Here is a 110,174-nt window from a genome sequence, read left to right on the forward strand (position 1 = left end):
CGCCACAGGACTTCGGCGATGTCCGCCATGCCCATAGGGGCCCCCGGGTGGCCGGAATTTGCTTTTTGTACGGCGTCCATGCTGAGTGCGCGGATGGCGTTGGCAAGCTCTTTACGAGAAGACATAACGAAACTCCAGTGCGATTACAGTTGAGCGGCCAACATGTCTTCCAGCTTCTGCTGGTCGACGGCGAACAGGCGGATGCCTTCGGCGAGTTTTTCTACCGCCATGGCGTCCTGATTGTGCAGCCAGCGGAATTCCGCTTCGGCCAGCGGAGCGGGTTGGTGGAAGCCCTCGGTCGACGGGGTCAGCTTGCGCTCGACCGGCTGTTCGCTGTTTTTCAGCTGCTCCAGCAGGTTCGGCGCGATGGTCAGGCGATCGCAGCCGGCCAGCGCCAGGATCTGCTCAACTTTGCGGAAGCTGGCGCCCATGATCACCGTCTGGTAACGATGACGCTTGTAGTATTCATAGATGGTGCGCACCGATTTCACGCCCGGATCCTGATCGGCGTCGTAGTCGGCGGCAGGCTGTTGAGCCTGGTACCAGTCATAGATGCGGCCGACGAACGGCGAGATCAGATACACGCCGGCTTCGGCGCAGGCGCGGGCCTGAGCGAAGGAGAACAGCAGCGTCAGGTTGGTGTTGATGCCTTCTTTTTCCAGCTCTTCGGCGGCTTTGATGCCTTCCCAGGTGGAAGCCAGCTTGATCAGGATGCGCGATTTGTCGATGCCCTGTTCCTGATACATGCCGATCAGTTTGCGCGCTTTGGCGACGCACATGCCGCGGTCGAACGACAGGCGGGCGTCCACTTCGGTGGAGATGCGGCCCGGCACGCTTTTGAGGATCTCGACGCCGATGTTGACTGCCAGTTTATCGCTGGCGTTGATCAGCTGGGTTTCCTTGCTGCCGCCCTGGCGGCGGGCATACTCCAGCGCTTCGGTGATCAGCGCTTTGTACTGCGGCAGCGCGGCGGCTTTCAGGATCAGCGAAGGGTTGGTGGTGGCGTCCTGGGGTTCGAACTGGCGGATGGATTCGATATCGCCGCTGTCGGCGACCACCGTGGTCAGCTGCTTGAGTGCGTCTAATTGATTCATTGATAAGCTCCTTGACCAAGCTCAACGTAGGGAAATGAGAACCTTTTTCATCATAGGGGGAACACACTGCATCATCGGATCGAGAATGAAAATGCGCTTTTTCTGATTGTTGCGATGGATAATAACAATGAATGACGAATAAACCCAGGCGGAGCGCGGCTTGCGCGCGACCGCCATCGAGACTGCAGGCGATTTAACGCCGACCGACCGCGTTTTCGTAATAGCCGATCCGCTCGACTTTCGGCGCCGATCCTCCCCCTTCAAACTCCGATTCCAGCCAGGCATCGACGATGGTTTTCGCCAGTTCGGCGCCGATGACCCGCGCGCCCAGCGTGATGATCTGCGCATCATTGCTTTTGCGCGCCCGTTGGGCGGAGTAGGTATCGTGACATTGCGCCGCGCGAATGCCGGGCACTTTATTGGCCACGATGCTCATACCGATGCCGGTGCCGCACAGCAGGATCCCCCGCCGATGTTTTTCCTCCCGTATCGCCTGCGCGACGCGATAGGCGATATCGGGATAGATCCCCGTTTCTGCGGTGCGATCCGTCGTGTAGTCAATGACGGGAATGTCCCGTCGTTGCAGGTGGGCGACGATCAGATCCTTCAGTTCAATGGCGGCATCGTCGGCGCCGATGGCGATAGGCAGCATAGCGGTCTCCTGATTGGTAACGAAAAGGGCGGCGATCCTCGGTGGCGCCACGTTCATTACCGTATCCCTGTTTAATCAAATGTTCAATTGGTGTTCTTTTGTTTTTTGCCTGATTTTTCTGTTCCTCCCTTTAAAAGGTGACGACCGTCACTAAAAAAGAGGTTTTAATCGTTATTTATCCTCATGCAGACGGGTTTTTGAGCGATATCACAGTTTGGCAAGTTCTCTGTGGGCAAATTGAACGCGTGACGCTAGTGTTCATTTGTTCTTTGTTTGTGTTATTGATCATAAAGAGTCACCCTACCAGAGGAGAGTGCTATGTGTCAGACCTGCATGACAGAGGCGAAAATGGCGGACGGTATCCCCGAGATCATGAAGGCGGTTGTGGCGTACGCCCCGAAAGATTACCGCCTGGAACAGGTGCCGGTACCGAAGATCGGCCCGAAAGAGATCCTGGTGAAGATCGAGGCCTGCGGCATCTGCGCCGGCGATGTTAAAGCGTTCGAAGGGGCGCCCAGCTTCTGGGGCGATGAAAAACAACCGGCATACATCAAGGCGCCGATGATCCCCGGTCATGAGTTTATCGGCCACGTGGTGGGATACGGCGAAGGCGTCGAGGGCTTCAATCTCGGCGATCGGGTGATATCAGAACAGATCGTTCCCTGTTGGCAATGCCGCTTCTGCAACCGCGGCCAGTATTGGATGTGCGAAAAGCATGACCTGTACGGTTTCCAGAAAAACGTCAATGGCGGCATGGCCGAGTACATGAAGTTCACCAAAGAGGCGATTAACTATCACGTACCGGCCGATCTGCCGATCGAAAAAGCCATTCTGATCGAACCCTATGCTTGCTCCTTCCATGCGGTGCAACGCGCCAATATCAAACTGGGCGATGTCGTGGTGCTGGCCGGCGCCGGCACCCTGGGGCTGGGCATGATCGGGGCGATCAAAAAGTCCGGGCCCTCGAAGCTGGTGGTGCTGGATCTGTCCGACGAGCGTCTGGCGCTGGCGAAGCGCTTCGGCGCGGATGTGACGCTGAACCCGACCCGTGACGACGTGCCCGCGGCGGTTAAAGCGATGACCGACGGCTACGGCTGCGACATCTACATCGAGGCGACCGGCGCCCAAAAGTCCGTGGAACAGGGCCTGACGCTGATCCGCAAGCTCGGCACCTTCGTGGAATTTTCCGTGTTCAAGGATCCTGTGACCGTCGACTGGAGCATCATCAGCGACCGCAAAGAGCTGGACGTGCTCGGTTCGCACCTCGGCCCTTACTGCTACCCGCTGGTGATCGAAGGCATCGCCAATGGCGATCTGCCGACCGAAGGCGTGGTGACGCATACGCTGCCGCTGGAACAGTTCGCCGAGGGCTTCGAGCTGATGAAGCGCGGCATCGGTTCAATCAAAGTGGTGCTTAATCCAAACCTCTGAAACCTGCATCGTTCTTCGGGTGCGGGCGAGCCTGCGCCTCCATAATCACATGTGCTGGGGTGTTCTATGTTGCATGGACTGATTCATCGCATTGGTCTGTCACCGAAACTGCTGCTGGGCTATGCCGGCGTGTTGGTGTTCATGATGGGCGAAGGGCTGGAACAAGGATGGCTGTCGCCTTATTTGATCGGCAAGGGGCTGAGCATTCAGGAATCGGCGCTGCTGTTCAGCGTTTATGGCTTTGCGGCCGCGATCGCCGCCTGGTTTTCCGGCGTGCTGGCGGAAATCTTTACCGCCCGGCGGGTGATGTTGGCCGGCCTGCTGCTGTTTCTGTTCGGTTCGGTGTGCTTTTTGACGTTCGGCCTGCCGAGCAACAACCTGGCGATCATGGTGCCGACCTATGCGCTGCGCGGCTTGGGTTATCCGTTGTTCGCCTACGGCTTTCTGGTGTGGGTGGCGTATGAGGCGCCGCCGGAAAGGCTGGGGTCGGCGGTGGGGATTTTCTGGTTCGTCTACAGCGGCGGGCTCAGCGTGCTGGGCGTGCTGTATTCCAGCATCATGCTGCCTTATCTCGGCGAGATCCACACGCTGTGGAGCGCGCTGATTTTCGTCGTGCTGGGCGCGGTGATTGCGCTGATGCTCAATCGCGACGACGGCGCGGCACAGAGCGGCAACCGGGAAAAAGCGTCGCTGGGTTACGTCTTGAAAGGCATCACCATCGCGTTTGAAAACCCGAAGATTGGCCTGGGCGGCATCGTGCGCACCATTAATACCTCTGCGGCATACGGCTTCGTCGTATTCATGCCCATGTACATGATGGATATGGGGTTCACCCGCACGCATTGGCTGCAGATGTACGCCGCGCTGTGGACGGTCAACATCATTTTCAACCTGATTTTCGGCGTGATCAGCGACGGTCTCGGCTGGCGCAATGTGGTGATGTGGTTCGGCTGCGTCGGCTGCGCCTTGACCACGCTGATGTTCTACTACGTGCCGCAATTCTTCGGCGCCAACTACCTGCTGACCGTTTGCGCCGCCGGTTTGTTCGGCGCCTGCCTGGCGGCGTTCGTGCCGCTGTCGGCCATCATGCCGTCGCTGGCGCCGGACAATAAGGGCGCGGCGATGTCGATTCTCAATCTGGGCGCCGGCCTGAGCACCTTTGTCGGCCCGGCGGTGGTGGGGCTGTTTATCGGCAGCCTCGGCACCGTTGGCGTGATCTGGATCTTTACCGGCTTGTACCTGTTCAGCGGCGTGCTGATGAAATTTGTCACGCTGCCGAAAGAAAGCGCGACGGCGCAGGAAGAACGCGGCGCGAGTTTGGCGAAAATATCCTGACCGAGGGTGAAGTTCACAGTTTTAAGGGGAAATTTATGATTAATCATCAAACTACGGCGCCGCGCGAGCTCTCGCTAAAGGGCAAGGTGGCGCTGATTACCGGCGGCGCTGCGGGGATCGGCCTCGCTATCGCCGAACGCTATCTGCAAAACGGCGCGCGCGTGGCGCTGCTCGATCGGGCGCCGCAGGTTGCGGAAGTGGCGCGACAGCTGGACGCCGAGGCGGCGCTGGGCGTCGTGGCCGACGTCACCGATGCCGCGTCGGTGGAGCGGGCGGTGGCGCAGATTGAGGCGCATTTCGGGCGGCTGGACGTGCTGGTCAACAGCGCCGGCATCGTCGCGCTGCATCCCGCTGAGGAACTGCCGGAAGCGGCGTGGGATGCAACCCTGGCGGTCAATCTGAAAGGCGTGTTTCTCACCTGCCAGGCGGTGGGTCGCCGTTTCATTCGCCAGCGCGGCGGCAGCATCATCAATCTCGCCTCGCAGGCCGGGGTGGTGGCATTGCCGAATCACCTGGCCTATTGCGCCAGCAAAGCGGGCGTTATCGGGTTGACCCAGGTGCTGGCGCTGGAGTGGGGGCCGCACAACGTGCGGGTCAACGCCATTTCACCCACCGTCGTTTTGACGGAGCTGGGCCGTAAGGCCTGGTCTGGCGAGGTGGCTGAGCAGATGAAGCAGAAAATCCCGCTGCGGCGCTTCGCCGAGCCGCAAGATATCGCCGCCAGCGCCCTGTTTTTGGCCGGCGACGCGGCGGCGATGATCACCGGCGCCAACCTGGTGGTCGACGGCGGTTACACCATTCAATAATTTCTTATTCAGGCGACAGAGAGGCCGCGATGAACAGAATCATTAACGATCCCGATCACGTAGTGGAAGACGCCATTCAGGGCTATAGGCTGGCCCACCCGGACTATTACGCCGCCACCGACAATGCGCGGGTGTTGAAATATCCGCCGGCGCCGATCGCCGGCAAAGTGGGCATCGTCACCGGCGGCGGTTCCGGCCATGAGCCGGCGTTCCTGGGCTATGTCGGCAAAAACATGCTGGATGCCGTCGCGATTGGCGAGATTTTTTCATCGCCTACGGCGGGGGCTTTTCTCGATGCCTTCAAGGCGGCGGACAGCGGTGCGGGCGTCGCTTGCCTGTACGGCAACTACGCCGGCGACAACATGAACGTCAAGATGGCGATCAAGAAGGCCACGGCGGCCGGCATACGGGTGAAAACCGTGGTGGCCAACGATGACGTCGCCTCGGCGCCGGCCAGTGAGATCGATAAACGGCGCGGCGTGGCCGGAGAAATTCTGATGTGGAAGGTCGGCGCGGCGGCGGCGGCCAAGGGATACGATCTGGACGGCGTGATCGGCGCGGCGCAAAAAGCCATCGACCGGTGTCGTTCGATCGGCGTCGGCCTCAGTTCCTGCACCATTCCCGCGGTCGGCAAACCCAATTTTCATATCGAAGACGGCAAGATGGAGATCGGCATTGGCCATCACGGCGAACCGGGCATTGAGGTGTCGCCGATCCAGTCGGCATCGGCGATGGCCGGCACCATGCTCGATTTCGTGCTCAACGACATGCCGCTGGAACAGGGGCAGGAGGTGGCGTTGCTGATCTCCGGGCTTGGCGCCACGCCGGTGATGGAGCTGTATATCTATTATGCCGAAATAGAGCGTCGGTTGACGGCGAAAGGCGTGCGGGTGCATCGGCGCTACGTCGGCAATTACTTCACGTCGCTGGAAATGATGGGCGTGACGCTGACGCTGATGACGCTGGATGACGAACTGAAAACGCTGCTGGACATGCCGGCGCAATCTTTAGGCTTAACCCAGGTGGAGTGAATCATGACGGAACAAATTTCAACCCGGTACGGCAGTGAGATCGTTACGGGGCTGATAGAAACCATTGTCGGCAACCGCGAATACCTGAGCGAAATCGACGGCGCCATCGGCGACGGTGACCACGGCATTAACATGTCGAAGGGATTCGCGATGTGCGGCGATGCCATTCGCGGCCGCGAGCTCACGTTGGCGCAGGCGTTCGATGCGGTTTCCGATGCGCTGATGGAGGGCATCGGCGGTTCGATGGGGCCGCTGTACGGCAGCCTGTTCATGGGCATGGCGGAGAGCGTGCGCGAGCGCAGCGTGCTGGATAAGCAGGCATTTTTGGCGATGTTGCACGGCGGTTTGCGCGAACTGCAGGACATCAGCAGCGCGGGCGTGGGGGACAAGTGTCTGATGGATACGCTGATACCGGCGGTAGCAGCGTTTGAGCAGGCGGCGGGGCGCGGTGACGACTTCGCCGCTGCGCTGGAACAGATGAGGATCGCCGCGGCGCGCGGGCGCGATTCCACGCGCGAGCTGGTGGCGAAAATCGGCCGCGCCAGCCGTCTGGGCGAGCGTTCGCGCGGCGTACTGGACGCCGGCGCGGTATCTTGCTGCCTGCTCTTGACCCGATTGGCGGACGAGGTGGAGCAACGACTGAATACCGTTGCCGCCTGAACGCGTTATACTAGCGGGCATTCAGCATTGTCGGAGGGGCGTGTATCGTCCCTCCGCCATGATTAACCGGCCTGCCGTGGGGAAACGTCTAACGGATGGAAAAACAAACTGTGTCCCAGGATAACGAACTGCTGACCGAAATCGCCGTTGCTTATTATCAGGATGAGATCACGCAGGAAGAGATCGCCAAAAAGTTCGGCATCTCACGGATCAAAGTCGGTCGTTTGCTCAAGCGCGCCAAGGAAGAAGGCATCGTCGAGATCAACGTGCGTTATCACCCGGTGTTCAGCACCCGGCTGGAACAGCAGATGATGGAACGTTTTCCCATCAGCCGCGCGCTGATCGCGCTCGATCATCAGGACGAAGAGGAACAGCGTCGGCAAGTGGCGGCGCTGGTGTCCAACTACCTGGCGATGTCGCTGAAAGACGATATGGTGTTGGCGGTCGGGCAGGGACGCAACGTGGCGGCGATCGCCGATCACGTCGGCAGCGTGACGGAGCGCAACTGCAAGTTCATCTGCGGCATCGGCGGCACCCACCGTCCGGGCGATGCGATCAACGCCGACCATATCAGCCGGCGTCTGGCGAAGAAGTTCGGCGGCAGCAGCGAGACGCTCTATGCGCCGGCCTACGTCGAAAATCGCGCGTTGAAAGACGCCTTCATGCAGAACGGCACGATCAAGGAAACGTTGGATCGCGCGCGTAAGGCCGATGTGGCGTTAGTCGGCATTGGCGACATGAATGAAAACAGTTATATGGTGAAATTGGGGTGGTTTACGCCGCACGAGATTATCGACGCCAGCCTTAATCAGGGCGTGATCGGCGACATCGCCGGCTATGACTTTTTCAATGCCCAGGGGCAGCATGTCGATACGGTGATGAATGACCGTGTGATTGGGCTGAGCATTGATGAGCTGCGCAAAATTCCGTGCGTGATCGCCATTGCCTCCGAGAATACCAAAGCGCTGGCGATTTTGGGCGCGTTGCGCACCGGCGCCATCGACATTATCGCCACCAGCGCGCTCAATGTGCGCACTATCCTCAACATGTCGCAATAGCGGCACCCGCAAAAAAGGGTTCAGCGCCAGGCTGAACCCTCCAGAGACATCCCCCTTTTGACGGATCAGTGGCTGAGGTTGACGTCGATCGCCTGATAGAAGGCGTTGGCGGTGTCGGCTATGTCCCACACGGCAAGGATCACGTGCGAACCGCTGCGATCTGCCGGTATGTTGCACTGGTGGGTGACCTGCGCGGCAGGGATGGCGCCGCCGTCGTTGAACTGGCAGAACGGCGTCAGGTCAAAGGAAGCGCGGGTCAGCGGTTGAGAAGCGTCCCAGTTCGGCTTGGTGATGAAATAGCGCCAGCTGGTGGTGCTGTGACGCGCGGTCAGCTTCCAGGTAAAGGAGTTCGGGCCGGTTTTCAGGTTGAGCTTGTTCCAGCGCGTCGGCGTTTGCTGATCCAGTTCGAAGAAGGTGGACTTGTTGGCGCTGGCGATATGGCCGTCAACCGGGCCGGCCTGCGGGAAGCCTTTCAGGCCTTCGACGCTCTGCGGTTCGTACTGCACGCTGCCGCACTGGGTGTTGAGCTGCAGTTTGCACTGGTAGGCGCGGCTGGCCGGCGACTCGACATAACCGTGAGCATTCGCCTGTTGCGAAACGCCGAACATGGCCGCGCTCAGCAGGCCCAGAGAGAGCAGGGTACGGGAAGTTTTGTTCATAAGTCACTCCTGACTGAAATTATGTTGTAAGTTGAGCGTATTTCACCGACAAAATGAGAGACTAATAACGCAATTAGAAATAACCCTTCTTGTCGGCTTGTTTTATTTTTATCATTCTGGTCGTGCGATAGAGCGGAATGTTTTAACGGCTATTAACGAAAATTATTATGATGACGATCTTTGATCGTTAGGCTGAATTTATTTAACTGTCGCTGTGTAAAAGTAGGGCGCTATGATGAATTTTATATCAGGTCGTGATGAATAGTATTTAAGATAGCGCTCTCATTTATGAAGTATATTGCTTGTTGCTATGAGTACCCTTGTTCGATTTGATCGATTTTTGTGCGCCACCACCTTGGGAATTTAGTGTCATTTTTCTTATTTTATTTTAAAGAGGAATTTGTATGACTAGATTATCCCTGGACGCGATTAAAATAATCAGCACCATCAAGAGCACCGGTTCTTTCTCTATGGCGGCGGAGGCGCTGCATAAAACGCCTTCGGCGATCTCTTATCGGGTTTCCAATATTGAAAGCAAACTCTGCGTGAAACTTTTTCATCGCAATGGCCCCATGATTACCCTGACGGATGAAGGGGAATTTCTCCTGCAGGAAGGCAGCTGGATATTAAATGCGGTGCAGGATCTGGAAAGCCGGGTGCGCAACATCCCCAAGCTGGACAATAATATCCGCCTGGCGGTAGACACCTTCTTCCCGTTGGAAACCCTGACGCAGGATATCCGCGACTATATTCAGCATTGCCCGAACGCCAGTATCTCGGTGCAGCGAGAAGCGTTGAACGGCACCTGGGATGCGCTGAAGAACAACCGGGCGGATCTGATCATCGCCATTGGCCAAATTCCCGACAGCGTGCAGGCCAAAACCCTGATGCTCGGCAAGCTCAACTTTGTGCTGTGCGTGTCGCCTTCGCACCCGTTCGCGGCGCAGAGAAAGCCGGTGTGCAAGAAACAGCGGTTGAACGACATCGTGGTGGTGATCGCCGACAGCAGCCATGAGCTGCCCAAACGCAATCACGGCACGCTGCCCTTGCAGCGTCAGTTGGTGGTATGCGATGTGGAAAGCAATCTGGCGCTGCTCAAGCGCGGCATCGGCCACGCTTTTCTGCCGCCTGCTTTGATCGAAAAGGAATTGGCCAGCGGCGAACTGGTGACGGTGCCGGTAGAGATGCAAAAGGGCGACGAAATGATTTGGCTGGCGTGGCACCCGGCCAGCAAGGGCGCCGGGTTTAACTGGTGGCATGAGCGGCTGACGCGCAAAAGCGATGTCTACAGCCTGATGGGCCGCGAAGTGGTGCGGGATGGCGGTTATCCTTGGTGCCACAACTGAAGGAATAGAGACGAAGGGACGCGAAAATCAAACGGTTAACTCAATGAAAACCCCGCAGCATTCGGCTACGGGGTTTTTTTACGGCTTACGCCACGCGGCCCACCTTCAGCCAGGCGCCGTCAGAACCGGGCGCCGAGGTGATGTAACCCCATTTGGTCTGCCAGACGTAACCCTGATAGGACACCAGCGCGCCCTGCGCGTAAGTGGTGCCCGGCACATAAGCCGGCGCGGTCATGATCGGCAGGTTGCCGGGGCCGACGCCGGTGTAGCGCAGCCCGGTGCCCATATCCAGCTGGCTGTCGTCGTAGTCCGCGGCGTTGAAATAGCGATCCAGCGAGGCCAGCAGATCGCCGTTGCGGTTGTCTTGCCCCAGATGCCAGAACATCACGCCGCCCAACTGCTGCTGCTTGATGTATTTCGCTTTGTATTTGAAGCTCTCGGCATCGTCATAGGTGACGAATAGCCCTTTCTGCGCATGATACAGGTAAGGCGTTTTGGTCTTGTCGTTCCACAGCCGCTGATAGCCGTAGTTGCCCAGCAGCATCTGCTCCAGTTGGCGATAGGAGGCGATGCGCGGATCCTTGTCGCGCACGCACTCTTCGCAGCCCACCAGCCAGTAATCGGTGTTCGGGTACGGATCTTCGCCCGGCGTGCTGTGGCTGCTGTATTGCCCGCCGTTGCCGCCGCTGACGCCCTTGAAGGCGCGGCCGTAGAAGGGCACGCCCATCACGATTTTGGCGCTCGGCACGCCTTCCATCATCAGGTGTTGCTGCACCGCGGCGTCGACCGTCAGGCTGAACGGGCTGGGGAAGGCGCGGGTCAGTTCTTCCCAGCTCCAGCCCAGGTTGGCTTCGCGCAGCGCATTGTAGAAGGTCGGCCCGGCCGCATCGCCGAACAGCGCCGCCTGGTGGTTGGTTACCTTCTCCCAGGGGCCGGCCAGATCGTAGGTCATCAGGTTGATGTAATCGAGCGGCGCGACGATCTGCGCCAGCTTGCTGTAATAGCGCGACAGGAAGAAGGCGCCGCCGGCGCCGGCGATGGTCAACTGGTACGGCAACGCCTGGCGGCCGTCGGCGACGGTTTGCCGGTTCAGCAGGGTGCGGATCTCTTGCAGCGCGGCGATGAAACCGTCCACTTCCGAGGCTTGCGGGTACTCCCAGTCGATGTCCACGCCGTCGAAGCCGTAATCCTTCATGATGCGCACGCAGGATTGGGCGAACTTGGCGCGCGACGCTGGGGTTTTCACCGCGTTGACGTAGTTGGCGTGCGACACGCCCAGATCGTTGGAGTAGTACCAGCCGCCGATGGAGAACATGATGCGCAGGCTGGGGTTGTGCGCTTTGAGCGCGGTCAGACGGTTAACCACATCGCGCGCCTTGGCGTCGTTGGTGGCCGGATCCCAGGCGCATTCCAGATTGCTGTTGATATCCAGGAACGAGAAGTTAATGTGCGTCAGCTGCTTGGCTTTGGCCGGCGTGATGTTGGAAACCGGGAACGGCACGACAGACGTATCGGTCTCGGTGTAATTATTGATTTGGTTGGTCGGAATAAAATAATACCCAATAACGGCTTTACGTGTGGACATGGCATTTCTCCAGAGTGGGTGTTTTTCGATGGGGAAATATTTCCCGTTGCCATTAATGTTTATTTTTCGCGGAAATAACAGTCGAAACAAATCACGATAAGAATGAATTTTTTATTCACTGCCGCCTGCCTTGGCGTTTATGTGTTGTGCCAGCATTCAGCATGAATGAATTCGACCATAGGGCCTGTATTTATTCATTTGCTTTGTAATAGCATCCTTAACTAGATTCTGAGTATCCGATGTCCCACCGGCCGTGATTGGCATTTAATTAAAAATAAAAAAGGAGATGAGCTATGTCCAGCATAGAGCCTGACGCTGTTGGCTTAATAGTCCAGCGAGTATGTGAATATCTTCAGCCGGTATTGAACGCCATTCTGGCCGGCGTGATGGCGCTATTACACGGCGCCTATCGCAACGTGGGTATTCGGCGACGTTTATTGAATGCGGCGATGTGCGCGTTATTGGCCTGGACGGTGCGCGATGCGCTGGCGTTGATGGGCCTGGAATTAAACTGGGCGAATTTGGCCAGCGTATTGATTGGCTTTATGGGGGCGGATTACATCAACGCCTTAATTAAAAAATTCATCGGCAAAAAAACGGGGTTTAAAAATGTTAAATGACATCGAAGAGATTCGCTTTACCGCCCGCAGCGAAGAGAACCTGCGCGGCGTGCATCCGGATCTGGTGCGCGTTATTCGTCTGGCGCTGCGCTATTCCCTGGTGCCGTTTTCCGTCAGCGAGGGGCTGCGCAGCATGGCGCGCCAGCGGGAAATGGTGCGCGCCGGCAACAGCCAAACGCTGCGCAGCCGCCATCTGACCGGACACGCGGTGGACGTGGTGGCGATGCCGGCGGGCGTGGTCTCCTGGGAGTGGGATTACTACGCGCAAATTGCGGTGGCGGTGCGGCGCGCGGCGCGTGAATGCGGCATCAACGTCGAATGGGGCGGCGAATGGAAGACCCTCAAGGACGGCCCGCACTTCCAGCTGCCGTTTCGGGACTATCCGGCATGAGCGGCTGGCTGCAAAAACTGATGCAGGGCGGGTTGCTGCTGCTGTTGCTGGCGGCCATCTGCCTCGGCGGCTACAGCGCGTTGCTGTCGCATCAGTTGGTGTCCGCGCGGCAACAGGCGGCGGAATTGCAAAAAAGCCTGGCGCAGCAGGCGGGGCTGATCGCCACCCTGCAGACCCAGGATGCGCAAAATCGTGCGCTGATGGCGGCGCAGCAGCGGCAGGAACAGCAGCTGCGCCAACAACACGAGGCTTATCAGAGGAAATACCGTGAAGCGATTAAAAACGATCCCTGCGCCGCTCAGCCTCTGCCTGGCGCTGTGCTTGAGCTCCTGCGCCCGGCCGCCGGCGCCGCAGGCCGTGCCGCTGTTGCCCCCTGAGTCGGTATTTGCTCCCTGTGAGCAGCCGCAGTTGCAGGGGGAGACCTGGGGCGATGCGGTAAGCTATGCCCTGGCGTTACAAACCTCGTTACACATTTGCGCCGGCCAGGTGGAGACGCTCAACGCCTGGCGCGCCACGCTGCCGCCGCGCTGACGGCGGCGCTTGTCTGACTTGTCCCGCAGGCCTTCTTTTTTTACTTTTAAAACGGTCTTTCGACCAAGGTTATGGCGCGCTTCAAAGTTTGTGATGTTTCTCTCACTATACTTCAAGGCTGTGCCCTGTCATTGTACCTGGGCGCCATGGCCCACGGCAGGGCGCAGCCTCAAAGCCTTACCTCAACATAAAAGCAAAAAACAAAGGAATCCATAATGGACGAACAGCTCAAACAGAGTGCCCTTGATTTCCATCAGTTTCCTGTCCCAGGGAAGATCCAGGTTTCCCCAACCAAACCGTTGGCGACCCAGCGCGATCTGGCGCTGGCCTATTCGCCGGGCGTCGCCGCGCCTTGCCTCGAGATCGCCGAAGATCCGCTGGCGGCCTACAAATACACCGCGCGCGGCAACCTGGTGGCGGTGATTTCCAACGGCACGGCGGTACTGGGTCTGGGCAATATCGGCGCGTTGGCCGGTAAGCCGGTGATGGAAGGCAAGGGCGTTTTGTTCAAGAAGTTTTCCGGTATCGATGTATTTGATATCGAAGTGGATGAGCATAACCCTGACAAATTAATCGACATTATCGCCGCGCTGGAACCGACCTTCGGCGGCATCAACCTGGAAGACATCAAGGCGCCGGAGTGTTTCTACATCGAACAGAAACTGCGTGAGCGCATGAAGATCCCGGTGTTCCACGACGACCAGCACGGCACGGCGATCATTACCACTGCCGCGGTGCTCAACGGCCTGCGCGTGGTGAAGAAGAACATCTCCGATGTGCGGCTGGTGGTGTCCGGCGCCGGCGCGGCGTCCATCGCCTGCCTGAACTTGCTGGTGGCGCTGGGGCTGCGTCAACAGAACATCACCGTCTGCGATTCCAAGGGCGTCATCTATAAAGGCCGCGACGCCAATATGGAACAGACCAAAGCCGCCTACGCCATCGAGGATAACGGCCAGCGCACGCTGGGCGACGCCATCCCAAACGCCGACATCTTCCTCGGCTGCTCCGGCCCGGGTGTGCTGACGCAGGATATGGTGAAAACCATGGCGCGCGATCCGCTGATCATGGCGCTGGCCAACCCGGAACCGGAAATTCTGCCGCCGCTGGCCAAAGCGGTGCGCCCGGACGCCATCATCTGCACCGGCCGTTCCGACTACCCGAACCAGGTGAACAACGTCCTGTGCTTCCCGTTCATTTTCCGCGGCGCGCTGGACGTGGGCGCCACCACCATCAACGAAGAGATGAAGCTGGCCTGCGTGCATGCCATCGCCGATCTGGCGCTGGCGGAACAGAGCGACGTGGTGGCCTCCGCGTATGACGATCAGGATCTCTCCTTCGGGCCGGAATACATCATTCCGAAACCGTTCGATCCGCGTCTGATCGTCAAGATCGCACCGGCGGTGGCCAAGGCGGCGATGGACTCCGGCGTGGCGACGCGTCCGATCGAAGACTTCGACGCCTACGTGGAGAAGCTGGCGGAGTTCGTCTACAAAACCAATCTGTTCATGAAACCGATCTTCTCCCAGGCGCGCAAAGAGGTGAAGCGGGTGGTGCTGGCGGAAGGCGAGGAAGAGCGCGTGCTGCACGCCACGCAAGAGCTGGTGTCGCAGGGGCTGGCTTTCCCGATCCTGGTCGGCCGTCCGAGCGTGATCGAGATGCGCCTGAAAAAGCTGGGCCTGCAACTGACGCCGGGCAAAGATTTCGAAGTGGTGAACAACGAGTCGGATCCGCGCTTCAACGAATACTGGGGCGAGTACTACCAGATCATGAAACGCCGCGGCGTTTCGCAAGAACAGGCGCGTCGCGCGGTGATTGGCAACCCGACGCTGATCGCCGCCATCATGCTGCACCGCGGTGAAGCGGATGCGATGATCTGCGGCACCATCGGCAGCTACCACGAGCATTACGACGTGGTGAAGAACGTGTTCGGCTTCCGTGAAGGCGCGCACGTCGCGGGCGCGATGAACGCGCTGCTGCTGCCGAGCGGCAACACCTTCATCGCCGACACCTACGTCAACGACGATCCGACGCCGGAACAGCTGGCGGAGATCACCCTGATGGCGGCGGAAACCGTGCGCCGTTTCGGTATCGAACCGAAGGTGGCGCTGCTGTCTCACTCCAGCTTCGGCTCGTCTGATTGCCCGGCGGCGCGCAAGATGCGTAAAACGCTGGAGCTGGTGAACGAGCTGGCGCCGGAGCTGGAGATCGACGGTGAAATGCACGGTGACGCCGCGCTGGTGGAAAGCATCCGTCACGATCTGATGCCGGACAGCCCGCTGAAAGGCTCGGCCAACCTACTGATCATGCCGAACATGGAAGCGGCGCGCATCAGCTACAACCTGCTGCGCGTCTCTTGCTCGGAAGGGGTGACCGTCGGGCCGGTGCTGATGGGGGTGGCCAAACCGGTGCACATCCTGACGCCGATCGCCTCGGTGCGCCGCATCGTCAACATGGTGGCGCTGGCGGTGGTGGAAGCCCAGACCGAACCGCTGTAAGCCCGGGTTGAATGACTGGCCCCCTGTGCCGTTGGCGCCGGGGGCTTTTTTATGCCTTGCAGCGTGCAGCGATGGCGCGAATATCCTGCGGCGTAGTGCGGCAACAGCCGCCGATCAATTGTGCGCCGAGCGTGCGCCACGCCGTCGCCTGATCGGCCAGGCTGCCGTGCTCGCCGCCGCAGGCGCGCCAGGTTTTGCTCACCGCATCGTAGTGCTCGCCGGAGTTCGGGTAGACCAGCAGCGGTTTGTCGGCCAGCGCGCTCAGCTGACGCAGCGCCGGGGCGACCTTGTCCAGCGCGATGCAGTTGATGCCGATGGCCAGCACCTGCGGGTTACCGCGCAGCGCGGACAGGACCTCAGTCAGCGACGTGCCGTCGCTGAGGTGTTGGCTGTCGCGCAGGGTGAAGGCGAACCAGGCGCCGAGCGTCGGGAACTCCTGCAGCAGCGTCAGCAGCGCCTGCAGTTCAGCAAACGACGGCAGCGTTTCGCAGGCCAGCAGATCGACGCCGGCGGCGGCCAGCGCGGCGATGCGCGGGCGGTGGAAGGCAATGAAGTCATCCTGCGCCAGCCGGTAGTCGCCGCGGTATTCCGAGCCGTCGGCCAGATAGGCGCCGTACGGGCCCACCGAACCGGCGATCAACAGCGGCGCCGCCTGCGGGTGCGCGGCCAGATAATCGCGGCGCGCGCGCTGCGCCAGCTGCACGCTTTTGGCGATCAACGCCAGCGACTGAGCCTGATCCAGGCCGCGGCGCAAGAAGCCCTGCGGCGTGGCCTGATAGCTGGCGGTAATGGCGCATTGGGCGCCGGCGTTGAAATAATCGAGGTGGACCTGATAGATAAGCTCGGGATTTTCAATCAGCACCTTGGCCGACCACAGCGGATCGGTCAGATCGCAGCCGCGCGCTTCCAGCTCGGTGGCCAGCGCGCCGTCCAGGATCAGCGTCGGCCGTTCGGCCAGCAAACGAGCGACGGGGTTGTTAACCGACATGTTGTTCTCCCAAAGCGTTTTTTTGCCCGGCGCGCCGGGTCAGGAAATAGGTGATATAGCACAGGGCGACGAACGGCAGCCCGCAGTAGAGCGCGATGCGCTGCTCCGGATCGAACGCCAGCCCGATGCAGGCCAGCAGGCACAGCGCAAAGCCGAGGATCGGCGTCAATGGATAGCCGGGCGCGCGGTATTTCAGGCCGTTTATCGGCTGGCCGCTGCGCAGATAGGCGCGGCGGAAAGCATAGTGGGCGGCGCAAATGCTCAGCCACACCGCCACCACCGCAAAGCCGGAGATCGCCGACAGGGCGACAAACACCGTATCCGGCGCGATCACGCTGGTCAGCAGCGCCAGCACGCCGCCGAGCATGCTGAAGGTCAGGGCGTTGATCGGAATGCCGCGCGCATTGACGCGCGCAAAGTAGGCCGGCAGGGTGCGCTGGTGGGCCAGCGACCACAGCATGCGCCCCGAGGCGTACAGGCCGGAGTTGGCCGCCGACAGGATGGCGGTCAGGATCACGAAGTTGAAGATATCGGCGGCGTAAGGCACGCCGATGCGTTCAAACACCAGCACGAACGGGCTTTTGACGATCCCCGCCTGATCCATGGGAATCAACGCCGCCAGCACAAACACCGTGCCGATAAAGAACAGCATCAGGCGGATCACCGTGGTGCGGATCGCCAGCGGCACGACTTTCTCCGGGTTCTCGGTTTCACCGGCGGCGATGCCGATCAGCTCCGTGCCGGAGAAGGCGAAGTTCACCGCCACCATGGTCATCAGGATCGGCAGCGTGCCGTGCGGCAGCCAGCCGGAAGCGGTCAGGTTGTGCAGGAACGGCGCCGGCGTGCCGTCTTTCATCGGCAGCAGGCCGAACATGGCGGCGCCGCCCAGAATGATGAACGCCAGAATGGTCACCACTTTGATCAGCGAAAACCAGAATTCGCTTTCGGCGAAAAAACGGGTGGTCACCACGTTAAGCAGGAAAATGGCCGCGCAGAAGATCAGGCACCACAGCCACACCGGCGACTGCGGGAACCAGTACTGCATGCAGAATCCGGCGGCGGTGAGGCTGGAGCCCAGCGCCACCGTCCAGGTGAGCCAATACAGCCAGGCGACGGCATAGCCGGTAGCCGGCCCCAGATAGCGCGAAGCATAGACGTGAAAGGCGCCGGTTTCCGGCATCGCCACCGACAGTTCGCCCAGGCACAGCATCACCAGATACACCACCAACGCGCCGATCAGGTAGGCCAGCAGCGTGCCGAGCGCGCCGGTGGTGGAGATGATGTAGCCGGTGTTGAAAAACAGCCCGGTGCCGATCACGCCGCCCAGCGACAGCATCACCAGGTGCCGGGCCTTCATGCTGCGTTTGAACTGCCCTGCGGCGGGCGCCGATGAGTGCATAATAATCTATCCGTATAGACGTCTAAATATCTGAATGGCTATTGGTTATACCCGCAATGCCGTTTCAACGCAATGCGTCACCGGCGATCGCCGCGTAAAAAAATCGTCAGGCCAGATCTATATGCAAATGATAATTATTATCTATAATGTCGCCATTTTCGCTAATGGGGCAACATGATGAGATATCTGATTTTATTGGCGGCGTTGGCGCTCGGCGCCTGCAGCCAAACGCCGGTGAAGACGCCGGCCAGCGACGTCGCGAGCATGGGGAATATCACCGATCTGCACAGCGGCGCGACCCTGACGCCCGAGCAGCTGTTGACGCGGTTGGCGCAGCAGCCGCGGGTGATCGTCGGGGAAAAGCATGACAATCCTTACCACCATCAGATTGAGCAATGGCTGGTGCAGCAGCTGCCGCAATTGCGGCCGCAGGGTAGCGTGCTGATGGAGATGATCAACCCGAACCAGCAGGCGCAGGTCGACAAAGTCAAGCAGTGGCTGCAGAGCGATCCCACGGTGCGTGATGGCCGCGTGGCGGAGCTGATCGCCTGGCAGCCGGGCTGGAAATGGGCGCTGTATGGCGGGGTGACGATGGCGGCGATGCGCGCGCCTTACCCGCTGTGGTCGGCCAACCTGGATCGCAGCGAGATCGCGGCGTTCTATCAGCAGCCGCAGTTCCCGGCGGGGCAGCTCTCGGCGCAGCCGGCGGTGCGCAAGGCGCTGGAAGAGACCATCCGCACTTCGCACGGCGGCAAGATTGAGGCCGACCAGCTGCAGGCGATGCTGGCGATCCAGCAGCAGCGCGACCGGCGCATGGCTGAGCGCCTGCTGGCGGCGCCGACGCCCGCGTTGTTGATCGCCGGTGGCTATCACGCCGCCAAATCGGTGGGCGTGCCGCTGCACGTGCGGGATCTGCAACCGGCGGCGGCGCCGACGGTGCTGATGCTGGCGGAGCCGGGCGTACAGGTCGATGCGAACACCGCAGACTACCTGTGGATCACACCATCAGTGAAATGAATACGTTAAGGCAGTGAAAAGGGGTGTTAATTATAGTTGCAAATGATTATCATTAGTAAATGTGATCTGCAATCATTCGCAATTAAGCAAACTAATGTCCCTATGTTAAGTCAGTCTTATTCCCTTCCGGCCTTTGAGCTGCCGCAGCCGCGCTGGGCGCGCGGCCTGCTGCTTGCCCTGGCGGCGCATGTGGCGTTGGTGCTGCTGTTTTATTGGCCGCAGACGGCGCTGGAGCCGGTGGCGCTGCCGCCGCCGGCGGTGATGATGAGCTGGGCGGCGCAGATTGAAGCGCCGGAAAGTAAGCCGTTGCCGCTGGGCGTGCAGCAGGCGGAATCTGCTGCGGCGCAGCCGGCGGAGCAGCAGCAACAGCCGGATCTGCCCAAGCTGGCGCGTGCCGATAAAGCAAAAATCGTGACGGCGCAGAAGAAGCGCGCCGAACACCGTCCCCCGCAAAAAGCGCAGCCGAAACCGCAGGAGCAGGCCAAAGAGACGCGCAACGCCGCCGCGTCCAGCGCTGCTGCGCCGCAGGCGCAGACGCTCTCCCACCAAACCGCCGCACCGATCAACAGCGACGCCAACAGCAACGCGCAGGCCAAACTGTCGTGGGAGAGCCTGGTGAAGGGCAAACTGAATCGCATCAAGGATTACCCTTTGGATGCCCGCAACCGCCGGCGCAGCGGCATGCCGCAGGTCAGTTTTAGCGTCGATGCGCAGGGACGGGTCTCGAATGTCATTCTGCAGGTGCGTTCCGGCACCGCGTCGCTGGATCGGGAAGCGGTGGCGGTGGTGTCGCGCGCCCAGCCGTTGCCGCCGCCGCCGCCGGAGATGCTGCAGCAGGGAGCCGTCAGGGTAAGGATGCCGATCGATTTCAATCTGGCGGAGCTGAATGCCCGCCGTTAATGCCCGCAGGCGCCGCATCGCCGTCGTGCACCTCTTCAAACTTCGTGAGGGATTATGAATCCGCTGTTATTCACCCCGCGCCGTCGCATCGCGGCCGCGCTCTGGCTTTCTTTAGGCGTCGCCGGCGTCGCGCTGGCGCAACCGCAGCCGCCGTTGGCGGAACGCGCGCCGAAAGCGCTGACGGCGCACGGCGAGACGCGCACCGACGATTACTACTGGCTGCGCGACGATAGCCGAAAAGAGCCGAAGGTGCTGGACTACCTGAAGGCGGAGAATCGTTATACCGAGCAGATGATGGCGCCGTACCAGAAGCTGCGCGCCACGCTGTATCAGGAGATGCTGGGTCGCGTGAACCCTGACGATCGTTCGGTGCCGTATCAGCTCAACGGTTATCGCTATCAGGAAAGCTACGCTGCCGGTAAAGATTTCGCGCGGTATCAGCGCCAGGCGCTCACCGCCGACGCGCCGTGGCAAACCTTGCTGGACGCCAATCAGCGCGCGGCCGGCCATGCGTATTATCGTCTGGGGGCGCTGGACGTGAGCCTGGACAACCGCCGCCTGGCAGTGGCCGAGGATCTGCAGGGCCGCCGCCAATACCGCATCTCCCTGCGCGAGATAGACAGCGAACGCTGGTCGCCGGAAACGCTGGAAAACACCTCCGGCAACATGGTGTGGGCCAACGACAACCAAACCCTGTTCTACGTGCGCAACCACCCGCAAACGCTGTTGCCATATCAGGTCTACCGCCATCGGTACGGTACGCCGACCGCGGAAGATAAGCTGGTGTACCAGGAAAACGATCCGGCGTTCTACCTCAGCCTCGGCCGCTCGTCCTCGCGCGATTACCTGATTCTGACCATCAGCGGCAACACCACCTCCGAAGTGCGCCTGATCGACGCCAACCAGCCGCAGCGCGAGCCGCAGCTGTTCGCCGCCCGGCAGAACGGCCGCGAGTATTACCTCGATCACTACCGGGGCGAGTTCTACCTGCGCTCCAACCATCAGGATCCGAACTTTGGCCTGTACCACACGGCGGCGGCGGGCAAACCGTGGCAGACGCTGATCGCACCGCAGGCGCAGCACGAGGTGGAAAGCTTCAGCCTGTTCCGCGATTGGCTGGTGGTGCAGGAGCGCGCCAACGGGCTGGTGCAGCTGCGGCAAATCAGCTGGGACGGCAAAACCGAGCGCGCCATCCCGTTCGATGATGCCAGCTACATGGCCTGGCTGGGCTATAACCCCGAGCCGGACAGCGATCGCTTGCGCTACGGCTATTCGGCGATGACCACGCCGACCCGCACCTATGAGTGGGACCTGAACAAGGGCGAGCGCACCCTGCTGAAACAGCAGGAGGTGAAAGGCGTCGATCCCAGCTTGTATCACAGCGAGCGCATCTGGGTCACGGCGCGCGACGGCGTGAAGGTGCCGGTCTCGCTGGTGTACCGCACATCGCTGTTCAAAAACGGGCATAACCCGCTGCTGGTATATGGCTATGGCGCTTACGGCATGAGCATGGATCCGGCGTTCAGCGCCAACCGCATCAGCCTGCTGGATCGCGGCTTCGTCTATGCGCTGATCCACGTGCGCGGCGGCGGCGAGCTGGGGCAGAGCTGGTACAAACAGGGCAAGCTGACGCACAAACCGAACAGCTTCAACGACTTCATCGACGCCACCCAGGCGCTGCTCAAAGACGGCTACGGCCAACCGGGGCGCATCTACGCCATGGGCGGCAGCGCCGGCGGCTTGCTGATGGGGGCGGTGATCAATCAGGCGCCGCAGCTGTACAACGCGGTGGTGGCGCAGGTGCCGTTCGTCGACGTGGTGACCACCATGCTGGACGACAGCATTCCGCTTACCACCGGGGAATACGAGGAGTGGGGCAACCCGCACCAGCCGGCCGCCTATGCGCTGATGAAGTCCTACAGCCCGTACGACAACGTGCGTAAGCAACGTTACCCGAACCTGTTGGTCACCAGCGGTCTGTACGACTCGCAGGTGCAGTATTGGGAACCGGCCAAATGGGTGGCGAAGCTGCGGCGCTTCAAGCAGGGCGATTCGTTGCTGCTGCTCTCCACCGACATGACCGCCGGCCACGGCGGCAAATCGGGTCGCCTGGCGCGGCTGGAAAACGGCGCGCTGGAGTACGCCTTTATTTTGGCGGCGGACCGGCAGGCGCAGAAATAATCTTTAGCGCCGCAGCACGCTGCGGCGCAATAAAACAATAACAACCTTTTACCGCGCTTTCGGCGGGCTTTTTGCTGGGCATTGTCGGCCATCAAACCTTATTGGCTATTTCTGGGGATATATGAAAATCAAAATGATAGCGAGCCTGATCGGCGCGGGACTGGCGCTGTACGGGCAGGCTGCGGCCGCGCAGGAACAGGCGGAAAATAATAAAGGCAGCGTGGCGTTCAGCCCGCTCAACGTCTCGGCGGCCGACAGCGGCAAGAGCAGCGAAAAAGACGCGTTGGCGAGGCCAGGCGCGTTCAGTTCGCGCGATGAAAACAAGAATCTGGAGTCGGTGGACAGCATTCTGCGCAGCATGCCGGGCACCTATACCCAGATCGATCCCGGCCAGGGATCGGTCAGCGTCAATATCCGTGGCCTGAGCGGCTTTGGCCGGGTCAACACCATGGTCGACGGCATCACGCAAAACTACTACGGCAACTCGCCGAGCGACGCAGCGCACGGGGGATTGCCCACCAGCCAGTTCGGGGCGCTGATCGATCCTAACTTTATCGTCGGCGTCGACGTGGCGCGCGGCAACGCCACCGGTTCCGACGGGGTGAATGCCTTGGCGGGCAGCGCCAATTTCCGCACCATCGGCGTGGATGACGTGGTGTTTTCCGATAACCCGTTCGGCGTACGCACCAAGTTCTCGGTGGGCAATAACGGCATCGGCCGCAGCGGCATGATCGCCGTGGGCGCCAAAACTGCCGCCTTTGCCGACGGCGGCAGCCTGGGGGCGATGGCGGCGATCAGCGGCAGCTCCATCACCTCTAACTACAAAAACGGCGCCGGTTTCGACAGCGAGATGTTCAACGTCGATAAAACCTACCGCCAGAACCCGAAATCCCAGCTGTTCAAAGTGGACATCAAGCCGGATGCCTTCAACAGCATCGAACTGTCGGCGCGCAGCTACCAGAATAAAATCACCCGCCGCCACATCGACAGCGACGATTTTTACCTCAAATACCACTACGCGCCGTTCTCGGAACTGATCGATTTCAAATTGACCGCCAGCACCAGCCGCGGTGAGCAGAAGTTCATGTCCAACAACATGGCGGGGTTCAGCGACAGCACGGCGAAAAACATTTCCGATGCGCTGGATATCAACAACACCAGCCGTTTCAGCCTGCAGGACGTCGATTTCGCTTTCAGCTACGGCGGCAAGCTGGTGCGCAACGAGTATAAGAAAAAGGCCTCTGGCTTGGTGACGGATGACAATCAGGCGGAAAGCATGCCGGTGGGAATGTCGGGCAAGCAGGATATCTCCAGCCTGTACAGCGGGTTGCAGGCCAACTACGGCATCTGGCAGGGGAATTTCGATCTGAACTACACCGCCTATCGCCTCTCCGGCTATAAGCCGGCCTGTGACGAGCGAGTAGAGTGCTTCCCGCAGGGCGCTGGCACTATTAGCCGTAACGAACACGGCTTCAACCCGTCGGTCATGCTGTCGGCGCAGGTGACGCCGTGGCTGCAGCCGTTCGTCAGCTACAGCAAGTCGATGCGCGGGCCGAATATCCAGGAGGTGTTCTTCGCCAACAGCGGCGGCCAGTCGATGAACCCGTTCCTCAAGGGCGAAAAAGCGGAGACCTGGCAGGGCGGGTTCAACGCCAATGCTCACGATCTGTTGTTCAAGCAGGACAGCTTCCAACTGAAAGCGGTCTATTTTGAAACCAGGATCAAAAACTACATTTCCAGCCAATCCTACCTGGTGTGTAAAAATCGCCAGAAGTGCAACCGTTCGCAGGCGACGCAGGAAGAGTGGGATGACGCGGACGTCAACGTCAGCATGACCATGTATAGCAATGCCCCCGAACCGGTCAAAATGCGCGGGGTGGAGCTTGAAGCGCTGTACGACGCCGGTTTCGCCTTCACCAAGCTGTCGTTAAGCAAGGAGCATACCTCCCAGCCGACCAACCAGGCCAGCAACGTATTCGGCGCGGGCGATATCAGCGAGCTGCCGGAGTTCTACTTCACGCTGGACAGCGGGGTGCGCCTGCTGGACGAGAAACTGACGCTGGGCGGGGTGGTGAAATACACCGGCAAGTCGGTGCGTCTGTCGCCGGACTCTGATTACGATGAGAATGAGCAGTTGCTGAAGGAGCCGGCGCCGCATATTCCGACCATTATCGATCTGTACGGCACCTATCAGGTGAATCGCAATCTGCTGCTGAAGCTCAGCGTGCAAAACCTGATGGACAGAGACTATTCGGACGCGCTGAACAAGATGAACTCGCTGCCGTCGCAGTCGCAGTATGAGACGCCGACCAACACCGCCCGTGGGCGGACTTATATCTTCGGCGGGGAGGTGCGCTTCTAAACTGCAGCAGAGCAGGGCGCAGTCACTGCGCCCGTTTCGCCTGCAGCAGCCATTTGTCCAGCTCGTTGGCGAACTGCTGGCGGTCGCGCTGGTTCAGGGCGTTCGGGCCGCCGGTCTGAATGCCGCTGGCGCGCAGGGTATCCATAAAATCGCGCATGTTGAGGCGTTCGCGAATGGTGTCCGGCGTATAGCGTTCACCGCGCGGGTTCAGCGCCACCGCGCCTTTCTCTATGACCTCCGCCGCCAGCGGAATGTCGGCGGTGATCACCAGATCGCCCGCTTCGCAGCGGCGCACGATCTCGTTGTCGGCCACGTCGAAGCCGGCCGCCACCTGCAGCGAACGGATGTATTTCGACGGCGGCGTGCGCAGCGGTTGGTTCGCCACCAGCGTCACGGTGATGGCGGTGCGATCGGCGGCGCGGAACAGCACTTCCTTGATCACGTTCGGACAGGCGTCCGCATCGACCCAAATCTGCATCATTTCGTCTCCCGCAGCCAGTCGCGCACCGGCAGGAAATCGCGCGCCAGCGCCGCTTCCGGGCTGTCGGCGTCCGGCTGGTAGTTATATTCCCAACGCACCAACGGCGGCATCGACATCAGGATGGACTCGGTGCGCCCGCCGGTTTGTAGCCCGAACAGCGTGCCGCGATCCCACACCAGATTGAATTCCACGTAGCGGCCGCGACGGTACAGCTGGAACTGGCGCTCGCGCTCGCCCCAGCTCAAGGCCTTGCGTTTTTCGACGATCGGCAGATAGGCGTCGAGGAAGCCCTGGCCCACCGCGCGGGTGAAAGCGAAGCAGTGGTCGAAGTCCGGGGTGTTCAGATCGTCGTAGAACAGGCCGCCGATGCCGCGTGCTTCGTTGCGATGCTTGATGAAGAAGTAATCGTCGCACCATTGCTTATATTTGGGGTAGACCTCGTCGCCGAACGGCGCGCACAGCTCGGCCGCGGTGCGGTGCCAGTGCACGGCATCCTCTGCGAAACCGTAGAACGGCGTCAGGTCAAAACCGCCGCCGAACCACCACACCGGCGCTTCGCCCGGCTTTTCAGCGATGAAAAAGCGTACGTTGGCGTGGCTGGTGGGCACGTAGGGGCTGAGCGGATGGATAACCAGGGAGACGCCCATCGCCTGGAAGCTGCGCCCGGCCAGTTCCGGACGGTGCGCGGTCGCCGAGGCCGGCAGGGTGGCGCCGGAGACGTGCGAGAAGTTGACCCCCGCCTGTTCGAACACCGCGCCGTTGGTCAGCACGCGGCTGCGGCCACCGCCGCCTTCTTCACGCGTCCATTGGTCTTCGGTGAACACGGCGCCGCCATCGGCCTGGGCGAGCTGCGCGCAGATATGATCCTGCAGCGCCAGCAGGAAGGATTTTACTTCAGCGATGTTAGGTAAACTCATGCGGGGTCTTTATAGCGTCTGGCTGAACAAGGCGCTGAGTATACTCTTATTCGCCGCCCGCGGCATCAGCGGGGTTTGCGTTGGTGTGCGTCGAAGTAGTCGAAGAAGTTGACGATGCCGTCCGCGATGGCGCGGGCGATTTTCTCGCGAAACGCGGTGGTGCCCAGCAGCCGTTCTTCGTTCGGGTTGGTGATGAACGAGGTTTCCACCAGCACCGAGGGGATGGACGGGGATTTCAACACCGCGAACGCCGCCTGTTCGGTGCTGTCGCTGTGCAGATGGTGTACCGGACGAATTTGGCCGAGCACGTGGCGGCCGAGCGTCAGGCTGTTGTTGATGGTGTCGGTTTGCACCAGATCGAACAGCACCTGCTGCAGGTAGTTGTCCTGATCCTTGTATTTGCCGCCCGCTACGTCGTCGGCGGCGTTTTCACGGTTGGACAGGTAGCGCGCCATGGCGCTGCTGGCGCCGCGGTTGGAGAGGGCGAATACCGAAGCGCCGGAGGCCGACGGGCTGGTAAAACCGTCGGCGTGAATGGAAATGAACAGATCGGCCTGGTGCTGGTGGGCGATCTCCACCCGCTGGAACAGCGGAATGAATTCGTCTTCTTCGCGCGTCAGGCGCGCCTCGATGTGATCGTGCTCATGCAGGAAACGGCGCACGTGGTTGGCGATTTCCAGCACGATGTGTTTTTCCTGCGAACCTTCGTGGCCGACCGCGCCGGAGTCGATGCCGCCGTGGCCGGGATCGATCATCACCCGCTTTTTGCCGCCGGCCGGTTTCGCCGCCGGTTTGCTGTGCTGATTGCGCAGCATGCCTTCCGCCTTGGCGCTTGGGTTTTTCACGCCGAACAGTGCTACTGCCAGGCCGGAAAGCAACAGTTGGCGTCGCGTCGGGGAAACGGCAAGCGGCTTAAAATTGAGGAATTGTTTACCCTGCTTTTTCATTACGCAACGCTCCATCGACGATTCTATTTCGCGACGTTATATCGTATTGATAATCATTAATCGACCCGATAACTATTTCCATTTATTACGCCTGTTACCGGCGATTTCGGGGCAAATAGCGCGGTAAATCGCAGTTTGATATTGCGTAAGTGAATAATCACGCGATAATCAGATAAACCCCTTAATTAACAGCGGCCAACATCGATGGAAATTCGCGTATTTCGACAAGACGACTTTGAAGAAGTCATTACCCTGTGGGAGCGCTGTGATCTGCTGCGGCCCTGGAACGATCCGGAAATGGACATCGAGCGCAAGCTGAACCACGATCCTGAGCTGTTCCTGGTGGCGGAAGTCGGCGGCGAAGTGGTCGGTTCGGTGATGGGCGGCTATGACGGCCACCGCGGCTCGGCGTATTACCTCGGGGTGCATCCCGACTATCGTGGGCGCGGCATCGCCAATGCGTTGATCAACCGTCTGGAGAAGAAGCTGATCGCTCGCGGCTGCCCGAAGATCCAGATTATGGTGCGCGAAGACAACGACACGGTGGTCGAGATGTACGAGAAGCTCGGCTACGAGATCCAGGGCATCACCAGCCTGGGCAAGCGGCTGATCGAAGATCAGGAATATTGATCGAGCGGCGGGCGGCGGCGTTGCCCCGCCCGCCGCAACGCATTACGGCAGCTTTTTGACGGTTTTCACGTCCACTTCGACGCTGCTCCAGTCTTTATCCACTTTGCCTTCCAGCTGCACCTTGTCTTTCGGCGTGACGGTTTGGCCGTTCCAGCGTTTGCGATCGATCTCGACCGTCAGCGTGCCGGTGGCGTCGCGGAAGGTGTAGGTATCGTCGCCGATGCGCTGCTCGATGTTGCCTTGCAGCATCACCCAGGTGTCGTCGCTCAGCGATTTCACCTTGTCCACGGTGGTCAGCGCCGCGCTGGGGCCGGAGAAACCACCTTGTGCGGTGGTTTGCGTTTGAGCCTGCGGCGCGGCCGGATCGAGGAACCCGCCTTGTTGCGCCAGTACCGGTGCGCTGCACAGCGCGATCAGAGCGGCCAGAGTCAGTTTTTTCATGTTGCGCTTCCTTATCGTTATCGAAAATCACATCCCGCTGATATCGGGTGCTTGCTAAGTGATAAGGATTAAAACACACCGATCTTAAGAGCTTCTTAAGCCGACGCATTGAAATTCCCATCGCCGGCGCCCATCTGTAGCCATAGTCTTTATTCTGTTGGCAAGGAACGAGCGTTGAAGCCATTCTCACCCCGGTTTTCCCCGGACGATTACGATCAGCACGGCGCGCTGCGGCTGCCGCTGGGATTTTGGGCCGTGCTGATTTTGCAGGCGCGCACCTGGCTGTTGTTCGTGATGGCCGGCGCTTCGCGCGAGCAGGGCGAAAGCTTGTTGGCGTTGTTTTATCCGGATACCCAACGCTTTTGGTACGGCATGCTGCTCGGTCTGCCGGCGGCGCTGGCGTTTTTGCTGAGCGGCCGTCGCCACCAATGGCCGCGGCTGTGGCGCGGTTGGCGCTGGGGGCTGGCTGTCTCGCTGCTGGCGTCGTTCGGCGGCTCGCTGTTCAGCCTGTGGCGCCAGGACGGCGATGCGCCGGGGCTGGAGCTGACGTTGGCGCTGCTCGACGCGCTGGCGCTGAGCTATCTGCTGCTGAACACGCGTCTGAAAGCCTGTTTCGCGCTGGCGGAGCGCGCCGACTAATTGCCGAGAAGTGCGGCACTTTTCGCATTTTCCGCACTCCAAGCTGGCAACCGTTGGCGTAGTGCGGGCCGTTGTGAGAGGCTGGCACGCAGCAAAACGCCGAATGCGGCAGGAGCGGGTGACCCGCCCCGTGCCATTGATGTCTAAGGAGCTAGAGATGAATATTCGCCCCCTGTTGTTAGGGCTTCCGCTGTTACTGACCGGCTGTTCGAGCATGTCTAATTTCTCCTGGTCCAGCCTGTCGCCATTCAACTGGTTCGGCAGCAGCCTGGAAGTCGGCGCCAAGGGCGTCGGCAAGCTCAACGCCGGCACGCCGATGTCGGAAAGTGCCATCAACGACGGGCTGGACGGCAACTACCGCCTGCGCGGCGGCATGGCGACCAACAACGGCCAGATCGTCTCTTATTATCAGGCGCTGTCCGGCGACGAAGTGAAGCTGGTGATCACCGGCGAACCGAAAGGGCGCCTGCAGCGGGTGGACGTGCTGGATCCGAAAGTGGCGACGGAGTGGGGCAACAAGCTCGGCACGCCGTTCGGCGACATGTACAGCAAGGCGTTTGGCTCCTGTAAGCCGGGCAGCGGCGAAGACGCCGGTAAAGTGGAGTGCGTGGCGGAGCAGAGCAAATACGTCACCTACATCTTCAGCGGCAAGTGGGCCGGAGCGCAGGATATCATCCCGCCGGACGACACCCTGAAAAGCTGGACGGTCAGCAAAATCATTTGGCACGCCAAGCCGCAGCAGTAACGCGTTCAACGGGCGCCGGTTCCCGGCGCCCGCTTGTCCAAATCATTACCCCTATTTTCTTTGCGCTGCTGCAAGGCAATCGCCCTTGCTTGCGGTATGATAGCGCGCGTTTGTAACAGGGAACCCGCGCGTCAACCGCCATACCTTACCTGTTGCCGGATTCTGGTATTGAGGATAACAACATGACACAGGTTCAGAGCGGCATTCTGCTGGAGCACTGCCGTTTCGCCATTTTTATGGAAGCCACCGTACAGGGCGAATTCGCCGACTTGCGCCAGGGCTGCAAACAGTTTTGTCAGACGCTGAGCGAGCTGCAGCAGCAGTTTCCCGATGCGCGCCTCGGCGCGGTGATCGCCTTCGGCTATGACGTTTGGCACGATCTTTCCAACGGCCAGGGCGCGAAAGAGCTGAAGCCGTTCACGCCGCTCGGCAAAGGGCTGGCACCGGCCACCCAGCGCGATATGCTGATCCACATTCAGTCGCTGCGTCACGACGTCAACTTCACGCTGGCGCAGGCGGCACTGGCGGCGTTCGGCAACGCCATCAAGATTGAAGAAGAAACCCACGGTTTCCGCTGGGTGGAAGAGCGCGATCTGAGCGGTTTCATCGACGGTACCGAAAACCCGCAGGGCGAGCAGCGCCCTGCAGTGGCGACGATTGCCGAAGGCGAAGAGGACGCAGGCGGCAGCTACGTGCTGGTGCAGCGCTACGAGCACAACCTGCGCCAGTGGCAGCGTTTTACCACCGAACAGCAGGAGCAGATCATCGGTCGCACCAAGCGCGACAGCGAAGAGCTGCCGGCCGATCAGCGCCCGGATACCTCGCACGTTAGCCGCGTCGATCTGAAAGAGAACGGCAAGGGCCTGAAAATTCTGCGCCAGAGCCTGCCTTATGGCACCGCCAGCGGCAAGCATGGCCTGTTCTTCATCGCCTATTGCGCACGCCTGCACAATATCGAGCAGCAGCTGCTGAGCATGTTCGGCGATCTGGACGGCAAACGCGACGCGATGCTGCGTTTCAGCCGTGCGGTTACCGGCAGCTACTACTTTGCGCCATCGCTGACGCGCCTGCTGTCACTTTGACGCCGTTGCCGAAGCCGGCGCGTCCGGCTTCGGTCTGTTTTCCCGCCCTAAAACGCCTCGCATTCCCTGCCTTATAGCGTTTGATGCTTGTAAATCACTAAACGGTATATAAAAGCGTTACAGCTCCGCACCGAGTTATAAATACACTGGTCGTCAATAAGGCGAAAGCCTGAAGGAATGACTCAGTGATAAGGTGCAGAATGAAACAAAACCGGGTTAAAAATCTCGTGCTGAAAGGTTGGCTGGCGGCTGCGCTGTTGGCGAGCGGCGCCGCGTCGGCGGCGGAATTGCTGAACAGCTCTTATGACGTTTCCCGTGAATTGTTCGTCGCGCTGAATCCCGGCTTTGAACAGCAGTGGAATCAACAGCATCCGAACGACAAGCTGACCATCAAACAATCGCACGCCGGTTCCTCCAAGCAGGCGCTGGCGATCCTGCAGGGCCTGCGCGCCGACGTGGTGACGTACAACCAGGTGACCGACGTGCAGATCCTGCACGATCGCGGGCAGCTGATCCCGGCGGACTGGCAGTCGCGTCTGCCGAACAACAGCTCGCCGTTCTATTCCACCATGGCGTTTCTGGTGCGCAAGGACAACCCGAAGGGCATCCACACCTGGAACGATCTGGTGCGTGACGACGTGAAACTGGTGTTCCCGAACCCGAAAACCTCCGGCAACGGCCGTTACACCTATCTGGCCGCCTGGGGCGCCGCCAGCCAGGCCGACGGCAACGATGCGGCCAAGACCCGCGCCTTCATGACCCGTTTCCTGAAAAACGTGTTGGTGTTCGATACCGGCGGCCGCGGCGCGACCACCACCTTCGTCGAGCGCGGTTTGGGCGACGTGCTGATCAGCTTCGAGTCCGAAGTGAACAACATCCGCAAGCAATACGGTGAAGACAAGTACGAAGTGATCGTGCCGCCGGTCGATATTCTGGCGGAGTTCCCGGTGGCCTGGGTCGACAAAAACGTCGCGCGCAACGGCACCGAACAGGCGGCCAAAGCCTATCTGAACTATCTCTACAGCCCGGCGGCGCAGCAGGTGATCACCAGTTTCTACTACCGCGTGTATGACCAGAAAGCGATGGCGGCGGCCAAGGGGCAATTCCCGGACACCCAACTGTTCCGCGTGGAAGATCAATTCGGCGGCTGGCCGCAGGTGATGAAAACCCACTTCGCCACCGGCGGCGAGCTGGATCAGCTGTTAGCGGCAGGGCGCAAGTAAATGTTGGCGTTGTCGTCCAGTAAGCGGGTGCTGCCCGGATTTGGCCTCAGCCTCGGCAGCAGCCTGTTTTATACCTGTTTGATCCTGCTGCTGCCGCTCAGTGCGCTGGTGATGCAGCTGGCGCAGATGAGCCTGGCGCAATATTGGGAAGTGATTTCCAACCCGCAGGTGGTGGCGGCGTATAAAGTGACGCTGCTGGCGGCCGCTGTCGCCAGCCTGTTCAATGCGGTGTTCGGCATGCTGATGGCCTGGATCCTGACGCGCTACCGCTTTCCCGGCCGTTCGCTGCTGGATGGACTGATCGACCTGCCGTTCGCGCTGCCGACGGCGGTAGCCGGCCTGACGCTGGCCGGTCTGTTTTCCACCACGGGCTGGTACGGGCAGTGGCTGGCGCACTTCGACATCAAAGTCACCTTCACCTGGCTTGGGATCGCGGTGGCGATGGCGTTCACCAGTCTGCCGTTTGTGGTGCGTACCGTGCAGCCGGTGCTGGAAGAGTTAGGGCCGGAGTACGAAGAGGCGGCCGAGACGCTGGGCGCCACGCGCTGGCAGAGTTTTCGCCGCGTCGTGCTGCCTGAAGTGGCGCCGGCGCTGCTGGCCGGCACCGCCATTTCCTTTACCCGTAGTCTGGGCGAGTTCGGGGCGGTGATTTTCATCGCCGGCAACATCGCCTGGAAGACGGAAGTGACCTCGCTGATGATTTTTGTGCGTTTGCAGGAGTTCGATTACCCGGCGGCCAGCGCCATCGCCTCGGTGATCCTGGCGGCATCGCTGCTGCTGTTGTTCAGCATTAACGTATTGCAAAGCCGCTTCGGCAGACGTTTGGGAGGAGGGCACTGATGGCTGATATTTCCGCCTTCAACGGCGCCGAGCGCCCGCGCGTTAACTGGGGCAAGTGGACGCTGATCGCCATCGGCACGCTGTTTTCGGCGCTGCTGCTGGTGGTGCCGATGATATCGATTTTCGCCGAGGCCTTCTCAAAAGGATTCGGCGCGATGTGGAGCAATTTGCTCGATCCGGACATGCTGCACGCCATTTGGCTGACGGTCCTGATCGCGCTGATCACCGTGCCGTTCAACCTGGTGTTCGGCACGTTGCTGGCGTGGCTGGTGACGCGTTTTACCTTCCCCGGCCGCCAGCTGCTGCTGACGCTGATCGATATCCCGTTCGCCGTTTCACCGGTGGTGGCGGGGCTGATTTATCTGCTGTTTTACGGCAGCAACGGCCTGCTGGGCGGCTGGCTGGATGCGCATAACATTCAGGTGATGTTCTCCTGGCCGGGCATGGTGCTGGTGACCATTTTCGTCACCTGTCCCTTCGTGGTGCGCGAACTGGTGCCGATGATGCTCAGCCAGGGCAGCCAGGAAGATGAGGCCGCCATTCTGCTGGGAGCGTCCGGCTGGCAAATGTTCCGCCGCGTGACGCTGCCCAACATTCGCTGGGCGCTGCTGTACGGCGTGGTGCTGACCAACGCGCGCGCCATCGGCGAGTTCGGCGCGGTGTCGGTGGTGTCCGGTTCGATTCGCGGCGAAACCTACAGCCTGCCGCTGCAGGTCGAGCTGTTGCAGCAGGATTACAACACCGTCGGGGCCTTTACCGCCGCGGCCCTGTTGACCCTGATGGCGATCGTTACCCTATTTTTGAAGAGCGCGCTGCAGTGGCGTCTGGAACGTCAAAACGCGCGTCTCGAGCGGGAGGAAAATCATGAGCATTGAGATTAACGGCATCAACAAGTCCTTCGGTCGCACCAAGGTATTGAACGATATCTCGCTCGATATTGCTTCCGGCGAGATGGTGGCGCTGCTTGGGCCATCCGGTTCCGGCAAGACCACGCTGCTGCGCATCATCGCCGGGCTGGAAAGCCAGAGCGGCGGCAAGCTGGGCTTCCACGGCACCGACGTCAGCCACATGCACGCGCGCGACAGGCGCGTGGGCTTCGTATTTCAGCACTATGCGCTGTTCCGCCACATGACGGTGTTCGATAACATCGCCTTCGGCCTGACCGTGCTGCCGCGCCGCGAGCGCCCGAACGCCGCGGCGATCAAACAGAAAGTCACTCAGCTGCTGGAAATGGTGCAGCTGGGTCACCTGGCTACCCGCTATCCGTCGCAGCTGTCCGGCGGCCAGAAACAGCGCGTGGCGCTGGCGCGCGCCCTGGCGGTGAAACCGCAGATTCTGCTGCTGGATGAACCGTTCGGCGCGCTGGATGCGCAGGTGCGCAAAGAGCTACGCCGCTGGCTGCGTCAGCTGCATGAAGAGCTGAAATTCACCAGCGTGTTCGTCACCCACGATCAGGAAGAGGCGATGGAAGTGGCCGACCGCATCGTGGTGATGAGCCAGGGCAATATCGAACAGGTCGGGTCACCGGTCGACATCATGCGCGAACCGGCGAGCCGCTTTGTGCTGGAATTCATGGGGGAAGTGAACCGCCTGAACGGCGAAATTCGCGGCTCCCAGCTGTTCGTCGGCGCGCATCAGTGGCCGTTGTCGTTCCAGCCGATGCACCAGGGCAGCGTCGATCTGTTCCTGCGCCCGTGGGAAATGGAAGTGGCGACCGAAAGCAGCGAACGTTGCCCGCTACCGGTTCAGGTGCTGGAAGTCAGTCCGCGCGGCCATTTCTGGCAGCTGACGGTGCAGCCGATCGGCTGGCACCAGGAACCGATCAGCGTGGTGCTGCCGGAAGGCAACGCCACGCCGGTGCGCGGCGGCCGTTATTACGTCGGCAGCCTCAATGCGCGGCTGTATGCCGGCGATCAACTGCTGCAACCTGTTGCGTTAGCCAAAAGCGCCTGATAGGTTTTAGCAGCCCTTTATTCAAGGCAACCCCAGGGTTGCCTTTTTACTTTACGCACACCAACACACAGGCAAAGATCGTGACAACGCTCGAACAATGCATCGGGAATACCCCGCTGGTAAAACTGCAACGGCTGGCCGCCCAGGCGGGCAGCGAGGTATGGGTCAAACTGGAAGGCAACAACCCGGCGGGATCGGTGAAGGATCGCGCCGCGTTGGCGATGATCCAGCAGGCGGAGCTGCGCGGTGAGATCAGGCCCGGCGACGTGCTGATTGAGGCCACCAGCGGCAACACCGGCATTGCGCTGGCGATGATCGCTGCATTGAAAGGCTATACGCTGAAGCTGCTGATGCCGGAGAACATGAGCCTAGAGCGGCAGGCGGCGATGCGCGCCTACGGCGCCGAGCTGATCCTGGTCAGCCGTGAGCAGGGCATGGAAGGGGCGCGCGATCTGGCGCTGGAGATGCAGCGTCAGGGGCAGGGCAAGGTACTGGATCAGTTCAACAACCTGGACAATCCCTACGCCCATTTCACTACCACCGGCCCGGAGATTTGGCGCCAAACCGAAGGGCGCATCACGCATTTCGTTTCCAGCATGGGCACCACCGGCACCATTACCGGCGTGGGCGGTTACCTGAAAAGCCAGAATCCGCAGGTGCAGATCATCGGCCTGCAGCCGGCGGAGGGCAGCAGCATCCCCGGCATTCGCCGCTGGGCGCCCGCTTACCTGCCGGGTATTTTCCGCCCGGAGCTGGTGGATCAGGTGCTGGATATCGAACAGGGCGATGCCGAGCAGACCATGCGCCAGCTGGCGCAGCGTGAAGGCATCTTCTGCGGCGTCAGCTCCGGTGGCGCGGTGGTCGGCGCCTTGCGCGTCGCCGCGGCTCACCCCGGCAGCGTGGTGGTGGCGATCGTCTGCGACCGCGGCGATCGCTACCTTTCAACCGGCGTGTTCGGCTGAGCGGGCCCTCCCGGCGGTGTGTTCCGTCGGGAAAACCTTTCCTCCTTTCCTTTCGACAGACGGCAGCCCCGCTTGCGGCGGCTGCCGCTTGCCCGTGCGCCAATGCCATGACTGAAGTAGAGAAATCGCGCGGCAGCGGCCACAATAACGGTGGCGAGACGCCAAAAGCGATGTGTAAGGATTGAGTAAAACCGGCTGCGGACCGGCGAAATTGGCGGGAAAATAACGAAAATCGGTGAAGGAGCAAGGCATGAAAATTTTACTGGTCGACGATGACCTGGAGCTTGGCACCATGCTGAGCGAATACCTGACGGGCGAAGGTTTCGACGCCACGCTGGTGCTGACCGGCAAGGCGGGGGTAGAGGGCGCGCTGTCGGGCGACTATACCGCGATGATCCTCGACATCATGCTGCCGGATATGAGCGGCATCGACGTGCTGCGCGACGTGCGCAAAAAGAGCCGGCTGCCGATCATCATGCTGACCGCCAAAGGTGACAACATCGATCGGGTGATTGGTCTGGAGATGGGTGCCGACGATTACATGCCCAAACCCTGCTATCCGCGCGAATTGGTGGCGCGTTTGCGCGCGGTGCTGCGCCGTTTCGAAGAACGGCCGCAAGAAGCGGACGACGAGGCCGCCATCAGCGTTGGCGAGCTGACGTTAAACCCTTCAACCCGCAGCAGCGAATGGCGCGGCAAGGCGTTCGATCTGACCGCTTCGGAATTCAATCTGTTGGAGCTGTTGCTGCGCGCGCCGGACCGCGTGGTGTCGAAGGACGAATTGTCCGAGAAGGGGCTGGGGCGCCCGCGTGAAGCCTATGACCGCAGCGTGGATGTGCATATCAGCAATATCCGCCAGAAGCTGAGCGCGTTGGCCGGCAATACGCTGAGCATCGAAACGGTGCGCAGCATCGGCTATCGCATCCGGTAACCTGACATGCGCGGAAGACTGTTCTGGAAAATTTTGCTCGGCTTTTGGCTGACTTTTCTCATCATGACGCAGGCCCTGTGGGTGGCGTTTTCTCTTTATGGCGATCGCTATGTGCCGCCGGAGAACGCCATGGCGCGGCGGGCGATCGGCCTGCAGCTGACCTCCGCCGCCACCCAATTGCGCAGCGGCGGCATGCCGGCGCTGGAAGCGCTGATGCGCGACTGGCCGGAGGACGACAGGCGTCTGCTGTCGGTAACGCCGATGACCCAACCGCCGCCGCCCGCGCCGGAAGAACCGCTGTTTGAAGGGCGGCGGATGCCGAAAGCGATTTCCGCCTGGGTGCAGACCGGGGAAGGGCAGGGATACTGGCTGAGTTATAACGTGCGCGGGCTGCGGGAAGAGTATCGGCCGGAGCGGCGTTCCCATTTCTTCAACATTCCTGCGCCGATGTTGTGGGTCGGCGGGCTGGGCGGTTTGCTGTTCAGCGCCGTATTGGCCTGGAACCTGACCCGGCCGATGCGTCAGCTGCGCGGCGGCCTGGATCGGGTGGCGCAGGGCGATCTGTCGGTGCGGCTGTTCCCGAAAATGCGGCGCCGTCATGACGAGCTGTCCGACGTGGCGCGCGATTTCGACACCATGGCCGAACGCTTGGAGCTGCTGGTCAGCGCCCGCGAACAGCTGTTGCACGATGTCTCGCACGAGCTGCGTTCGCCGCTGGCTCGCCTGCAGTTGGCGATCGGCCTGGCGCGGCAGAATGCCGGCAACGTCGAAACCTCGCTCAAGCGCATCGAACATGAGTCGGGGCGGCTGGATAAAATGATCGGCGAGCTGCTGGCGCTGTCGCGCACCGAACACAGCAGCCTGCCGGACGAGGAGTACTTCGATCTGTACGGCCTGGTGGATGCGGTGGTGAGCGATGCGCGCTACGAGGCGCAGGTGCCCGGCGTGGAGATCGTGCTGCAGGCCGAGTCGGACGTGGAGTATACCGTCAAGGGCAATGCGGAGCTGATGCGGCGCGCGGTGGACAACATCGTGCGCAATGCGCTGCGCTTTTCCAGCCAGGGCCAGCGGGTGACGGTAGCGCTGTCGCGCATCGACAACCAGTTCCAGCTCGCCGTCAGCGATCAGGGGCCGGGCGTGGAGGAGTCGAAACTGTCGAGCATCTTCGATCCGTTCGTGCGCGTGAAGTCGGCGCAGTCGGGCAAGGGCTACGGCCTGGGGCTGGCGATTACCCGCAAGGTGGTATTGGCGCACGGTGGCCAGGTTGAGGCGCGCAATGGCGACAAAGAGGGGCTTATCATCACTCTGCGTATCCCGCGCTGGCAATAATAGACTATCTTACTTGCCATTTTGAACTAGGGCAGTGCTCGCCTTCGTCACGTACTGTGTGTACGCTCCGAAGGTTGCGCGCTGTCCATGTTCAAACTGCCTGCGCCGATAACGTCTATTATCCGCGGCATACCCAAAGGATTTCGAATTGCAGCTAGGCGGCAAGCGGGGGAATCCCCGGGAGCTTACTCCGGTAAGTGACCGGGGTGAGCACGTGCGGCCAACAACGCTGCGGTTCGAAAGACGAAGGGGATAAAAAAAACGGCGCCGAGGGCGCCGTTTATCTTGCTCATTCGCGATTACTTCTTGATGCGGATGATCGGGGTTTCGCCAACGGTCACGCTGCCGGACAGTTTAATCAGCTCTTTGATCTCGTCCATGTTGGAGATAACGACCGGCGTCAGGGTAGACTTGGCTTTCTCTTCCAGCAGTGGCAGGTTGAACTCGATAACGACGTCACCTTTCTTGACGCGCTGACCTTCTTCGGCGATGCGTTTGAAGCCTTCGCCTTTCAGTTCTACGGTATCGATGCCGAAGTGGACGAACAGCTCAATGCCGCTGTCGGATTCGATAGAGAATGCATGGTTGGTTTCGAAAATCTTACCGATGGTGCCGTCAACCGGAGCAACCATTTTGTTGCCGGCCGGTTTGATGGCGATACCGTCGCCAACGATTTTTTCAGCGAACACTACGTCCGGCACATCTTCGATATTGACGATTTCGCCAGAAAGGGGAGCGACGATCTCGATAGTGCCCGTGTCTTTCTTGTCATCAGAAACCAGAGATTTCAGTTTATCGAACAAACCCATGATCTTCTCCTAAGCATTAAATTGGGCGGCGTTCCAGTGTCGTGGAAGTTTAGCAGAGCGTTTTTTCTTCGATGAATTTATTGACGCAATTCATCAGGTCTTGTGCCGTTGGCTGTGCCAAGGCTTGCGCTGCCAACGCCTTCACATCTTCGAAATTCGTGTTGCGAATAATTTTCTTGATGCGCGGGATTGAAATCGCACTCATGCTGAACTCATCCAGCCCCATGCCCAATAACAACAGTGTAGCACGCTCATCGCCAGCCAGTTCGCCGCACATGCCGGTCCACTTGCCTTCCGCGTGAGATGCATCAATAACCTGTTTAATCAGGCCAAGCACTGATGGGGACATCGGGTTATAGAGATGAGAAATCAGCTCGTTGCCGCGATCTACCGCCAGAGTATACTGGGTTAGATCGTTTGTCCCAATACTAAAGAAGTCGACTTCTTTCGCCAGGTGGTGAGCGATGACCGCCGCAGCCGGTGTTTCCACCATCACGCCCACTTCGATGCTCTCGTCAAACGCCTTGCCTTCTTCGCGCAGCTGCGCCTTCAGCGTCTCGATTTCGCCTTTCAGATCGCGCACTTCTTCCACGGAGATGATCATCGGGAACATGATGCGCAGTTTGCCGAACGCCGAGGCGCGCAGGATGGCGCGCAGCTGGGCGTGCAGGATTTCACGGCGGTCCATCGCGATGCGGATGGCGCGCCAGCCGAGGAACGGGTTCTCTTCCTTCGGCAGGTTCATGTACGGCAGGTCTTTGTCGCCGCCGATGTCCATGGTGCGGACGATCACGGCCTGCGAGCCCATGGCTTCCGCCACGGCTTTATAAGCCTGGAACTGCTCGTCTTCGGTTGGCAGCGAGTCGCGGTCCATGAACAGGAATTCGGTACGATACAGGCCGACGCCTTCCGCGCCGTTGCGCTCTGCACCCGCGACGTCGCGCACGGTGCCGATGTTGGCGCAGACTTCAACCTGATGGCCGTCCAGCGTAATCGCCGGCAGGTCCTTCAGCTTGGCCAGATCGTTTTTCTCAGTGATGTATTGGTTCTGGGCGGCTTTCAGCTGATCGATAACGTCAGCGGTCGGGTTAACGTAAATCTGGTTGTTAACCGCGTCCAGAATCAGATAGTCGTCGTTCTTCACCTGCTTGGTCACGTCGCTGGTACCGACGATTGCCGGCAGCTCCAGGGAGCGCGCCATGATAGAGGTGTGGGAGGTGCGGCCGCCGAGATCGGTAATGAAGCCCAGCACTTTGTCCAGGTTCAGCTGCGCGGTCTCGGACGGGGTCAGATCGGTGGCCACCAGGATCACTTCATCCTGAATGGAGCCCAGATCGACGATAGGCATGCCCAGAATGTTCTGCAGCAGGCGTTTGCCGATGTCGCGCACGTCGGCGGCGCGTTCTTTCAGGTATTCGTCGTCCAGCTCTTCCAACGCTTTCGCCTGGCCTTCGATCACGGTGTAGGCGGCGGCGTCTGCGGAGGCCAGATCGTCTTTGATTAGGGCTATGATTTCCTGCTCAAGCTCTTCGTCTTCCAGCAACATGATGTGGCCTTCGAAGATAGCTTCCTTCTCTTCGCCGAAGGTTTCGCCAGCTTTGGTCTTGATCGCTTCCAGCTGTTCGGACGCTTTCGCGCGGCCGGCCAGAAAACGCGAGACTTCCTGCTCTACTTGATCAGCAGAGATTTTCTTCCGGTTGATGACAATGTCGTCTTCTTTCAGCAAGAGAGCCTTACCAAAAGCGATGCCCGGTGATACTAAAATGCCTGAAATCATAACCCTACCTTACTCTTGACTGGTGTTAACTAAAAAGACGGGCCGATTACTCAAGCTCTGCCATCAGTTTTACCAAGTGCTCAACGGCTTTCTGCTCGTCTTCACCTTCAGCGGAGATGGTCACTACGGTCCCTTGAGTCAGCCCCAGAGTTTGCAGTTTGAACAGGCTTTTGGCGCTGGCGCTTTTGCCGTTGGAGGTTACGGTGATGTCAGACGTGAAGCCTTTTGCTTCTTTTACGAACTGAGCGGCAGGGCGAGTATGCAGACCATTCGGAGCGGTAATAGTAACTTCTTGCTGGAACATTGATGTTTCCCCAACTTATTGGATTAATGTTGTGGAGCTAAAGTTTAGCCCAGGGGCCTGACTTTAGCTTGTCTGGTTATAGCGCCTGACTATGGACAGGGGCGAACGTTGATGCAACAGAAAACGACGCGTTAGGCACTTCAGATCAAAAAACTCGGCTTTAGACGTCGTTCCAATCCGCTCCCCATTATGCCCGATTCGCCGCGTCGGCGACAGATGAGTAAATCGATTCAGCCTCGACCAGGCTCGGAGAGTGATTAATTTTGCGCATCGAAATAATGCACCGTTAAATACTAAAGGCGACGGGCAAAAGCAATCTTGGACTGCTATAAAGTTTGATCCAGTCCACAAAAAAGCACCCCACAGGGTGCTTTTTTAGCGATTTGTGCAGTGGCGGAATTACTGCTGCAATTCCTGCTCGGTGAACAGATCGGCGAACAGCGCGGTGCTGAGATAACGTTCGCCGGAAGAGGGCAGGATGACCACAATGGTCTTGTCGGCGAACGCCGGTTCTTCGGCCAGTTTCACCGCCGCTGCGACCGCTGCGCCGGAGGAGATGCCTGCCAGGATGCCTTCTTCGTCCATCAGACGGCGCGCCATGCTGATGGCTTCGTCGTTGGAGATTTTTTCGACGCGATCCACCAGGTCCAGATCGAGGTTGCCTGGAATGAAGCCGGCGCCGATGCCCTGAATTTTGTGCGGGCCCGGCTTCAGCTCTTCACCGGCCAGCGCCTGGCTGATGACCGGCGAGTCGGTCGGCTCGACCGCCACGGTGGTGATGGCTTTGCCTTTGGTGTTCTTGATGTAGCGGCTGACGCCGGTCAGCGTGCCGCCGGTGCCGACGCCGGAGATGAACACGTCGACTTCCCCGTCAGTGTCTTCCCAGATTTCCGGACCGGTGGTTTTTTCATGGATGGCCGGATTGGCCGGGTTGCTGAACTGCTGCAGGATCAGGTAGCGGTTCGGATCGGTGGCGACGATCTCTTCCGCTTTGGCGATGGCGCCTTTCATGCCTTTCGCCCCTTCGGTCAGCACCAGATTGGCGCCCAGCGCCTTGAGCAGCTTGCGGCGCTCGATGCTCATGGTTTCCGGCATGGTCAGCGTCAGTTTGTAGCCGCGCGCGGCGGCCACGAAGGCCAGCGCGATGCCGGTGTTGCCGCTGGTCGGCTCCACCAGTTCCTTGCCGGCGGTCAGCACGCCGCGTTGTTCCGCATCCCAAATCATATTGGCACCGATGCGGCATTTGACGCTGAAGCTCGGGTTGCGTGATTCAACCTTGGCCAGAATGCGTCCGTTGCCGATACGGTTCAGACGAACCAGCGGCGTATGGCCGATTGTTAATGAGTTGTCTTCATATATCTTGCTCATAGCCCGTCCTTTAACTCTATGAAAATGTGGGGAACATCGAAAGCATACGCTAACAGTACCGGCAGGGAAGTAAAGAATTGGTATATCTATATGTTATTAGGAAATAAGTTTTAAGCACAATGATAAGGGCGCGAAATGCGCGCCCTGTCGAAAATTCCCGCGCTGTCGGCGGTAAAAAACGGCGATTATCGGACGAATTGCGAGCGATAACGATCGACCCACATCGCGGTGGCGCCGCAGACGGCGACCGGCAGGATCACCAGGTTGAGGATGGGGATCATGGTGAAGAGGCTGACCAGCGCGCCGAACTGCAGGTTGTCGGTTTTGTGCTGGCGCAAGGCGCGGCGCATGTCGGCAAAGCTCACCTTGTGGTTGTCGAACGGGTAGTCGCAATACTGGATCGCCAGCATCCAGGCGCTGAACAGGAACCACAGCACCGGCGCCACCGTCTGGCCGATGCCGGGCACGAAGTACAACGCCAGCAGCAGCAGCGCGCGCGGCAGGTAATACATCAGCTTGCGCCATTCGCGCGCCATGATGCGCGGCAGATCTTTGGCGATGCTGAGCAGGCCGGTGTCCGGCAGCGGTTTACCGGTCAGGCTGCCTTCGAGCTGCTCGGCCAGCAGGCCGCAGAACGGCGCGGCGATCAGGTTGGTGAGGGTGCTGAACAGATAGCTGAACACCAGCAGCACCGAAATGACCGCCAGCGGCCACAGTAGGTAGCTCAACCATTGCAGCCAATCGGGAACGTGGCTCATCATCGCCGGGATCCAGTCGCCGAGGCGGCTGAACAGCCACCAGAAAGCGGAGCCCATCAGCAGCACGTTGACCAGCAACGGCAGGACCACATAGCGTTTAATCCCCGGGCGCGAAATCAGGCGCCAGCCTTCGGCGAAATAATGAATGCCGCTGGTGGAACGGGAAGGGGGCTGCGTATAGGACATATCTTAAGTTATCTCGTTGTCTGAACAGGCATCATTATCATATAGGGATGATTTTCCACTGGCTAGGGTAGGGTTGGCTGAAAAACCAGCAGAAAAAGGCAGTATAATCATCTTTATTGGCATAAAGTTCAGCACGGACTTGCACTTGTGTGCGCGGGCAAATAGAGTTAAAGAGTGAATGTTTGCCGCGGTGGCAATGTATTGGAACAACAGAGATAGCAATGATGCAGGATTTGCGTCTGATATTAATCGTTGTTGGCGCGATCGCCATAATAGCGCTGTTATTGCACGGTCTGTGGACCAGTCGCAAAGAACGGTCAGCGCTCTTCCGCGATCGCCCAGCCAAACGTTCCCAAAAGGAACGTGAACAAACTCCGATCGACGATCTCGAAGAAGGCGTCGGTGAGGTGCGCGTACGCGCCGCTCACCCGCAAGACGAGCCGTCATTCGGCCATTTCGATGCCGCACGCGAAGAACCCGTGGCCGCGCCGAAGCCCGCTCCGGCGGCTGCGCCTGCGCCCCGCGCCGTTCAGCCGGCTGCTCATCAGACGCCGCCTCCGCTGTCTCAGCGGCCGGAGTACGATGACATCCTGCTGAACAACTACGCGCCGGACGAAGAACCGGCCGAGCCGCAGCAACCGCAACCGGCCGCGCGCCGCGAGCCGCGCGTTGACGATCTGCCGCATGAACATGAGGCGCCGCTGGCGGCGGAACCGGCATTCCACGCCGAACCCGCCCCGGTGCAGCAAGCGCCGGAAGTGAAGCCTGCGTCGGAACCTGCACCGCAGCCGCAACAGCCGGCCGCTGCGCCAGTACAGGCTAAACTGAAAGAGACCGTGCTGGTGCTGCACGTCGCGGCCCATCAGGGCGGCGTGATCGGCGGCGAAGTGCTGCTGCAGAGCGTGTTGCAGGCGGGCTTCCAGTTTGGCGAGATGGGCATCTTCCACCGCCATATCAGCCCGGCCGGCAGTGGCCCGGTGCTGTTCAGCCTGGCGAACATGGTCAAGCCGGGGTCGTTCGATCCTGACATGATGTCCGATTTCTCCACGCCGGGCGTGTCGATGTTCATGATGGTGCCGTCTTACGGCGACGCCAATCAGAACTTCAAGCTGATGCTGCAGTCGGCGCAGCGCATCGCCGACGACGTGGGCGGTGTGGTGCTGGACGACGAGCGCCGCATGATGACGCCGCAGAAGCTGGAAACCTACAAAGCGCGTATCCGTGAAGTGTTGGAAAACAACGCCTGACCGGGTTGCCGCGCGCACTGAACATCCGTAACAACAAAGCCCCCGCTAGCCGGGGGTTTTTTATCTTTGATGGTGAGCTATGGAATCGATAATCCAACAAATCAATCAACTACGAGCCACATTGCGCCATCATGAATACCAGTATCATGTGCTGGATGCGCCCGAAGTGCCGGATGCGGAATATGACCGCCTGATGCGCGAGCTGCGCGAGCTCGAGAGCGCGCATCCGGAGCTGATCACCGCCGATTCGCCGACCCAGCGCGTGGGCGCGGCGCCGCTGGCGGCGTTTGATCAGGTGCGTCACGAAGTGCCGATGCTGTCGCTGGACAACGTGTTCGACGAAGAGAGCTTCCTGGCGTTTTACAAGCGCGTGCAGGACAGGCTCAAGAGCAGCGATCCGCTGACCTTCTGCTGCGAGCTGAAGCTGGACGGCCTGGCGGTCAGCCTGCTGTACGAAGACGGCGAGCTGGTGCGTGCGGCGACGCGCGGCGACGGCACCACCGGCGAGAACATCACCTCCAACGTGCGCACCATTCGCGCCATCCCGCTGCGCCTGACCGGCGACAACATCCCGCGCCGGCTGGAAGTGCGCGGCGAAGTGTTCATGCCGCAGGCCGGGTTTGAACAGATGAACGAAGAGGCGCGGCGCAAAGACGGCAAGGTGTTCGCCAATCCGCGCAACGCCGCCGCCGGTTCGCTGCGCCAGCTCGATCCGCGCATTACCGCCAAACGCCCGCTGACCTTCTTCTGCTATGGCGTCGGGCTGCTGGAAGGCGGCGAGCTGCCGCGCAGCCACTTTGAACGCCTGATGCAGTTCAAGGCCTGGGGCCTGCCGGTCAGCGATCGCGCCCAGCGCCGCACCGGCAGCGAGGAAGTGCTGGCGTTCTATCGCCAGGTCGAGCGGGACCGCGCACAGCTCGGTTTCGATATCGACGGCGTGGTGATCAAGATTGACGACATCGATCTGCAGGAAACGCTGGGCTTCGTGGCGCGTGCGCCGCGCTGGGCGACGGCGTTCAAATTCCCGGCGCAGGAGCAGATCACCGTGGTGCGCGAAGTGGAGTTTCAGGTTGGCCGCACCGGCGCGATTACGCCGGTGGCGCGCCTTGAGCCGGTGCTGGTGGCCGGGGTGACCGTCAGCAACGCCACCTTGCACAACGCCGATGAAATTGAGCGGTTGGGGCTGCGCATCGGCGATACGGTGATCGTGCGCCGCGCCGGCGACGTGATCCCGCAGGTGGTGGGCGTGCTGGAAGACCGTCGGCCGCAGGATGCGCGCGAAGTGGTGTTCCCGCTGCACTGCCCGGTGTGCGGTTCCGACGTTGAGCGCGTGGAAGGCGAGGCCGTGGCGCGTTGCACCGGCGGTCTTATCTGCGGCGCGCAGCGCAAAGAGGCGTTGAAGCATTTCGTTTCCCGCCGCGCGCTGGACGTTGAAGGCATGGGCGACAAGATCATCGAGCAGCTGGTGGACAAGGAGTACGTGAAGAACCCGGCCGATCTGTTCCGGCTGTCCGCCGGCATTCTGACCGGCCTGGATCGCATGGGGCCGAAATCGGCGCAGAATCTGGTTAACGCGCTGGAGAAATCCAAGCAGACCACCTTCGCTCGCTTCCTGTATGCGCTCGGCATTCGCGAGGTCGGCGAAGCGACCGCCGCCAACCTGGCGGCGCATTTCGGATCGCTCGAGAAGTTGTTTTCCGCCGATATCGAAGCGCTGAAAGAGGTGCCGGACGTTGGCGAAGTGGTGGCCAAACACACTCGCAACTTCCTCGATGAAGCGCTCAATCAGCAGGTGATCAACGAGCTGGTGGGCGCCGAGATTGGCATCCATTGGCCGGCGCCGGTGATGGTGGTGGCGGAGGAGATAGACAGCCCGTTCGCCGGTAAAACCGTGGTGCTGACCGGCTCGCTGAGCCAGCTGTCGCGCGACGAGGCCAAAGATCGCCTGACGGCGTTGGGCGCCAAGGTCAGCGGCAGTGTGTCGAAGAAAACCGATCTGGTGATCGCCGGCGAAGCGGCCGGTTCCAAGCTGGCGAAGGCGCAGGAGCTGGGTATCGCCGTGATCGACGAAGCGGAGATGATCCGCTTGCTGGGTGACTGATGGAAAAAGAAAACCTGCTGGAAATCGCCAATACCGTGATGCCGTTCGGCAAGTACCAGGGGCGGGTGCTGATCGATCTGCCCGAAGAGTACCTGCTGTGGTTCGCCCGCAAGGGCGAGTTCCCCAAAGGCAAGCTCGGCATGCTGATGGAGATGACGCTGGCGATTAAAATCGAAGGGCTTGACCACCTGGTCAAGCCGCTGAAGAAAAGCTGAACTGACGGGCCTTGGCCCGTCTTTTTTTACCCGCGCGACGCCTGCGCGTTGGCGTTGGGCACCGCCTGTTGCGCCCGCTGCTTGCGCTGATACCTTTTCGCCAGCACCGCACAGGTCATTAGCTGCACCTGATGGAACACCATCAGCGGCAGCACCATGATCCCTACCGTCGCCGCCGGGAACAGGATATTGGCCATCGGAATGCCGTTCGCCAGGCTTTTCTTCGAACCGCAGAACACGATGGTGATCTCGTCCGCCTTGCTGAACCCCAGCCAGCGTGCCATGTAGGTGTTCACCACCAGCACGATCGCCAGCAGCACGATGCTGCCGCCGACGATAAACGCCAGCGAACCGATCCCCACCTGATGCCAGATGCCGTGCGTGACCGCCTCGCTGAAGGCGGCGTACACCACCAGCAGAATCGAGGTCTGGTCGGTTTTACCGATCAGCGGGCGATGGCGCTCGATCCAGCCGCCGATCAGCGGCCGCAGCAGGTGACCGGCGACGAACGGCACCAGCAGCTGCAGCACGATCGAGCCCACCTGCCGCAGGCTGCCGGTATCGCCGTGCACGTTCATCAGCAGGCCGACCAACAGCGGCGACACGAAGATTCCCAGCAGGCTGGATGCAGACGCGCTGCACACCGCTGCCGCCACGTTGCCGCCCGCCAGCGAGGTGAAGGCGATGGCCGACTGCACGGTGGCGGGCAGGATGCACAGGTAGATGAAACCGGCGTACAGCTCGGGGCTGACGTCGATCGGAGCCCACCAGGCGAACAGCATCCCCAGCGCCGGAAAAATGATGAAGGTGCTGAACATCACCCACAGATGCAGCCGCCAGTTATTGCTGCCGGCCAGGATGGCCTCGCGCGACAGCTTGGCGCCGTGCATGAAAAACAGCAGGGCGATGGCGGCGATGGTCAGGGCGTTGAGCCAGCCGACGAACTCGCCGCGAGCCGGCAGGAACGACGCCAGCAGCACGGTGGCGATCAGCGTCAGGGTAAAACGATCGGGCAGGAATCTCATGGCGATGCGCTCGGGTAGAAAATCGATGGGGCTATTCTCCCGCGTGGGCATATAATAATTAAATTGATTTATTTAATTCATCTATGAATAAAACACATGAATTACTCACTCAAACAGCTGCGGGTGTTCGTCGCCATCGCCCGCCACGGCAGCTTCAGCCGCGCCGGCGAGGCGATCGGCCTGACGCAATCGGCGGTCAGCCACAGCGTGAAAGAGCTGGAGGCGGAGGTCGGCGTGCGCCTGCTGGATCGCACCACGCGTGAAGTGGTGTTGACCGACGCCGGCCTGCGGCTGGCCAACCGGGTCGAGCGGCTGCTGGACGAACTGCAGGCCGCTTTGCTGGATGCGCGCAGCTTTGGCGTACAGCGCAGCGGCACGGTGCGGGTGGCGACGAGCCAGACCATTTCCGCCCATCTGATGCCGCAGTGCATCGCCGCCGGCGAACGCGAATACCCGGAGATCCGCATCATGCTGCGCGATCAGGCGCAGCAGCAGGTGCTGCACAGCGTGCGTAACGCCGAGGTGGATTTCGGCATCGTGGTCGATCCGGTGCAGGCGGTGGATCTGGAGTGCGAAGCGGTGTTGCACGAACCGTTTCTGCTGCTGTGCCGCGACGATCACCCGTTTGCTGAGCAGCAAGAGGTGCGTTGGTCGGCGTTAAACGGCTGCCGCCTGGTGTTGCAGGATTATGCGTCGGGCAGCCGGCCGCTGATCGACAGCGCGCTGAGGCAGCAGGGCGTCGAGGCGCAGGTGGTGCAGGAAATCGGCCATCCGGCGACGCTGTTCCCGATGGTGGCGGCGGGGATCGGCATCAGCATTTTCCCGGCGTTGGCGCTGCCGTTGCCGGAAGGGGGGCGGCTTCGGGTACGGCGGCTGGTGCCGGAAATTAACCGCGCACTGATGCTGGTACGGCGCAAGAACCGCTCGCTGACGCCGGCGGCGGAGGCCATCTGGCAGGTGGCGCGTCAGCAGGCGGCGCTGCTGCACCAGCGCCGGCAGGAAAACGCGGAATATTGAGTCAGATATAGACGTCCACTGCGTTAAGCGGCGTTGGGCGGTTTACGCCGTCGCCGGATTGCGCTGCGGCTTTTGCCATCTGCTCCTGCTGCTGCTTTTCCATTTCTTCTTTCTGGATGCGCGCGATCTCGGCCTGCAACATCTTGATCTGCGCTTCGATCAGCTGTTTCTGCTTTTCGATCTCTTTGGGATCGGCGTCGGAATCCTTCAGTTCCACCAGCTTTTGCTGCAGCGCCTGAATCTGCCGGTTCAGCGCCTTGATACGCGCCGAAGCGCGGCTTTCATTGAGATTAACCGGTTCGTCATTGCCGTTGGCGCGTTCGTTTTTCTCCATCTTGCCGCCTTGCGGCTGGTTGTTGACCGGTTTGGCCATCAGTAATTCGCCCTGATGGCCCGGCGCGCTGAAGACGTTGCTGACGCCGGGGACGGTATTCTTGATCGGTACGATCATGGTGATGGTGGTCGACATGGTTGCTCTCCCTGAGTCTGGATCTCGCTGTTCAAGGTATCGGCAGCGGCGGCTAAATCTTTACCTGCTGCAGACGCGGCCAGCGCAGCAGCCAGCCTTTGTCGACCACGCGCTGGGCATAGGCCGTGCGATCGCCATTTTTCACGTTGAAGGTAATGGTGTCGTTGAACAGCGCCGCGAGCCCGAAAGGGGCGACCAGCGTGATGCTGTCGTCGGCGTTCAGGCGCGCGCCGATCGCCGTTTCCACTTCGGTCCAGAAGCTAATGGCCTCTTCGCTGTTGCGGTAGGGCGCGCGGCCGCTGCGCAGGTGCATGCGCGCCTGGTTCTTGACCGACCACGGCTGCGGCAGCCACTGCTGCAGCCGCGCCTCCAGCATGCGATCGCGTTCGGCGTCCGCCCGCTCTGCATCGAAGTGGATCACGTCGATATCGTTGAGCTGCGTGGGCTCCACATAGCCGTGGCGCCGATCCCACACCAGGTTGCGCACAAAGCCGGCGCCGAGGCACCAGTCATTCAGGCCGAGCCGGCGCACGGTGCGCAGGGCGGCCATGCGCGCGCTATCTTGTTGCAGCCAGTCGATAATTTGCCGTTGCGGATCCATCACCCCTCCTGTTTTCGCGGCTACTGTAACCCGAAGCGGCGGCGGGTGAAATGGGGGGATGCGCGATGGCGGCGATAGCAGGCAAATTAATTTTCTTGCTTCACTGACTACACTTGGTGCAGGGCTTTTATCTCGTCACTCAGGGCAAGGGAGGGGGGCTATGTATCAGGCAACGTTGGGCCAACGCGGCTATCGCTTCGGCGGCCTGCGCCAGCTGATGGCGAAAGCTTCGCCGGCGCGTTCCGGCGATTATCTGGCGGAGGTGGCGGCGGAAAGCGCCGAAGAGCGCATGGCGGCGCGCATCGCGCTGGCGGATGTGCCGCTCAAGGCGTTCCTGCAGCAGCCGCTGGTGCCGTACGAGCAGGACGAGGTGACGCGCCTGATCATCGATAGCCACGACGCCGCCGCCTTTGAGCCCATCTCGCACCTCACGATCGGCGATTTTCGCGACTGGTTGCTGAGCGAGCAGGCGGACAGCGCCATGCTGGCGCAGGTGGCCGCCGGCATTACGCCGGAGATGGCGGCGGCGGTAAGCAAGATCATGCGCAATCAGGATCTGATCCTGGTGGCGAAGAAATGCCGGGTGGTGACGCGCTTTCGCAATACGATTGGCCTGCCGGGCCACCTCAGCGTGCGGCTGCAGCCCAATCACCCGACCGATAGCCTGCAAGGCATCGCCGCCAGCATGCTGGACGGTTTGCTGTACGGCAGCGGCGACGCGGTGGTCGGCATCAATCCGGCCAGCGACAGCCTGCCGCTGCTGGAAAAACTCAACTACATGCTGGACGACGTGATCCAGCGCTTCGCCATACCCACCCAATCCTGCGTGCTGACCCACGTGACCAACACGCTGCGGCTGATGGAGCGCGGCGCGCCGGTGGATCTGGTGTTTCAGTCGATCGCCGGTACCGAAGCGGCCAATCGCGGTTTCGGCATCAGTCTGGCGCTGCTGGCGGAGGCGCAGCAGGCGGCGCTGAGCCTCAAGCGCGGCACGTTGGGCGATAACGTGATGTACTTCGAAACCGGGCAGGGCAGTTGCCTGTCGGCTAACGCGCATCACGGCGTCGATCAGCAGACCTGCGAGGCGCGCGCCTATGCGGTGGCGCGGCATTTCTCACCGCTGCTGATCAACACCGTGGTGGGGTTTATCGGCCCTGAATACCTGTATGACGGCAAACAAATTATCCGCGCCGGGCTGGAGGATCACTTCTGCGGCAAGCTGCTCGGCCTGCCGCTGGGCTGCGATGTCTGTTACACCAACCATGCCGAGGCCGATCAGGATGATATGGACACGCTGCTGACGCTGTTGGCCGCCGCCGGGCTGACGTTCCTGATCGGCGTGCCGGGCGCGGACGACATCATGCTCAATTACCAAAGCACCTCGTTCCACGACGCGCTCTATATCCGTGAACTGCTGGGGCTGAAGCACGCGCCGGAGTTCGCCGCCTGGCTGGCGGCGATGAACATCACCGATGAACGCGGACGGCTGCGCGACGCCGCCGCCAATCACCCGCTGTTGCTGGCGCTGCAGGGAGAACGGACATGAGCAAACCGGTTCACGTCAACAGTTGGGACGCGCTGCGCGCCTTTACCGATGCGCGCATCGCGCTGGGGCGCACCGGCGCCAGTCTGCCGACCGACGAGCTGCTGCGCTTCGGCCTGGCCCATGCCCAGGCGCGCGACGCGGTGCATCAGCCATTCGAGAGCGAACGGCTGGCGGCGGATCTGCACGATGCCGGTTGGCCCACGCTGGCGGTGCACAGCCAGGCCGTTGACCGCGCCGCCTATCTGCGCCGTCCGGATCTGGGGCGGCGATTGGCGCTGGACAGCCGCCGCCTGCTGCTCGGCGTGCCGCCGCGCCGGACCGATCTGCTGCTGGTGGTGGCGGATGGCCTCTCCTCCAAGGCGGTGCACCGCCAGGCATTGCCGCTGCTGCAGGCGCTGCGGCCCTATCTCGATACGTTGGGGCTGGCGATCGCGCCGGTGGTGTTGGCGCATCAGGCGCGAGTGGCGCTGGGGGATGAGATCGGCGAGTGCCTGCAGGCCCGGGCGGTGGCGGTGCTGATCGGCGAACGGCCGGGGCTGTCGTCGCCGGACAGCCTGGGGATTTATCTGACCTGGGAGCCGAACGCGCGCAGAAGGGACTCAGAGCGCAACTGCATCTCCAATGTGCGGCCGGAGGGGCTGGATTATCCGCAGGCGGCGTTCAAATTGGCCTGGTTGCTGGAACAGGCGTGCCGGCGAGGGCTGACCGGCGTCGAACTGAAAGACGAGAGCGACAACCCGGCGCTGCGCGGCCGCGTCACCCCGCTTTACGCCCAGTTGGGCGGTTGACCGAGGGTTTGCTGCAGCAGGGCGGTGAAGGCCGCCAGCCGGGCGGACACCTTCGCCATCGGGCGCAGCAGATAGATGCCTTGCTGCTCATGGCGCGGATCTTCGAGCATCTGAACCAGTTGCCCATTCTGCACGTCCGGCCCCACCACCCAGTTGGGCAGGAAGGCGATGCCGAGGCCGAGCAGCGCCGCCTGGCGCTGCGCGGTGAAGTCGTCGCAGCGCAGCGCCATGGTGCAGCGGTTCATCAACGCCGCGTCGAGGATCTGCGCCCAGCAGGCCGGCTGTTGTTTGTGGTAGCGGGCGATCAGCCGGTGCTGCGGCAGCGCCTCCAGATCGCTCGGCAGGCCATAGCGGGCGACGTAGCCGGGGCTGGCGCACATCACCCAGCGTTGGGTGGCGATGCGGCTGGCGTACAGCGCGCTGTCCTTCTGCTCGCCGATGCGGATGGCGGCGTCCAGCCGTTCCTGGGTCGGATCGGTCTGGCGTTCGGTCAGATCGAGATCGACCCACAGCTGAGGGTAGCGTTCCGCCAGCGTCGGCAGCAGCGGCAGCACATAGGTTTTGCCGAAGGTCGGCAGGCAGCTGATGCGCAGCGTGCCCTGCGGCGTTTCGTTCAGCGCGTTCAGCTCGGCGCGAATGCCGGTAATGTCCGTCATCAGCGCGGCGGCGCGTGCCAGCAGCAGCTCGCCGGCGTCGGTCAGCAACAGGCCGCGGGTGGAGCGTACGAACAGCGTCGCGCCGAGCGCGCTTTCCAGCGCATCGATATGGCGCACCAGCGAAGAAGGCACCATACCCAGCTGGCGTGCGGCGGCGGAAAAGCTGCCCAGGCGGGCCACGTCGAGAAAGATTGGCAGATGTTCTACATAGCGGGCGTCATTCATTTTTGCATTATATGCAAAAGCGTTTCTTATGAATACCCGCTTCTCTGTTGGCGATGCTGCGGCTACTCTGATTGCGGGTTGACGACGGGCTTCAGCGCCGCCGCATCCCGGCCGCATAGAGAGAAAACGCATAAACCTAGCGGCGTTTAGCACCAAATAGCAGATGTTTTTCCCAGGCTGCGTCAGCCGCCTGTGGCGTTGATTGTCGCTCCAACACCAGATTAACCGTTCAATTTGATATCCGACTCAACCTCAATGATTAGTGAGTCTTTACTTTCACTTATCTTCCTGTTGTTTCTGGATATCGGCCGGCCAGCCGTGCCGGTTTTTTTGTCGCCTCAGGCTGAATCGTTCCAACTGATGAACGCGCCTGAGGGGCATCTTGGCTCGCCGTCGGCGGGTCTTTTGAACGCGTGGAACCGCAGTTCCGCGCTGGTGGAGGAGTCAGCATGAACGAAAAACACGGGTGTTCCTGTGCGCGCCATTTGGCGCAGGGTTTCGCCAGGCAGTCGATCAACGCCGGGGAGGGCGAAATCTATCAAATCTCGCTGATGAGCGCGCTCATCGACGGGGTTTATGAAGGGGAGACCACCATCGCCGAATTGCTGAAACACGGCGATTTCGGCCTCGGCACCTTCAATCATCTGGATGGCGAACTGATCGCGTTCGATCAGGAAATACACCAGCTGCGCGCCGACGGCAGCGCCCGCCCGGCCGGTTTGCAACAGAAAACCCCTTTCGCCGTCGTCACCTTTTTCCAGCCCAGCGTCAGCCAGCAATTCGATCGGCCGATCACCAAGGCGCAACTGCACCAATGCATCGATGAACAGGTCGCCTCGCCGAACCTGTTCTGCGCGGTGCGGGTCGACGGTGAGTTCAGCCATGTCGAAACCCGCACCGTGCCGCGTCAGGAACGGCCTTACCGCCCAATGCTGGAAGCGATAGAAGAGCAGCCGACCTTCTCGTTCCATCAGCGGCGCGGCACGCTGGTCGGCTTCCGCTCGCCCGATTACATGCAGGGCATCGGCGTGGCCGGCTATCACGAACACTTCGTTACCGACGACCGCAGCGGCGGCGGCCACGTGCTGGATTACCAGCTCGATCATGGCCGCCTGCAGTTCGGCGTCATCACCCGTCTCAATCTTCAGTTGCCGCATGATGCGGATTTCTTGCGCGCCAACCTCTGTCCAGAGGATTTGGATCGCGCAATTCGTTCCGCCGAGGGCTAATCCCGGCGATCGTTTTCTTAGGAGGTGGAACCATGGCACAGGAAAAAACAGGCAATGACTGGCAATGCGGCGCCGACTTGGTGGTGAAAAACCTGGAAGCGCAGGGCGTCAAACACGTTTTCGGCATTCCGGGCGCCAAGATCGACCGGGTGTTCGATTCGCTGGAAGATGCGCCGTCGATCGAAACGGTAGTGGTGCGCCATGAGGCCAACGCGGCCTTTATGGCGGCGGCGGTCGGCCGCCTGACCGGCAAGGCGGGGGTGGCGCTGGTCACCTCCGGGCCGGGCAGCTCCAACCTGATCACCGGGCTGGCGACCGCCACCTCGGAAGGGGATGCGGTGGTGGCCTTCGGCGGCGCGGTGAAGCGCGCCGACAGCCTGAAGCAGACGCACCAGAGCATGGATACCGTCAGCATGTTCCGGCCGGTGACCAAGTACTGCGCCGAAGTGCATGCCGGTTCGGCGATTTCCGAGGTGATCGCCAACGCCTTCCGCCGCGCCGAGTTCGGCCGGCCGGGGGCGTCGTTCGTCAGCCTGCCGATGGATATCGTCAATGAGCCGGTCACGGCGCCGGTGCTGGCGGGCTGCCGCTTGCCGCGCATGGGGGCCGCGGCGGCGGACGACATTCAGGCGGCGGTAAAACTGATCCGCCAGGCCAAATGCCCGGTGCTGCTGCTGGGCTTGCAGGCCAGCCGGCCGGAGAACAGCGAGGCGGTGCGCCATCTGCTGTACCGCACCCATATGCCGGTGGTCGGCACCTATCAGGCGGCGGGGGTGATTGACGTCAATCACTTTGCCCGTTTCGCCGGCCGCGTCGGCCTGTTCAACAACCAGCCGGCCGATCAGCTGTTGCAAAAGGCCGATCTGGTGGTCAGCGTCGGCTACGATCCGATCGAATACGATCCGTGCATGTGGAACAGCCACGGGCGGCTGAAGCTGGTGCATATCGACGTGCTGCCGGCGGACATCGATACCTGCTATCGGCCGGACGTCGAGCTGGTGGGCAACATCAGCGCCACGCTGAACATGATGACCGAAGCGTTCAATGAGGCGGTCTGCGTCCCGGCGGAGGTGGAACTGATCCTGACCGATCTCGGCCGCCAGCGCGCCGAATTGGCGGAACGCGCCGCGCGCCGCGGCGGCATGCCGATCCATCCGTTGCGCATCGTCAAGGAGCTGCAGGACATCGTCAGCGACGACGTGACGCTGTGCGTGGACATGGGCAGTTTCCACATCTGGATAGCCCGCTATCTTTACAGTTTCCGCGCTCGCCAGCTGTTGATCTCCAACGGCCAGCAAACCATGGGGGTAGCGCTGCCGTGGGCCATTGGCGCGGCGCTGGTGCGCCCCGGCGACAAGGTGGTGTCAATCTCCGGCGACGGCGGCTTCATGCAGTCGAGCATGGAGCTGGAGACCGCGGTGCGGCTGAAAAACAACATCGTGCACGTGATCTGGGTCGATAACGCTTACAACATGGTGGAAATGCAGGAAGTGAACAAATACCAGCGCAAATCCGGCGTGGAGTTCGGGCCGATCGACTTCAAGGCCTACGCGGAATCCTGCGGCGCGGTCGGTTTCGCCGTGCAGTCGGTGGAAGATCTGCGGCCGATGCTGCGCAAGGCGATGGAGATCCAGGGGCCGGTGGTGGTGGCCATTCCGGTCGACTACGCCGATAACTATAAGCTGATGGCGCAGATGAACTTCAGCCAGATGATTTAATTTCATCATCCTCGCGCCGTTTCACCGGGGCAGGCCGCTTGCGCGCCTGCCCGTTTTTATGCGCGGAATTTGTCCTTTACATCGCTAACTGCATGATTTATTGCTATCCGTTCGGCTGTTTTTTCACCACTGGGGATAGCGCAATGAAAAGAAAAGCAATAACGATCGGGCTGCTGGCGTTGGCGATTGCCGGCGGCGCGCGGGCCAATACGCTGGTCTACTGTTCCGAAGGCTCGCCGGAAGGCTTCAACCCGCAGCTGTTCACCTCCGGCACCACGGTAGACGCCAGTTCGGCGGCGATCTACAACCGGCTGGTGGATTTCAAACCCGGCACCGTCGAGCTGCAACCCAGCCTGGCGGAAAGCTGGGAGGTGAGCGAAGACGGCAAGCGCTATACCTTCCATCTGCGCAAGGGCGTGGCATTCCAGAGCAATAAATATTTCACGCCCACCCGCGATTTCAACGCCGATGACGTCATCTTCTCGTTTATGCGCCAGAAGGACGCCAACAACCCATATCACAAGGTCTCCAACGGCGCCTACACCAACTTCGAGTCGATGGAGTTCGGCACGCTGATCGACCGGATCGTCAAGGTGGATGACCACACCGTGCGCTTTGAGCTCTCCCGCGCCGAGGCGCCGTTCGTCGCCGATCTGGGCATGTATTTCGCCACCATTTTATCGGCGGAATATGCCGACGCGATGCTGAAGGCCGGCACGCCGCAGCGGGTGGACAACGATCCGATCGGCACCGGGCCGTTCCAGCTGGTGCAGTACCAGAAGGACGCGAAAATCCTCTACAAGGCGTTCGACCGCTACTGGGAAGGCAAGCCGAAGCTTGATCGGCTGGTGTTCTCGATCACGCCGGATGCGGCGGTGCGTTACGCCAAGCTGCAAAAGAACGAATGCCAGGTGATGCCGTTCCCCAATCCGGCGGATCTAGCGCGCATGCGGCAGGACGGCAACATTCAGGTAATGGAAAAATCCGGCTTGAATATCGGTTTCCTGGCGTTCAACACCCAGAAGAAACCGTTGGATAACGTTAAGGTGCGCCAGGCGTTGGCGCTGGCGGTCAACAAGCCGGCGATCATCGACGCGGTGTTCCACGGCGCCGGTCAGCCGGCCAAGAACCTGCTGCCGCCGGCTCAATGGGGCAGCAACGCGCAGCTTGAAGACTACCCGTATTCACCGGAGCGGGCGAAGCAGCTGTTGCAGGAGGCCGGGCTGGGGCAGGGCTTCGACATCGATCTGTGGGCGATGCCGGTGCAGCGGCCCTATAACCCCAACGCCAAGCGCATGGCGGAGATAATCCAGGCCGACTGGGCTAAAATCGGCGTGCGCGCCAAAATCGTCACCTTCGAATGGGGCGAGTATTTACAGCGGATTAAAAACGGCGAACACCAGACCGCGCTGATGGGCTGGACCACCGCCAACGGCGATCCGGACAACTTCTTCGGCCCGCTGTTTACCTGCGCTTCGCTCGGCGGTTCGAACTCGGCGAAATGGTGCTATAAACCGTTCGACCAGCTGATCCTGCAGGCGCGCGAGGAGAACGATCACGCCAAACGGGTGGCGATGTATCAGCAGGCGCAGGTGATAATGCACGATCAGATGCCGGCATTGATGATTGCGCACTCGACCATCTTCGAACCGGTGCGCAAGGAAGTGAAAGGCTACGAGATAGACCCGTTCGGCAAACACATTTTCAAGCAGGTGTCGCTGGAGAAGTAACGATAAGGCCGGGGTAACCCGGCCTTTTTCATGCCTGCGGCGCGTCGCAGTGGTAGCGGCCGCGCGGGATCACCAGCGGCGTGTGGGACAGCGGATCGTCGATGATCATGCACGGCATGCCGAACACCCGCTCCACCAGTTCGGCGGTAATGATCTCCGCCGGTTTCCCTTCCGCCACGATCTTGCCGTCGCGCATGGCGATGATGTGATCGGCATAGCGGCAGGCGTGGTTGAGATCGTGCAGCACCGCGATCAGGGTTTGACCGCGCTCGCGGTTGAGCTGGCGGAACAGATCCAGCAGCTCGATCTGGTGCGCGATGTCCAGATACGTCGTCGGTTCATCCAGCAGCAGCAGCGGCGTTTGCTGCGCCAACGCCATCGCTACCCAGACGCGCTGACGCTGCCCGCCGGACAGCTCGTCGACGCTGCGATCCGCCAGTTGGCTGACGTTGGTGGCCGCCATGGCGGCTTCCACCGCCTGTTTGTCGGCCTGTGTCCACTGTTTCAGCAGGCTCTGGTGCGGATAGCGGCCGCGCGACACCAGGTCCGCCACGGTGATGCTGTCCGGTGCGATCGAGGTTTGCGGCAGCAGGCCAAGCTCGCGCGCCAGCGCCTTGGTGGCGAAACTGCTGATGTTCTTGCCGTCCAGCATCACCTCGCCGGCGCTGGGTTTCAGCAGGCGGCACAGGGCGCGCAACAGCGTCGATTTGCCGCAGGCGTTCGGCCCGACGATCACCGTAAAGGCGCCGTCGGGGATCGCTACGCTCAGATCGTCAGCGATGATTTTATTGTCGTAGCCCAGCTTCAGGTGCGAGGCGTGCAGGCGGTGGCTCATGGCATTATCACTCTTCATTATCTATCTGCGGGCCTCACGGATGAGCAGCCAAATCAGGTACAGGCCGCCGATGCAGACGGTCACGATCCCGACCGGCAGTTGGATCGGCGCGAAAAGATGTTGGGACACCACGTCGGCGCCGAGCAGCAGCGCCGCGCCCATCAGCGCCGAGGACGTCAGGGTGACCGAGGATTGCCCGGCCAAGCGGCGGGCGATTTGCGGCGCCGCCAGCGCGATAAAGGAAATCGGCCCGGCGGTGGCGGTGACGGCGGCGGTGAGGGTGACGCCGAACAGCATCAGCCACAGCCGGCTGCTTTCGGCATTGACGCCCAGCGCGCGCGCCGTGTCGTCGCCCATTTCCAGCAGCTGTAGCCGTTTGCCCATCAACAGCGCGGCGGCGGCCGCCAGCACGATAAACGCCGTGGCGGGCTGGGCTTTCTGCCAGGTCATGCCGTTGAGCGAACCGGCCTGCCACATGGCGGCGTCCATGGCGCGCTCGAGCGAGGCGGTGATGATCAGCCAGGTATTGGTGGAGACCAGCACCGCGCTGATGGCGATGCCGACGATGATCAGCCGGAAGCCGGCGATGCCTTGCCGCCAGGCCAGCAGGTAGATGGCCAGCGCGGCGAGAATGCCGCCGGCCAGCGCGCCGCCGGCGATGTAGTAATAGCCGCCGTTGAACAGGGTGATGGCGATCAGCGCGCCGGTGTAAGCCCCCATGTTAAAGCCAATCACGTCCGGGCTGCCGAGCGGGTTGCGGATAATCGACTGGAAGATGGCGCCGCTCATGCCGAGCGCGGCGCCTAACAGCAGCGCCATGGCGATGCGCGGCAAGCGCCATTGGGTGACCACGGTGACCAGGTTTTTCGGCGCCTCGCCGGTCAGCGCGGCAAAAACCTGCTCCAGCGAAAGTTGCAGCGTGCCGTAGCACAGGGCGGCGACGGCCATCGCCAGACACAGCGCCAACAGTGAAAGGTTGACCAGCAGCAGGCGCAGCGGCAGGCGCCCGTTGATGACGCCGTCCGGGCGGCCGATATGCAGCGTGTGCGGCAGACTCATCACAGACCCCCCAGCGTTTTCTTGCGGCGCACCAGCCAGATCAGCACCGGCGCGCCGATGAAGGCCGCCACGATGGAAACCCGCAGCTCACCGGCCGCCAGCAAGCGGCCGACCACGTCGGCGCACAGCAGTAAAATCGGCGCCAGCAGCATGGAGTAGGGCAGGATCCAGCGTTGGTCGGGGCCGACCCACCAGCGGGCGATATGCGGCACCATCAGGCCGATGAAACTGATCGGGCCGACGGTGGCGGTCGCCGCGCCGCACAGCAGCGTAATGGCGATCACTGCGATCGCCTGAGTCAGCACTACGCGCGCGCCGAGCGCGATAGCCAGATCTTCCCCCATGCCGATGGTATTCAGCGGCCGGGCGATGAGTAGCGTCAGCAGGCAGCCGAGCAAAATGGCGGGGGCGGTCACCGGCAGGGTGGCCAGCGTGCGGATATCCAGCGTGCCGGCCTGCCAGAAGCGCAGTTGGTCGAAGGTTTGCGGATCGATCAGCGACAGCCCGGTGGTGATGCCGAGCAACACCGCGCCGATCGCCACGCCGGCCAGCGTCAGCCGCACCGGGTTGATGCGCCCGCCCGCCAGCGTGCCGATCAGGTAGACCAGCAGGGTGGTGAGGGCCGCGCCGACAAAGGCATAGGCCATATAGCTTTCGGTGGTGGCGGCGCCGAAAAACATGATGCCGATGACTACGGCGAAGCTGGCGCCGGCGTTGATGCCGAGCACGCCGGGATCGGCCAGCGGGTTGCGCGTCAGCGCCTGAATCAGCGCGCCGGCGGCGCCGAGCGCCATACCGGCCAAAATGCCCGCCAGCGTACGGGGCACCCGGGCGTTGAGAATGATGGTGCTGTCGGAGCCGCTCGCGGCGCCCTGTAGGCTGAGCCAGACGGTATGGAAGGGGATGGCTTTGGAACCCAGCATCAGGCTGGCAATGATGCACAGCAACAACAACGCCAAGCCGATACCGAACCCGGCGATGCGTTTGAAGCCACTGGCGTAAGCTGCGTGCGGTGCGGACGAAAGCGTCCGCTCAGTCGGAGTGGGTACGTTCACACCGGTAACTCCTTTATGATTTTTATTCTCATTGTTATTTGCGTTCGTGAAGGGCGCCAATAGTAACACGAGTTTACGCCCGCATGCACCCGCCGGTTGGTGGCGAAGGCGCGTGGACGATGTTAATAACTATTGATATTTCAATTGATTGAATGTGAATTGTTGCCCCGTTTGCGAAAAGCGTCGGCAGGGGACTGGCCTGCCGACGGCGTGATTCAGGGCTTTTTGAACAACCGTTCGATTTGGTTCAGCATGTTGGTGGCGCTGTAGTAATCGAGGCGGAAGGTATCGTTGCCGACGGCGTAGACGTGCCGCTGTTCCACCGGTTCCAGATGCTTGAGGAACGGGTTGGCCAGCACCTCTTGCACTTTGCGCTCATTGGTGGCGAACAGGATCAGGGTTTTGCCGTTCAGGCCTTCGGCCATTTTTTCGCCGGAGATCTGGATGATGTCATGGCGTTTACCCATGCTGGCGTTGCCTTTGGCGCTTTCCGGCGGGGTAGCCAGCTGGAAACCGAGCTGGGTCAGCAGCTTGCCTTGGGCGGAGCCCGGCGTCCACAGCATGGCTTCGCGGCCGTTGTCGGCATACACCAGCGGCGTGGTCGGCTGCGGCGGCAGGGTAATCGCCTGCTTCACTTGTTCCACGCGCTGCTCGAAACGATCTTCCGCCTGTTTGGCGCCGGCTTCGTGACCGGTGATCTCACCGAGCTCGCTGGCCAGCTGTTGCCAGCTTTTGTCGCCGTAATCGAGCACCAGCGTCGGCGCAATGGCGGACAGCTGATCGTACAGTTTCAGCGCCGAATCACCGCCGGTCGCGGCGACGACGATCAAATCCGGCGCGGCGGCGGCAACGGCTTCGGCATTGGGTTCCACCTGATACAGCCGTTCGACGTGGCGCTGTTTGGCCACTTCGCTCCATTGGGTAAAGAAGCCTTGTTGATCGGCCACCAGGGGATTTGGACTGGTGGCGGCGCTGGCGACCACCGGGGCATCGATAGCCAGTAACGTGCCGGTGATGGTGACGCTGGTGGATACGATGCGCTGCGGCGGTTTTTCCAGCGTGAACTTCCCTTTGGCGCTATCGATGGTGCGCGGCCAACTGCTGTCGGCAGCGGGGGCGGACGGTTTCTGCCCGTCGCTCTTGTCGTCCGGGCCGCAACCGCTGAGCAGCAAGGCCGCGGCGGCAATAACTGAAATGAACAGCTGACGTAAGGATAGGGTCATGAGCGGGCTCTTTCTTTCCTTAAACTAAGGCGTATCAATCCGCGTGCGGATTGCTGGGGAGTGTTATGCCCGCTAATTTACCATTCAAGCCGTCAAAATGATAACCATTCGTATCTCAGCGCGTGGCGAATGAAGAAAGGGAGGCGAACGGCAGAAACGAAAAAAGCGCCAAAAGGCGCTTTTTTCTGAATTGGTGGGTCGTGCAGGATTGATTCGGCCTGTGGCCTCACCCTGCGGGCAACGCTGCGCGTTGTCGTATCGCTGCGCGCTGCTCGAACCTCTACGGTTCTTCATCCTACACGACCCGGTGAACTCTGTCGGCGAGAGATGAAGTCAGAGTCGGATGGTGCAGAAACGAAAAAAGCGCCAAAAGGCGCTTTTCTCTGAATTGGTGGGTCGTGCAGGATTCGAACCTGCGACCAATTGATTAAAAGTCAACTGCTCTACCAACTGAGCTAACGACCCGCAGAAGTGGTGGGTGATGACGGGCTCGAACCGCCGACCCCCTCCGTGTAAAGGAGATGCTCTACCAACTGAGCTAATCACCCACTTCAGGACTTCCAGGCACTGCTAAACGAGAGAATGATGGTGGGTGATGACGGGCTCGAACCGCCGACCCCCTCCGTGTAAAGGAGATGCTCTACCAACTGAGCTAATCACCCTCATTCGTTCTCATTTTTCTCAACAAGATGGTGGGCGATGACGGGCTCGAACCGCCGACCCCCTCCGTGTAAAGGAGATGCTCTACCAACTGAGCTAATCGCCCCGTCTTGTTGGAGTCGCATTATAGGGATAGTTCAAAGTGAGTCAACGGTTTTTAAAATGATTTCAATCGTTCGCCGCAAATTTAGGCAGGGCGCGATAATTATCGCCAACGGCGCCGATTCTTTGCGCAACGCTCTGCGAAACTCGCCGCAAAACGCGCGAAATCGACCGGCGCAATATCGTGTCGGCGTTGAGGAATTAGCGCGTGGTGATACAATGTCGTCCACTCTTTTTTCAATTCCGAGCAATCGTCGGCCATCGCCGACACGCGTTGCGTAATAAGGCAGTGAACCCAATGAAAATCAAAACCCGTTTTGCACCGAGCCCGACCGGCTATCTTCACGTCGGCGGCGCGCGTACCGCACTTTATTCCTGGTTGTTCAGCCGCCATGCGGGCGGTGAGTTCGTTCTGCGTATCGAAGATACCGATCTGGAACGCTCTACCCAGGACGCGATCGACGCAATTATGGATGGCATGAACTGGTTGAACCTGGATTGGGATGAAGGCCCGTACTTCCAGACCAAGCGTTTCTATCGTTACAACGCGGTCATCGACGAAATGCTGGAGCAGGGCACGGCCTATAAATGCTATTGCTCCAAGGAACGCCTGGAAGCGCTGCGCGAGAAGCAGATGGAAAACGGCGAGAAGCCGCGTTACGACGGCCACTGCCGTGACAGCCAGTGCAGCCACACCGACGACGAGCCGCACGTGGTGCGCTTCCGTAACCCGCAGGAAGGGTCGGTGATCTTCGACGATAAAATTCGCGGCCCGATCGAATTCAGCAACCAGGAGCTGGACGATCTGATCATCCGCCGCACCGACGGTTCGCCAACCTATAACTTCTGCGTCGTCGTCGATGACTGGGACATGGAAATCACCCACGTGATCCGTGGCGAAGACCACATCAACAACACCCCGCGCCAGATCAACATTCTGAAAGCGCTGGGCGCGCCGGTGCCGGAATACGCGCACGTGTCGATGATCCTTGGCGACGACGGTAAAAAGCTGTCCAAGCGTCACGGCGCCGTGGGCGTGATGCAGTACCGCGACGACGGCTATCTGCCGCAGGCGCTGCTGAACTACCTGGTGCGTCTGGGCTGGTCCCACGGCGATCAGGAGATCTTCTCCATCGACGAGATGAAAGAGTTCTTCACGCTGGAAGCGATCAACAAATCCGCCAGCGCGTTCAACACCGAGAAGCTGCAGTGGCTGAACCACCACTACATCAACCATATGCCGGCGGAAGAAGTGGCGGTGCATCTGGCATGGCACGTTGAGCAACTGGGCATTGAAACCCGCAACGGACCGGAACTGAAGGACATCGTCAAGCTGCTGGGCGAGCGCTGCAAGACGCTGAAAGAGATGGCGGAGTCTTGCCGTTACTTCTACGAAGACTTCAGCGAGTTCGACGCCGACGCCGCCAAGAAGCACCTGCGTCCGGTCGCGCGTCAGCCGCTGGAAGCGGTGCGCGCCAAGCTGGCCGCCATCACCGTCTGGACGCCGGAAAACGTGCACGACGCCATTCAGGGCACGGCGGATGAGCTGGGCGTCGGCATGGGTAAAGTCGGCATGCCGCTGCGTGTCGCGGTGACCGGCGCCGGCCAGTCGCCGGGCATGGACGTGACCGTGCATGCGATCGGCCAGAAGCGTTCGCTGCAGCGTATCGATATGGCGCTGGCTTACATCGCCGAGCGTGAAGCTCAAGCCTGATTAGGCTGATACGCCTTAAAGAAAAAGCCCCGTGGAGCGATCCCGGGGCTTTTTTATTGCGCTTTGTCAGGCTTGTTCGCTAGCCGGCAAACCCGGACGGTAGGCGAGGAAATACATCAACCCGACAAAGCCGGCGCCGCCCAGCGCATTGCCGAGAAATACCGCGACGAAATTAGGCAGATACTGCTCCCAGCCCATGCCGCCGGCAAAGATGGCCGCCGGGATGATGAACATATTCGCCACCACGTGCTGGAAGCCGATGGCGACAAAAGCCATGACCGGGAACCACATGCCGATCACTTTGCCCGGCACATCTTTGCTGGCGAAGGCTAACCACACCGCCAGGCATACCAACCAGTTGCAGCCGACGCCGGAAATGAAGGCGTGCAGGAAGTCCGCATCCACTTTGGCCTGCGCGATCGCCAGCGTCTTATGTAAAAACGCGCCTTCGGTCAGGCCCAGCAGGTGGCCGAAGAAGTAGGCGACGGCCACGCTGCCGGCGAAGTTGGCCAGGGTGACCCAAAACCAGTTGCGCAGCACGGCGATGGCGGGAATTTCACGGGCGAACCAGGCTATTGGCAAGGTCATCATGTTGCCGGTCAGCAGTTCGCCGCCGGCCAAAATAGTCAGGATCAAACCGATAGGAAAGACCGCGGCGCCCAACAGCGCGCCGAAAGAGCCCCATTCGGCCGGCAGGGTGCCGATGACGTGAATATCCAGCAGGAAGCCGGTGGCGATAAAGGCGCCGGCGAGAAAGCCCAGAATCAGCAGATTAGCGAGAGGGGCGCGGCTTTTGTTTACCCCGGCCTGAACGGCGAGGGCGGCGATTTCTTTTGGTGAATGCAAAGACATGACGGACTCGGTTTATAGTAATAAAGTTTATGGCGCGGGCAGTCTATGCCGCTCGGGAGCCCGACTCAAGCGCATTTCGCTAACATTCCGTTAATTAAAAATCAACGTGATATGCAGGGTCTTTTGCCATTTTGAGAAGTAGCGCGCAAAATGGATGAACTCTGCGCAAAGTGATGATTTTTTGGCGCCAAAGATGCTGATTTGGCGGCTTTTTCAACGCTTGATTCAGTAATTCAATTTAGCCGTTGACAGCTTTGAGCGGGTTTCATATTATGCGCCCCGTTCACAGCACAAAGTGATTGTGGAACGGGGCTATAGCTCAGCTGGGAGAGCGCTTGCATGGCATGCAAGAGGTCGACGGTTCGATCCCGTCTAGCTCCACCAACCTTCTTCTCAGAAAGGTTGGGGAATACCGTAACGCCGGTCAACGCGTACCACTTTTGTGGGGCTATAGCTCAGCTGGGAGAGCGCTTGCATGGCATGCAAGAGGTCGACGGTTCGATCCCGTCTAGCTCCACCACCATTTGAAAAGCCGACCTTAGGGTCGGCTTTTTGCTTTGCGTTATTTCACCTTCGCCGAAGGCCAGCCAATAAAAAAGGCGCCCGCAGGCGCCTTATCATTGCTGTAAATTTCAGGCTTAGCCCAGAACCAGGCCCGCGATGGAAGCGGACAGGATGCTGACCAGCGTAGAGCCGTACACCAGCTTCAGGCCAAAGCGCGACACCACGTTGCCCTGGTGTTCGTTCAGGCCCTTGATCGCACCGGCCACGATGCCGATGGAAGAGAAGTTGGCGAAGGACACCAGGAACACCGACAGGATCCCCAGGCTGCGTGGCGACAGTTCGGCAGACACTTTCTGCAGCTCCATCATTGCCACGAACTCGTTGGAAACCAGTTTGGTGGCCATGATGCTGCCGACCTGCAGGGCTTCGTGTTTAGGAATCCCCATGATCCAGGCGAACGGATAGAAGAAGTAACCGAGGATTTCCTGGAAGCTCAGGCCGAAGATGGCGCTGAACACACCGTTGAGCGCGGCGATCAGGGCGATGAAGCCGATCAGCATCGCGGCAACGATAATCGCTACTTTGAAGCCGGCCAGGATATATTCACCCAGCATTTCGAAGAAGCTCTGGCCTTCGTGCAGGTTACCGAGGTGCAGCTCTTCTTCTTTATTGGTGTCGTACGGGTTGACCAGCGACAGCACGATAAAGGTGCTGAACATGTTCAATACCAGCGCCGCCACCACGAACTTGGCGTCCAGCATGGTCATGTAGGCGCCGACGATGGACATGGACACCGTAGACATCGCGGTCGCCGCCATGGTGTACATGCGCTTTTCCGACATCTTGCCCAGGATATCCTTGTAGGCGATGAAGTTTTCGGATTGGCCCAGGATCAGCGAGCTGACGGCGTTGAACGACTCCAGCTTGCCCATGCCGTTCACTTTCGACAGCACGGTACCGATAATACGGATGATGAACGGCAGCACCTTGATGTACTGCAGAATACCGATCAGCGCCGAAATGAAGACGATCGGGCACAGCACCTTCAGGAAGAAGAACGCCAGGCCTTTGTCGCCCATGCCGCCGAATACGAAATCAGTCCCTTGTCCCGCAAACCCGAGCAGTTTGTCAAACAGCGCGGCAAATCCTTTTACGAAGCCCAAACCCGCTTCCGAATGCAGGAAAAAGTAGGCCAGCAGTACTTCGATAACCAGTAGTTGAATAACATAGCGAATGCGGATGCTTTTACGATCGCGGCACACCAACAGGGCCAGGATCGCCACCACCACTATCGCCAACGCAAAGTGCGCAATATGGGACATGTTTGCTCCAAATTTGAGGCAGGCTGAATTTCGGCTGTCATTTTATGTAACGCTACGTTTAAAAACGAGACTTCTATTGCAAATATGGAAAATCATAGCGGGAATTCTCCTAAAGTGTTGCGCAAAAGCATAAAAAATCAAGATGTTAAAGCAGCAATAGGAAATTCGTATTCTTGTGCTAACCTGTCTTTCAGGGGTATTGCAGCTAAAATCCCATCCTAAAAGCACGGAAATCGGCAAGCTCCGCGCTGAACCCTTCGATAAAACCATTAATGTTGGCTATTACAGAGATAAGTTTTACCGCTCTAAATGCGCTTGATAATTATTATCATTTATATAGAGTGGAGATAAACGTAATTTCAGTAAGGGTTCAACATATGCTGAACAGTCGCGTGGTTGAAACCACCTCCGGTCGCTCCGCCAGAAAAATCAAACTCTCGCTGATGGGACCCGCCTTCATCACCGCGATCGGCTATATCGATCCCGGCAACTTCGCCACCAACATCCAGGCCGGCGCCTCGTTCGGCTACAGTTTGCTGTGGGTCGTGGTCTGGGCCAACGTGATGGCGATGCTGATCCAGCTGTTGTCCGCCAAGCTGGGCATCGCCACTGGAAAAAACCTGGCCGAGCATATTCGCGATCGCTTTCCGCGGCCGGCGGTATGGGCCTATTGGGTTCAGGCGGAGATTATCGCCATGGCGACCGATCTGGCCGAATTCATCGGCGCGGCGATCGGCTTCAAACTGCTGCTCGGCGTCTCCTTGTTGCAGGGCGCGGTGCTGACCGGCATCGCCACCTTTTTAATTCTGATGCTGCAAAAGCGTGGACAAAAGCCGCTGGAGCTGGTGATTGGCGGCCTGCTGCTGTTCGTCGCCGCTGCTTACATCGTCGAGCTGGCGTTTTCCCAGCCGCAGCTTGCGCCGCTGCTGAAAGGCATGGCGTTGCCCGATTTGCCCAACGGCGACGCGGTATTCCTGGCCGCCGGGGTATTGGGTGCCACCATCATGCCGCACGTGATCTATCTGCATTCGTCGCTCACCCAAGTTGGCGGTGAGCACGATAAGGCGGAGCGCTATGCCGCCACCAAAGTCGACGTCGCCGTCGCCATGACCATCGCCGGTTTCGTTAACCTGGCGATGATGGCCACTGCCGCCGCCGCGTTTCATTTCAGCGGCAACAGCGGCATCGCCGATCTTGACGTGGCCTATCTGACGCTGCAACCGCTGCTCGGGCAAGCCGCCGCCACCGTGTTTGGCCTGAGCCTGGTGGCCGCCGGTCTTTCTTCCACCGTGGTGGGCACGCTGGCGGGGCAGGTGGTGATGCAAGGGTTCGTGCATTTCCATATCCCGCTGTGGCTGCGCCGAGCGGTGACCATGCTGCCGTCGTTTATCGTCATCATGCTGGGAATGGACGCCACGCGCATTCTGGTGCTGAGCCAGGTGCTGCTCAGCTTCGGCATTGCGCTGGCGCTGGTGCCGCTGCTGGCTTTCACCGGCAATCGGGCGCTGATGGGGGAGATGGTTAACGGCCCCGTGGTGCAAAACCTGGGCAAGCTGATCGTGCTGGTGGTGGTGGGATTGAACGGCTATCTGCTGATCGGCAGCGTGCTGTAGGCGAAAACAGTGCGGGCCGGCGTTGCGCCGGCCCGTTGTCGTTAATCGCGGTCGTCATCGCCGTGGCGGCGCCAGCGATCGCGGTCATGATCGTGGTGGTGTTTTTTCTCTTTCTTCCAGTAATGCTTGTCGCAATGATGGTCGCATTTGTAATAGCGCCCGTCGCGCGAGTAGTAATATTTGCGCCAGTAGTCGCGGTCGCGCCAGCGATAGCCATCCCAGTAATAGCCGCGCGGACTGCGATCGCCGAGATAGCGTCCCTGATGGCCTTGCCACCAGTCGCGATCGCGCCAGTCGTAACCGTCCCAGTAACGGCCGCGATTGTCCTGATCGCCGATGCGCAATGAAACGCCCGGCATCAGATCGATGCTGATCCCTTCGGCGTGCGCCTGCTGTGCGGCGGGCAGTACCGTCGCCGCCAAGATGGCGGCCAAGAGCAGAGGTTTAAACATGACTTCTCCTTTCCGCTTGCGCGGCCTGGCCGTTGATCACTTTATGAAGCGCGTTCATCAGTTTAAAAAACGGCCTTATCGTTATTTTTACTGCAATATCGGCATCATAGCGCCGGCGCATGGGGTTGAATCTGAGAGCCACTCTGAAAAGGGCGCCGGAGGCCGAGATTTGAGATTTTTCTGGGGCATCGCCGCTCAATTGAGCGGCGGGATTTGTAAGCGATTACAATAAAATGTTCTCGATCTGCGCAAGCTCTTCTTCAGTGAAGTGACGATTGGCCAGCATGCCCACCGCGTCTTCTATCTGCGCAGTCTTGCTGGCGCCGATCAGCACCGAGGTAACGCGATCACCGCGCAGCACCCAGGCCAGCGCCATCTGCGACAGCTTCTGCCCGCGTTGCCGCGCCAGCGCATCGAGGCGGCGCACCTTGTCCAGTCGGTCGGCGGTCAGCTGTTCCGGCTGCAGGAAACGGCTGCCGCTGGCGGCGCGGGAATCTTGCGGGACGCCGTGCAGATAACGATCGGTCAGCAGGCCGCCCGCCAGCGGGGAGAAGGCGATCGCGCCGACGCCATGATTCGCCAGTGTATCCAGCAATTCCGCCTCCGGCCCGCGTTCCAACATCGAATACTTGGGCTGGTGGATCACGCACGGCGTACCGAGCCGCTGCAGGATGTCGAACGCCTGGCGCGCGCGCTCGGCCGGATAGTTGGACAAACCGACATACAGCGCTTTGCCCTGGCGCACCAACAGATCCAGCGCCGCCATGGTTTCTTCCAGCGGCGTGTCCGGGTCCGGCCGATGGTGATAAAAGATATCCACATACTCCAATCCCATGCGCCTGAGGCTCTGATCGAGGCTGGCGACCAGGTACTTTTTCGAGCCCCAATCGCCGTAGGGGCCGGGCCACATGGTGTAACCGGCTTTGGATGAGACGATCAGCTCGTCGCGCCAGGCCCGCAGATCGGCGTTGAGAATGCGGCCAAAGTTTTCCTCGGCGGCGCCGGGCGGCGGGCCGTAGTTGTTGGCCAGATCGAAGTGGGTTATGCCGCGATCGAAGGCGCAGCGGATCAGGGCGCGGGCGTTGTCGTACAGCGTGGCGTCGCCAAAGTTGTGCCATAGCCCGAGCGAGACGGCGGGCAGCTTCAATCCGCTGCGGCCGCAGCGCCGGTATTCCATATCTTGATAACGCGAGGGGGAGGCTGAGTAGGACATTGTGATCCTTTGTCGGCGAAGAAGTGGCGTGTTTTGAGTGTATGCGTTTTCACAACGTGCCGTCGAGGGGGCGATCACAAGGCCGGCATGTAACGCCAGGTTGCCGCTCGACACGGAAAGCGCTGTTCGAAAATTAACCGGCATCTTCGATACTTAAAGATAATCGCTTCAGCTGCAGACAGGTGATGATCATGACTCAGATCTACACGGTGGCCGATTATCTGCTCGATCGTCTGGCCCAGATTGGCATCCGCCACGTCTTCGGCGTGCCGGGGGATTACAACCTGCAATTCCTCGATCACGTCATCGCTCATCCGCAAATCACCTGGGTAGGCTGCGCCAACGAACTGAACGCCGCCTACGCCGCCGACGGCTATGCGCGTTGCAAACCGGCCGCGGCGCTGCTCACCACCTTCGGCGTCGGGGAGCTGAGCGCGCTGAACGGCGTGGCCGGCAGTTATGCCGAATACCTGCCGGTGATCCACGTGGTGGGCACACCGGCGCAGCGTGCCCAGCGCGCCGGCGATTTGCTGCACCATTCGCTGGGCGATGGCGACTTCACTCACTTTGCGCGGATAGCCAAAGAAGTCAGCGTCGCACAGGCCAATCTGACCGCCGACAACGCCGCCAGGGAGATCGACCGCCTGATCGACGCCGCCTTGCTGGAGCATCGTCCGGTTTATCTGATGCTGCCCAGCGACGTAGCGGAAGCGCCGCTGCCGGCCAAACCGGCGCCGCTGATGCTGCGCCAGGCCAGGCTGTCGCGGAGCGCATTGCAGGCGTTTATCGCCGCAGCGCGTGAAAAGCTGCAATCGGCGCGGCAAGTGTCATTGCTGGCGGACTTTCTGGCGGACCGCTTTGGCGTTGAAACGGCGCTGGATAACTGGATGCAGGAGGTGGCTATCCCGCACGCCACGCTGCTGCTCGGCAAGGGCGTGCTGGATGAGAACCGCGACGGTTTTGTCGGCACCTACAGCGGCGGCGCCAGCGCTGCGGCGACCAAAGCGCTGATTGAAAATGCCGATGTCGTGATCACCGTTGGCGTGCGTCTCACCGACACCATTACCGGAGGATTCACGCATCATCTGCCGGCGGAAAAATGCATCGATATCCAACCGTTCGAAGCCTGGGTCGGTCGTCAACGGTTCAGCCGCATCCCGATGTGCGCCGCCGTGCAGGCGCTGCACCGCCTGACTCTGTCGCTGGCGTCGCGCTGGCCGTTGCCGACGATCGGCCGTCCGGCGCTGCCGGAAGGCGATGGGGAAGGGTTGGATCAGCACGCCTTCTGGCGGCAGATACAGGATTTCCTGCGGCCGGGGGATATCGTGCTGGCCGAGCAGGGCACGGCCTGTTTCGGCGCCGCGACCTTGACGCTGCCGCGCGGCAGCCGGATGATCGTGCAGTCGCTCTGGGGCTCGATCGGCTATACCTTACCGGCGACCTTCGGGGTGCAAACCGCCGAACCACAGCGCCGGGTGGTGCTGTTGATCGGCGACGGCGCCGCGCAATTGACCGTGCAGGAGCTGGGATCGATGCTGCGCGACGGGCTTAAACCGGTGATTTTCGTGCTGAATAATCAGGGCTACACGATTGAACGCGCTATCCACGGGCCGGAGCAGAGTTACAACGACATCGCCCGGTGGAACTGGACGCAGCTGCCAACGGCATTGGCCGGTGGGCGGCCGGTGACGGCGTTGCGGGTCAGTCAGCCGGAGGCGCTGCGCCAGGCGCTGAGTGAGGCGGCGCAGGGCGACCGGCTGGCTTTCATCGAAGTGATGCTGCCGAAGATGGATATTCCCGAACTGCTCGATACGATCTCGCGCGTCATTCAGTCGCGCAACGCCGCCGCCTGAGCCGCGTCGTCTTCCAGCAATCGCTCCAGCATCCAGTACCCCGCCGGGCCCGGCGGGGTCAGTTTGGACCATACCGCATCCACCGAAATCAGTTTGGGCCAGCCGCGCGGGCGCAGCTGGGTGAGCCTGCCGTGGCCGTATTGTTGCACCAGCCAGTGCGGCAGCACCGCCCAACCGAATCCCTGTTCCGCCATCTCCAGCAACAGCAGATAGCTGGGCGCCGACCAGACCAGCCCGCCTTGTCTGGCCGCTTCGGCGCCGGTGTAAGTGTTCAGGATCAGCTGACGGGTGCTGGATAATTGCTCCGGGGTCGGCGCGGCGACCTGCGCCAGCGGATGCCCATGCGCGACGAACAACCCCATTTCGGTCTGCTCAGGCAGGCGGGAGAAGGCGATATCCGGCGGATAGGTTTTTTGCACTTCCACCATGCCCAAATGCGCGCGGCCGCTTTGCAGTAGATCGATAACGTCGCCTTCCTCGGCGATCATCCATTCCAGCTCAATCTCCGGGTAACGTTGTTCAAACCGCTGCATCAGGCTGTCGTGATGCTTCGGTTGGTAGGTATCGGAAAATACCATGCTCAGGCGCGGTTCGACATTGCCCGCCAGCTGAATGCTCAGCGCGTCGAGTCGCTCGCTGGCGGCGAGGATCTCCTGCACGTGCCCCAGCACCTTGCGGCCGGCGGCGGTGAGCACCGGTTGGCGCGCACTGCGATCGAACAGCGTCAATGCCAGGTCGGCTTCCAGATTGGCGATGGCGGTGCTGACGGTGGATTGGCTTTTGCGCAGCTTGCGCGCGGCGGCGGAAAATGAGCCGAGGGCGGCGGCTTCAACGAACGCCTGTAACGCTTCCGGTGAATAGTGCATATATCTACTTTATCGATGGAACCTATTTTTAATCTACCCAAAAAAGCGATGATAATCACCTGGCTTTCGCAACAACTGTTGAAAAAAAGGTGATGTATGCAACTGCAAAACAAGTCTCTCATTGAACGTATCGTCCACGCCGTCGGTTTCGAGGCCATCGCCGTGATGGTTTGCGCCCCGCTGGGCGCGTGGTTGTTGAACCGCTCAATGGTGCAGGTCGGTGCGTTGGCGGTGATGCTCTCCACCGTCGCGATGCTGTGGAACATGGTTTACAACACGGTGTTCGACCGCCTGTGGCCGGTCAGCCGGGTGGTGCGTAACCTGAAGGTGCGTGCGCTGCACGCCGTCGGCTTTGAAGCCGGTTTTATCCTGATCGGCGTGCCGATCGCCGCCTGGATGCTGAGTATCTCCTGGGCGCAGGCGTTTATGCTGGAAATCGGTTTCTTCCTGTTCTTCCTGCCGTACACCATGGCCTATAACTGGCTGTACGACACGCTGCGCCAACGCTGGTTCGAAGCGCGCCAGCCGATCAATTCCGGCGCCAAATAAGGCGTCGTCAGCCCGGCGATTCTCAGGTAAGGTCAGAGGATCGTCGGAAAATGCTGAGGAACGAAGGATGAAAGTGTTGGGTCTGCTGGGCGGCATGAGTTGGGAATCCACCATTCCGTATTACCGCACCATCAACGAGCAGGTAAAGGCGCGCCTCGGTGGGCTGCATTCGGCCAAAATCGTGCTCTACAGCGTCGATTTTCAGGAGGTTGAACGCTTGCAGCACCAGGGCGATTGGGATGGCGCCGGTCGGCTGCTGGCCGCCGCCGCGGTGGCTTTGCGCGCCGCCGGCGCCGAAGCTATCGTGATCTGCACCAACACCATGCACAAGGTGGCGGAGGCGGTCGAGCAGGCCAGCGGCCTGCCGCTGATTCACATCGCCGATGCCACGGCGCTGCAGGTGCGGGAGAAAAACATTCGCCGCGTCGGGCTGCTGGGCACGCGTTTTACCATGGAGCAGACCTTCTACCGAGGCCGCCTGCAGGAATTGCACGGCATCGATGTGGTGACGCCGGTCAGCGCCGATCGTGACATCGTGCACCGCATCATCTATGACGAACTCTGCCTCGGCAAAATTCGCGACGCCTCGCGCGACGAGTATCGCCGGATCATCAGCGATCTGGAACAACAGGGCGCGCAGGGGATTATTTTCGGCTGCACCGAGATAGGGTTGCTGGTGAGCGAGCGGGATGCCTCGGTGCCGGTGTTCGACACCACCGCGATCCACGCTCGCGCCGCCGCGGCGTTCGCGCTGGCCTAATCGTCGTGCGGCGGTTGCCGGCGGTTCACCAGCATCAAGGGTTTGCCCGCCAGCGCCAGCCAGGCGGGCAGCATCACGATGCACAAGATCGGCAGCAGGTGCAGATCCGGCACCACCGCCACCGCCATAAACAGACTGAGCCAGCCGTCGCGCGTGACCACCAGCACCAGCCCCATGATGGCGCAGGAGACCGTGATCGCCGCCGGCACCGCCGGAACGTGCTGATGCAGCATCAGCCCCAGCGCCACGCCGACGAACACCGCCGGGAAGATGCGCCCGCCGCGAAAGCCGCTGGCGGCGGCGATCACCAGCGCCGCCAGCTTGGTCAGGGTAACGGCCAACAGCGCCGGCACCGAATAGCTGCCGTCTGCCGCGAGGCGCTTCATTTCATCCAGCCCTTTGAACAGGGTAATTTCTCCGCCCACCAGCGCCAGCAGGCCCAGCACAAAGCCACCCAGCCCTAACATCAACACCGGATTCTTCATCGAATGGAACAGGCGGTGAACGTGCGGGAAGCACCACAGCGCCACCATGCCGAGCGCGATGGCGATCAGTGCCACAATGGCGCCGCTGAAGATGTCCGGCAGCCGCGTCACGTCGTAGGCGTCGAGCTGCAGGGCGAAATTGGGCACGAAGAACATCTGGGTGGTGACCGCGCCGGCGGCGGCGGCCACCAGCGGGGCGAACAGCCGATCCCACAGCGGCGTTTCGTTATTGCCCGCCAGGGTTTGCGAGAAGATCAGCGCGGCGGCGACCGGCGTGCCGAACATCGCGCCGATGGTGCCCGCGGCCGCCAGGATGATCCAGTCCATGCGCGGCACCTTAGGCAGCAGGCGCGCCCCCGCCGCCGCCACCAGCGCGATATTGATGGCGGTGATCGGGTTCTCCGGCCCCAGGCTGACGCCGCCGGCCAGGCCGACGATCAGCGCCAATCCCAGCCCCGGCAGGGCGGAGAGCGGCAGCGGCATGCCGATCAGCGATTCCGTCGCCGGATCCGGCCCGGCATGGCCCGGCATATAGCGCACGATCAGGCCGACCGCCACGCCGGTCAGCGTCAGCATGCCGAGCGGCCACCAGGGTGCCTGGGCGTCCAGGCTCAGCGCGTCGGGCAGCGTCACCCACAGCCATTGCTGCAGCGTAGCGGCGACTTTCATCATCAACAGCAGCACCAGACTGGAGGCGGAACCGATAATCAGCGCAGGCAAAGCAAAGGCCAACATGGCATTGGCGCGCGGATGCAGCATGGATAATCCCTTGTCGATGCCTCCATGCAGGGCAGGGAGAGCGGGTGGTTGGACAGTGACCACAGCTTGCCAGACTATCGGCGAGCAGGCACGCATTGATATTGCCCGGCGTCGATGACGGTTAACAGTCGCGGCGGCGCGTTTTTTGCCGCAATTTGTTTCAAATCGCGGCTTGGCGGGCCAGCTGAAACGTTTTTTGTGATCCGGATCGCTATTGGGGCGCAGATCCGAGGCGGGTGATTGTTGTTTTCGCAGCAGGATTTTACAGTGTGGGCAGCTTTTTATTTTTCATTTTGCGGAGACGAAATCAATGACCTATGCCCTCGTAGGTGATGTTGGCGGCACCAATGCCCGCCTGGCGTTGTGCACTGTTGCGACGGGTGAGATTACCCAGGCGAAAACCTATTCCGGCCTGGAGTTCGACAGCCTGGAGGCGGTGATCCGCCACTATCTGAAAGCGTGCGATATCGAGGTGCAGGACGCCTGTATCGCGATCGCCTGCCCGGTGACGGAAGACTGGGTTGCGATGACCAACCACAGCTGGGCGTTCTCTATCAAAGAAATGAAGGCCAACCTGGGGTTGAGTCATCTGGAAGTGATCAACGATTTCACCGCCGTCTCGATGGCGATCCCGATGCTCTCGCCGGACGACGTGCTGCAGTTTGGCGGCGGCGATGCGCAGCCGGGCAAACCGATCGCGGTGTACGGCGCCGGCACCGGGCTGGGTGTTGCCCACCTGGTGCAGGTCGATCGCCGCTGGGTCAGCCTGCCGGGCGAGGGCGGCCATGTCGATTTCGCACCGAACAGCGAAGAAGAAGACATTATTCTGGAGGTGCTGCGCGGTGAAGTGGGGCACGTTTCCGCCGAGCGCGTGCTGTCCGGGCCGGGCCTGGTCAACCTGTATCGCGCCATCGTCAAGGCGGACAACCGCCTGCCGGAGAAACTGGAGCCGAAGGACATTACCGAGCGGGCGCTGGCCGACAGCTGCATCGACTGCCGCCGTGCGCTGTCGCTGTTTTGCGTGATCATGGGGCGCTTCGGCGGCAACCTGGCGCTGAATCTGGGCACCTTTGGCGGCGTGTACATCGCCGGCGGCATCGTGCCGCGCTTTATGGAATTCTTCAAGGCCTCGGGTTTCCGCGCCGCTTTCGAAGACAAAGGGCGTTTCCGTGACTATGTGCGAGACATTCCGGTGTTCATGATAACCCATGGCCAACCGGGCCTGCTGGGAGCCGGCGCGCATCTGCGCCAGACGCTGGGCATGCAGCTGTAAGCAACGCGGCGGCACGATAAAAAAAGGGGCGCAACCCGCAGGTTGCGCCCCTTGTCGTTTTCGCGGGGTATCAGGCTTTGGCCAGCTCTGCCGCCTGTGCCGTTTCTTCGCTTTCCACTTCCACGGCTTTCGGCGCTTTGATGAACAGCGTAATCAGCAAGGAGGCGGCGGACAGGACGCCAATCACCATGAAGGTGGCGTGGAAGCCGCCGAAGTATTTGGCGACGAACGAACCGGCCAGCGCGCCCAGGCCGAAGCCCTGGTAGATGATGCCGTAGTTCTTGCTGTGGTTTTTCAGACCGAAGAAGTCGCCGACAATCGCCGGGAACACGGTGATGTTGCCGCCGAAGCAGAAGGCCACCGCGCCGACGCAGATGAAGAACAGCGTGTGGTTCAGGGTCATGAAGCTCAGGGCGACAATCGCCAGCACGGTAACCAGCATGGTGAAGCTGATGACGCGCATACGGCCCACTTTATCGGACAGCGTCCCCAGGATGATGCGGCCGGCGGTGTTGAAGATGGCGACGGCGGACACGGTGTTGGCGGCGGTGGCCAAGTCCATCCCGGCCAGTTGAACGCCCATGTCTTTCACGATGCCAATCAGATACAGACCGCTCATGCAGGCGGCAAAGAAGATGGTGAACAGCAGGTAGGCTTCTTTGGTGGCCAGCATCTGGCGCACGCTGAAGTCGTTGCCCAGACCGTTGGCGCCTGGCTGTGCGGCGTTGGTCGCCAGCACCGGCTCTTTCAGCAGCAGGGAGCCGACGACGATCAGGCCCATCACGATGGCACCCCAGTAGAAGAAGGCGCCGGAAACGCCGACGTCGGCGATCAGGGCGGCATTGACGTATTTGAACAGCAGGCTGCCGCTGCCGAAGGCGCCGACGGAGATGCCGGAAATCAGGCCTTTGTTGGCCGGGAACCATTTGATCAGGTTGGACAGGGTGGAGATGTAGGCGATACCGACCGCAAAGCCCACCACCACGCCGGCCAGCAGGTAGATCATGTCGAGAGAGCTGACGTGGGCGCTGGCGATAAGGCCCAGGCCGACCAGGATGCCGGAGCACAGCGTCAGGTTGCGGATGCCGAAGCGTTCTTGCAGCTTACCGGCGAACAGCGTGGCGAAGGCCAGGAAGAAGCTGGTGATGGAGAAGGTGGTGGCGACGTCCGCCAGCCCCCAGTGGAACTTGTCGACCAGCGGCTGGTTGAACAGGCTCCAGGTGTAGATGGTGCCCAGACCCATCTGACAGATGATGGTGCCGAGAACGATTAAGTTGCGATTTGCCGGTTTGGTGTTCATGGCCGGTCTCCTTCCTGTGTGTGCGTTGCCGGGCGTGAGCCGTTGGCTGAAATTTGCGGGGTGAATCAGCGTTCCCGCGGTATGGGCTTATTATATGGCCGGCCCCTGCGGCGGGCGGCGGATCGGGAATGAGTTGCACGACGGAAGGAATGAAATGCATTTTATGCGGCGTGAGTTGCCGTTTTTGCGCCTGAAAGCCCGTGAAATGCCGGGGGTGACACGTGATCTACATCAAAGATATCAACGATTTATTGTTAATCGCCGGTGAACGATTGTGGTGGAATTGTGAAGGATGCGTCTGAAAGGCGTAAATCGGCATTGCGCCTATAGAGCGGCGGTGAGCGCGGGGCTATGTTATCTGCGATCGGACAAGGTCCGCTCTGCAGGAGCCATGAAATGAAAAAAACGCTGTTGTTACTGGCTGCGCTGCTGGCGCTGCCGCTGGCGAGCCAGGCCGACGTCTCCATCGGCGTGAACGTGCCTGGCCTGTCGTTGCATATCGGCGATCGCGACAATCGCGGCCATTACTGGGACGGCTATCGCTGGCGCGATCCGCGCTGGTGGGCCGATCACCGCCGGTATGAACGCCCGCGCGGGTACTATTACGGCCCGCCGCCCCGGGTGATTTACTACGGGCCGCCGCGGCGCGACTGGCGCGACCGGCCGCATTACCGCATGCCGCCACCGCCGCCGCCGGGGTATTACTACCGTCCGGGCCCGCGCTGGTAAGCGCTTACAGGCGCATCAGCTTGCGGAACTCTTTCACCTTGCTGCGGCTGACCGGCACTTCAAACTCGAGATCGCTCAGCCGCAGAATGTAGGTATTGTTGAACCAGGGCACGATCTCGCGGATCTTCGCCAGGTTAACGCAGTAAGAGCGGTGGCAGCGGAAGAAATGCTCTTCCGGAAGCCTGCCGTAAAACTCGGTGATGTTCATCGGCATCACGAACTCTTCCCGGCGGGTATAGACCCGCGTCACCTTTTCATCGGCGGCGGCGTAATAGATGTCGTTGATGTCGGTAACGATGATCCGCTCGTCTTTGATCAGGTTGATGCTGTGGCTGCCGCGGCTCGGCGCGCTGGCCGGCTCCGTCGCGCCGGCGGGGCGATGATGCAGCGCCTCCAGCTTTTGCAGCATGGTGACGATGCGCGCCTCGTGATAGGGCTTGAGGATATAGTCGAACGCTTCGATCTCGAACGCTTCCACCGCATGCTCTTTATAGGCGGTGATGAACACGATAGACGGGCGATGCGCGAATTTGCTGATGTTTTGCGCCAGCAACACGCCGTCCAGCGACGGGATGTTGATGTCGAGGAAAATGGCGTCGACCTGGTGAGTCTGCAGGTATTTGAGGACGTCGAGGCCATCCTCGAAGGTGGCGACGATATCGATATTGCTGTGTTTCTTGATCAGGTAGCTGAGTTCTTCCTGCGCGAGGAATTCGTCTTCCACGATAATGGCTTTCATGAGGCCTCCCCGACCGGCGGCGCGCTCGGCTCCTGATGCAGCTTGCCGCCGTTTTTGCTGATGTAGAACGCGATTTCGGTGCCCGGCTCCAGGCGGCGGATATGCAGCCCTTCACCGTACAACAGCGACACGCGGTGGTGTACGTTGAGCAGGCCGATATTGTGGCCCGGCATCTCGTTGCGCGCCACCCGATCGATGGTTTCCTGATTGATGCCGTGGCCGGTATCCTTCACCGATATTTTCACCCGGTCGCCCTGATCTTTCACTGCGATCACCACTACCCCTTTGCCCTTGCAGGGCTGGATGCCGTGCACGATGGCGTTCTCCACCAGCGGCTGGATCAGCAGACTCGGAATGCGCACCGAGACGTCGTCGTCGATGTCGTAAATCACCGTCAGCTTGGCGCCGAAACGCGCCTGTTCGATGGCGATGTAATCCTGGATCTGATGCAGTTCCTTGCGGATATCGATCAGTTCGTCGTTCAGCTCCAGGTTGTAGCGCAGGTAGCGCGACAGGTTGATGATCAGCTGGCGCGCGGTGTCCGGATTCAGGCGGATGGAGGAAGAGATGGCGTTCAGCGCGTTGAACAGGAAGTGCGGGTTAATCTTGCTCTGCAGCGCGCGCATTTCGGCTTTATCCGCCATCTGACGCAGGTGCTCGATGCGCGAAACCTCCATCTGGGTGGAGATGATCTGCGACAGCCCGACCGCCATCACTTTCAGCGTGTTAGTGATCTGGTGAGCGTGGCAGTAGTAAATTTTCAGCGCGCCGGTCACTTCGCCTTTTTCCCACAGCGGCACCACCAGCTGCGAATGGATCTGCGGCGCGGCCGGGTTTTCCAGGTTGTTTTTGATGATGATTTTGCCGTGGCGAATGCTTTCGCGAGTGACGCGGCTCAGCCCTTCGCGGCCGATCGGGTAGGCTTCGCGCCCTACGCCGACGTAAGCCAGCACCTGATGGGTATCGGTGATCGCCACCGCGTCGGCGCGGATATCCTGGCGGATGATATCGCAGATGGTGGCCAGCGATTCGCTGTTGATTTTGCGGAAATAGGGCAGCGTCTTGTGGGCGATATCCAGCGCCAGCTTGGCCTGGCGCGCGGCGATCACTTCTTTCTCATCCTCGACGCTCTGCACCAGCAGCACGATCAGGCCGATGCACACCGTGCCGAGGATCATCGGCAGGGCGATCTGCGACACGATGTCCAGCCCGAGCTCGGTCGGCTTGGCCCACAGCACGATCAGCAGCATGGTGAGGGATTCGCACAGCATGCCGCCGACGATGCCGGCGCGCCAGCGCTGCTCTTTTTTCACCTTGAGGTTGATGTAACCGGCGCTGATGCCGGCGATGATGCTGGTGATAAGGCAGGGCACCGAGGTGATGCCGCCGATGTCGATCAGATAACGGTGCACCCCGGCGATGATGCCGGTGACGATCCCCACCCAGGGGCCGAACAGGATGCCGCCGGCCATGATGGCGATGACGCGCACGTTGACCAGCGAGCCCTCAACGTTGATGCCGGAGTAGGTGCTGAACAGCGCGAACAGCGAGAAGATTGCCGTGACGATGCCGAGCTCAAGCGGCGTATGGTCTTCTTTTTGCAGCAGTTGGCGGAACAGCCGGGTGCGGGTCAGGAAAAACAGACAGATCAACATCAGCGCGGCGCGATCAAACACCGCCAACAGCATTTCAAAAAAAGGGTGCACGACGGGTTCTCGCTGCGGCCTACGGATGACGGCAGTATACCACAGCGAGAGAGGCCCGTGGCTGGGGGCGGCGGTCAGCGCATCCCGAGCTGCGCTTTGCCCAGCGGCGTCAGCAGCTCGACGGTGGCGCGGCCCTCGAAATCGACCTCGAAATCGTCGGGGGCGAAGTCCGGCGGCGTTCTGCCGTCGATAAAGCTCGGCAGCTGGCGCTGCAGATAGGCGTCGTTTTTCTCGCAGCCCGGCGCGGCGGCGATGTACATCACGTTGCTGTCGAACTCGCCGTTATGTTCGTTCTCCACCGCGTGGATCACATCGCAGTGCCAAAAGACCGTGTCGCCCGGCTCCAGATCGGGAATAGGGGAAATCCCGCTTAATAAAAGGGGATGCCATTTTTCCGAGATCGATAGCGCGCGACCCGGCGCCGCATCGCACAGATCGTCATCGGCGACGTCGTCCTGCAGCGCGCGCAGCAGCACATAGGCCATGGCGTTGGCGATTGGCACCAGGTTCAGCGTGCCGGCGTTGGTGCGCTGCGGCGTCAGCGCCGTCCAGCCCTGGAAGGTGCGGAACATCGAGCAGACCGCCGGAGAGGCTATCTCGCGCACTTCGGTGCGGCCGTCGGCGGCGAAGGGATCGTACTGCTGCCAGTCGCCGGAGAAGACGTGGCGATACACATAGCGGAAGTTCTCGTCCAGCCAGCGCTCGATGGTGCCGCTGTCGACGTGCGGCGACAGGCCCAGCGACGAGGAGTTCGGCGGGCGGCGGCGGGTGCGATCGGCGTAGGTGGCGACGCGAGTCGGATCGAAATGCTGTTTGCCGTTGCTTTCGGTGGCCCACAGGCTGTTGAGAAACACCTGCACCGCATGCATGCGCGCGTCCTGCCGCGCTTCAACCTGCGGTTTTGACCAATAGATGCCGTAGATCTGTGGCTTGCTGGCGGCCAGCTTGCCGAAATAGTTGTCTTCGGCGGCGTTCTTCAATCGCTCGACGAAGTTGTTGCGATCGAGGTAATCGCCGATTTCTCGGTTCCAGCCCTCGGCTTTGGCGCGCGGAAACACCCCACGAATAGCGCAGGCGCCGCGTTGTTTGATCAGCGCTTTTTGTTGTTCAGTGACGCGCTGCTGCAGGATATCTTCCGCGTCAATTTGCGGCACCGGGTTGTGGCCGGCGGCCAGTTCGCGGCGAATCTGTTCGACCTGGCCGCGGATGTTCTCTTCCAGCGCCTGGAATACGTCGCGATAGTTGGGCAATGCCTGGCGCAGCTGACGCTTGACGTTAACGATCGCCTGCGGAATATCGTCGATGACTAAAGAGGCCATGGTGTTCTCCTGATGCCGCGTGGGTAACGGCGGCGGGCAGTTGTAGGGAATCGGGCAAGACGTTATGGTTTTGTGGTTTTAACGTAAATGATTATCGGCAACCAATCGGGGAAAATAAAGAGATATCTTTCATTCGTAAGTTCCTCTTTTTCGTTTTTCGGAGATTTTATGAAGCTGGTCACTGAACGTCTGCAGTTACAGTCGATAACCGCCGAGGATTGGCCGCTGTTTCTGCGCCTGTACCAAGATCCCGAGGTGATCCGTTACATCTCCGATCCGCGCAGCGAAGCGGAGATCCGCGCACGGTTCGAGGAGCGCCTGCCGGTCTGGGACAAACACGGCGACCAGTGGCTGTGCCTGGTGATGCGTGAGAAGCACAGCGGAGAGGCGGTGGGCATTACCGGCTTTCGCCCGCACTGGGCGCCGTATCGGCAGGCGGAAGTGGGATATGGGAGTTTGCCTTCCGGGCAGGGCAAGGGCTATGGCAAGGAGTCGCTGCGGGCGGTGCTGGATTTTGCGGTGAACGCCTGCGGTTTTCACAAGCTGACCGCCACCGTGACCGCCGGTAACGTCGCCTCGCGCGGCCTGCTGGAGTCGTGCGGTTTCCAGCTGGAGGGCACGCTGCGCGACAACTACCGTCTGGCGGATCAGTGGTGCGACGACTGGCTGTTCGGGCTGCTGGCGGCGGAGTTTCAGAGCGCTAAATAAAAATATCGCGCAGGGTATCGACAAGCTCGTCGGCGCTGCGCTATGTTCGATATTCGGTCAGTTCGCTGGCCAGCGTCGCTCGGACGGTCCGGGCGCTAACGTCTATCGAGGAATCCCCTATGGCTGATAACAGTCCACAGCGCCGTTTCACGCGCATTGAACGCCTTCCCCCTTACGTATTCAACATCACCGCCGAACTGAAGATGGCCGCACGCCGTCGCGGCGAGGATATTATCGACTTCAGCATGGGTAACCCCGACGGCCCGACGCCGCCGCACATCGTGGAAAAACTGTGCGCCGTCGCCCAGCGCGACGACACCCACGGTTATTCCACCTCGCGCGGCATTCCGCGCCTGCGCCGCGCCATTTCGCGCTGGTATGCCGATCGTTATCAGGTGGATATCGATCCGGAAAGCGAAGCCATCGTCACTATCGGTTCGAAAGAGGGGCTGGCGCACCTGATGCTGGCGACCCTCGATCACGGCGATACCGTGCTGGTGCCGAACCCCAGTTACCCGATCCACATTTACGGCGCGGTGATCGCCGGCGCTCAGGTGCGCTCGGTGCCGCTGGTGGACGGCGTGGATTTCTTCGGTGAGCTGGAGCGCGCCATTCGCGAAACCATTCCGCGCCCGAAAATGATGATCCTCGGCTTCCCGTCCAACCCGACAGCCCAGTGCGTGGAGCTGGATTTCTTCGAGCGGGTGGTGGCGCTGGCCAAGCAGTACAACGTGCTGGTGATCCACGATCTGGCCTATGCCGATATCGTCTATGACGGCTGGAAAGCGCCGTCGATCATGCAGGTGCCGGGGGCGAAAGACATTGCGGTGGAGTTCTTCACCCTGTCGAAAAGCTACAACATGGCCGGCTGGCGCATCGGTTTCATGGTCGGCAATCCCGAACTGGTCAGCGCGTTGGCGCGCATCAAGAGCTATCACGACTACGGGACCTTTACGCCGCTGCAGGTGGCGGCCATCGCCGCGCTGGAAGGCGATCAGCAGTGCGTGCGCGATATCGCCGAACAGTATCGGCAGCGCCGCAATGTGTTGGTGAAAGGGCTGCATGAGGCCGGCTGGATGGTGGAAAACCCGAAGGCGTCGATGTACGTCTGGGCGAAAATTCCCGAACCTTATGCCCATCTCGGTTCGCTGGAGTTCGCCAAACGCCTGTTGGCGGAAGCCAAGGTTTGCGTTTCGCCGGGCATCGGCTTCGGCGACTATGGCGATACCCATGTGCGCTTCGCGCTGATCGAAAATCAGGACCGTATTCGCCAGGCGGTGCGCGGCATCAAGGCCATGTTCCGCGCGGACGGGTTGCTGATGCCGGGCAAAGGCGGCGGCGCCAAATAATCCTGTCAGGCCGGACGTTTGTCCGGCCTTATTTTTTCCCGTCCCAAGGTTTTCTTCATTATTTCCCCATTATGCTCGACTACGCTGAATTTTATTTTTTGGATAGAGTGTATGAGCAACCGCTACGCGCGATCGCAAATCGTTTTACATTGGTTGACGCTGCTGATGGTGATCCTCACCTACGCGGCGATGTTGCTGAAGGATTCGGTGCCGGAGGCGTGGGCGCCGCTGGTCAAAAATCTGCACTTTAATTTTGGGGCTTCGGTTTTTGCCCTGATGCTGATTCGGCTGGCGGTGCGCACCCTCCACGCGACGCCACCGACCACGCCGCCGCTGGAGGAATGGCAGGAAGTGGGCGCCAAGATCTTCCATTGGCTGCTGTACGTGGTATTCCTGATGTTGCCGCTGCTGGGCGTGTTAACCCTGGCCTACGGCGGGAAATCGTGGACTTTACTGGGGTGGCCGGTACCGCAATGGGTGACGCCGGATCCGGTGATGCGCAAGCTGGTTAAAACGGTTCATGAGACGCTGGCGAATATCGGCTACTTTATCATTGGCGCGCATGCGCTGGCGGCGCTGTATCACCACTACCTGCGCAAGGACGACACCCTGCGCCGCATGATGCCGGGCAAATAACGGCGAACGACGGAAACGACAAAGGGACGCTCGCGCGTCCCTTTGGCTGTGTTCCCGGTCAGGCAACCATCAACATGAAGGTGCCAACCCAGGCAACCAGCATGAATGACACGCCCATCAAAAAATATTTCACTGAACAACTCCTGTCTGGAGTCCTCGCCAGCAATGATCCCGATTGTTGTGCTGAGTGTTTTATGGGCAACCTGTTTGTCGGGCGGGTTCTTCCAAACGAAAGAACAACGTCCTCGCGCGCGGGTTGTCCGGTTGTCGCGCCTCATGCTCCGTGAGGTAAAATCCGAACCGCGACAGGATCGGCGCTAATGTACTCTCAATACTGGTCTGATTTCAATACTGTGTTTTTGATCACAATTTTTGGCTGTTTTTTGAACAGGGTGCGCTGTTTTATAACGCTTTTTATCGGCGGGCGACAGGAACTAGCCCGCCGTGGCGGGCTGTAAAATAAGGGATGAAGCAATGCAGCGGCAGGCGCTCAGGCGACGGCGTTGATGCCGGTCGCCAGAATGACCCAAAAAACGAGACAAGACAGCAGAATAACGGCCCAAATATGACGGCGACTCCACTCCATTTTTAGCCTTCGTTGTTGCGACAGAGGATTAGGTAACGATCACATCGGCGCGAATGGAGGAAAATTTAGCCCCTGCGGGTAATATTTTGCTTACCTGTTGCTAACTTATTGGCAAACTTCACTTATTGTCACGCGCACGTCGTAGCCCAACAGATACAGCGCCTGCTCCAACGCTTCCACCTTCGAGGCGTAACCGATATCCAGCAACCGCTCCATTTGCCCGCCGTTGAAACCCAGCTTGCGCGCCAGCGCCGCTTTACCGGTGTTTTTGCGCAGCATGGCGTTGTGCAGTTCGATTTTCAGCGCCACCAGCGCCGGCAGGTGTACCCTCAACTCATCGGCTTGCAGAGGAGAAGGGGCGGGCAGGGGCAAACCTTCATCCATCGTGGCGGCGATGGCGGCCAACAGGCTTTCCTGCGCCTCCAGTTCGATGTCTTCGCGTTTATAGCAGGCGGTTTGCCACTCGGGGAAGTCACGAAAACCGATCTGCCAGGCGTCGCTGTCGCGATCGAAGGCGTAATGGGCGAAGTAATGGCTGAACATGGCGATCCCTGATTAAAACCTGAATGAGGCGCTATTGTGACGGCACGGCCGGCGGATAGCCATAGCCTTGAGCGGAATGGCGCTCAATCGGTCTGTTCACGCGGCTTGCGTCGCAGCCCGTCGGGCGGCAACAGCAGGGCGCAGACCATGACTGCCAGACTGAACAGCGGCAGCCAGCGCGCTACCGGGCCGGGGGAGTAGTTGTTGAGCACCGAGCAAACATAGCACGCGACGGCCAACGCCCAACCGGGCAGGCCGATATCGTTGAGTCGGAACGCGGTTTTGGCCATGAACCACGTGACCAGGCCGAAACAGAACAACGCCCACACCATAATGCACAGCAGATACAGCAGCACCGAGACGAATTCGGCGCCGTCGCCGTGCGCGTGGGCGCGAAAATGGTTTTTATCCAGATAGGTCGACAGAAACGACAGCAGCACGATACCGATGGCGAAGATCGCCAGCGAGAAAATAAACGGTTTGCGCGAGATGCGCCCACGGTACAGGTCTTTGGCGAGTTGTCCGAGAGATTCCATCACAGTCCATTGTCGTGATCATTGCGGCGATAGCCGGGTGGCAAGCAGTCGGGCATTTTATCGGGGCAAACGTGGGCGTCAAGGTGATAACTTTTCTCATTTAGTTGCGGTTGAGATTCAGCGCGGCCGCACCGGGCGTTCTTTGCCCGTGCAAAACGTCACAATTTGGCACGTTTGGCTACCTGACGCGGTCATTGGCGGCATAATCCTGTTTGTTCGCGTTGAACAATGCATTAACATAACTCCCACTTATCTCTTGCATGGCTATATGGATATCCGATGCGTCACCTGGTTGCGCTTTTACCGCTGATTACCTTGCTTGCTGCCTGTAGCAGCACGCCGAAACCCAGTACCACCGCTACGCCGCAGAGCACCCCGGTAAAGGGCGGCTTTTTGCTGAGCCCGGCGCACAGCGGCGCGCCGCTGGGTGGGGATTTCGCCAATAACCCGAATACCGCGCGCTTTATCGAGAAGATGGTGCAGGAACACGGTTTTGACCGGCAGCAGCTGCACGACGTGCTGGCGCAGGCTCGGCGATTGGATTCGGTGCTGCGGCTGATGGATAGGCAGGCGCCGACGCCGTCTACCCAGGGGCCAACCGGGCCGAATGGCTCCTGGCTGCGCTACCGCAACAAGTTCATCACCCCGGATAACGTGCAAAACGGCGTAGTGTTCTGGAATCAATATCAGGATGCGTTGCAGCGCGCCTGGCAGGTGTACGGCGTGCCGCCGGAGATTATCGTGGGGATTATCGGCGTGGAAACCCGTTGGGGCCGCGTAATGGGTAAAACCCGCATTATCGATGCGCTGGCGACGCTGGCCTTCGACTACCCGCGCCGCGCCGATTACTTCGCCGGTGAGCTGGAAACCTTCTTGCTGATGTCGCGCACCGAAGGCGACGATCCGCTCGAGTTGCGCGGTTCCTTCGCCGGTGCGATGGGCTACGGGCAGTTCATGCCTTCTTCCTTCAAAAGCTATGCGGTCGATTTCAACGGCGATGGGCATATCAACCTGTGGGATCCGGTCGATGCCATCGGCAGCGTGGCCAATTACTTCAAAGCGCACGGCTGGTCCAAAGGCGAGCCGGTCGCCATTCAGGCCAACGGCCAGGCGCCGGGGTTGGAAAACGGCTTCAAGACGCGCTACTCGGTCGCCGCGCTGGCCGAAGCCGGCCTGAGCCCGCAGGGTTCGCTTGGTGATAACCAAGAGGCCAGCCTGCTGCGGCTGGATGTCGGCACCGGCTACCAGTATTGGTACGGTCTGCCGAACTTCTACGTCATCACCCGCTATAACCACAGCACCCATTACGCCATGGCGGTATGGCAACTGGGCGAAGCGGTCGGGCGCTCGGCGCGCGGCGGCTTCTGACGCTGTGTCAATAAACGAAAAAGGCCGCTTGCGCGGCCTTTTTTGCATTCTGAGCAATCAGAAATCGTAGCGCAGACGCACCACGGTCATATCGCCGAGGTTGTCGGTGCTCGATGTCAGCACGTGCTCCACGTCAACGCGGAAACCGTAGTCAAACTGTACGGTCACCCCGAGGCCGTTATCGATGCGCTGGTAGTTGCGGCCGGTGATGTATTCCAGGCGATCGCCCATAAAGTACGGCATCACCGATTTCACCGCGTACTGACCTACCGGCACGGTATAACCGGCCAGGTATTCGATACCCCACGCATCGCCGGCGAAGTAATTATTGACGTCGGCTTTCTTGGTGGTCAGGAAGTCGTTGTAGTAACCGCCGCCGAAGGTCAGGGTCCAGTTGTCCGGTTTCCAGCTGATGGCGGTGCCGAAAATGTTCTGATCGTAGCTTTTGCTGCCGCTGGTGGACGGGTTGCGCATTTCGGCGCGGGTGTAGTTCCAGGCGGTGCCCCAGGTCAGATCCGGCGTAATATGGTAATCCACACCCAGAGAGCCGCCGCCTTTGCGCTTGTAGCGCAGGCCGTTGCCCGGCAGATAGTCGCTGTCGCTGAACAGGTACGAAGCGTAAACGTCCGCATCGCCGAAGCGGTTCTTGTACTTCAGCATTTTGCGTGAACGGTAAGAGCCGTCGTAGTCGCCGTTAATGCCGTTGCCCGGCGCCTGGGCCAGCATGTCGTAGTCCCAAATATCAGTCTTGGCGCCCACCACGTCATAATAAACGCTGTTCTGCTGACCGAAGGTCATCTGGCCCCAGGTGTTGCTTTTCAGGCCGGTGTACAGCATGCGGCGGCTGGTGTTTCTCGCGCCGTCGGCATAGTGATGATCCCAGTCAAACAGCGCCGGAATGTTCACGCCCAGCTCGTAGTAGCTGATCCAGCTGATATCGTCGAACAGATAGTAGTCCGCCGCGAAACGGAAGCGGGTGCCGCCGTCGAAGCCGTTACGCTTGTACGAGCCCTTGTCACCGTCGCCCGTCATGTTGTTGAACTGCGGACGAATACTGCCGCCAACGGTGAAGTTCAGGCGGCTGAGCGGATCGCCGGCCTGTGGATCTTGCTTCAGCAGGGTGATTTCCGCCTGAGCGGCGAACGACGCGCTGCCGATCGCCAGACCCAGCGCCACCGCTTGAGTCATTACGCGCAATTTCATTGCCATGTGTTATCCCTGTTTTAGGTATGACCGCCCTCATCAGCGCCGCCATGCCGATGTTTTGCGCAGAAAGCTGCGTTTTTGCGCATTTTGACGGTTTTTTTTGGTGTTTTAGCGGCGGGCGGCATTTGTAGCATAAACGGTGAAATAAATAATTACTTTTCTTGCTAATTATTGGCCGGTTTTTGACCATTTCGTGCGGTGAAAGTGGCCGCTCTGCCTCTCTCTCCACTCGGATGAATTCATTTAACGCCAAGGTTTATATTTTTCATTTGTCAGTCACCAACCCCAGCCTGTAATTTCAGCCATGCAAGAGATAATTAATTCCAGCCTGTCACCGCCGTATTAACGTGAGGCATTTTTGCGTAATCGGTTGGCAGGAATAAGCGATTGGGAGGTCGCCATGAGAAACCTGTTAATGTTGTTGGTGGGGCTGTTTTCATTACCGGCGATGGCGGCTGAGTCGCACGTCTGCCATTCTCAAGCTTATGATTATGCAGAGGTTAGTAAGCTAAGGTTGTCTGACGATACTCTGTTTTTCTGCCGCGGCGTGGGGCGCCTGACGATCCCGGAATTGGCGCGAAAAGGCTGGAAGGTGATTCACCTGGCGCAGCAAACTGAATATACCGACTCCGTCGACAGCGATGGCGAAGTTATTAAGCTTTATCAGGAAATCGTGGTGTATAAAGAATAACGCGACGGCAGCCTGTGATTATTTCAACGGCGGCGGGAACCCTATTATGAATGCAAGAATCGGTATCGACGGCAGGGCTGCCGCCGCCATGGTGATGCTATGCGCCATTTGGGGAATGCAGCAGGTGGCGATCAAGGCCGCCGAGCCGGATGTGTCGGCGGTGCTGCAAATTGCCATTCGCTCTGGTCTTGCCGCGCTGGGGGTTTACCTGCTGGCGCGCTGCCGCGGCGAGTGCTTCACCTGGGATCGCGCCACGCTGAGCGCCGGTTTGAGCGTAGGGGCATTGTTCGCGCTGGAGTTCTTTTTTGTCTCCGAAGGGCTGCGCTATACCAGCGCTTCGCATATGGCGGTGTTTTTGTATACCGCGCCGCTGTTTTCCGCTCTCGGCCTGCATTTTCTGATTCGCCAGGAACGCCTGTCGTCGGTGCAGTGGCTTGGCATGCTCATCGCCTTTGGCGGCGTGGTGTTGGCCATATCGGGCATGGCTGAGGGCAGCGGCGCTGCAGCTCGGTTGAAGGGCGATCTCTACGGTCTGCTGGCGGGGATCGCCTGGGGCGGTTCTACGCTGGTGATCCGTACCACGCGTCTGGCGGAGTGCCCGGCTAAACAGACGCTGCTGTTCCAGTTGACGGGCGCCTGCGTGCTGCTGTCGTTGCTGGCGATAGCGTCGGGCAATTTGCACGTCGCTCTGAGCCGGGTGGCCTGGAGCAGCCTGCTGTTCCAAACGGTGATCGTGTCGTTTTTCAGCTACCTGATCTGGTTTTCACTGTTGCGCCGTTATCAGGCGTCCTCGCTGGGCATTCTCACCTTTATGACGCCGGTATTCGGTATCCTGGCCGGCGTCGTCATGCTCGGCGAGCCGCTGCAAATTGAGTTTGTATTGGGTGCCGTGCTGATCGTGCTGGGGTTAATCGTGGTGAGTTGTTCATATCTTATTTATTTTGACCGTAGGGTGGCACCAAAAATATAAATTATGGATGTTGATGTACAGAATTACCAAATAAGCTGCGCAAGCCAATTCATTATTCAGATGCAAATATCCCGCTATGCCTGGGGCGTGCCGTTGATTACGCTCAGCGATAACGGTGACTTTACCGTGATAAGAAGCCGAGGTTGGTCGAAATTGGCTAACGGGATGCCGCTGGAGGTTTATTACTTTGCCAATAATTCCCTGCTGACCTGGGATAAAAATCGCAAATATATCTCTTATTCAAAGGCCGGCCGGCTCTATGCCTGCGCGTTGCATTTTTCTTATTCTCCCAAAGTATGGCGATAACCCTCTGGCCATCAGACCAGAGGGGATATTTTCATTATCCACTGCTTAAACGCGAGGATCTTCGGCCACTGCCGCTCGGAGATGGTCGAGGTAAAATAGCAGTGTTCGCAGGGCACGGTCATATCGGCGAACGGAATGATCAGCTCGCCGCTTTTGATCCAGTCCTGCACCAGATTAAGCCGCCCCATGGCGACGCCAAGGTGCCGCGTAGCGGCCAGCACCGCGAGATCGGAACGGTCGAACTCCATACTTTTACTGTCGGTATCCAGCCCCAGCGCAAAGTGTTGTGACCAGGTTTGCCACTCATCTTCGCCGGAGTTGTAGCGATCGTGCAGCAGCGTACAGTGAGCCAGGTTTTCCGGCGCATCATACAGATTGTGTGCGGCGGCGTACTGCGGCGTGCAGATCGGCACCATCGATTCCTGCATAAAGGCTTCTTCCAGATGCCGCCCCGAGCGCAGTTTGCCGAAGTACATCGCCAGATCCACGCCGCGGTTGGCCAGGTTGATGATTTCCTGCCCGGTCAGAATGTTGAGGTGAATGGTGGGGTGCTGGGCGATAAAATCGCCGATGCGCGGCAGCAGCAGACATTGCACCAGGGACGGGTGCGAGTAGAGGGTCAAGGTCCCCGTCAACTCGCGGTTTTTGATGTCCAGGATTTCCTGATTCAAGGTGTTGAAGGAGCTGTCCAGCGCCCATTGCATGCGCTCGCCCTCCGGCGTCAGCGTAATTCTGCGATGAAAGCGTTGGAATAGCAGAAACCCCAATTCCTTTTCGAGCAAATTAATGCGGTGGCTCACGGCGCTGGGGGTGATCGACAATTCTTGTGCCGCCAGCGCAAAAGATAAATGACGGGCGACGCATTCGAAAGTATGCAGCCTGGAAAATTGATAGCTGGTCAGCGGGGTCGCCCGCTGCGAATGTTTTTTACTGGGGAACATGCTATTTCTCCGTGCGCATAATCCGGCAATATTAACATTTAATGGTGCGGAGGATAAACCCAGCCTGATTGATATATTCGGTTTTTATGCCGAGGGATTTCGTTATGTTGAGGGTAAATTAACTTACTGGCATAACACGCGGAAATAACAGACACAGGGGGCGTTGACTGAGAGGGCGATGATAATCAGCAATAGGACGAATATAATAAAAGAGGTGCCGTTAAGCCGCGAGTAAAGGCGGTGTGCGACAGCCTGAACGATAAAGGCTCATGTTCCATGCGGGATATAACGGTTTCGCCATAATAATCCGTGGCATGGCGACGCAGAGCACGCGTTAAGCCCGGATGCCAACGAGAGGGAGGCAGCAATCCCCCGCCTGGCAAAGAACCGTGCCCGGTGGCTGCCCACCGGACACGGCATTCAGGGAAAAGTGGTTTGCTCGTCGGCGCCCATCAACGGCGACGCAGCAGCAGGCCGGCCAACAGACCTGCGCCGGCAACGAGTGCCAACGCGGCGAGGGGATTTTTCTTCATCATGCTGCCGGCGCAGCTCAGGGCGTCGCCGTATTTTTCTTGCAGCGCGCCCACTGCCTGGCGCGTGACGCCTTCGGCCTGCCAACGTTCGTTGCCGCTGACGTCGCCCGCGATTTCCTGCGCTTTGCCCGCCACTTTTTCCATCATGCCATTGGCTTTTTCGCTGTTCATTATGATGCGCTCCTTAGGTTCGATCCGTTTGGCGTTCGCACAGGGCGAAAGCCTGCATTTGCACCGCCATGTTATGCACTTCACTCGGTGCTCATAAGGGGCGTTTGCATCGGTATGGCTAGTGCATTTGCAGGCTACTTGCCATTCATCGAGGCCGGTCCGCCGGTAAACAGCCCGCGTTCTCTGGCCCATACGATGGCTTCGCTGCGGCTGTGCACGCCGAGTTTGGAATAGACCGTCGCGACATGATTGCGAATGGTGTTGAGCGCCAGATTGAGGCGCGCCGCGATTTTCTTGTCCGGCAGTCCCTCGCAGATCAAACCCAGCACATCGCGCTCGCGCGGGGTGAGATCGTTGGCGGCAAACCCGGTCTGGTTGGACCGATTGATGCTTTTCACATTAGCCAGTTTTTCGATCAGGGTTTGGCTAAACCACGAGGCGTCCTGCATCACTTCCTCGATGGCGTTCACCAGCTCCAGCTCCGAGCGCTTGCGTTCGGTAATGTCCATGAGCACCAACAGATAGCAGGGCGCATTATGGATGCTGACGGCATCCGCCGAGGCCACGCAGTCGATTAACTCGCTCCCTTTCTTGCGCACCCGGATGTCCATCCCTTCGACATTGCCGGTTTTTTCCAGGGCGGCAAACAAACGGCTGCCCGCCTCGGGATCGTCAAAAACCGGGATCTCGTCGACCGATTTGCCGACCAAGGCTTCGGCGTCGCATTCGATGGCGCGGACGAAGGCTTCGTTAACATCCAGCACGCGCCGCCCGTCTGCGGTGCACACCAGCGTTGGCACCGGGCTCAGGCGGAAAGATTTGGCGAACCGCTCTTCACTTTCTCGCAGCGCCGATTCAGCCTGGCGCCGGGGTTCGAGATCGGTAAACGTGAACAGCATGCAGTCGTCTTCATTGATGTCCAACGGTTGACCGGCAACCACCACCAGCTTGCTGCCTCCATCGGGCAGTTTCAGCTCGGCCTCCATCTGCGGAATGGTGGCGCCTTCCCCCAGGCGCTGCACGGCCAGCTCTTTATGCTCGGCCTGTTGCAGGACGTCCAGTTCATAAACCGAACGCCCCAAGACCTGTTCACGTTGGTAACCGGTCATATCAAGGAACCCTTGATTGACCTTGACGTAGCGCAGATCGCTGAGCCGACAGATGACCGCCGGCGCCGGATTGGCGTTAAAGGTTTTTTCAAAGCGCTGTTCGGCGCTGGCCCACTCCGTCGCGTCGCTCATGATCAGCGCCAGCAGCTCCGGCTGCCCCTGCGGATCGGTGACGATCAGGCTCCGCAGGCGGTGCACCCAGAAACTGTCCGGATCGTCGACCTGGCGAACTTCCACCACCACATCGGTGAAGGTCTCGCCATCGGCAACCCGGTTCAAAGGGTACTGATCCAAAGCCAGCGGATGGTTGTTGCGATAGCGCAGGGCAAAACGCGCCGCGTACTCGCCGGCATTGGCTCCCAGGGCTTGCTGGTGGCTCACGCCATGCATGGCTAACGCGGCCTCGTTGGCCCATAGCAGGGTTTGATCGGTATCCGTCAGGATCACGCCGTCGGACAAGCCGGAGATGATTTGCTGCAGGTGGCCGCGGTTGGTTTCGCTGGCCAAGACGGATTGGCTCATGTGTTCTCCGCTAGACAGAAGGGGAGCGGCCGCTTTAGGGGCCGCGGGTTACGCTACTCGCTGAGCAGCTTAGTGCATAACGTGCGTATTCGCAGGGTGTGAATGCACCAGGCGTTCTGGTGCAAATGAACCGGGACGGCCGATGATGCCGCGCGGCAGACTGAATTTGTCTGCGCGGTTTTCTGCCGTGTCTGCAATCACTTGTCCAGAAAATATAAGGAACAACGATGACCACTGTCTATGAATCAAATCGCTTTGCGTTTCAGGTGTCATGGGGCTCGATATTGGCCGGGAGTGCCGTGGCGCTGGTGACTTATCTGATATTCAGCGTGCTGGGGACGGCGATCGGCGCCCAGGCCGTGGATATGATGCAAAAGGGCAACCCGCTGAGCGGATTTGGCACCGGCACTGGGATCTGGCTGCTGGTTTCAACGCTGGCGTCGCTGGCCGCGGGCGCATTCGTCGCCGGCCGCACCGCGCCGAATCGCGGTGGCTTGCATGGCCTGCTGAGCTGGGCGATCACCACCTTGCTGACTACCTGGTTGATGGTGTCACTGGCGAGCGGCGTGGTGGGGCTGGCTGGCAACGCGGTTGGCAAAGGGCTCTCGCTGGCGGGCAGCGGCCTGGCGGCGGCGGCGCCAAGCGTGGGCGACAGCCTGAAGCAACAGTTGGATAAAAAGGGCATCAGCCTCGACTGGGGAAACCTGGAAAGCCAGTTGAACGCAACGCTTAAGCAGAGCGGTAAGCCGGAGCTGGATCCGGCTCGGTTGGAGCAGAAAGCCAATCGGGCGGCCGCCGACGGCAAGCAGTCGGCGGTGGATGCCGCGGCCGATCCGGCGCAGGCCGCCACCGAGCTTAAGCAGTGGTTCGAGCGCGTTAAGCAGTCCGGTGAGCCGACGTTGAGCGCCGCCGATAAGGACGCGCTGGTGAATATTGTTGCGGCACGCACCGGTAAGAGCCGTGATGAAGCGAGCCAAATCGTCGATAACTACGCCCAGGCTTATCAGCAGGCGGTGCAGAAGGTGGAAAAACTCAAGGCCGAGGCCGAGCAGAAAGCGCGTGAAGCGGCTGATGAAGCGGCCAAGCAACTCTCTCGCGCCGCGTGGGGCTCACTGCTGATACTGCTGCTGGGCGCTGCGTTGAGCGCCGGCGTGGGGCGAATTGCCGAGTCAACCCGCCGTACCGTCACGGTGAGTTGAGATGGGCAAAAACCTGTCGTGCATCTCGCTGAATTATCGAAAAGTGGCGGGAGCGTCTGCGCCCGTACTGGTCATCGATTTTTGCAACGAGAACAACGAGCGCTACACCTTGCGCTATAACTTGCCGCCGGATACCCCGGAACGGACCGAGCGACGGGTGTCCTTGCTGCTGTATCTGTTGCGTAAGCACAGAGCGGCAGAGATCGACAACCTGACGGACTAATCCGCTCATTGGATGAAAAGCCCAGCTTTGCGTGCTGGGCTTTTTTTTGAGGAGCGGGCGGTTACGGTAACAAACTATGGCGCGTATCGGCTTGGCGCTTGACGGCGGAGAGGCTGGCGCGGTGCGGGAGCATCAATGCCCCCGGGACGGGAAGGCAATATATGACCTCTAACATGATTTGTTGATGCATCCGCTTTTTCTGTGCAGGGAAAGATAAAAAAGAAACTCACTGTTGCGACACGTGATTATTAAGCCTGATGTTCAGGCTTTGCGTTTATTCCTCTCAGCTTCCTTAGCCACGGCTCAGGCTTTACCCATTAGCTGCAATAAGTGTTATCAACAATCAAGGCTATAAAATGCGATTTAATTTCTGATGATGAAATTCCTATTCGGCCATGCAATTGATGCGATAAAAAACACTTTAAGATAAAAAATTTAACAGAAAGTGTGATTCTCAGTGGCGGCGCAAGTGCTCCTTCAATAGATGCACTTTGTGCCGTTAAATTTTGTTTTTCTATTTTCTTGTGGGTGGATTTATATAACATGATCATTTTCAGTTATTTATATAATGACCTCTTGGAGGGTGTGAGAATAAAAAGAAGAGGGCGTGATTTTTTAGGATTAATCTTAATGACTTAATTTCTTCGCTTAACGATTTTAATGAAAAGGATACGGCTTTTATAAATGCAAGGAGCGCACATGGATTACAGGAGAGATATTCTTTTACAAGTGTTGGAGTATATGGAAAAGAATATTGTGGAGGGGCTTTCGGTTGAGAAGGTTTCAATTATCTCGGGTTACTCTAAATGGCATTTACAGCGGTTGTTTAAGCATTATTTTGGCATTACGCTCGGGACGTATATCAGGAATAGAAAGCTGAGCCGATCGGCTGTCTTGCTCAAACAGCATCAAGGGAACATATTGGATGTCGCCTTGGCATCGGGGTTTGCCTCTCAGCAATGCTACACCCGGGCATTCAAACGTTTCTTTGGCGAAACGCCCAACAGCTTTAGAAACAGCCGGGGATGGGATTTTTCCACGCAGATCCCCCCGTACGGCAACGATAATAAACCCTATTTCTATCATACGGTCATGCCGGATGACATCGAGATGCTGAAGCATTACAAAACATTAATTTTCCATTCTATAAGGAAATACAGAGATGCCAATGATATTGCGCAGACTAATGAGAAACGGCTAAGCAAAAATTGGGGGGCATATAATGTAGAGAAAAGCAGGGGGAATAAATGCCATGCCAACGGCAAGGATCAGGCGGTTTTTCACTCCATCTTCAACTTCTATATCCCAATGGGCAAATATATTGTTATTCCCTTTATGGGCGAGTTGCCTGAGTACGTTAATTTTTTTGAGGGGATATATGATGCTTACTTGCCGGCCATCAACGTCAAAATGAGGGAAAGCTTCTTCATCGAGCTATATAGAGATGAAAATTCAAACAGTAAAGTTATCAATGTCGATATACTTATTCCTGTGACGTAGTGATGGAAAAGGAGACGTCATGAATAGAGAAAATCGCCCCGATTCGATGAATAAACGGCACCACGCACTCCTGCTACTGTATTTAAGGCTGTCTGCCTTTGGCCGAATCATCGTCGCCGGTTTAGGAAAACGGGCCATTCAATTCATGCTGGCATTTATTCTGTTCATGTTTTCAGGAAATGCGATGGCCAATAATCGGGAACATCAGCCAATCGTGTTGGCAGGAATGACCTGGATGGCGTGCCTGCACCCGCAGGGATGAAATTAGGGCTGAATAAGGGATTGGAGCAGGGTCCGCGGGCGGTCGATGCGCATTGGCTCGATAAGGAAAAATGGCGTCCCCGACTGGAATCGAACCAGTAACTAGCCCTTAGGAGGGGCTTGTTATATCCGTTTAACTACGGGGACGCTGCGTACCGGCAACCGAAGCTGCCGGGGCATTATACCTTTTTTTACCCGCAGAATAAGCGCTTAGCGGCGCGTTTGCTCAATACCTCGCCAGTTCGCGCCGAAATTTCCTCGGCTAACCGACGGCGATCACGGTTTTTCCCCGCCGTGGCGCCGTTTTTCCTCTTGCAGGCGCGCCGCCTTATTTTTGGCGCTCAAATCGTTGCGGATTTGCGCGTGGCTTATCAGCGCAAAGATAAAAGTGCCGCCGATGATGTTGCCCGCCAGCGTCGGCAGGGCGAACGGATAAACGAATGCTTGCCATTCCATCGCGCCGTTGAACACCAGATACAGGATCTCCACCGAGCCGACCACGATATGCGTCAAATCGCAAATCGCCACCAGGTAGGTCATCAACACGATCACCCAGATTTTCGCCGCGCCGGCGGCCGGGAACATCCATACCATGGTGGCGATGATCCAGCCGGCCAGGATGCCGTTGGCGAACATTTCTCCCGGCGTATGGCGCATCACCTCTTCGCCCAGGCTGATGAAGGCGCGGCGCGTTTCGGCGTCGAACAGCGGCATATGGGTAAACGCCAGCGCCGCCAGCGCGGTGCCGATCAGATTGCCGAGCAGCACCACGCCCCACAGGCGCAGCAGGATAAGCAGGTTGCGCGGCGTGGGTTTATGCATGATCGGCAACACCGCCGTGACGGTGTTTTCGGTAAACAGCTGCTGGCGCGCCATAATGACAATGATAAAACCGAAGGTGTAGCCGAGGTTCTCAATGAAAAAGCGGCTGGGATCGTCCGGCAAGCGGGCGTGGAAAATGCCTTTCGCCGCCAGCGAGGCGCCCATCGACAGCCCGGCGGCGATCGCCGACCACAGCAGCGCCAGCCCGTCGCGCTCCAGCTCTTTTTCGCCTTCCATCCGGATCTGCTCATGCACCGCCGCCGCGCGCGAAGGCAAATTTTCTTCCCTGACTTCGATTTCGCGTTTGCCCTGTTCCTGCTCTTCGCTCTCTACCTGCATTGTCTCATCCGGCTCGTGCTCCTGGCGTGGCTGTTCGTTCATGCTGTCGCTCCTGCTCAATAAGGGTGAGTTCACGTCATTAAGCGTAGTTGCCCGGTCTAAATGCGGCGAAATACAGAAAAAGGTAACAAGAGTTAAAATCCGCCGATTTTTTCCACGCATTCTTGATCCTGCTCGCCATATTGGCCCCTCGGCGCGCCCGCCGCAGGCTGCGTGCGGGGAAAGGCTTATGCTATGATTCGCTATCCCAAAGAAAAATATGAGTTCCCTGATGCTGGAAGCCAAAAGTCTGAGTTGCGTGCGCGATGAGCGCATCCTGTTTAGCGAGCTAAGCTTTTCAGTTCAGCCGGGCGATATCATTCAGGTAGAAGGGCCGAACGGCGCGGGCAAGACCAGTTTGCTGCGCATCCTCGCCGGTCTGGCGCGGCCGGACGGCGGTGAGGTGTGTTGGCACGGGCGCAACACGCTGCGCGATCGCGCGGCGTATCAGCAAGATTTGCTGTTTATCGGCCATCAACCGGGCATCAAAGCCGTATTGACACCCTTTGAAAATCTGCAGTTTTATCAGGCGGTGCGCGGCGCGGCCGAGCCTCAGGCCATCTGGCGCGCGCTGGAGCAGGTGGGGTTGGTGGGGTACGAAGATCTGCCGGTGGCGCAGCTTTCGGCCGGGCAGCAGCGGCGGGTGGCGCTGGCGCGATTGTGGCTCAGCGCGGCGCCGCTGTGGATCCTCGATGAACCGTTGACGGCAATCGATAAACAGGGCGTGGCCGAGTTGATTAGCCTTTTTGAACAACATGCGCAGCGGGGCGGCATGGTATTGTTGACCACGCATCAGGATTTGGCCGGCGTCAGCCAAACGGTGGGCAAAATTCGTTTGGCGGAACACGACGCGGGGAGTTTGTGATGTTTTTGACTCTGGTGCGTCGCGAATTGAAGATCGCCTGCCGTAAAGGGTCGGAGATCGTCAACCCACTGTGGTTTTTCCTGATTGTGATCACGCTGTTCCCGCTGGGGATTGGCCCTGAACCGCAGCTGCTGGCGCGCATTGCGCCGGGCATCGTGTGGGTGGCGGCGCTGCTGGCTTCGCTGCTGTCGCTGGAGCGGTTGTTTCGCGACGACTTTCTCGACGGTTCGCTGGAGCAGCTGTTGCTGCTGCCGACGCCGCTGCCGATGACGGTGCTGGGCAAAGTGTGTGCTCACTGGGTTGTGACGGGATTGCCGCTGCTGATCCTGTCGCCGCTGGTGGCGCTGCTGCTGTCGCTTGATATGCAAACCTGGCTGGCGGTGGCGGGTACGCTGCTGCTCGGCACGCCGACGCTGAGTCTGATCGGCGCTATCGGCGTGGGGCTGACCGTCGGCCTGCGCAAAGGGGGCGTGCTGCTCAGCCTGCTGGTGCTGCCGCTGTATATCCCGGTGCTGATCTTCGCCACCGGCGCGATCGACGCCGCCTCGATGGGCATGCCGATCGACGGTTATCTGGCGATACTCGGCGCGATGCTGGCGGGCAGCGTGACATTGGCGCCGTTTGCCACCGCGGCGGCGCTGCGAGTGAGCGTGCACTAGCTAACGTATTGAATGAACAGACGGGGCAAGGCCGACAAGAGCGTACCCCGCAGAAGATTTTCGCCGTTTCGAACGCTCGGAGCGGCCGACGCATAAAAATTACCGTGAGCACTGACGACAATGTGGAAATGGTTACATCAACTGGCGCGGCCCGAACGGCTGTATCACGTCTGCGGCCGCTTTATCCCCTGGCTGGGGCTGGCGGCGGCGGCCTGCCTGCTGCTCGGCTGGGCATGGGGCTTTGGCTTCGCGCCGAAGGATTATCAGCAGGGCGACAGCTTCCGCATCATTTATATTCATGTCCCGGCGGCCATGTGGTCGATGGGCATCTACGCCTCGATGGCGGTGGCGGCGTTTATCGGCCTGGTGTGGCAGATGAAAATGTCCGATACCGTGGTGGCGGCGATGGCGCCGATCGGCGCGGTGTTCACCTTTATCGCGCTGGTGACCGGTTCCGCCTGGGGTAAGCCGATGTGGGGCACCTGGTGGGTATGGGACGCGCGGCTGACCTCCGAGCTGGTGCTGCTGTTCCTCTATATGGGCGTTATCGCGCTGTATAACGCTTTTGAAGACCGTCGCCTGGCGGGCCGGGCCGCCGGCATTCTGGTGCTGGTGGGCGTGGTGAACATTCCGATCATCCATTTCTCCGTCGAATGGTGGAATACGCTGCATCAGGGCTCGACCAACATGCAGCAATCCATCGCGCCAAGCATGCGCACCCCGCTGCGCTGGGCGATCCTCGGCTATCTGCTGTTGTTCATCACGCTGACGCTGATGCGCCTGCGCAATCTTATCCTGTTCCAGGAGCGCCAGCGCCCGTGGGTTGCCGGGCTGGTGAATAAGGAGCGTCAGTCATGAATGCCGCGTTCGATTCCTGGCCGGCGTTTTTCGCCATGGGCGGTTATGCCTTCTATGTCTGGCTGGCGGTCGCCGTCACGCTGATTTCGCTGTTGGGGCTGGTGGCGCACACCGTCTGGCAGCGACGGCTATTGCTCGCCGAGATCGGCCGCCGTCAGGCGCGCGAGCGGCGCATTCGCCATGCGCAACAATCAAAACAAAAATCCGCCGCACCGCGGGAGAAATCATTGTGAATCCACGTCGTAAAAGCCGCCTTTATCTGGCGATCGTTGTGCTGATCGGCATCGCGCTGACCGCAACCCTGATGCTGTACGCGCTGCGCTCCAACATCGATCTGTTCTACACCCCGGGTGAAATCCTGCAGGGTAAGGGCGAAAACCATGAGAAGCCCGAGGTCGGCCAGCGGCTGCGCATCGGAGGCATGGTGATGCCCGGCTCGGTGAAACGCGATCCCAATACGCTGCAGGTCAGCTTCAAGATTTACGATGCGCGCGGCGCGATCGGCGTGACCTACACCGGCATTCTGCCGGACCTGTTCCGCGAAGGGCAGGGCGTGGTGGCGCAGGGCGTGCTGGGCGAGGGCAACGTGGTCAACGCGCGCGAAGTGCTGGCCAAGCACGACGAGAAATACACCCCGCCGGAAGTGGCCGACGCGATGAAAGAGAATCACAAAGGGCCGGCGGAAGCGTATAACGCGCCGCAGGCGGAGGGCGCCAAGTCATGATGCCGGAACTGGGCAGTTTTCTGCTGTGCCTGGCGCTGGCGATCGCGCTGCTGCTGAGCATTTACCCGCAGTGGGGCGCGGCGCGGCAGGACAGCCGCATGATGGCGGTGGCCCGCCCGCTGACCTACGGCATGTTCGCCGCGATTGCGCTGGCGTTCCTGTGCCTGGTGCATGCCTTCGTGGTCAATGACTTTACCGTCGCCTACGTGGCCACCAACTCCAATACCCAACTGCCGGTGTATTACCGCATCGCCGCCACCTGGGGGGCGCACGAAGGTTCGCTGCTGCTGTGGGTGCTGCTGCTGAGCTGCTGGTCGCTGGCGGTGGCGTTGTGCAGCCGGGCGATGCCACAGGACGCGGTGGCGCGGGTGTTGTCGGTGATGGGCATGATCACCGCCGGCTTCCTGCTGTTCATCATCATGACCTCCAACCCGTTCACCCGCACGTTGCCTAACTTCCCGATCGACGGCAGCGATCTCAACCCGCTGCTGCAGGATATCGGCCTGATCTTCCACCCGCCGCTGCTGTACATGGGCTATGTCGGCTTCTCGGTCGCCTTCGCGTTCGCCATCGCCTCGCTGATGGCCGGCCGGCTCGACACCGCCTGGGCGCGCTGGTCGCGCCCGTGGACCACCGCCGCCTGGGTGTTCCTCACGCTGGGCATCGTGCTCGGATCGGCCTGGGCCTACTATGAGCTGGGCTGGGGCGGCTGGTGGTTCTGGGATCCGGTGGAGAACGCTTCCTTTATGCCGTGGCTGGCCGGCACCGCGCTGATGCATTCGCTGGCGGTGACCGAGAAACGCGGCACGTTCAAAGCCTGGACGGTGTTGCTGGCGATCACCGCTTTCTCGCTGTGCCTGCTGGGCACCTTCCTGGTGCGCTCCGGCGTGCTGGTCTCGGTGCACTCCTTCGCCTCCGATCCGGCGCGCGGCATGTTTATTCTCGCCTATCTGGTGATCGTCATCGGCGGTTCGCTGCTGCTGTACGCGGTCAAGGGCGGCCAGGTGCGCAGCCGGGTGCAGCACGAGACCTTCTCGCGCGAGACCTTCCTGCTGGGCAACAACGTGCTGCTGATCGCCGCCATGCTGGTGGTGCTGTTGGGCACGCTGCTGCCGCTGGTGCACAAACAGTTGGGGCTGGGCAGCATTTCGATCGGCGAGCCGTTCTTCAACACCATGTTCACCTGGCTGATGGCGCCGCTGGCGCTGCTGTTGGGCATCGGGCCGCTGGTGCGCTGGCGCCGCGATGAGCCGGGCAAGCTGTGGCGCCGCCTCGGCGTGGCGCTGCTGGTGACGCTGGTGCTGTCGATTCTGCTGCCGTGGCTGTTGCAGGACAGCATCGCCGGCATGACGGTGGTGGGCCTGATTATGGCGCTGTGGGTGATCATCCTGACGCTGATGGAGCTGCATGAGCGCGCCACCCATCGTCACGGTTTCTGGCGCGGCCTGCGGCAGCTGTCCCGTAGCCACTGGGGCATGGTGCTCGGCCACCTCGGCGTGGCGGTGACGGTGATCGGCATCGCCTTCAGCCAGAACTACAGCGTGGAGCGCGACGTGCGGATGAAGGCCGGCGACAGCGTGGATATCCACAACTATCACTTCGTGTTCCGCGACGTGCACGACATTCGCGGCCCGAACTACAGCGGCGGCGTCGGCATCATCGACGTCACGCGCAACGGCAAGCCGGAGGCGACGCTGCACGCGGAGAAACGCTACTACAGCGTGGCGCGCAGCATGATGACCGAGGCGGCGATCGACGGCGGGTTCAGCCGCGATCTGTACGCAGCGCTGGGCGAGGAGCTGGAAGACGGATCCTGGGCGGTGCGTCTGTATTACAAACCCTTCGTGCGCTGGATCTGGTTCGGCGGCGTCTTTATGGCGCTCGGCGGCCTGCTGTGCATTCTCGACCCGCGTTATCGCATGAGCAAAAAGCTCAAGCGTGAAGGCAAGCTGGAGGCGCAATCATGAAGCGTAAGCTGCTGTTTATCCCGTTGGTGCTCTTCCTGCTGCTGGTGGCGGCCCTGATGGTGCAACTGACACGCAACGCCGGCGGCGAAGATCCGACCATGCTGGAGTCGGCGCTGATCGGCAAACCGGTGCCGACCTTCAGGCTGGAATCGTTGGATCAGCCGGGCAAAACCTACGATCAGGCGGTGCTGCGCGACGGCAAGCCGATATTGCTCAACGTCTGGGCCACCTGGTGTCCGACCTGCCGCGCGGAGCACCAGTATCTCAATACGCTGGCGGCGCGCGGCGTGCGGGTGGTCGGCTTGAACTATAAAGACGATCGCGCCAAGGCGGTGACCTGGCTTAATTCCCTCGGCAATCCCTATGCGCTCAGCCTGTACGACGGCGACGGCATGCTGGGGTTGGATCTTGGGGTGTACGGCGCGCCTGAGACCTTCCTTATCGACGGACAGGGGATCATTCGCTATCGCCATGCCGGCGACATGAACGAGCGCGTCTGGCAGCAGGAAGTGCTGCCGCTGTATAGAAAGTACGGGGGTGAGGCATGAGGCTGATTGCCCTGCTGTTCGCCGCATTGCTGAGCTGGAGCGCCGCTGCGGCGATCGATACCTATCGCTTCAACTCCGTCGAGCAGGAGCAACAGTATCGCGAGTTGACCGAACAGCTGCGCTGCCCGAAATGCCAGAACAACAGCATTGCCGATTCCAACGCCATTATCGCCGCAGACATGCGCACCAAGGTGTACGAGCTGATGATGCAGGGGCAAAGCAAGCAGCAGATCATCGACTACATGGTGGCGCGTTATGGCAATTTCGTCACCTACGAACCGCCGGTAACGCCGGCGACGCTGATCTTGTGGATCGGCCCGCTGCTGTTCGTGCTGATAGGCGGGGCGGTGGTGATCCTGCGCACCCGTCGCCGGCTCGATGCGGCGGTGGACGATGAATTCTCCGAACGGGAACGGCAGCGCCTGGCGGCGTTGTTGCAAGAGACTGACAGGAAGAAACCCTAATGGCTTTTTGGCTGATTATTTGCGTGTTGCTGGCCGGCGCCGCCGCGTTGCTGGTGGTGCCGGCGATGCGCCACGGCAAACAGAGCGCCGCTACGCGCGATGCGCTGAACAAGGCGTTCTATCAGGATCGCCTCAGCGAACTGGAGCAGGACGAGCAGCAGGGCGTGGTGGCCGAGCGCCCGGAGCTGGTTAAAGAGCTGCAACAGAACCTGTTGAACGACATCCCCGTCGAACAGGCAGAGCAGGCGAAACCGATCAACCGTTGGGCGTTAGTGCCGGGCGTGCTGTTATTGCTGGCGGTGACCGTTGGCTTTTATCTGAAAACCGGCGGGTTGGCGCAGGTGCTGGATTGGCGTCTGGTGCAGGCGCAAATGCCGGAATTGCGTGAGCGTGTCGCCAATGAGCGCGCCAAACCGCTGAGCATGGAAGAGATCGCTCGCCTCGGGCTGGGGCTGCGCACCGAGCTGCAGCAGGACGATCGCAATATCAATGACTGGATGATGCTGGGGCGCGTCGGCATGGCGTTGAACAACGCCACCACCGCCACGCAGGCATTTGCTCATGCCTATCAATTGGATCCGAATAGTCTGGAAGTGCGGCTCGGCTATGCCGAGGTCTTGACGCGATCCAACGATCCGGAGGATAACAAGCAGGCGACGCAGCTGTTGCGGCGCATGATCGCGGAAAATCACAGCGATCCGCGGGTGCTCAGCCTGTTGGCGTTCAACGCTTTCGAACAGGGCGATTTCAAACAGGCGATCGGCGCCTGGCAAGTGATGCTGCAGCTGCTGCCGGCCAACGATCCGCGCGCGGAAGTGATAAAGCGCAGTATTGCACAAGCAAAAGCCCAGGCCGGCGGAGAAACTGTTAAACTGAATGTGACTGTTTCACTGTCACCGCAGGCGGCGAAAGCCATGCCGCCGCAGGGGACGCTGGTTATCTCGGTGACCGACGGCGTCAGCCCGGTGCCGGTCGCGGTAAAACAATTGCCGCTGAGCCGTTTTCCGCTGTCTTTCTCTCTGGACGACAGCAACGCCATGATGCCCGAGCGTCTACTCTCGGCACAGCATCAGGTGCAGGTGCGTGTGCGCCTCTCACAGGACGGATTGGCCACGCCGCAGCCGGGGGACTGGTTCGGCGAAAGCTCGCTGCAGACATTCAGCGGCAAAGAGCAGGTTAGCGTTCAGATAAACAAGCAGGTCCCTGAAAAATAAGACCGAACGTGTTTTTATGGAGAAAAATATGAACTTTCGCCTGACTGGGGTGGCATTCGCAGCGGCATTACTGGTGGGCTGTGCCAGCGCGCCAGACAATGAGCCGCAAGGGCGTTCCGATCCTCTGGAAGGATTTAACCGGACGATGTTCGACTTCAACTACAACGTCCTGGATCCTTATATCCTGCGTCCGGTCGCGGTGGCCTGGCGTGACTACGTGCCGATGCCGGCGCGTAACGGCATCAGCAACTTCACCTCCAACCTGGAAGAGCCGGCCAGCATGGTCAACGCCTTCCTGAAGGGGGATCCTTACCGCGGGATGATCCACTTCAACCGTTTCTTCCTGAACACCCTGCTCGGGATGGGCGGCCTGATCGACGTGGCCGGCATGGCCAACCCGAAACTGGCGCGCGAAGAGCCGAACCGTTTCGGCAGCACGTTGGGGCATTACGATGTGGGCTACGGTCCGTACGTGATGCTGCCGGGCTACGGCAGCTTTACCCTGCGTGAAGACGGCGGCGACTTTGCGGATACGCTGTATCCGATGCTGAGCTACCTGACTTTCTGGATGTCGGCGGGCAAATGGGTGGTCGAGGGTATCGAAACTCGCGCTCAACTGCTGGATTCCGACGGCCTGCTGCGCAACTCCTCCGATCCTTATGTCATGGTGCGCGAAGCTTACTTCCAGCGCCACGACTTCATCGCCAACGGCGGTTCGCTCAAGCCGGAAGAGAACCCGAACGCCAAGGCGATTCAGGGCGATCTGGACGAGATCGACTCGCAGTAACCGCCGGCTTTATGCCCATGAAAACCCGCCGTCTGGCGGGTTTTTTTACGCCCGCTGCGAGCGACAGGCAAAGAAAAAGCGCCCCGCGGGGCGCTTTGGCATCCATCTCAAGCGAGATTAGAAGCGGTAGTTGAAGTTGGCGCCGTACAGCCAGGCTTTACCCACCGAGTTGAAGGTGTAAGGACCTTCATTGATGGTGACTTTCTGGCCGTGCATGTAGGACACGCCGACGTCAACCGAGGCGTCTTTGTTGAACGCATAGGTAGTACCGGCACTCAGCCAGAAACGATCCTGATCGGGAATGGAAATCGAACGGTTTTGGGCAGGCACCGGGCTGTCATCGAAGGCGATACCGGTACGGAAGGTCCAGTTGTCGTCGTAGAAGTAGGTGGTGCCCAATGCGATACGGTAGGCATCGCGGAAGCCTTCATGCTTCTCGAACAGCGTCTGGCCGTTGTTGCCGGTGGCTCTCAGCTCCTGGAACTGGCTCCAACTGGTGTAGGCCAGGCTGTAGTGAACGGCCCACTGCGGCGCCACTTTGTTGTAACCGGACAGCTCCCACATTTCCGGCAGGTTCAGATCCAGAGAACCTGGAATGGTGCTGCCGCTGGTGCCCCACGGTAAACCAACGCCCAGCGCCTGGGTAATTGGGTTGTACTGTGCCGGCAGGCTGCTCTTGTAATCGCCGTCGAACTTGATTTTCACTTCAGAGCGATAGGTGAAGCCGTAACGGTTGTTTTCATCCACTTCGTAGAGAATACCGGCGTTCCAGCCGAAGCCCCATTTATCGCCTTTCAGGTGAGAAATCTGGGTATCGCCAGGGATTTGAGCGATCATTCCGGCTTGCTGCTGCGTTAATCTACCGGTTTGTAAGCCTTGAGCGGCCAATAGCTTAGGCAATTCACCGGCGTAACGCTCGAGTTTAGCCTTGGCGTAGACGGCGTCAAAGCCCAGGCCAAAGCTGAAGTGTTGGTCCAGACGATAGGCGCCGCTCAGGTTCAGGTTCAGGGTTTCCAGATCGGTTTTACCGCCGTAAGCGCCTGCGGTGTAACCGTTATTGAATTCGGTCGCCAAACCGAAGTTGCTGGTGACCGAGCCGCCTACGGCGAATTGATCGTTAATCGGGTGAACATAATGCAGGTTCGGCACCCAGGCGGTCGGCGCGATGTTTTTCGCATCCAGACTGGCGCGGGAAGGTGAGGTACCGGAAATATCTACGTCCGGATCGATGAAGACTGCGCCGAAAGAGAGTTCCGGGCGGGTATACATCATCAGCAACGCCGGGTTGCGGCTTGCGGAGGCCGCCGTATCCGCCATGGCGCCTTCGCCAGAATACGAACGTCCTAAACCAGCTGATGAGAACTCATTCAGCTGGAATCCTGCGGCAGACACGTTTGAAGAAATAATTGCCACTGCAGCTGCGAGAGCTGATTTAGTCAATAGGTTTTTCTGGCTCATGACCAAAACCTCATTATGTGTTTATTATTTAAACTATTGTTACACGAAGTAACAAGGAGCGCGGGATTGTAGGGTCCGTTATCGTTCAGACAAATCAGACCAGTGGCTGAAGTATAGGTCTGACCTGTGAAAATGTTGCAAGTTTGTTTTTGAAATATTTCCACTCTGATATCAAAAAAGAGATCTGCTTAACAAAAAGACAGTGGTAAATAACAAAATTCTTACCATTTCTTAGCAGGCGCTCATTTTTATTTGTGATTTCCATCACTTAAAACACCCAGTAAAAGTAAGTGCTAGTGATTGCCGGCTTGGGAGCGTAAAATACCCACAGAATTTCGTGGCTTTGCGCCGGTGAATAAAACGGCAATTTGGGCTGATAACAGAGGCCCTTGAGGAGAACCAATCATGTCAGATGCAATTAATAAATGCAGCGCCCAGGAAACCGCCGCGTGTTGCTGCGTGGATGTCGGCACCGTGATGGATAACACCGATTGCACCGCGTCCTACAGCCAGGTGTTCAGTAATCAACAAGATGCGGAAGCGATGCTGGCGGCCCTGAGCGAAAAGGCGCGCGCGGTCGAATCCGATCCTTGTGACATCAGCAGTAGCATTAAACCGGTTGACGGTGGCGTGCAGTTGGAGGCCGATTTCACCTTCGCCTGCCAGGCGGAAACCCTGATCTTCCAGCTCGGCCTGCGTTAATCCCCGCTTTACCCCCGGCGCCGCCTGCTGCGCGCCGGGGATTTCCTTCCCCGTGCCGCCCCGATAGAAAGTGCGCCTGCTCGCAGTTTTGATCTCTGCCGGTTTGCCAAATGTAACCGTTTGGTTAACAATGACCTCATCAGGTCAGACCTCTTTCTGCCCATTGCGCTGACGTTATTTTCTTCAGGAGCATTTATGAGTAAGGCACTGCCGTTGGTGACCCGTCATGGTGACCGCATTGCGATTGTGAATGGACTGCGTACCCCCTTTGCCAAACAGGCGACTGCCTATCACGGCATTCCGGCGGTGGATTTAGGGAAAACGGCGGTGAGCGAGCTGTTGGCGCGCAGCGGTATCGATCCGCAGCTTATCGAACAGCTGGTGTTCGGCCAGGTGGTGCAAATGCCCGAGGCGCCGAACATCGCGCGTGAGATCGTGCTTGGCACCGGCATGAGCGTCCATACTGACGCCTACAGCGTGTCGCGCGCCTGCGCCACCAGCTTCCAGGCGATCGCTAACGTGGCGGAGAGCATCATGGCCGGCAGCATCAGCGTCGGCATCGCCGGCGGGGCGGATTCGTCTTCCGTCTTGCCGATCGGCGTCAGCAAGGCGCTGGCACGCACGCTGGTGGACGTCAACAAGGCGCGTACGCTGTCGCAGCGTCTCAAACTGTTCAGCCGGCTGAAATTCCGCGATCTGATGCCGGTGCCACCGGCGGTGGCGGAGTATTCCACCGGGCTGCGCATGGGCGATACCGCCGAGCAGATGGCGAAGAGCCACGGCATCACCCGCGAGGCGCAGGATGCGCTGGCGCACCGTTCCCACGAGCTGGCGGCCAAGGCCTGGCAGCAGGGGTGGCTGCGCGATGAGGTGATGACCGCCTACGTGCCGCCGTACCGCGCACAGCTTTCTGAAGACAACAACATCCGCAAAGACTCCAGCCTGGCTTCCTACGCCAAGCTGAAACCGGCGTTCGATCGCAAGCACGGCAGCGTCAC

General features: G+C 60.1%; 110 protein-coding genes, 7 tRNA genes and 1 other RNA gene (1 of these 118 running past the window's edge). 69 read left to right on the forward strand and 49 right to left on the reverse strand.

Going from position 1 to position 110,174, the window contains the following annotated elements; all coding sequences use genetic code 11:
• The 3 genes from ACJ8M3_RS00005 to rpiB all read right to left on the reverse strand — a co-directional run.
• A partial coding sequence (locus ACJ8M3_RS00005; RefSeq protein ID WP_144334738.1) for a hypothetical protein occupies positions 1 to 125 on the reverse strand: 125 nt, incomplete at its 3' end.
• An 18-nt stretch (positions 126 to 143) separates the two neighbouring features.
• Positions 144 to 1,094 carry a transaldolase gene (tal, locus tag ACJ8M3_RS00010; protein ID WP_089197307.1) on the reverse strand — a complete coding sequence of 317 codons (951 nt, stop codon included), beginning with the start codon at positions 1,092 to 1,094 and terminating at the stop codon, positions 144 to 146.
• Positions 1,095 to 1,287: 193 nt separating this feature from the next.
• Entirely contained in the window at positions 1,288 to 1,746 is a 459-nt protein-coding gene (gene rpiB, locus ACJ8M3_RS00015; RefSeq protein ID WP_033643988.1) for a ribose 5-phosphate isomerase B, read from the reverse strand.
• 318 nt (positions 1,747 to 2,064) lie between these two features.
• On the opposite strand from rpiB, the gene ACJ8M3_RS00020 reads away from it, so the two are divergent.
• From ACJ8M3_RS00020 to ACJ8M3_RS00045, 6 genes are all read left to right on the forward strand, one after another.
• A complete protein-coding gene (locus tag ACJ8M3_RS00020; RefSeq protein ID WP_033643987.1) occupies positions 2,065 to 3,177 on the forward strand; it encodes an MDR/zinc-dependent alcohol dehydrogenase-like family protein in 1,113 nt (370 codons plus the stop codon).
• Positions 3,178 to 3,243: 66 nt separating this feature from the next.
• Positions 3,244 to 4,512, forward strand: a complete 1,269-nt coding sequence (locus ACJ8M3_RS00025; protein ID WP_004936588.1) for an MFS transporter — start codon at positions 3,244 to 3,246, stop codon at positions 4,510 to 4,512.
• 35 nt (positions 4,513 to 4,547) lie between these two features.
• A complete protein-coding gene (locus ACJ8M3_RS00030; protein ID WP_049866701.1) occupies positions 4,548 to 5,318 on the forward strand; it encodes an SDR family oxidoreductase in 771 nt (256 codons plus the stop codon).
• A gap of 29 nt (positions 5,319 to 5,347) precedes the next feature.
• The gene (locus ACJ8M3_RS00035; protein ID WP_015378693.1) at positions 5,348 to 6,349 is read left to right on the forward strand and encodes a dihydroxyacetone kinase subunit DhaK; all 1,002 of its coding nucleotides are present in this window, start codon (positions 5,348 to 5,350) and stop codon (positions 6,347 to 6,349) included.
• Between the two features lie 3 nt (positions 6,350 to 6,352).
• Positions 6,353 to 7,009: a dihydroxyacetone kinase subunit DhaL gene (gene dhaL / locus ACJ8M3_RS00040; protein WP_033652574.1), complete on the forward strand. Its 657-nt coding sequence runs from the start codon at positions 6,353 to 6,355 to the stop codon at positions 7,007 to 7,009.
• A gap of 95 nt (positions 7,010 to 7,104) precedes the next feature.
• Entirely contained in the window at positions 7,105 to 8,067 is a 963-nt protein-coding gene (locus tag ACJ8M3_RS00045; protein ID WP_004936575.1) for a sugar-binding transcriptional regulator, read from the forward strand.
• Positions 8,068 to 8,132: 65 nt separating this feature from the next.
• Here the strand turns inward: ACJ8M3_RS00045 and ACJ8M3_RS00050 are convergent, their stop codons facing one another.
• Complete coding sequence (locus ACJ8M3_RS00050) at positions 8,133 to 8,726, reverse strand: lytic polysaccharide monooxygenase (RefSeq protein WP_033643984.1); 594 nt, start codon at positions 8,724 to 8,726, stop codon at positions 8,133 to 8,135.
• Positions 8,727 to 9,130: 404 nt separating this feature from the next.
• Here ACJ8M3_RS00050 and ACJ8M3_RS00055 point away from each other — a divergent pair, with 404 nt between their 5' ends.
• Positions 9,131 to 10,072 carry a LysR family transcriptional regulator gene (locus ACJ8M3_RS00055; RefSeq protein ID WP_025303805.1) on the forward strand — a complete coding sequence of 314 codons (942 nt, stop codon included), beginning with the start codon at positions 9,131 to 9,133 and terminating at the stop codon, positions 10,070 to 10,072.
• An 85-nt stretch (positions 10,073 to 10,157) separates the two neighbouring features.
• On the opposite strand, the gene ACJ8M3_RS00060 is transcribed toward ACJ8M3_RS00055, so the two are convergent.
• Positions 10,158 to 11,657 carry a glycosyl hydrolase family 18 protein gene (locus ACJ8M3_RS00060; protein ID WP_197761648.1) on the reverse strand — a complete coding sequence of 500 codons (1,500 nt, stop codon included), beginning with the start codon at positions 11,655 to 11,657 and terminating at the stop codon, positions 10,158 to 10,160.
• Between the two features lie 293 nt (positions 11,658 to 11,950).
• Between ACJ8M3_RS00060 and ACJ8M3_RS00065 the strand changes: the two genes are divergently transcribed.
• The 5 genes from ACJ8M3_RS00065 to maeB all read left to right on the forward strand — a co-directional run bounded on the left by ACJ8M3_RS00065 (position 11,951) and on the right by maeB (position 15,694).
• The gene (locus tag ACJ8M3_RS00065; RefSeq protein WP_033643982.1) at positions 11,951 to 12,277 is read left to right on the forward strand and encodes a phage holin, lambda family; all 327 of its coding nucleotides are present in this window, start codon (positions 11,951 to 11,953) and stop codon (positions 12,275 to 12,277) included.
• Positions 12,267 to 12,668 carry a M15 family metallopeptidase gene (locus ACJ8M3_RS00070; RefSeq protein ID WP_033643981.1) on the forward strand — a complete coding sequence of 134 codons (402 nt, stop codon included), beginning with the start codon at positions 12,267 to 12,269 and terminating at the stop codon, positions 12,666 to 12,668. The genes ACJ8M3_RS00065 and ACJ8M3_RS00070 overlap by 11 nt, the downstream gene beginning before the upstream one ends.
• A complete protein-coding gene (locus tag ACJ8M3_RS00075; protein WP_046687600.1) occupies positions 12,665 to 13,045 on the forward strand; it encodes a DUF2570 family protein in 381 nt (126 codons plus the stop codon). The genes ACJ8M3_RS00070 and ACJ8M3_RS00075 overlap by 4 nt, the downstream gene beginning before the upstream one ends.
• A complete protein-coding gene (gene lysC / locus ACJ8M3_RS00080) occupies positions 13,026 to 13,199 on the forward strand; it encodes an Rz1-like lysis system protein LysC (protein WP_004936544.1) in 174 nt (57 codons plus the stop codon). The genes ACJ8M3_RS00075 and lysC overlap by 20 nt, the downstream gene beginning before the upstream one ends.
• Before the next feature lie 215 nt (positions 13,200 to 13,414).
• The gene (gene maeB, locus ACJ8M3_RS00085; protein ID WP_016926766.1) at positions 13,415 to 15,694 is read left to right on the forward strand and encodes an NADP-dependent oxaloacetate-decarboxylating malate dehydrogenase; all 2,280 of its coding nucleotides are present in this window, start codon (positions 13,415 to 13,417) and stop codon (positions 15,692 to 15,694) included.
• 49 nt (positions 15,695 to 15,743) lie between these two features.
• On the opposite strand, the gene mmuM is transcribed toward maeB, so the two are convergent.
• Together mmuM and mmuP are read right to left on the reverse strand one after the other, a co-directional pair.
• Positions 15,744 to 16,682 (reverse strand): homocysteine S-methyltransferase, encoded by a 939-nt coding sequence (mmuM, locus tag ACJ8M3_RS00090; protein WP_196018607.1) that lies wholly within the window; start codon positions 16,680 to 16,682, stop codon positions 15,744 to 15,746.
• Positions 16,672 to 18,081: an S-methylmethionine permease gene (mmuP, locus tag ACJ8M3_RS00095; protein ID WP_046687598.1), complete on the reverse strand. Its 1,410-nt coding sequence runs from the start codon at positions 18,079 to 18,081 to the stop codon at positions 16,672 to 16,674. Before mmuP ends, mmuM begins: the two co-directional genes overlap by 11 nt.
• 177 nt (positions 18,082 to 18,258) lie before the next feature.
• Between mmuP and ACJ8M3_RS00100 the strand changes: the two genes are divergently transcribed.
• The 4 genes from ACJ8M3_RS00100 (at position 18,259) to ACJ8M3_RS00115 (ending at position 24,541) form a co-directional block, all read left to right on the forward strand.
• Entirely contained in the window at positions 18,259 to 19,098 is an 840-nt protein-coding gene (locus tag ACJ8M3_RS00100) for a ChaN family lipoprotein (protein ID WP_347882954.1), read from the forward strand.
• A gap of 102 nt (positions 19,099 to 19,200) precedes the next feature.
• Positions 19,201 to 19,998: an energy transducer TonB family protein gene (locus tag ACJ8M3_RS00105; protein WP_046687596.1), complete on the forward strand. Its 798-nt coding sequence runs from the start codon at positions 19,201 to 19,203 to the stop codon at positions 19,996 to 19,998.
• Positions 19,999 to 20,052: 54 nt separating this feature from the next.
• The gene (locus tag ACJ8M3_RS00110) at positions 20,053 to 22,179 is read left to right on the forward strand and encodes a S9 family peptidase (protein WP_164120036.1); all 2,127 of its coding nucleotides are present in this window, start codon (positions 20,053 to 20,055) and stop codon (positions 22,177 to 22,179) included.
• Between the two features lie 121 nt (positions 22,180 to 22,300).
• Complete coding sequence (locus ACJ8M3_RS00115) at positions 22,301 to 24,541, forward strand: TonB-dependent receptor domain-containing protein (RefSeq protein WP_101453262.1); 2,241 nt, start codon at positions 22,301 to 22,303, stop codon at positions 24,539 to 24,541.
• Between the two features lie 22 nt (positions 24,542 to 24,563).
• Here ACJ8M3_RS00115 and ACJ8M3_RS00120 read toward each other — a convergent pair whose 3' ends face one another.
• From ACJ8M3_RS00120 to amiA, 3 genes are all read right to left on the reverse strand, one after another.
• A complete protein-coding gene (locus tag ACJ8M3_RS00120) occupies positions 24,564 to 25,019 on the reverse strand; it encodes a YaiI/YqxD family protein (RefSeq protein ID WP_004936514.1) in 456 nt (151 codons plus the stop codon).
• Positions 25,019 to 25,939: an oxygen-dependent coproporphyrinogen oxidase gene (gene hemF, locus ACJ8M3_RS00125; protein ID WP_196018609.1), complete on the reverse strand. Its 921-nt coding sequence runs from the start codon at positions 25,937 to 25,939 to the stop codon at positions 25,019 to 25,021. The genes ACJ8M3_RS00120 and hemF overlap by 1 nt, the downstream gene beginning before the upstream one ends.
• A gap of 65 nt (positions 25,940 to 26,004) precedes the next feature.
• A complete protein-coding gene (gene amiA, locus ACJ8M3_RS00130; RefSeq protein WP_033652564.1) occupies positions 26,005 to 26,886 on the reverse strand; it encodes an N-acetylmuramoyl-L-alanine amidase AmiA in 882 nt (293 codons plus the stop codon).
• A 204-nt stretch (positions 26,887 to 27,090) separates the two neighbouring features.
• Between amiA and ACJ8M3_RS00135 the strand changes: the two genes are divergently transcribed.
• A complete protein-coding gene (locus ACJ8M3_RS00135) occupies positions 27,091 to 27,516 on the forward strand; it encodes a GNAT family acetyltransferase (RefSeq protein WP_004936504.1) in 426 nt (141 codons plus the stop codon).
• A 42-nt stretch (positions 27,517 to 27,558) separates the two neighbouring features.
• Here the strand turns inward: ACJ8M3_RS00135 and ACJ8M3_RS00140 are convergent, their stop codons facing one another.
• Positions 27,559 to 27,957, reverse strand: coding sequence for a YgiW/YdeI family stress tolerance OB fold protein (locus tag ACJ8M3_RS00140; RefSeq protein ID WP_016926776.1), 399 nt, complete (start codon positions 27,955 to 27,957; stop codon positions 27,559 to 27,561).
• A 174-nt stretch (positions 27,958 to 28,131) separates the two neighbouring features.
• Between ACJ8M3_RS00140 and ACJ8M3_RS00145 the strand changes: the two genes are divergently transcribed.
• The 10 genes from ACJ8M3_RS00145 to ACJ8M3_RS00190 all read left to right on the forward strand — a co-directional run bounded on the left by ACJ8M3_RS00145 (position 28,132) and on the right by ACJ8M3_RS00190 (position 37,661).
• Positions 28,132 to 28,596, forward strand: a complete 465-nt coding sequence (locus ACJ8M3_RS00145) for a DUF2919 domain-containing protein (protein WP_342178945.1) — start codon at positions 28,132 to 28,134, stop codon at positions 28,594 to 28,596.
• A 157-nt stretch (positions 28,597 to 28,753) separates the two neighbouring features.
• On the forward strand, positions 28,754 to 29,341 hold the full coding sequence (locus ACJ8M3_RS00150; protein WP_004936494.1) for an RpoE-regulated lipoprotein: 588 nt from the start codon (positions 28,754 to 28,756) through the stop codon (positions 29,339 to 29,341).
• 182 nt (positions 29,342 to 29,523) lie between these two features.
• A complete protein-coding gene (locus ACJ8M3_RS00155) occupies positions 29,524 to 30,423 on the forward strand; it encodes a Dyp-type peroxidase (RefSeq protein ID WP_038881282.1) in 900 nt (299 codons plus the stop codon).
• 200 nt (positions 30,424 to 30,623) lie between these two features.
• Complete coding sequence (locus tag ACJ8M3_RS00160; RefSeq protein ID WP_033652562.1) at positions 30,624 to 31,646, forward strand: sulfate ABC transporter substrate-binding protein; 1,023 nt, start codon at positions 30,624 to 30,626, stop codon at positions 31,644 to 31,646.
• The gene (gene cysT, locus ACJ8M3_RS00165; RefSeq protein WP_033652561.1) at positions 31,647 to 32,486 is read left to right on the forward strand and encodes a sulfate/thiosulfate ABC transporter permease CysT; all 840 of its coding nucleotides are present in this window, start codon (positions 31,647 to 31,649) and stop codon (positions 32,484 to 32,486) included. It begins immediately after the preceding gene.
• Entirely contained in the window at positions 32,486 to 33,361 is an 876-nt protein-coding gene (cysW, locus tag ACJ8M3_RS00170) for a sulfate/thiosulfate ABC transporter permease CysW (protein WP_033643966.1), read from the forward strand. Before cysT ends, cysW begins: the two co-directional genes overlap by 1 nt.
• Positions 33,351 to 34,439: a sulfate/thiosulfate ABC transporter ATP-binding protein CysA gene (gene cysA / locus ACJ8M3_RS00175; RefSeq protein WP_442514592.1), complete on the forward strand. Its 1,089-nt coding sequence runs from the start codon at positions 33,351 to 33,353 to the stop codon at positions 34,437 to 34,439. Before cysW ends, cysA begins: the two co-directional genes overlap by 11 nt.
• 80 nt (positions 34,440 to 34,519) lie before the next feature.
• The gene (gene cysM / locus ACJ8M3_RS00180; protein WP_033644334.1) at positions 34,520 to 35,401 is read left to right on the forward strand and encodes a cysteine synthase CysM; all 882 of its coding nucleotides are present in this window, start codon (positions 34,520 to 34,522) and stop codon (positions 35,399 to 35,401) included.
• Between the two features lie 250 nt (positions 35,402 to 35,651).
• On the forward strand, positions 35,652 to 36,332 hold the full coding sequence (locus ACJ8M3_RS00185) for a response regulator transcription factor (protein WP_033652557.1): 681 nt from the start codon (positions 35,652 to 35,654) through the stop codon (positions 36,330 to 36,332).
• Between the two features lie 6 nt (positions 36,333 to 36,338).
• Complete coding sequence (locus ACJ8M3_RS00190; RefSeq protein WP_069100650.1) at positions 36,339 to 37,661, forward strand: ATP-binding protein; 1,323 nt, start codon at positions 36,339 to 36,341, stop codon at positions 37,659 to 37,661.
• Positions 37,662 to 37,960: 299 nt separating this feature from the next.
• Here ACJ8M3_RS00190 and crr read toward each other — a convergent pair whose 3' ends face one another.
• From crr to cysZ, 5 genes are all read right to left on the reverse strand, one after another.
• On the reverse strand, positions 37,961 to 38,470 hold the full coding sequence (crr, locus tag ACJ8M3_RS00195) for a PTS glucose transporter subunit IIA (RefSeq protein WP_004936467.1): 510 nt from the start codon (positions 38,468 to 38,470) through the stop codon (positions 37,961 to 37,963).
• Positions 38,471 to 38,519: 49 nt separating this feature from the next.
• A complete protein-coding gene (gene ptsI, locus ACJ8M3_RS00200) occupies positions 38,520 to 40,247 on the reverse strand; it encodes a phosphoenolpyruvate-protein phosphotransferase PtsI (protein ID WP_004936461.1) in 1,728 nt (575 codons plus the stop codon).
• A gap of 46 nt (positions 40,248 to 40,293) precedes the next feature.
• The gene (gene ptsH / locus ACJ8M3_RS00205) at positions 40,294 to 40,551 is read right to left on the reverse strand and encodes a phosphocarrier protein Hpr (RefSeq protein WP_004936458.1); all 258 of its coding nucleotides are present in this window, start codon (positions 40,549 to 40,551) and stop codon (positions 40,294 to 40,296) included.
• A gap of 399 nt (positions 40,552 to 40,950) precedes the next feature.
• Complete coding sequence (gene cysK, locus ACJ8M3_RS00210) at positions 40,951 to 41,919, reverse strand: cysteine synthase A (RefSeq protein WP_016926786.1); 969 nt, start codon at positions 41,917 to 41,919, stop codon at positions 40,951 to 40,953.
• A 185-nt stretch (positions 41,920 to 42,104) separates the two neighbouring features.
• Positions 42,105 to 42,863 carry a sulfate transporter CysZ gene (cysZ, locus tag ACJ8M3_RS00215; RefSeq protein WP_142002760.1) on the reverse strand — a complete coding sequence of 253 codons (759 nt, stop codon included), beginning with the start codon at positions 42,861 to 42,863 and terminating at the stop codon, positions 42,105 to 42,107.
• A gap of 221 nt (positions 42,864 to 43,084) precedes the next feature.
• On the opposite strand from cysZ, the gene zipA reads away from it, so the two are divergent.
• From zipA to ACJ8M3_RS00230, 3 genes are all read left to right on the forward strand, one after another.
• A complete protein-coding gene (gene zipA, locus ACJ8M3_RS00220) occupies positions 43,085 to 44,110 on the forward strand; it encodes a cell division protein ZipA (protein WP_089195040.1) in 1,026 nt (341 codons plus the stop codon).
• 79 nt (positions 44,111 to 44,189) lie between these two features.
• Positions 44,190 to 46,211 carry an NAD-dependent DNA ligase LigA gene (ligA, locus tag ACJ8M3_RS00225; protein WP_089195039.1) on the forward strand — a complete coding sequence of 674 codons (2,022 nt, stop codon included), beginning with the start codon at positions 44,190 to 44,192 and terminating at the stop codon, positions 46,209 to 46,211.
• Complete coding sequence (locus tag ACJ8M3_RS00230; protein WP_004936441.1) at positions 46,211 to 46,426, forward strand: DUF3820 family protein; 216 nt, start codon at positions 46,211 to 46,213, stop codon at positions 46,424 to 46,426. Before ligA ends, ACJ8M3_RS00230 begins: the two co-directional genes overlap by 1 nt.
• A 26-nt stretch (positions 46,427 to 46,452) precedes the next feature.
• Here ACJ8M3_RS00230 and ACJ8M3_RS00235 read toward each other — a convergent pair whose 3' ends face one another.
• The gene (locus tag ACJ8M3_RS00235) at positions 46,453 to 47,451 is read right to left on the reverse strand and encodes a bile acid:sodium symporter family protein (protein WP_049198403.1); all 999 of its coding nucleotides are present in this window, start codon (positions 47,449 to 47,451) and stop codon (positions 46,453 to 46,455) included.
• A gap of 96 nt (positions 47,452 to 47,547) precedes the next feature.
• On the opposite strand from ACJ8M3_RS00235, the gene ACJ8M3_RS00240 reads away from it, so the two are divergent.
• Positions 47,548 to 48,468, forward strand: coding sequence for a LysR family transcriptional regulator (locus tag ACJ8M3_RS00240; RefSeq protein ID WP_089197299.1), 921 nt, complete (start codon positions 47,548 to 47,550; stop codon positions 48,466 to 48,468).
• 1 nt (position 48,469) lies between these two features.
• On the opposite strand, the gene ACJ8M3_RS00245 is transcribed toward ACJ8M3_RS00240, so the two are convergent.
• Positions 48,470 to 48,937 carry a FlxA-like family protein gene (locus ACJ8M3_RS00245; protein WP_019453840.1) on the reverse strand — a complete coding sequence of 156 codons (468 nt, stop codon included), beginning with the start codon at positions 48,935 to 48,937 and terminating at the stop codon, positions 48,470 to 48,472.
• 52 nt (positions 48,938 to 48,989) lie between these two features.
• Positions 48,990 to 49,538, reverse strand: coding sequence for a nucleotidyltransferase family protein (locus tag ACJ8M3_RS00250; protein ID WP_033643956.1), 549 nt, complete (start codon positions 49,536 to 49,538; stop codon positions 48,990 to 48,992).
• A gap of 160 nt (positions 49,539 to 49,698) precedes the next feature.
• Here ACJ8M3_RS00250 and ACJ8M3_RS00255 point away from each other — a divergent pair, with 160 nt between their 5' ends.
• The gene (locus tag ACJ8M3_RS00255; RefSeq protein WP_033643955.1) at positions 49,699 to 51,084 is read left to right on the forward strand and encodes an ethanolamine ammonia-lyase subunit EutB; all 1,386 of its coding nucleotides are present in this window, start codon (positions 49,699 to 49,701) and stop codon (positions 51,082 to 51,084) included.
• Positions 51,081 to 51,872, forward strand: coding sequence for an ethanolamine ammonia-lyase subunit EutC (eutC, locus tag ACJ8M3_RS00260; RefSeq protein WP_047025269.1), 792 nt, complete (start codon positions 51,081 to 51,083; stop codon positions 51,870 to 51,872). The genes ACJ8M3_RS00255 and eutC overlap by 4 nt, the downstream gene beginning before the upstream one ends.
• On the opposite strand, the gene ACJ8M3_RS00265 is transcribed toward eutC, so the two are convergent.
• Positions 51,851 to 52,753, reverse strand: a complete 903-nt coding sequence (locus ACJ8M3_RS00265; RefSeq protein ID WP_103101623.1) for a LysR family transcriptional regulator — start codon at positions 52,751 to 52,753, stop codon at positions 51,851 to 51,853. The genes eutC and ACJ8M3_RS00265 overlap by 22 nt on opposite strands.
• A gap of 449 nt (positions 52,754 to 53,202) precedes the next feature.
• On the opposite strand from ACJ8M3_RS00265, the gene budA reads away from it, so the two are divergent.
• The 3 genes from budA to ACJ8M3_RS00280 all read left to right on the forward strand — a co-directional run bounded on the left by budA (position 53,203) and on the right by ACJ8M3_RS00280 (position 57,430).
• Complete coding sequence (gene budA, locus ACJ8M3_RS00270) at positions 53,203 to 53,982, forward strand: acetolactate decarboxylase (protein WP_033643951.1); 780 nt, start codon at positions 53,203 to 53,205, stop codon at positions 53,980 to 53,982.
• 32 nt (positions 53,983 to 54,014) lie between these two features.
• Positions 54,015 to 55,700, forward strand: a complete 1,686-nt coding sequence (gene alsS / locus ACJ8M3_RS00275) for an acetolactate synthase AlsS (RefSeq protein WP_033643950.1) — start codon at positions 54,015 to 54,017, stop codon at positions 55,698 to 55,700.
• Positions 55,701 to 55,843: 143 nt separating this feature from the next.
• Entirely contained in the window at positions 55,844 to 57,430 is a 1,587-nt protein-coding gene (locus ACJ8M3_RS00280; protein WP_442514593.1) for an ABC transporter substrate-binding protein, read from the forward strand.
• A 28-nt stretch (positions 57,431 to 57,458) separates the two neighbouring features.
• Here the strand turns inward: ACJ8M3_RS00280 and ACJ8M3_RS00285 are convergent, their stop codons facing one another.
• From ACJ8M3_RS00285 to ACJ8M3_RS00325, 9 genes are all read right to left on the reverse strand, one after another.
• On the reverse strand, positions 57,459 to 58,265 hold the full coding sequence (locus tag ACJ8M3_RS00285) for an ABC transporter ATP-binding protein (RefSeq protein ID WP_004936408.1): 807 nt from the start codon (positions 58,263 to 58,265) through the stop codon (positions 57,459 to 57,461).
• Between the two features lie 21 nt (positions 58,266 to 58,286).
• On the reverse strand, positions 58,287 to 59,324 hold the full coding sequence (gene fepG / locus ACJ8M3_RS00290) for an iron-enterobactin ABC transporter permease (protein ID WP_033643949.1): 1,038 nt from the start codon (positions 59,322 to 59,324) through the stop codon (positions 58,287 to 58,289).
• Entirely contained in the window at positions 59,324 to 60,379 is a 1,056-nt protein-coding gene (gene fepD / locus ACJ8M3_RS00295) for a Fe(3+)-siderophore ABC transporter permease (protein ID WP_042785147.1), read from the reverse strand. The genes fepG and fepD overlap by 1 nt, the downstream gene beginning before the upstream one ends.
• Positions 60,380 to 60,594: 215 nt before the next feature.
• Positions 60,595 to 61,602 (reverse strand): Fe2+-enterobactin ABC transporter substrate-binding protein, encoded by a 1,008-nt coding sequence (gene fepB, locus ACJ8M3_RS00300; protein ID WP_046896262.1) that lies wholly within the window; start codon positions 61,600 to 61,602, stop codon positions 60,595 to 60,597.
• A 191-nt stretch (positions 61,603 to 61,793) separates the two neighbouring features.
• Positions 61,794 to 61,917, reverse strand: a non-coding RNA gene (locus ACJ8M3_RS00305) — RtT sRNA.
• Between the two features lie 74 nt (positions 61,918 to 61,991).
• Positions 61,992 to 62,067, reverse strand: a tRNA-Lys gene (locus ACJ8M3_RS00310).
• Between the two features lie 7 nt (positions 62,068 to 62,074).
• Positions 62,075 to 62,150: transfer RNA gene (locus tag ACJ8M3_RS00315), tRNA-Val, on the reverse strand.
• Positions 62,151 to 62,188: 38 nt separating this feature from the next.
• Positions 62,189 to 62,264 (reverse strand) — tRNA-Val (locus ACJ8M3_RS00320).
• 28 nt (positions 62,265 to 62,292) lie between these two features.
• Positions 62,293 to 62,368 (reverse strand) — tRNA-Val (locus tag ACJ8M3_RS00325).
• Positions 62,369 to 62,662: 294 nt separating this feature from the next.
• Between ACJ8M3_RS00325 and gltX the strand changes: the two genes are divergently transcribed.
• Complete coding sequence (gene gltX, locus ACJ8M3_RS00330; RefSeq protein WP_285142241.1) at positions 62,663 to 64,078, forward strand: glutamate--tRNA ligase; 1,416 nt, start codon at positions 62,663 to 62,665, stop codon at positions 64,076 to 64,078.
• A 66-nt stretch (positions 64,079 to 64,144) separates the two neighbouring features.
• On the opposite strand, the gene ACJ8M3_RS00335 is transcribed toward gltX, so the two are convergent.
• On the reverse strand, positions 64,145 to 64,930 hold the full coding sequence (locus ACJ8M3_RS00335) for a formate/nitrite transporter family protein (protein ID WP_122004434.1): 786 nt from the start codon (positions 64,928 to 64,930) through the stop codon (positions 64,145 to 64,147).
• Positions 64,931 to 65,238: 308 nt separating this feature from the next.
• On the opposite strand from ACJ8M3_RS00335, the gene ACJ8M3_RS00340 reads away from it, so the two are divergent.
• A tRNA-Ala gene (locus ACJ8M3_RS00340) sits at positions 65,239 to 65,314 on the forward strand.
• 60 nt (positions 65,315 to 65,374) lie between these two features.
• A tRNA-Ala gene (locus tag ACJ8M3_RS00345) sits at positions 65,375 to 65,450 on the forward strand.
• A gap of 118 nt (positions 65,451 to 65,568) precedes the next feature.
• Here the strand turns inward: ACJ8M3_RS00345 and ACJ8M3_RS00350 are convergent.
• On the reverse strand, positions 65,569 to 66,756 hold the full coding sequence (locus tag ACJ8M3_RS00350) for a NupC/NupG family nucleoside CNT transporter (RefSeq protein WP_004936373.1): 1,188 nt from the start codon (positions 66,754 to 66,756) through the stop codon (positions 65,569 to 65,571).
• Positions 66,757 to 67,133: 377 nt separating this feature from the next.
• On the opposite strand from ACJ8M3_RS00350, the gene ACJ8M3_RS00355 reads away from it, so the two are divergent.
• The gene (locus ACJ8M3_RS00355) at positions 67,134 to 68,369 is read left to right on the forward strand and encodes an Nramp family divalent metal transporter (protein WP_285142243.1); all 1,236 of its coding nucleotides are present in this window, start codon (positions 67,134 to 67,136) and stop codon (positions 68,367 to 68,369) included.
• 41 nt (positions 68,370 to 68,410) lie between these two features.
• On the opposite strand, the gene ACJ8M3_RS00360 is transcribed toward ACJ8M3_RS00355, so the two are convergent.
• Positions 68,411 to 68,821 carry a DUF2502 domain-containing protein gene (locus ACJ8M3_RS00360; RefSeq protein ID WP_046896266.1) on the reverse strand — a complete coding sequence of 137 codons (411 nt, stop codon included), beginning with the start codon at positions 68,819 to 68,821 and terminating at the stop codon, positions 68,411 to 68,413.
• Between ACJ8M3_RS00360 and ACJ8M3_RS00365 the strand changes: the two genes are divergently transcribed.
• Positions 68,820 to 69,053: a hypothetical protein gene (locus ACJ8M3_RS00365; RefSeq protein ID WP_127897177.1), complete on the forward strand. Its 234-nt coding sequence runs from the start codon at positions 68,820 to 68,822 to the stop codon at positions 69,051 to 69,053. The genes ACJ8M3_RS00360 and ACJ8M3_RS00365 overlap by 2 nt on opposite strands.
• Here the strand turns inward: ACJ8M3_RS00365 and mgrA are convergent.
• Positions 69,045 to 70,034 (reverse strand): L-glyceraldehyde 3-phosphate reductase, encoded by a 990-nt coding sequence (gene mgrA / locus ACJ8M3_RS00370; protein WP_047574191.1) that lies wholly within the window; start codon positions 70,032 to 70,034, stop codon positions 69,045 to 69,047. The genes ACJ8M3_RS00365 and mgrA overlap by 9 nt on opposite strands.
• A gap of 191 nt (positions 70,035 to 70,225) precedes the next feature.
• Between mgrA and ACJ8M3_RS00375 the strand changes: the two genes are divergently transcribed.
• The gene (locus tag ACJ8M3_RS00375) at positions 70,226 to 71,887 is read left to right on the forward strand and encodes an alpha-keto acid decarboxylase family protein (RefSeq protein WP_047575522.1); all 1,662 of its coding nucleotides are present in this window, start codon (positions 70,226 to 70,228) and stop codon (positions 71,885 to 71,887) included.
• Here the strand turns inward: ACJ8M3_RS00375 and ACJ8M3_RS00380 are convergent.
• The gene (locus tag ACJ8M3_RS00380; protein ID WP_033632445.1) at positions 71,863 to 72,753 is read right to left on the reverse strand and encodes a LysR family transcriptional regulator; all 891 of its coding nucleotides are present in this window, start codon (positions 72,751 to 72,753) and stop codon (positions 71,863 to 71,865) included. The genes ACJ8M3_RS00375 and ACJ8M3_RS00380 overlap by 25 nt on opposite strands.
• A gap of 96 nt (positions 72,754 to 72,849) precedes the next feature.
• Here ACJ8M3_RS00380 and ACJ8M3_RS00385 point away from each other — a divergent pair, with 96 nt between their 5' ends.
• Both ACJ8M3_RS00385 and ACJ8M3_RS00390 read left to right on the forward strand, forming a co-directional pair.
• A complete protein-coding gene (locus ACJ8M3_RS00385) occupies positions 72,850 to 73,302 on the forward strand; it encodes a multidrug/biocide efflux PACE transporter (protein WP_016926809.1) in 453 nt (150 codons plus the stop codon).
• 67 nt (positions 73,303 to 73,369) lie between these two features.
• On the forward strand, positions 73,370 to 74,062 hold the full coding sequence (locus tag ACJ8M3_RS00390; RefSeq protein WP_019453821.1) for an aspartate/glutamate racemase family protein: 693 nt from the start codon (positions 73,370 to 73,372) through the stop codon (positions 74,060 to 74,062).
• Here the strand turns inward: ACJ8M3_RS00390 and ACJ8M3_RS00395 are convergent.
• On the reverse strand, positions 74,059 to 75,306 hold the full coding sequence (locus tag ACJ8M3_RS00395; protein WP_442514594.1) for an ion channel protein: 1,248 nt from the start codon (positions 75,304 to 75,306) through the stop codon (positions 74,059 to 74,061). The two genes, ACJ8M3_RS00390 and ACJ8M3_RS00395, sit on opposite strands and share 4 nt — an antisense overlap.
• A gap of 310 nt (positions 75,307 to 75,616) precedes the next feature.
• On the opposite strand from ACJ8M3_RS00395, the gene glk reads away from it, so the two are divergent.
• A complete protein-coding gene (glk, locus tag ACJ8M3_RS00400) occupies positions 75,617 to 76,579 on the forward strand; it encodes a glucokinase (protein WP_025303754.1) in 963 nt (320 codons plus the stop codon).
• 70 nt (positions 76,580 to 76,649) lie between these two features.
• Here the strand turns inward: glk and ACJ8M3_RS00405 are convergent, their stop codons facing one another.
• Positions 76,650 to 77,879: an L-lactate MFS transporter gene (locus tag ACJ8M3_RS00405; RefSeq protein ID WP_442514595.1), complete on the reverse strand. Its 1,230-nt coding sequence runs from the start codon at positions 77,877 to 77,879 to the stop codon at positions 76,650 to 76,652.
• A 396-nt stretch (positions 77,880 to 78,275) separates the two neighbouring features.
• On the opposite strand from ACJ8M3_RS00405, the gene ACJ8M3_RS00410 reads away from it, so the two are divergent.
• Positions 78,276 to 78,608: a DUF2502 domain-containing protein gene (locus tag ACJ8M3_RS00410; RefSeq protein WP_033643938.1), complete on the forward strand. Its 333-nt coding sequence runs from the start codon at positions 78,276 to 78,278 to the stop codon at positions 78,606 to 78,608.
• Positions 78,609 to 78,612: 4 nt separating this feature from the next.
• Here the strand turns inward: ACJ8M3_RS00410 and ACJ8M3_RS00415 are convergent, their stop codons facing one another.
• The 3 genes from ACJ8M3_RS00415 to ACJ8M3_RS00425 form a co-directional block, all read right to left on the reverse strand.
• A complete protein-coding gene (locus tag ACJ8M3_RS00415; RefSeq protein WP_025303751.1) occupies positions 78,613 to 79,347 on the reverse strand; it encodes a LytR/AlgR family response regulator transcription factor in 735 nt (244 codons plus the stop codon).
• Positions 79,344 to 81,035 carry a sensor histidine kinase gene (locus ACJ8M3_RS00420; protein WP_103100922.1) on the reverse strand — a complete coding sequence of 564 codons (1,692 nt, stop codon included), beginning with the start codon at positions 81,033 to 81,035 and terminating at the stop codon, positions 79,344 to 79,346. The genes ACJ8M3_RS00415 and ACJ8M3_RS00420 overlap by 4 nt, the downstream gene beginning before the upstream one ends.
• A 92-nt stretch (positions 81,036 to 81,127) precedes the next feature.
• Entirely contained in the window at positions 81,128 to 82,372 is a 1,245-nt protein-coding gene (locus ACJ8M3_RS00425; RefSeq protein WP_042785138.1) for a DUF1479 domain-containing protein, read from the reverse strand.
• Between the two features lie 168 nt (positions 82,373 to 82,540).
• On the opposite strand from ACJ8M3_RS00425, the gene ACJ8M3_RS00430 reads away from it, so the two are divergent.
• The 3 genes from ACJ8M3_RS00430 (at position 82,541) to ACJ8M3_RS00440 (ending at position 85,065) form a co-directional block, all read left to right on the forward strand.
• Positions 82,541 to 83,080: a GNAT family N-acetyltransferase gene (locus tag ACJ8M3_RS00430; protein WP_033643935.1), complete on the forward strand. Its 540-nt coding sequence runs from the start codon at positions 82,541 to 82,543 to the stop codon at positions 83,078 to 83,080.
• Between the two features lie 119 nt (positions 83,081 to 83,199).
• Positions 83,200 to 84,429, forward strand: coding sequence for an alanine transaminase (alaC, locus tag ACJ8M3_RS00435; RefSeq protein ID WP_033643934.1), 1,230 nt, complete (start codon positions 83,200 to 83,202; stop codon positions 84,427 to 84,429).
• A 111-nt stretch (positions 84,430 to 84,540) separates the two neighbouring features.
• On the forward strand, positions 84,541 to 85,065 hold the full coding sequence (locus ACJ8M3_RS00440; protein ID WP_033643933.1) for a cytochrome b: 525 nt from the start codon (positions 84,541 to 84,543) through the stop codon (positions 85,063 to 85,065).
• A gap of 58 nt (positions 85,066 to 85,123) precedes the next feature.
• Here ACJ8M3_RS00440 and ypdK read toward each other — a convergent pair whose 3' ends face one another.
• From ypdK to ACJ8M3_RS00455, 3 genes are all read right to left on the reverse strand, one after another.
• Positions 85,124 to 85,198 (reverse strand): membrane protein YpdK, encoded by a 75-nt coding sequence (gene ypdK / locus ACJ8M3_RS00445; RefSeq protein ID WP_099782600.1) that lies wholly within the window; start codon positions 85,196 to 85,198, stop codon positions 85,124 to 85,126.
• 558 nt (positions 85,199 to 85,756) lie between these two features.
• Positions 85,757 to 86,194: an antitoxin HicB gene (locus ACJ8M3_RS00450; protein ID WP_033651988.1), complete on the reverse strand. Its 438-nt coding sequence runs from the start codon at positions 86,192 to 86,194 to the stop codon at positions 85,757 to 85,759.
• 83 nt (positions 86,195 to 86,277) lie between these two features.
• The gene (locus ACJ8M3_RS00455; protein WP_033643931.1) at positions 86,278 to 86,730 is read right to left on the reverse strand and encodes a DUF805 domain-containing protein; all 453 of its coding nucleotides are present in this window, start codon (positions 86,728 to 86,730) and stop codon (positions 86,278 to 86,280) included.
• Between the two features lie 279 nt (positions 86,731 to 87,009).
• Here ACJ8M3_RS00455 and mltB point away from each other — a divergent pair, with 279 nt between their 5' ends.
• A complete protein-coding gene (gene mltB / locus ACJ8M3_RS00460; protein ID WP_046687577.1) occupies positions 87,010 to 88,098 on the forward strand; it encodes a lytic murein transglycosylase B in 1,089 nt (362 codons plus the stop codon).
• 57 nt (positions 88,099 to 88,155) lie between these two features.
• On the opposite strand, the gene ACJ8M3_RS00465 is transcribed toward mltB, so the two are convergent.
• Positions 88,156 to 89,307, reverse strand: a complete 1,152-nt coding sequence (locus ACJ8M3_RS00465) for a porin (protein WP_033632458.1) — start codon at positions 89,305 to 89,307, stop codon at positions 88,156 to 88,158.
• A gap of 397 nt (positions 89,308 to 89,704) precedes the next feature.
• On the opposite strand from ACJ8M3_RS00465, the gene ACJ8M3_RS00470 reads away from it, so the two are divergent.
• Genes ACJ8M3_RS00470 through ACJ8M3_RS00480 form a run of 3 tightly spaced genes read left to right on the forward strand, consistent with a single transcriptional unit; the run spans position 89,705 to position 91,271 of the window.
• Positions 89,705 to 89,995 (forward strand): hypothetical protein, encoded by a 291-nt coding sequence (locus ACJ8M3_RS00470; RefSeq protein ID WP_033643929.1) that lies wholly within the window; start codon positions 89,705 to 89,707, stop codon positions 89,993 to 89,995.
• A 46-nt stretch (positions 89,996 to 90,041) separates the two neighbouring features.
• On the forward strand, positions 90,042 to 90,965 hold the full coding sequence (locus ACJ8M3_RS00475; protein WP_089197290.1) for a DMT family transporter: 924 nt from the start codon (positions 90,042 to 90,044) through the stop codon (positions 90,963 to 90,965).
• A gap of 3 nt (positions 90,966 to 90,968) precedes the next feature.
• A complete protein-coding gene (locus ACJ8M3_RS00480; RefSeq protein WP_033643927.1) occupies positions 90,969 to 91,271 on the forward strand; it encodes a hypothetical protein in 303 nt (100 codons plus the stop codon).
• 11 nt (positions 91,272 to 91,282) lie between these two features.
• Here ACJ8M3_RS00480 and dsdC read toward each other — a convergent pair whose 3' ends face one another.
• The 3 genes from dsdC to ACJ8M3_RS00495 form a co-directional block, all read right to left on the reverse strand.
• Positions 91,283 to 92,212, reverse strand: coding sequence for a DNA-binding transcriptional regulator DsdC (dsdC, locus tag ACJ8M3_RS00485; RefSeq protein WP_033651984.1), 930 nt, complete (start codon positions 92,210 to 92,212; stop codon positions 91,283 to 91,285).
• A gap of 452 nt (positions 92,213 to 92,664) precedes the next feature.
• A complete protein-coding gene (locus ACJ8M3_RS00490; protein WP_033643925.1) occupies positions 92,665 to 92,916 on the reverse strand; it encodes a CsbD family protein in 252 nt (83 codons plus the stop codon).
• Positions 92,917 to 93,050: 134 nt separating this feature from the next.
• Complete coding sequence (locus ACJ8M3_RS00495; protein WP_089197289.1) at positions 93,051 to 94,547, reverse strand: PAS domain S-box protein; 1,497 nt, start codon at positions 94,545 to 94,547, stop codon at positions 93,051 to 93,053.
• A 227-nt stretch (positions 94,548 to 94,774) separates the two neighbouring features.
• Here ACJ8M3_RS00495 and ACJ8M3_RS00500 point away from each other — a divergent pair, with 227 nt between their 5' ends.
• The 4 genes from ACJ8M3_RS00500 (at position 94,775) to ACJ8M3_RS00515 (ending at position 97,731) form a co-directional block, all read left to right on the forward strand.
• On the forward strand, positions 94,775 to 95,746 hold the full coding sequence (locus ACJ8M3_RS00500; RefSeq protein WP_046896279.1) for a hypothetical protein: 972 nt from the start codon (positions 94,775 to 94,777) through the stop codon (positions 95,744 to 95,746).
• Between the two features lies 1 nt (position 95,747).
• A complete protein-coding gene (locus tag ACJ8M3_RS00505; protein ID WP_033643922.1) occupies positions 95,748 to 95,969 on the forward strand; it encodes a hypothetical protein in 222 nt (73 codons plus the stop codon).
• A 699-nt stretch (positions 95,970 to 96,668) separates the two neighbouring features.
• Positions 96,669 to 97,469 carry a helix-turn-helix domain-containing protein gene (locus ACJ8M3_RS00510; RefSeq protein WP_089197288.1) on the forward strand — a complete coding sequence of 267 codons (801 nt, stop codon included), beginning with the start codon at positions 96,669 to 96,671 and terminating at the stop codon, positions 97,467 to 97,469.
• Between the two features lie 19 nt (positions 97,470 to 97,488).
• Positions 97,489 to 97,731 (forward strand): hypothetical protein, encoded by a 243-nt coding sequence (locus ACJ8M3_RS00515; RefSeq protein ID WP_089197287.1) that lies wholly within the window; start codon positions 97,489 to 97,491, stop codon positions 97,729 to 97,731.
• A 71-nt stretch (positions 97,732 to 97,802) separates the two neighbouring features.
• On the opposite strand, the gene ACJ8M3_RS00520 is transcribed toward ACJ8M3_RS00515, so the two are convergent.
• Together ACJ8M3_RS00520 and ACJ8M3_RS00525 are read right to left on the reverse strand one after the other, a co-directional pair.
• A tRNA-Arg gene (locus ACJ8M3_RS00520) sits at positions 97,803 to 97,877 on the reverse strand.
• A gap of 129 nt (positions 97,878 to 98,006) precedes the next feature.
• Positions 98,007 to 98,933: a formate/nitrite transporter family protein gene (locus tag ACJ8M3_RS00525; RefSeq protein ID WP_046687571.1), complete on the reverse strand. Its 927-nt coding sequence runs from the start codon at positions 98,931 to 98,933 to the stop codon at positions 98,007 to 98,009.
• 229 nt (positions 98,934 to 99,162) lie between these two features.
• Here ACJ8M3_RS00525 and ccmA point away from each other — a divergent pair, with 229 nt between their 5' ends.
• The 10 genes from ccmA (at position 99,163) to mlaA (ending at position 107,016) form a co-directional block, all read left to right on the forward strand.
• The gene (gene ccmA, locus ACJ8M3_RS00530; RefSeq protein WP_089197705.1) at positions 99,163 to 99,795 is read left to right on the forward strand and encodes a cytochrome c biogenesis heme-transporting ATPase CcmA; all 633 of its coding nucleotides are present in this window, start codon (positions 99,163 to 99,165) and stop codon (positions 99,793 to 99,795) included.
• Entirely contained in the window at positions 99,795 to 100,454 is a 660-nt protein-coding gene (gene ccmB / locus ACJ8M3_RS00535) for a heme exporter protein CcmB (protein WP_025303731.1), read from the forward strand. Before ccmA ends, ccmB begins: the two co-directional genes overlap by 1 nt.
• 120 nt (positions 100,455 to 100,574) lie before the next feature.
• On the forward strand, positions 100,575 to 101,312 hold the full coding sequence (locus ACJ8M3_RS00540; RefSeq protein ID WP_042785127.1) for a heme ABC transporter permease: 738 nt from the start codon (positions 100,575 to 100,577) through the stop codon (positions 101,310 to 101,312).
• Positions 101,309 to 101,545, forward strand: a complete 237-nt coding sequence (ccmD, locus tag ACJ8M3_RS00545; protein WP_033651976.1) for a heme exporter protein CcmD — start codon at positions 101,309 to 101,311, stop codon at positions 101,543 to 101,545. Before ACJ8M3_RS00540 ends, ccmD begins: the two co-directional genes overlap by 4 nt.
• Positions 101,542 to 102,036 carry a cytochrome c maturation protein CcmE gene (gene ccmE, locus ACJ8M3_RS00550; protein ID WP_004936264.1) on the forward strand — a complete coding sequence of 165 codons (495 nt, stop codon included), beginning with the start codon at positions 101,542 to 101,544 and terminating at the stop codon, positions 102,034 to 102,036. The genes ccmD and ccmE overlap by 4 nt, the downstream gene beginning before the upstream one ends.
• Positions 102,033 to 104,003, forward strand: coding sequence for a heme lyase CcmF/NrfE family subunit (locus ACJ8M3_RS00555; protein WP_033643917.1), 1,971 nt, complete (start codon positions 102,033 to 102,035; stop codon positions 104,001 to 104,003). Before ccmE ends, ACJ8M3_RS00555 begins: the two co-directional genes overlap by 4 nt.
• Complete coding sequence (locus ACJ8M3_RS00560; protein WP_033643916.1) at positions 104,000 to 104,551, forward strand: DsbE family thiol:disulfide interchange protein; 552 nt, start codon at positions 104,000 to 104,002, stop codon at positions 104,549 to 104,551. Before ACJ8M3_RS00555 ends, ACJ8M3_RS00560 begins: the two co-directional genes overlap by 4 nt.
• Entirely contained in the window at positions 104,548 to 105,015 is a 468-nt protein-coding gene (locus ACJ8M3_RS00565; protein WP_047025282.1) for a cytochrome c-type biogenesis protein, read from the forward strand. The genes ACJ8M3_RS00560 and ACJ8M3_RS00565 overlap by 4 nt, the downstream gene beginning before the upstream one ends.
• A complete protein-coding gene (ccmI, locus tag ACJ8M3_RS00570) occupies positions 105,015 to 106,229 on the forward strand; it encodes a c-type cytochrome biogenesis protein CcmI (RefSeq protein ID WP_033651975.1) in 1,215 nt (404 codons plus the stop codon). Before ACJ8M3_RS00565 ends, ccmI begins: the two co-directional genes overlap by 1 nt.
• Positions 106,230 to 106,257: 28 nt before the next feature.
• Complete coding sequence (gene mlaA, locus ACJ8M3_RS00575) at positions 106,258 to 107,016, forward strand: phospholipid-binding lipoprotein MlaA (RefSeq protein WP_033643913.1); 759 nt, start codon at positions 106,258 to 106,260, stop codon at positions 107,014 to 107,016.
• A 117-nt stretch (positions 107,017 to 107,133) separates the two neighbouring features.
• On the opposite strand, the gene fadL is transcribed toward mlaA, so the two are convergent.
• Positions 107,134 to 108,474 (reverse strand): long-chain fatty acid transporter FadL, encoded by a 1,341-nt coding sequence (gene fadL / locus ACJ8M3_RS00580; protein WP_042785124.1) that lies wholly within the window; start codon positions 108,472 to 108,474, stop codon positions 107,134 to 107,136.
• A gap of 405 nt (positions 108,475 to 108,879) precedes the next feature.
• Between fadL and ACJ8M3_RS00585 the strand changes: the two genes are divergently transcribed.
• Both ACJ8M3_RS00585 and fadI read left to right on the forward strand, forming a co-directional pair.
• Complete coding sequence (locus tag ACJ8M3_RS00585) at positions 108,880 to 109,176, forward strand: YfcZ/YiiS family protein (protein WP_072145088.1); 297 nt, start codon at positions 108,880 to 108,882, stop codon at positions 109,174 to 109,176.
• Between the two features lie 195 nt (positions 109,177 to 109,371).
• Positions 109,372 to 110,174, forward strand: partial view of an acetyl-CoA C-acyltransferase FadI gene (fadI, locus tag ACJ8M3_RS00590; protein WP_089197277.1) — the 5' portion only. Its footprint extends 508 nt past the window's final position; only the first 803 of its 1,311 coding nucleotides appear in the window; it begins with the start codon at positions 109,372 to 109,374; the stop codon falls past the right edge of the window.

Source organism: Serratia sp. CY55921 (assembly GCF_052167655.1).
Taxonomy (GTDB): Bacteria; Pseudomonadota; Gammaproteobacteria; order Enterobacterales; family Enterobacteriaceae; genus Serratia; species Serratia ureilytica.

Bases quoted from the DNA above. Each gene is read 5' to 3' on its own strand.
- tal (WP_089197307.1), bottom strand. From the start codon at position 1,094: ATGAATCAATTAGACGCACTCAAGCAGCTGACCACGGTGGTCGCCGAC.
- rpiB (WP_033643988.1), bottom strand. From the start codon at position 1,746: ATGCTGCCTATCGCCATCGGCGCCGACGATGCCGCCATTGAACTGAAG.
- ACJ8M3_RS00020 (WP_033643987.1), top strand. From the start codon at position 2,065: ATGTGTCAGACCTGCATGACAGAGGCGAAAATGGCGGACGGTATCCCC.
- ACJ8M3_RS00025 (WP_004936588.1), top strand. From the start codon at position 3,244: ATGTTGCATGGACTGATTCATCGCATTGGTCTGTCACCGAAACTGCTG.
- ACJ8M3_RS00030 (WP_049866701.1), top strand. From the start codon at position 4,548: ATGATTAATCATCAAACTACGGCGCCGCGCGAGCTCTCGCTAAAGGGC.
- ACJ8M3_RS00035 (WP_015378693.1), top strand. From the start codon at position 5,348: ATGAACAGAATCATTAACGATCCCGATCACGTAGTGGAAGACGCCATT.
- dhaL (WP_033652574.1), top strand. From the start codon at position 6,353: ATGACGGAACAAATTTCAACCCGGTACGGCAGTGAGATCGTTACGGGG.
- ACJ8M3_RS00045 (WP_004936575.1), top strand. From the start codon at position 7,105: ATGGAAAAACAAACTGTGTCCCAGGATAACGAACTGCTGACCGAAATC.
- ACJ8M3_RS00050 (WP_033643984.1), bottom strand. From the start codon at position 8,726: ATGAACAAAACTTCCCGTACCCTGCTCTCTCTGGGCCTGCTGAGCGCG.
- ACJ8M3_RS00055 (WP_025303805.1), top strand. From the start codon at position 9,131: ATGACTAGATTATCCCTGGACGCGATTAAAATAATCAGCACCATCAAG.
- ACJ8M3_RS00060 (WP_197761648.1), bottom strand. From the start codon at position 11,657: ATGTCCACACGTAAAGCCGTTATTGGGTATTATTTTATTCCGACCAAC.
- ACJ8M3_RS00065 (WP_033643982.1), top strand. From the start codon at position 11,951: ATGTCCAGCATAGAGCCTGACGCTGTTGGCTTAATAGTCCAGCGAGTA.
- ACJ8M3_RS00070 (WP_033643981.1), top strand. From the start codon at position 12,267: ATGTTAAATGACATCGAAGAGATTCGCTTTACCGCCCGCAGCGAAGAG.
- ACJ8M3_RS00075 (WP_046687600.1), top strand. From the start codon at position 12,665: ATGAGCGGCTGGCTGCAAAAACTGATGCAGGGCGGGTTGCTGCTGCTG.
- maeB (WP_016926766.1), top strand. From the start codon at position 13,415: ATGGACGAACAGCTCAAACAGAGTGCCCTTGATTTCCATCAGTTTCCT.
- mmuM (WP_196018607.1), bottom strand. From the start codon at position 16,682: ATGTCGGTTAACAACCCCGTCGCTCGTTTGCTGGCCGAACGGCCGACG.
- mmuP (WP_046687598.1), bottom strand. From the start codon at position 18,081: ATGCACTCATCGGCGCCCGCCGCAGGGCAGTTCAAACGCAGCATGAAG.
- ACJ8M3_RS00100 (WP_347882954.1), top strand. From the start codon at position 18,259: ATGAGATATCTGATTTTATTGGCGGCGTTGGCGCTCGGCGCCTGCAGC.
- ACJ8M3_RS00105 (WP_046687596.1), top strand. From the start codon at position 19,201: ATGTTAAGTCAGTCTTATTCCCTTCCGGCCTTTGAGCTGCCGCAGCCG.
- ACJ8M3_RS00110 (WP_164120036.1), top strand. From the start codon at position 20,053: ATGAATCCGCTGTTATTCACCCCGCGCCGTCGCATCGCGGCCGCGCTC.
- ACJ8M3_RS00115 (WP_101453262.1), top strand. From the start codon at position 22,301: ATGAAAATCAAAATGATAGCGAGCCTGATCGGCGCGGGACTGGCGCTG.
- ACJ8M3_RS00120 (WP_004936514.1), bottom strand. From the start codon at position 25,019: ATGCAGATTTGGGTCGATGCGGACGCCTGTCCGAACGTGATCAAGGAA.
- hemF (WP_196018609.1), bottom strand. From the start codon at position 25,939: ATGAGTTTACCTAACATCGCTGAAGTAAAATCCTTCCTGCTGGCGCTG.
- amiA (WP_033652564.1), bottom strand. From the start codon at position 26,886: ATGAAAAAGCAGGGTAAACAATTCCTCAATTTTAAGCCGCTTGCCGTT.
- ACJ8M3_RS00135 (WP_004936504.1), top strand. From the start codon at position 27,091: ATGGAAATTCGCGTATTTCGACAAGACGACTTTGAAGAAGTCATTACC.
- ACJ8M3_RS00140 (WP_016926776.1), bottom strand. From the start codon at position 27,957: ATGAAAAAACTGACTCTGGCCGCTCTGATCGCGCTGTGCAGCGCACCG.
- ACJ8M3_RS00150 (WP_004936494.1), top strand. From the start codon at position 28,754: ATGAATATTCGCCCCCTGTTGTTAGGGCTTCCGCTGTTACTGACCGGC.
- ACJ8M3_RS00155 (WP_038881282.1), top strand. From the start codon at position 29,524: ATGACACAGGTTCAGAGCGGCATTCTGCTGGAGCACTGCCGTTTCGCC.
- ACJ8M3_RS00160 (WP_033652562.1), top strand. From the start codon at position 30,624: ATGAAACAAAACCGGGTTAAAAATCTCGTGCTGAAAGGTTGGCTGGCG.
- cysT (WP_033652561.1), top strand. From the start codon at position 31,647: ATGTTGGCGTTGTCGTCCAGTAAGCGGGTGCTGCCCGGATTTGGCCTC.
- cysW (WP_033643966.1), top strand. From the start codon at position 32,486: ATGGCTGATATTTCCGCCTTCAACGGCGCCGAGCGCCCGCGCGTTAAC.
- cysA (WP_442514592.1), top strand. From the start codon at position 33,351: ATGAGCATTGAGATTAACGGCATCAACAAGTCCTTCGGTCGCACCAAG.
- ACJ8M3_RS00185 (WP_033652557.1), top strand. From the start codon at position 35,652: ATGAAAATTTTACTGGTCGACGATGACCTGGAGCTTGGCACCATGCTG.
- ACJ8M3_RS00190 (WP_069100650.1), top strand. From the start codon at position 36,339: ATGCGCGGAAGACTGTTCTGGAAAATTTTGCTCGGCTTTTGGCTGACT.
- crr (WP_004936467.1), bottom strand. From the start codon at position 38,470: ATGGGTTTGTTCGATAAACTGAAATCTCTGGTTTCTGATGACAAGAAA.
- ptsI (WP_004936461.1), bottom strand. From the start codon at position 40,247: ATGATTTCAGGCATTTTAGTATCACCGGGCATCGCTTTTGGTAAGGCT.
- ptsH (WP_004936458.1), bottom strand. From the start codon at position 40,551: ATGTTCCAGCAAGAAGTTACTATTACCGCTCCGAATGGTCTGCATACT.
- cysK (WP_016926786.1), bottom strand. From the start codon at position 41,919: ATGAGCAAGATATATGAAGACAACTCATTAACAATCGGCCATACGCCG.
- cysZ (WP_142002760.1), bottom strand. From the start codon at position 42,863: ATGTCCTATACGCAGCCCCCTTCCCGTTCCACCAGCGGCATTCATTAT.
- zipA (WP_089195040.1), top strand. From the start codon at position 43,085: ATGATGCAGGATTTGCGTCTGATATTAATCGTTGTTGGCGCGATCGCC.
- ligA (WP_089195039.1), top strand. From the start codon at position 44,190: ATGGAATCGATAATCCAACAAATCAATCAACTACGAGCCACATTGCGC.
- ACJ8M3_RS00230 (WP_004936441.1), top strand. From the start codon at position 46,211: ATGGAAAAAGAAAACCTGCTGGAAATCGCCAATACCGTGATGCCGTTC.
- ACJ8M3_RS00235 (WP_049198403.1), bottom strand. From the start codon at position 47,451: ATGAGATTCCTGCCCGATCGTTTTACCCTGACGCTGATCGCCACCGTG.
- ACJ8M3_RS00240 (WP_089197299.1), top strand. From the start codon at position 47,548: ATGAATTACTCACTCAAACAGCTGCGGGTGTTCGTCGCCATCGCCCGC.
- ACJ8M3_RS00245 (WP_019453840.1), bottom strand. From the start codon at position 48,937: ATGTCGACCACCATCACCATGATCGTACCGATCAAGAATACCGTCCCC.
- ACJ8M3_RS00250 (WP_033643956.1), bottom strand. From the start codon at position 49,538: ATGGATCCGCAACGGCAAATTATCGACTGGCTGCAACAAGATAGCGCG.
- ACJ8M3_RS00255 (WP_033643955.1), top strand. From the start codon at position 49,699: ATGTATCAGGCAACGTTGGGCCAACGCGGCTATCGCTTCGGCGGCCTG.
- eutC (WP_047025269.1), top strand. From the start codon at position 51,081: ATGAGCAAACCGGTTCACGTCAACAGTTGGGACGCGCTGCGCGCCTTT.
- ACJ8M3_RS00265 (WP_103101623.1), bottom strand. From the start codon at position 52,753: ATGAATGACGCCCGCTATGTAGAACATCTGCCAATCTTTCTCGACGTG.
- budA (WP_033643951.1), top strand. From the start codon at position 53,203: ATGAACGAAAAACACGGGTGTTCCTGTGCGCGCCATTTGGCGCAGGGT.
- alsS (WP_033643950.1), top strand. From the start codon at position 54,015: ATGGCACAGGAAAAAACAGGCAATGACTGGCAATGCGGCGCCGACTTG.
- ACJ8M3_RS00280 (WP_442514593.1), top strand. From the start codon at position 55,844: ATGAAAAGAAAAGCAATAACGATCGGGCTGCTGGCGTTGGCGATTGCC.
- ACJ8M3_RS00285 (WP_004936408.1), bottom strand. From the start codon at position 58,265: ATGAGCCACCGCCTGCACGCCTCGCACCTGAAGCTGGGCTACGACAAT.
- fepG (WP_033643949.1), bottom strand. From the start codon at position 59,324: ATGAGTCTGCCGCACACGCTGCATATCGGCCGCCCGGACGGCGTCATC.
- fepB (WP_046896262.1), bottom strand. From the start codon at position 61,602: ATGACCCTATCCTTACGTCAGCTGTTCATTTCAGTTATTGCCGCCGCG.
- gltX (WP_285142241.1), top strand. From the start codon at position 62,663: ATGAAAATCAAAACCCGTTTTGCACCGAGCCCGACCGGCTATCTTCAC.
- ACJ8M3_RS00335 (WP_122004434.1), bottom strand. From the start codon at position 64,930: ATGTCTTTGCATTCACCAAAAGAAATCGCCGCCCTCGCCGTTCAGGCC.
- ACJ8M3_RS00350 (WP_004936373.1), bottom strand. From the start codon at position 66,756: ATGTCCCATATTGCGCACTTTGCGTTGGCGATAGTGGTGGTGGCGATC.
- ACJ8M3_RS00355 (WP_285142243.1), top strand. From the start codon at position 67,134: ATGCTGAACAGTCGCGTGGTTGAAACCACCTCCGGTCGCTCCGCCAGA.
- ACJ8M3_RS00365 (WP_127897177.1), top strand. From the start codon at position 68,820: ATGACTTCTCCTTTCCGCTTGCGCGGCCTGGCCGTTGATCACTTTATG.
- ACJ8M3_RS00360 (WP_046896266.1), bottom strand. From the start codon at position 68,821: ATGTTTAAACCTCTGCTCTTGGCCGCCATCTTGGCGGCGACGGTACTG.
- mgrA (WP_047574191.1), bottom strand. From the start codon at position 70,034: ATGTCCTACTCAGCCTCCCCCTCGCGTTATCAAGATATGGAATACCGG.
- ACJ8M3_RS00375 (WP_047575522.1), top strand. From the start codon at position 70,226: ATGACTCAGATCTACACGGTGGCCGATTATCTGCTCGATCGTCTGGCC.
- ACJ8M3_RS00380 (WP_033632445.1), bottom strand. From the start codon at position 72,753: ATGCACTATTCACCGGAAGCGTTACAGGCGTTCGTTGAAGCCGCCGCC.
- ACJ8M3_RS00385 (WP_016926809.1), top strand. From the start codon at position 72,850: ATGCAACTGCAAAACAAGTCTCTCATTGAACGTATCGTCCACGCCGTC.
- ACJ8M3_RS00390 (WP_019453821.1), top strand. From the start codon at position 73,370: ATGAAAGTGTTGGGTCTGCTGGGCGGCATGAGTTGGGAATCCACCATT.
- ACJ8M3_RS00395 (WP_442514594.1), bottom strand. From the start codon at position 75,306: ATGCTGCATCCGCGCGCCAATGCCATGTTGGCCTTTGCTTTGCCTGCG.
- glk (WP_025303754.1), top strand. From the start codon at position 75,617: ATGACCTATGCCCTCGTAGGTGATGTTGGCGGCACCAATGCCCGCCTG.
- ACJ8M3_RS00405 (WP_442514595.1), bottom strand. From the start codon at position 77,879: ATGAACACCAAACCGGCAAATCGCAACTTAATCGTTCTCGGCACCATC.
- ACJ8M3_RS00410 (WP_033643938.1), top strand. From the start codon at position 78,276: ATGAAAAAAACGCTGTTGTTACTGGCTGCGCTGCTGGCGCTGCCGCTG.
- ACJ8M3_RS00415 (WP_025303751.1), bottom strand. From the start codon at position 79,347: ATGAAAGCCATTATCGTGGAAGACGAATTCCTCGCGCAGGAAGAACTC.
- ACJ8M3_RS00420 (WP_103100922.1), bottom strand. From the start codon at position 81,035: ATGCTGTTGGCGGTGTTTGATCGCGCCGCGCTGATGTTGATCTGTCTG.
- ACJ8M3_RS00425 (WP_042785138.1), bottom strand. From the start codon at position 82,372: ATGGCCTCTTTAGTCATCGACGATATTCCGCAGGCGATCGTTAACGTC.
- ACJ8M3_RS00430 (WP_033643935.1), top strand. From the start codon at position 82,541: ATGAAGCTGGTCACTGAACGTCTGCAGTTACAGTCGATAACCGCCGAG.
- alaC (WP_033643934.1), top strand. From the start codon at position 83,200: ATGGCTGATAACAGTCCACAGCGCCGTTTCACGCGCATTGAACGCCTT.
- ACJ8M3_RS00440 (WP_033643933.1), top strand. From the start codon at position 84,541: ATGAGCAACCGCTACGCGCGATCGCAAATCGTTTTACATTGGTTGACG.
- ACJ8M3_RS00450 (WP_033651988.1), bottom strand. From the start codon at position 86,194: ATGTTCAGCCATTACTTCGCCCATTACGCCTTCGATCGCGACAGCGAC.
- ACJ8M3_RS00455 (WP_033643931.1), bottom strand. From the start codon at position 86,730: ATGGAATCTCTCGGACAACTCGCCAAAGACCTGTACCGTGGGCGCATC.
- mltB (WP_046687577.1), top strand. From the start codon at position 87,010: ATGCGTCACCTGGTTGCGCTTTTACCGCTGATTACCTTGCTTGCTGCC.
- ACJ8M3_RS00465 (WP_033632458.1), bottom strand. From the start codon at position 89,307: ATGGCAATGAAATTGCGCGTAATGACTCAAGCGGTGGCGCTGGGTCTG.
- ACJ8M3_RS00470 (WP_033643929.1), top strand. From the start codon at position 89,705: ATGAGAAACCTGTTAATGTTGTTGGTGGGGCTGTTTTCATTACCGGCG.
- ACJ8M3_RS00475 (WP_089197290.1), top strand. From the start codon at position 90,042: ATGAATGCAAGAATCGGTATCGACGGCAGGGCTGCCGCCGCCATGGTG.
- ACJ8M3_RS00480 (WP_033643927.1), top strand. From the start codon at position 90,969: ATGGATGTTGATGTACAGAATTACCAAATAAGCTGCGCAAGCCAATTC.
- dsdC (WP_033651984.1), bottom strand. From the start codon at position 92,212: ATGTTCCCCAGTAAAAAACATTCGCAGCGGGCGACCCCGCTGACCAGC.
- ACJ8M3_RS00490 (WP_033643925.1), bottom strand. From the start codon at position 92,916: ATGAACAGCGAAAAAGCCAATGGCATGATGGAAAAAGTGGCGGGCAAA.
- ACJ8M3_RS00495 (WP_089197289.1), bottom strand. From the start codon at position 94,547: ATGAGCCAATCCGTCTTGGCCAGCGAAACCAACCGCGGCCACCTGCAG.
- ACJ8M3_RS00500 (WP_046896279.1), top strand. From the start codon at position 94,775: ATGACCACTGTCTATGAATCAAATCGCTTTGCGTTTCAGGTGTCATGG.
- ACJ8M3_RS00505 (WP_033643922.1), top strand. From the start codon at position 95,748: ATGGGCAAAAACCTGTCGTGCATCTCGCTGAATTATCGAAAAGTGGCG.
- ACJ8M3_RS00510 (WP_089197288.1), top strand. From the start codon at position 96,669: ATGGATTACAGGAGAGATATTCTTTTACAAGTGTTGGAGTATATGGAA.
- ACJ8M3_RS00515 (WP_089197287.1), top strand. From the start codon at position 97,489: ATGAATAGAGAAAATCGCCCCGATTCGATGAATAAACGGCACCACGCA.
- ACJ8M3_RS00525 (WP_046687571.1), bottom strand. From the start codon at position 98,933: ATGAACGAACAGCCACGCCAGGAGCACGAGCCGGATGAGACAATGCAG.
- ccmA (WP_089197705.1), top strand. From the start codon at position 99,163: ATGCTGGAAGCCAAAAGTCTGAGTTGCGTGCGCGATGAGCGCATCCTG.
- ccmB (WP_025303731.1), top strand. From the start codon at position 99,795: ATGTTTTTGACTCTGGTGCGTCGCGAATTGAAGATCGCCTGCCGTAAA.
- ACJ8M3_RS00540 (WP_042785127.1), top strand. From the start codon at position 100,575: ATGTGGAAATGGTTACATCAACTGGCGCGGCCCGAACGGCTGTATCAC.
- ccmD (WP_033651976.1), top strand. From the start codon at position 101,309: ATGAATGCCGCGTTCGATTCCTGGCCGGCGTTTTTCGCCATGGGCGGT.
- ACJ8M3_RS00555 (WP_033643917.1), top strand. From the start codon at position 102,033: ATGATGCCGGAACTGGGCAGTTTTCTGCTGTGCCTGGCGCTGGCGATC.
- ACJ8M3_RS00560 (WP_033643916.1), top strand. From the start codon at position 104,000: ATGAAGCGTAAGCTGCTGTTTATCCCGTTGGTGCTCTTCCTGCTGCTG.
- ACJ8M3_RS00565 (WP_047025282.1), top strand. From the start codon at position 104,548: ATGAGGCTGATTGCCCTGCTGTTCGCCGCATTGCTGAGCTGGAGCGCC.
- ccmI (WP_033651975.1), top strand. From the start codon at position 105,015: ATGGCTTTTTGGCTGATTATTTGCGTGTTGCTGGCCGGCGCCGCCGCG.
- mlaA (WP_033643913.1), top strand. From the start codon at position 106,258: ATGAACTTTCGCCTGACTGGGGTGGCATTCGCAGCGGCATTACTGGTG.
- fadL (WP_042785124.1), bottom strand. From the start codon at position 108,474: ATGAGCCAGAAAAACCTATTGACTAAATCAGCTCTCGCAGCTGCAGTG.
- ACJ8M3_RS00585 (WP_072145088.1), top strand. From the start codon at position 108,880: ATGTCAGATGCAATTAATAAATGCAGCGCCCAGGAAACCGCCGCGTGT.